Source organism: Sulfuricella sp., from assembly GCF_035531155.1.
Taxonomy (GTDB): Bacteria; Pseudomonadota; Gammaproteobacteria; order Burkholderiales; family Sulfuricellaceae; genus Sulfuricella.
Genome location: NZ_DATKTK010000042.1, coordinates 55,480 through 162,632, shown reverse-complemented (window position 1 = coordinate 162,632; position 107,153 = coordinate 55,480). Strand labels below are relative to the sequence as shown.

At 59.0% G+C, this 107,153-nt stretch carries 96 protein-coding genes and 2 CRISPR repeat arrays (1 of these 98 running past the window's edge); of the genes, 48 read left to right on the top strand and 48 right to left on the bottom strand.

Features of this window, described 5'->3' with window-relative positions; all coding sequences use genetic code 11:
- Positions 1-189: 189 nt before the first annotated feature.
- Together VMV64_RS08955 and VMV64_RS08950 are read right to left on the bottom strand one after the other, a co-directional pair.
- Positions 190-909, bottom strand: coding sequence for a class I SAM-dependent methyltransferase (locus tag VMV64_RS08955; protein ID WP_325329616.1), 720 nt, complete (start codon positions 907-909; stop codon positions 190-192).
- Between the two features lie 2 nt (positions 910-911).
- On the bottom strand, positions 912-1,499 hold the full coding sequence (locus tag VMV64_RS08950) for a M15 family metallopeptidase (RefSeq protein WP_325329615.1): 588 nt from the start codon (positions 1,497-1,499) through the stop codon (positions 912-914).
- Positions 1,500-1,745: 246 nt separating this feature from the next.
- Between VMV64_RS08950 and VMV64_RS08945 the strand changes: the two genes are divergently transcribed.
- Together VMV64_RS08945 and VMV64_RS08940 are read left to right on the top strand one after the other, a co-directional pair.
- The gene (locus tag VMV64_RS08945) at positions 1,746-1,934 is read left to right on the top strand and encodes a Trm112 family protein (RefSeq protein ID WP_325329614.1); all 189 of its coding nucleotides are present in this window, start codon (positions 1,746-1,748) and stop codon (positions 1,932-1,934) included.
- 298 nt (positions 1,935-2,232) lie between these two features.
- Complete coding sequence (locus tag VMV64_RS08940; protein WP_325329613.1) at positions 2,233-3,207, top strand: integron integrase; 975 nt, start codon at positions 2,233-2,235, stop codon at positions 3,205-3,207.
- Between the two features lie 102 nt (positions 3,208-3,309).
- Here the strand turns inward: VMV64_RS08940 and acs are convergent, their stop codons facing one another.
- The gene (gene acs / locus VMV64_RS08935; RefSeq protein WP_325329612.1) at positions 3,310-5,277 is read right to left on the bottom strand and encodes an acetate--CoA ligase; all 1,968 of its coding nucleotides are present in this window, start codon (positions 5,275-5,277) and stop codon (positions 3,310-3,312) included.
- Between the two features lie 162 nt (positions 5,278-5,439).
- Between acs and glnE the strand changes: the two genes are divergently transcribed.
- The 4 genes from glnE to waaF all read left to right on the top strand — a co-directional run bounded on the left by glnE (position 5,440) and on the right by waaF (position 10,451).
- Positions 5,440-8,139 (top strand): bifunctional [glutamate--ammonia ligase]-adenylyl-L-tyrosine phosphorylase/[glutamate--ammonia-ligase] adenylyltransferase, encoded by a 2,700-nt coding sequence (glnE, locus tag VMV64_RS08930; RefSeq protein WP_325329611.1) that lies wholly within the window; start codon positions 5,440-5,442, stop codon positions 8,137-8,139.
- Between the two features lie 65 nt (positions 8,140-8,204).
- Positions 8,205-9,125 (top strand): branched-chain amino acid transaminase, encoded by a 921-nt coding sequence (locus VMV64_RS08925; RefSeq protein WP_325329610.1) that lies wholly within the window; start codon positions 8,205-8,207, stop codon positions 9,123-9,125.
- 10 nt (positions 9,126-9,135) lie between these two features.
- Positions 9,136-9,333 carry a zinc-finger domain-containing protein gene (locus tag VMV64_RS08920; protein ID WP_325329609.1) on the top strand — a complete coding sequence of 66 codons (198 nt, stop codon included), beginning with the start codon at positions 9,136-9,138 and terminating at the stop codon, positions 9,331-9,333.
- Positions 9,334-9,437: 104 nt separating this feature from the next.
- On the top strand, positions 9,438-10,451 hold the full coding sequence (gene waaF, locus VMV64_RS08915; RefSeq protein ID WP_325329608.1) for a lipopolysaccharide heptosyltransferase II: 1,014 nt from the start codon (positions 9,438-9,440) through the stop codon (positions 10,449-10,451).
- Between the two features lie 146 nt (positions 10,452-10,597).
- On the opposite strand, the gene hemN is transcribed toward waaF, so the two are convergent.
- Positions 10,598-11,968, bottom strand: a complete 1,371-nt coding sequence (gene hemN, locus VMV64_RS08910; RefSeq protein WP_325329607.1) for an oxygen-independent coproporphyrinogen III oxidase — start codon at positions 11,966-11,968, stop codon at positions 10,598-10,600.
- A 120-nt stretch (positions 11,969-12,088) separates the two neighbouring features.
- Between hemN and VMV64_RS08905 the strand changes: the two genes are divergently transcribed.
- The 10 genes from VMV64_RS08905 (at position 12,089) to VMV64_RS08860 (ending at position 20,731) form a co-directional block, all read left to right on the top strand.
- On the top strand, positions 12,089-13,465 hold the full coding sequence (locus VMV64_RS08905; RefSeq protein ID WP_325329606.1) for a phosphomannomutase/phosphoglucomutase: 1,377 nt from the start codon (positions 12,089-12,091) through the stop codon (positions 13,463-13,465).
- Positions 13,466-13,642: 177 nt separating this feature from the next.
- Positions 13,643-14,641 carry an FAD:protein FMN transferase gene (locus VMV64_RS08900; RefSeq protein ID WP_325329605.1) on the top strand — a complete coding sequence of 333 codons (999 nt, stop codon included), beginning with the start codon at positions 13,643-13,645 and terminating at the stop codon, positions 14,639-14,641.
- Positions 14,642-14,649: 8 nt separating this feature from the next.
- A complete protein-coding gene (locus VMV64_RS08895; protein ID WP_325329604.1) occupies positions 14,650-15,174 on the top strand; it encodes a SoxR reducing system RseC family protein in 525 nt (174 codons plus the stop codon).
- The gene (gene rsxA / locus VMV64_RS08890; RefSeq protein WP_325329603.1) at positions 15,171-15,752 is read left to right on the top strand and encodes an electron transport complex subunit RsxA; all 582 of its coding nucleotides are present in this window, start codon (positions 15,171-15,173) and stop codon (positions 15,750-15,752) included. The genes VMV64_RS08895 and rsxA (VMV64_RS08890) overlap by 4 nt, the downstream gene beginning before the upstream one ends.
- 10 nt (positions 15,753-15,762) lie before the next feature.
- Positions 15,763-16,302: an RnfABCDGE type electron transport complex subunit B gene (locus tag VMV64_RS08885; protein WP_325329602.1), complete on the top strand. Its 540-nt coding sequence runs from the start codon at positions 15,763-15,765 to the stop codon at positions 16,300-16,302.
- 181 nt (positions 16,303-16,483) lie between these two features.
- A complete protein-coding gene (gene rsxC / locus VMV64_RS08880) occupies positions 16,484-17,971 on the top strand; it encodes an electron transport complex subunit RsxC (RefSeq protein ID WP_325329601.1) in 1,488 nt (495 codons plus the stop codon).
- Positions 17,968-19,047, top strand: coding sequence for an RnfABCDGE type electron transport complex subunit D (locus VMV64_RS08875; RefSeq protein ID WP_325329600.1), 1,080 nt, complete (start codon positions 17,968-17,970; stop codon positions 19,045-19,047). Before rsxC (VMV64_RS08880) ends, VMV64_RS08875 begins: the two co-directional genes overlap by 4 nt.
- Positions 19,048-19,153: 106 nt before the next feature.
- Positions 19,154-19,753, top strand: coding sequence for an electron transport complex subunit RsxG (rsxG, locus tag VMV64_RS08870; protein ID WP_325329599.1), 600 nt, complete (start codon positions 19,154-19,156; stop codon positions 19,751-19,753).
- The gene (locus tag VMV64_RS08865) at positions 19,753-20,430 is read left to right on the top strand and encodes an electron transport complex subunit E (protein WP_325329598.1); all 678 of its coding nucleotides are present in this window, start codon (positions 19,753-19,755) and stop codon (positions 20,428-20,430) included. Before rsxG (VMV64_RS08870) ends, VMV64_RS08865 begins: the two co-directional genes overlap by 1 nt.
- Before the next feature lie 10 nt (positions 20,431-20,440).
- Entirely contained in the window at positions 20,441-20,731 is a 291-nt protein-coding gene (locus VMV64_RS08860; protein WP_325329597.1) for an RnfH family protein, read from the top strand.
- A 98-nt stretch (positions 20,732-20,829) separates the two neighbouring features.
- Here the strand turns inward: VMV64_RS08860 and VMV64_RS08855 are convergent, their stop codons facing one another.
- Positions 20,830-21,480, bottom strand: a complete 651-nt coding sequence (locus VMV64_RS08855; RefSeq protein ID WP_325329596.1) for a hypothetical protein — start codon at positions 21,478-21,480, stop codon at positions 20,830-20,832.
- Positions 21,481-21,693: 213 nt separating this feature from the next.
- Here VMV64_RS08855 and VMV64_RS08850 point away from each other — a divergent pair, with 213 nt between their 5' ends.
- The 8 genes from VMV64_RS08850 (at position 21,694) to VMV64_RS08815 (ending at position 29,196) form a co-directional block, all read left to right on the top strand.
- A complete protein-coding gene (locus VMV64_RS08850; RefSeq protein WP_325329595.1) occupies positions 21,694-22,734 on the top strand; it encodes a quinone-dependent dihydroorotate dehydrogenase in 1,041 nt (346 codons plus the stop codon).
- 7 nt (positions 22,735-22,741) lie between these two features.
- Positions 22,742-23,854: an alanine dehydrogenase gene (gene ald, locus VMV64_RS08845; protein ID WP_325329594.1), complete on the top strand. Its 1,113-nt coding sequence runs from the start codon at positions 22,742-22,744 to the stop codon at positions 23,852-23,854.
- 174 nt (positions 23,855-24,028) lie between these two features.
- The gene (rsxA, locus tag VMV64_RS08840) at positions 24,029-24,607 is read left to right on the top strand and encodes an electron transport complex subunit RsxA (RefSeq protein ID WP_325329593.1); all 579 of its coding nucleotides are present in this window, start codon (positions 24,029-24,031) and stop codon (positions 24,605-24,607) included.
- Positions 24,608-24,665: 58 nt separating this feature from the next.
- Positions 24,666-25,220 carry an electron transport complex subunit RsxB gene (rsxB, locus tag VMV64_RS08835; protein WP_325329592.1) on the top strand — a complete coding sequence of 185 codons (555 nt, stop codon included), beginning with the start codon at positions 24,666-24,668 and terminating at the stop codon, positions 25,218-25,220.
- Positions 25,217-26,821, top strand: coding sequence for an electron transport complex subunit RsxC (gene rsxC / locus VMV64_RS08830; protein WP_325329591.1), 1,605 nt, complete (start codon positions 25,217-25,219; stop codon positions 26,819-26,821). The genes rsxB and rsxC (VMV64_RS08830) overlap by 4 nt, the downstream gene beginning before the upstream one ends.
- Positions 26,818-27,843 (top strand): electron transport complex subunit RsxD, encoded by a 1,026-nt coding sequence (gene rsxD, locus VMV64_RS08825; protein WP_325329590.1) that lies wholly within the window; start codon positions 26,818-26,820, stop codon positions 27,841-27,843. The genes rsxC (VMV64_RS08830) and rsxD overlap by 4 nt, the downstream gene beginning before the upstream one ends.
- 4 nt (positions 27,844-27,847) lie before the next feature.
- The gene (gene rsxG / locus VMV64_RS08820) at positions 27,848-28,498 is read left to right on the top strand and encodes an electron transport complex subunit RsxG (protein ID WP_325329589.1); all 651 of its coding nucleotides are present in this window, start codon (positions 27,848-27,850) and stop codon (positions 28,496-28,498) included.
- The gene (locus tag VMV64_RS08815) at positions 28,495-29,196 is read left to right on the top strand and encodes an electron transport complex subunit E (RefSeq protein WP_325329588.1); all 702 of its coding nucleotides are present in this window, start codon (positions 28,495-28,497) and stop codon (positions 29,194-29,196) included. The genes rsxG (VMV64_RS08820) and VMV64_RS08815 overlap by 4 nt, the downstream gene beginning before the upstream one ends.
- Before the next feature lie 78 nt (positions 29,197-29,274).
- Positions 29,275-30,182: direct repeats of the CRISPR family, unit length 37 nt; unit sequence GTTGTAGCTCCCTCTCTCACCCCGGATGAACTACAAT.
- Positions 30,183-30,307: 125 nt separating this feature from the next.
- On the opposite strand, the gene istB is transcribed toward VMV64_RS08815, so the two are convergent.
- The 5 genes from istB to cas9 form a co-directional block, all read right to left on the bottom strand.
- Positions 30,308-31,096, bottom strand: coding sequence for an IS21-like element helper ATPase IstB (gene istB / locus VMV64_RS08810; protein WP_325329587.1), 789 nt, complete (start codon positions 31,094-31,096; stop codon positions 30,308-30,310).
- Positions 31,093-32,172, bottom strand: coding sequence for an IS21 family transposase (gene istA, locus VMV64_RS08805; RefSeq protein WP_325329586.1), 1,080 nt, complete (start codon positions 32,170-32,172; stop codon positions 31,093-31,095). Before istA ends, istB begins: the two co-directional genes overlap by 4 nt.
- Positions 32,173-32,253: 81 nt before the next feature.
- A CRISPR array of direct repeats spans positions 32,254-34,635; the repeat unit is 37 nt; unit sequence GTTGTAGCTCCCTCTCTCACCCCGGATGAACTACAAT.
- A 63-nt stretch (positions 34,636-34,698) separates the two neighbouring features.
- Positions 34,699-35,007: a CRISPR-associated endonuclease Cas2 gene (cas2, locus tag VMV64_RS08800; RefSeq protein ID WP_325329585.1), complete on the bottom strand. Its 309-nt coding sequence runs from the start codon at positions 35,005-35,007 to the stop codon at positions 34,699-34,701.
- A 27-nt stretch (positions 35,008-35,034) separates the two neighbouring features.
- Positions 35,035-35,976 (bottom strand): type II CRISPR-associated endonuclease Cas1, encoded by a 942-nt coding sequence (gene cas1, locus VMV64_RS08795; RefSeq protein WP_325329584.1) that lies wholly within the window; start codon positions 35,974-35,976, stop codon positions 35,035-35,037.
- A complete protein-coding gene (cas9, locus tag VMV64_RS08790; protein ID WP_325329583.1) occupies positions 35,927-39,352 on the bottom strand; it encodes a type II CRISPR RNA-guided endonuclease Cas9 in 3,426 nt (1,141 codons plus the stop codon). Before cas9 ends, cas1 begins: the two co-directional genes overlap by 50 nt.
- A 522-nt stretch (positions 39,353-39,874) precedes the next feature.
- Here cas9 and nth point away from each other — a divergent pair.
- The 5 genes from nth (at position 39,875) to ycaO (ending at position 44,582) form a co-directional block, all read left to right on the top strand.
- A complete protein-coding gene (gene nth / locus VMV64_RS08785) occupies positions 39,875-40,507 on the top strand; it encodes an endonuclease III (protein WP_325329582.1) in 633 nt (210 codons plus the stop codon).
- Positions 40,508-40,586: 79 nt separating this feature from the next.
- Positions 40,587-41,684 carry an FIST C-terminal domain-containing protein gene (locus VMV64_RS08780; RefSeq protein ID WP_325329581.1) on the top strand — a complete coding sequence of 366 codons (1,098 nt, stop codon included), beginning with the start codon at positions 40,587-40,589 and terminating at the stop codon, positions 41,682-41,684.
- Positions 41,677-42,099 (top strand): DUF1841 family protein, encoded by a 423-nt coding sequence (locus tag VMV64_RS08775; RefSeq protein ID WP_325329580.1) that lies wholly within the window; start codon positions 41,677-41,679, stop codon positions 42,097-42,099. The genes VMV64_RS08780 and VMV64_RS08775 overlap by 8 nt, the downstream gene beginning before the upstream one ends.
- A 42-nt stretch (positions 42,100-42,141) precedes the next feature.
- Positions 42,142-42,717, top strand: coding sequence for a DUF3365 domain-containing protein (locus tag VMV64_RS08770; RefSeq protein ID WP_325329579.1), 576 nt, complete (start codon positions 42,142-42,144; stop codon positions 42,715-42,717).
- Between the two features lie 149 nt (positions 42,718-42,866).
- The gene (gene ycaO, locus VMV64_RS08765) at positions 42,867-44,582 is read left to right on the top strand and encodes a 30S ribosomal protein S12 methylthiotransferase accessory factor YcaO (RefSeq protein WP_325329578.1); all 1,716 of its coding nucleotides are present in this window, start codon (positions 42,867-42,869) and stop codon (positions 44,580-44,582) included.
- 51 nt (positions 44,583-44,633) lie between these two features.
- On the opposite strand, the gene VMV64_RS08760 is transcribed toward ycaO, so the two are convergent.
- The 3 genes from VMV64_RS08760 to VMV64_RS08750 form a co-directional block, all read right to left on the bottom strand.
- Positions 44,634-45,398, bottom strand: coding sequence for a hypothetical protein (locus VMV64_RS08760; protein ID WP_325329577.1), 765 nt, complete (start codon positions 45,396-45,398; stop codon positions 44,634-44,636).
- A 47-nt stretch (positions 45,399-45,445) separates the two neighbouring features.
- A complete protein-coding gene (locus VMV64_RS08755) occupies positions 45,446-46,132 on the bottom strand; it encodes a DUF1345 domain-containing protein (RefSeq protein WP_325329576.1) in 687 nt (228 codons plus the stop codon).
- A 201-nt stretch (positions 46,133-46,333) separates the two neighbouring features.
- The gene (locus VMV64_RS08750; RefSeq protein WP_325329575.1) at positions 46,334-47,044 is read right to left on the bottom strand and encodes a nucleotide-binding protein; all 711 of its coding nucleotides are present in this window, start codon (positions 47,042-47,044) and stop codon (positions 46,334-46,336) included.
- Positions 47,045-47,483: 439 nt separating this feature from the next.
- Between VMV64_RS08750 and VMV64_RS08745 the strand changes: the two genes are divergently transcribed.
- From VMV64_RS08745 to VMV64_RS08730, 4 genes are read left to right on the top strand one after another with little or no spacing between them, the layout of a single operon-like run.
- Positions 47,484-48,713 carry an MdtA/MuxA family multidrug efflux RND transporter periplasmic adaptor subunit gene (locus VMV64_RS08745; RefSeq protein WP_325329574.1) on the top strand — a complete coding sequence of 410 codons (1,230 nt, stop codon included), beginning with the start codon at positions 47,484-47,486 and terminating at the stop codon, positions 48,711-48,713.
- Positions 48,710-51,796 carry an MdtB/MuxB family multidrug efflux RND transporter permease subunit gene (locus VMV64_RS08740; RefSeq protein WP_325329573.1) on the top strand — a complete coding sequence of 1,029 codons (3,087 nt, stop codon included), beginning with the start codon at positions 48,710-48,712 and terminating at the stop codon, positions 51,794-51,796. The genes VMV64_RS08745 and VMV64_RS08740 overlap by 4 nt, the downstream gene beginning before the upstream one ends.
- A gap of 14 nt (positions 51,797-51,810) precedes the next feature.
- Positions 51,811-54,918, top strand: coding sequence for a multidrug efflux RND transporter permease subunit (locus VMV64_RS08735; protein WP_325329572.1), 3,108 nt, complete (start codon positions 51,811-51,813; stop codon positions 54,916-54,918).
- Positions 54,919-54,962: 44 nt separating this feature from the next.
- Positions 54,963-56,381: an efflux transporter outer membrane subunit gene (locus VMV64_RS08730; RefSeq protein WP_325329571.1), complete on the top strand. Its 1,419-nt coding sequence runs from the start codon at positions 54,963-54,965 to the stop codon at positions 56,379-56,381.
- A 220-nt stretch (positions 56,382-56,601) separates the two neighbouring features.
- Here the strand turns inward: VMV64_RS08730 and VMV64_RS08725 are convergent, their stop codons facing one another.
- The 17 genes from VMV64_RS08725 to VMV64_RS08655 form a co-directional block, all read right to left on the bottom strand.
- The gene (locus tag VMV64_RS08725) at positions 56,602-57,162 is read right to left on the bottom strand and encodes a NifU family protein (protein ID WP_325329570.1); all 561 of its coding nucleotides are present in this window, start codon (positions 57,160-57,162) and stop codon (positions 56,602-56,604) included.
- A gap of 93 nt (positions 57,163-57,255) precedes the next feature.
- The gene (grxD, locus tag VMV64_RS08720; RefSeq protein ID WP_325329617.1) at positions 57,256-57,579 is read right to left on the bottom strand and encodes a Grx4 family monothiol glutaredoxin; all 324 of its coding nucleotides are present in this window, start codon (positions 57,577-57,579) and stop codon (positions 57,256-57,258) included.
- A gap of 36 nt (positions 57,580-57,615) precedes the next feature.
- Positions 57,616-57,858: a BolA family protein gene (locus tag VMV64_RS08715; RefSeq protein WP_325329569.1), complete on the bottom strand. Its 243-nt coding sequence runs from the start codon at positions 57,856-57,858 to the stop codon at positions 57,616-57,618.
- A 49-nt stretch (positions 57,859-57,907) separates the two neighbouring features.
- On the bottom strand, positions 57,908-58,393 hold the full coding sequence (sufU, locus tag VMV64_RS08710) for a Fe-S cluster assembly sulfur transfer protein SufU (protein WP_325329568.1): 486 nt from the start codon (positions 58,391-58,393) through the stop codon (positions 57,908-57,910).
- Positions 58,393-59,652 carry a cysteine desulfurase gene (locus tag VMV64_RS08705; RefSeq protein ID WP_325329567.1) on the bottom strand — a complete coding sequence of 420 codons (1,260 nt, stop codon included), beginning with the start codon at positions 59,650-59,652 and terminating at the stop codon, positions 58,393-58,395. The genes sufU and VMV64_RS08705 overlap by 1 nt, the downstream gene beginning before the upstream one ends.
- The gene (sufD, locus tag VMV64_RS08700) at positions 59,649-60,956 is read right to left on the bottom strand and encodes a Fe-S cluster assembly protein SufD (protein WP_325329566.1); all 1,308 of its coding nucleotides are present in this window, start codon (positions 60,954-60,956) and stop codon (positions 59,649-59,651) included. Before sufD ends, VMV64_RS08705 begins: the two co-directional genes overlap by 4 nt.
- Entirely contained in the window at positions 60,953-61,753 is an 801-nt protein-coding gene (sufC, locus tag VMV64_RS08695; protein ID WP_325329565.1) for a Fe-S cluster assembly ATPase SufC, read from the bottom strand. The genes sufD and sufC overlap by 4 nt, the downstream gene beginning before the upstream one ends.
- Positions 61,750-63,186: a Fe-S cluster assembly protein SufB gene (sufB, locus tag VMV64_RS08690; RefSeq protein ID WP_325329564.1), complete on the bottom strand. Its 1,437-nt coding sequence runs from the start codon at positions 63,184-63,186 to the stop codon at positions 61,750-61,752. Before sufB ends, sufC begins: the two co-directional genes overlap by 4 nt.
- Before the next feature lie 54 nt (positions 63,187-63,240).
- Complete coding sequence (locus VMV64_RS08685) at positions 63,241-63,591, bottom strand: iron-sulfur cluster assembly accessory protein (protein WP_325329563.1); 351 nt, start codon at positions 63,589-63,591, stop codon at positions 63,241-63,243.
- Between the two features lie 919 nt (positions 63,592-64,510).
- Complete coding sequence (locus VMV64_RS17405) at positions 64,511-65,044, bottom strand: metal-dependent hydrolase (RefSeq protein WP_414718873.1); 534 nt, start codon at positions 65,042-65,044, stop codon at positions 64,511-64,513.
- Between the two features lie 89 nt (positions 65,045-65,133).
- On the bottom strand, positions 65,134-65,337 hold the full coding sequence (locus tag VMV64_RS08680; protein ID WP_325329562.1) for a dodecin family protein: 204 nt from the start codon (positions 65,335-65,337) through the stop codon (positions 65,134-65,136).
- 438 nt (positions 65,338-65,775) lie between these two features.
- Positions 65,776-66,213 (bottom strand): putative iron-sulfur cluster-binding metallochaperone, encoded by a 438-nt coding sequence (locus VMV64_RS17400; protein ID WP_414718871.1) that lies wholly within the window; start codon positions 66,211-66,213, stop codon positions 65,776-65,778.
- Positions 66,214-66,345: 132 nt separating this feature from the next.
- Positions 66,346-67,545, bottom strand: a complete 1,200-nt coding sequence (locus VMV64_RS08675) for an MFS transporter (protein WP_325329561.1) — start codon at positions 67,543-67,545, stop codon at positions 66,346-66,348.
- A 7-nt stretch (positions 67,546-67,552) separates the two neighbouring features.
- Positions 67,553-68,014 carry a chromate resistance protein ChrB domain-containing protein gene (locus tag VMV64_RS08670; RefSeq protein WP_325329560.1) on the bottom strand — a complete coding sequence of 154 codons (462 nt, stop codon included), beginning with the start codon at positions 68,012-68,014 and terminating at the stop codon, positions 67,553-67,555.
- A 47-nt stretch (positions 68,015-68,061) separates the two neighbouring features.
- The gene (locus VMV64_RS08665) at positions 68,062-68,382 is read right to left on the bottom strand and encodes a rhodanese-like domain-containing protein (RefSeq protein WP_325329559.1); all 321 of its coding nucleotides are present in this window, start codon (positions 68,380-68,382) and stop codon (positions 68,062-68,064) included.
- Between the two features lie 13 nt (positions 68,383-68,395).
- On the bottom strand, positions 68,396-69,733 hold the full coding sequence (gene chrA, locus VMV64_RS08660; protein ID WP_325329558.1) for a chromate efflux transporter: 1,338 nt from the start codon (positions 69,731-69,733) through the stop codon (positions 68,396-68,398).
- Positions 69,734-69,743: 10 nt separating this feature from the next.
- Positions 69,744-70,694 carry a chromate resistance protein ChrB domain-containing protein gene (locus VMV64_RS08655; RefSeq protein WP_325329557.1) on the bottom strand — a complete coding sequence of 317 codons (951 nt, stop codon included), beginning with the start codon at positions 70,692-70,694 and terminating at the stop codon, positions 69,744-69,746.
- Between the two features lie 177 nt (positions 70,695-70,871).
- Here VMV64_RS08655 and VMV64_RS08650 point away from each other — a divergent pair, with 177 nt between their 5' ends.
- Both VMV64_RS08650 and VMV64_RS08645 read left to right on the top strand, forming a co-directional pair.
- Positions 70,872-72,659, top strand: coding sequence for a SulP family inorganic anion transporter (locus VMV64_RS08650; RefSeq protein ID WP_325329556.1), 1,788 nt, complete (start codon positions 70,872-70,874; stop codon positions 72,657-72,659).
- On the top strand, positions 72,656-73,216 hold the full coding sequence (locus tag VMV64_RS08645) for a carbonate dehydratase (RefSeq protein WP_325329555.1): 561 nt from the start codon (positions 72,656-72,658) through the stop codon (positions 73,214-73,216). Before VMV64_RS08650 ends, VMV64_RS08645 begins: the two co-directional genes overlap by 4 nt.
- Positions 73,217-73,246: 30 nt before the next feature.
- On the opposite strand, the gene pal is transcribed toward VMV64_RS08645, so the two are convergent.
- From pal to VMV64_RS08595, 10 genes are all read right to left on the bottom strand, one after another.
- The gene (pal, locus tag VMV64_RS08640) at positions 73,247-73,765 is read right to left on the bottom strand and encodes a peptidoglycan-associated lipoprotein Pal (RefSeq protein WP_325329554.1); all 519 of its coding nucleotides are present in this window, start codon (positions 73,763-73,765) and stop codon (positions 73,247-73,249) included.
- Between the two features lie 35 nt (positions 73,766-73,800).
- Positions 73,801-75,507 carry a SulP family inorganic anion transporter gene (locus VMV64_RS08635; protein WP_325329553.1) on the bottom strand — a complete coding sequence of 569 codons (1,707 nt, stop codon included), beginning with the start codon at positions 75,505-75,507 and terminating at the stop codon, positions 73,801-73,803.
- On the bottom strand, positions 75,504-75,686 hold the full coding sequence (locus tag VMV64_RS08630) for a hypothetical protein (protein ID WP_325329552.1): 183 nt from the start codon (positions 75,684-75,686) through the stop codon (positions 75,504-75,506). The genes VMV64_RS08635 and VMV64_RS08630 overlap by 4 nt, the downstream gene beginning before the upstream one ends.
- A gap of 225 nt (positions 75,687-75,911) precedes the next feature.
- The gene (locus VMV64_RS08625) at positions 75,912-77,111 is read right to left on the bottom strand and encodes a HAMP domain-containing sensor histidine kinase (protein ID WP_325329551.1); all 1,200 of its coding nucleotides are present in this window, start codon (positions 77,109-77,111) and stop codon (positions 75,912-75,914) included.
- Positions 77,112-77,178: 67 nt separating this feature from the next.
- The gene (locus VMV64_RS08620; protein ID WP_325329550.1) at positions 77,179-77,850 is read right to left on the bottom strand and encodes a response regulator transcription factor; all 672 of its coding nucleotides are present in this window, start codon (positions 77,848-77,850) and stop codon (positions 77,179-77,181) included.
- A gap of 161 nt (positions 77,851-78,011) precedes the next feature.
- The gene (locus VMV64_RS08615; RefSeq protein WP_325329549.1) at positions 78,012-80,459 is read right to left on the bottom strand and encodes a plasma-membrane proton-efflux P-type ATPase; all 2,448 of its coding nucleotides are present in this window, start codon (positions 80,457-80,459) and stop codon (positions 78,012-78,014) included.
- A 132-nt stretch (positions 80,460-80,591) separates the two neighbouring features.
- Positions 80,592-81,038: a universal stress protein gene (locus VMV64_RS08610; RefSeq protein WP_325329548.1), complete on the bottom strand. Its 447-nt coding sequence runs from the start codon at positions 81,036-81,038 to the stop codon at positions 80,592-80,594.
- A gap of 110 nt (positions 81,039-81,148) precedes the next feature.
- Positions 81,149-82,942, bottom strand: a complete 1,794-nt coding sequence (locus tag VMV64_RS08605) for a SulP family inorganic anion transporter (protein WP_325329547.1) — start codon at positions 82,940-82,942, stop codon at positions 81,149-81,151.
- A gap of 78 nt (positions 82,943-83,020) precedes the next feature.
- A complete protein-coding gene (locus VMV64_RS08600; RefSeq protein ID WP_325329546.1) occupies positions 83,021-84,394 on the bottom strand; it encodes a sigma-54 dependent transcriptional regulator in 1,374 nt (457 codons plus the stop codon).
- 21 nt (positions 84,395-84,415) lie between these two features.
- Complete coding sequence (locus VMV64_RS08595) at positions 84,416-85,921, bottom strand: sensor histidine kinase (protein ID WP_325329545.1); 1,506 nt, start codon at positions 85,919-85,921, stop codon at positions 84,416-84,418.
- 225 nt (positions 85,922-86,146) lie between these two features.
- Here VMV64_RS08595 and VMV64_RS08590 point away from each other — a divergent pair, with 225 nt between their 5' ends.
- The 8 genes from VMV64_RS08590 (at position 86,147) to VMV64_RS08555 (ending at position 96,230) form a co-directional block, all read left to right on the top strand.
- Positions 86,147-86,383 carry a hypothetical protein gene (locus VMV64_RS08590; protein WP_325329544.1) on the top strand — a complete coding sequence of 79 codons (237 nt, stop codon included), beginning with the start codon at positions 86,147-86,149 and terminating at the stop codon, positions 86,381-86,383.
- 268 nt (positions 86,384-86,651) lie between these two features.
- Positions 86,652-88,802, top strand: coding sequence for a SulP family inorganic anion transporter (locus VMV64_RS08585; RefSeq protein WP_325329543.1), 2,151 nt, complete (start codon positions 86,652-86,654; stop codon positions 88,800-88,802).
- 34 nt (positions 88,803-88,836) lie between these two features.
- Positions 88,837-90,852, top strand: coding sequence for a hydrogenase 4 subunit B (gene hyfB / locus VMV64_RS08580; protein ID WP_325329542.1), 2,016 nt, complete (start codon positions 88,837-88,839; stop codon positions 90,850-90,852).
- Complete coding sequence (locus tag VMV64_RS08575) at positions 90,849-91,790, top strand: respiratory chain complex I subunit 1 family protein (RefSeq protein WP_325329541.1); 942 nt, start codon at positions 90,849-90,851, stop codon at positions 91,788-91,790. The genes hyfB and VMV64_RS08575 overlap by 4 nt, the downstream gene beginning before the upstream one ends.
- A gap of 1 nt (position 91,791) precedes the next feature.
- The gene (locus tag VMV64_RS08570) at positions 91,792-92,451 is read left to right on the top strand and encodes a formate hydrogenlyase (protein ID WP_325329540.1); all 660 of its coding nucleotides are present in this window, start codon (positions 91,792-91,794) and stop codon (positions 92,449-92,451) included.
- A 1-nt stretch (position 92,452) separates the two neighbouring features.
- Positions 92,453-93,901 carry a hydrogenase 4 subunit F gene (locus VMV64_RS08565; protein WP_325329539.1) on the top strand — a complete coding sequence of 483 codons (1,449 nt, stop codon included), beginning with the start codon at positions 92,453-92,455 and terminating at the stop codon, positions 93,899-93,901.
- A 6-nt stretch (positions 93,902-93,907) separates the two neighbouring features.
- On the top strand, positions 93,908-95,455 hold the full coding sequence (locus tag VMV64_RS08560; RefSeq protein ID WP_325329538.1) for an NADH-quinone oxidoreductase subunit C: 1,548 nt from the start codon (positions 93,908-93,910) through the stop codon (positions 95,453-95,455).
- A 250-nt stretch (positions 95,456-95,705) separates the two neighbouring features.
- Positions 95,706-96,230 carry an NADH-quinone oxidoreductase subunit B family protein gene (locus VMV64_RS08555; protein WP_325329537.1) on the top strand — a complete coding sequence of 175 codons (525 nt, stop codon included), beginning with the start codon at positions 95,706-95,708 and terminating at the stop codon, positions 96,228-96,230.
- Positions 96,231-96,237: 7 nt separating this feature from the next.
- On the opposite strand, the gene VMV64_RS08550 is transcribed toward VMV64_RS08555, so the two are convergent.
- Positions 96,238-97,299 (bottom strand): hypothetical protein, encoded by a 1,062-nt coding sequence (locus tag VMV64_RS08550; protein WP_325329536.1) that lies wholly within the window; start codon positions 97,297-97,299, stop codon positions 96,238-96,240.
- A 188-nt stretch (positions 97,300-97,487) separates the two neighbouring features.
- Between VMV64_RS08550 and VMV64_RS08545 the strand changes: the two genes are divergently transcribed.
- Positions 97,488-97,625 carry a hypothetical protein gene (locus tag VMV64_RS08545; protein ID WP_325329535.1) on the top strand — a complete coding sequence of 46 codons (138 nt, stop codon included), beginning with the start codon at positions 97,488-97,490 and terminating at the stop codon, positions 97,623-97,625.
- Between the two features lie 185 nt (positions 97,626-97,810).
- Here the strand turns inward: VMV64_RS08545 and VMV64_RS08540 are convergent, their stop codons facing one another.
- From VMV64_RS08540 to VMV64_RS08520, 5 genes are all read right to left on the bottom strand, one after another.
- Positions 97,811-98,740, bottom strand: a complete 930-nt coding sequence (locus VMV64_RS08540) for a hypothetical protein (protein ID WP_325329534.1) — start codon at positions 98,738-98,740, stop codon at positions 97,811-97,813.
- A gap of 176 nt (positions 98,741-98,916) precedes the next feature.
- The gene (locus VMV64_RS08535) at positions 98,917-99,822 is read right to left on the bottom strand and encodes a cobalamin-binding protein (RefSeq protein WP_325329533.1); all 906 of its coding nucleotides are present in this window, start codon (positions 99,820-99,822) and stop codon (positions 98,917-98,919) included.
- The gene (locus VMV64_RS08530; RefSeq protein WP_325329532.1) at positions 99,800-100,405 is read right to left on the bottom strand and encodes a histidine phosphatase family protein; all 606 of its coding nucleotides are present in this window, start codon (positions 100,403-100,405) and stop codon (positions 99,800-99,802) included. The genes VMV64_RS08535 and VMV64_RS08530 overlap by 23 nt, the downstream gene beginning before the upstream one ends.
- A 149-nt stretch (positions 100,406-100,554) precedes the next feature.
- Positions 100,555-101,478 (bottom strand): CobD/CbiB family protein, encoded by a 924-nt coding sequence (locus VMV64_RS08525; RefSeq protein ID WP_325329531.1) that lies wholly within the window; start codon positions 101,476-101,478, stop codon positions 100,555-100,557.
- An 8-nt stretch (positions 101,479-101,486) separates the two neighbouring features.
- Positions 101,487-101,996, bottom strand: coding sequence for a GyrI-like domain-containing protein (locus VMV64_RS08520; protein ID WP_325329530.1), 510 nt, complete (start codon positions 101,994-101,996; stop codon positions 101,487-101,489).
- Between the two features lie 295 nt (positions 101,997-102,291).
- Between VMV64_RS08520 and VMV64_RS08515 the strand changes: the two genes are divergently transcribed.
- The 4 genes from VMV64_RS08515 (at position 102,292) to VMV64_RS08500 (ending at position 106,197) form a co-directional block, all read left to right on the top strand.
- Positions 102,292-102,696, top strand: a complete 405-nt coding sequence (locus tag VMV64_RS08515) for a hypothetical protein (protein WP_325329529.1) — start codon at positions 102,292-102,294, stop codon at positions 102,694-102,696.
- Positions 102,693-103,511, top strand: coding sequence for a DUF3025 domain-containing protein (locus VMV64_RS08510; protein WP_325329528.1), 819 nt, complete (start codon positions 102,693-102,695; stop codon positions 103,509-103,511). The genes VMV64_RS08515 and VMV64_RS08510 overlap by 4 nt, the downstream gene beginning before the upstream one ends.
- Positions 103,512-103,608: 97 nt before the next feature.
- Positions 103,609-104,790: a methyl-accepting chemotaxis protein gene (locus VMV64_RS08505; RefSeq protein WP_325329527.1), complete on the top strand. Its 1,182-nt coding sequence runs from the start codon at positions 103,609-103,611 to the stop codon at positions 104,788-104,790.
- Between the two features lie 90 nt (positions 104,791-104,880).
- Positions 104,881-106,197 (top strand): MFS transporter, encoded by a 1,317-nt coding sequence (locus VMV64_RS08500; RefSeq protein WP_325329526.1) that lies wholly within the window; start codon positions 104,881-104,883, stop codon positions 106,195-106,197.
- Here the strand turns inward: VMV64_RS08500 and VMV64_RS08495 are convergent.
- Together VMV64_RS08495 and VMV64_RS08490 are read right to left on the bottom strand one after the other, a co-directional pair.
- Positions 106,194-107,087, bottom strand: a complete 894-nt coding sequence (locus VMV64_RS08495) for a pseudouridine synthase (protein WP_325329525.1) — start codon at positions 107,085-107,087, stop codon at positions 106,194-106,196. The two genes, VMV64_RS08500 and VMV64_RS08495, sit on opposite strands and share 4 nt — an antisense overlap.
- Before the next feature lie 11 nt (positions 107,088-107,098).
- A protein-coding gene (locus VMV64_RS08490; RefSeq protein WP_325329524.1) for an FKBP-type peptidyl-prolyl cis-trans isomerase crosses the window boundary here: on the bottom strand, positions 107,099-107,153 show its end. 290 nt of this gene lie beyond the right edge of the window; the window shows 55 of its 345 coding nt (coding positions 291-345); its start codon lies beyond the right edge, outside the window; it ends in the stop codon at positions 107,099-107,101.

The following is a 107,153-nucleotide window of genomic DNA, read 5'->3' as shown; positions in this document are numbered from 1 at the left end:
ATTGCCTTTTCCTTCATAGGCTTTGTATTCAGTCGTGGCGCAGCCGGCAAGAAGTGACGCCGCGAGAACCATAACTACCGCAATGGCTTTTTTCATTCCTGCTCCTTTTGTGGTGCGGACGCCCACCAAGACGCCCAACGTGGAGCTAAGGGGCTGCGCGCTTTTGCGCAGTCCCGCTTGAGCGCAGGGTTAGACATTTTTCGTGGACACCCAACCGCCGAACAAGAAGGTTTGGTAGAACCGAACAGGGGTGGAGAATCCTGCCTCACGTAGCAGCGCAACCAACTCACTCTCGGGGATAAAGGCTACGTCTCTCTCGACGTGCGCGCGGTCTTGGGCCAGTTCTTCGGCGGTAACACCGTGGGCGGCATAAGACAAAATCCAAGCGTTCAAAAGCTGCTCAAACTCTGACGAGCCTCTGTCACCGAAAAGATCAGCGAGGATAAACAGGCCTCCGGGTTTCAAGTTGGCGGCAATGGAGCGGAAATAGGCAAGCTTCTCATCTCGACCCTTGATGAAGTGGGATACGAAGACAGAGGACGCAGCATCAAACGGGGCGGGCGATAGATACTCTTGCAGCCGACCGTTAAAGAAGGCGACCCGGTTTGCCATTCCAGCTTCGGTTGCTCGGCGCTGACAAGCGCTGAGCATGTCGGGTGAAACATCGACAGCGACGAAACGCCAAGATGGAAAGCTCTTGCCAAGGGTGATTATTTCGGCTCCCGTACCTGCCCCTGCGGAAAGAAACGCCGATTGTTCTGGCAGGCTTTGGAGCCAAGGCACAATCATCTGGTGCAAGGCATCGTAGCTCGGACAGAACAGACGAATCCTGCGGTCGTACTTTGCCGCAAGGCTATCGTCGAAGTGCGATGACACATCAAATTGTTCGGTAGCTTGGGGCATAGTCATGTCTAACGTGGAATTAAGGGGCGCGCTTTAGCGCGTCCCGCTTGAATGATGGGTTGGGCATCGTTAAAACACCAATGCCACGGTTCATATTGGTAACCACAGTAATTGCCAACGGGATAAGAAAGATAGTAGCCAAATTCGGCAGCGCGCGCATTAAGCCAAGCAAACGCAGTCGTTTGGTCGAACTCGACTTCAAGCGCACGGCTACCGGGAGTTGTTAGGTCGATAGCACGCCCGGTATGGTGTTCGCTGAAGCCAGGTGGAGCGCATACGGTGAGAACTTCTTCAACAGCCGTTCCGGCTTCGATCTTTCGGCGAACAATCTCGGTTTGGCGGTCGATGCTACGGAAGGCCGAGACAATGAACAGCGAGACCCCATCATCGTGGGCTGCTGTCTTGAGATTGCGCCAAGCTTCCGCAGCGGCGGCTATAAGCAGATGATCTCTTCCGTCCGCTCCAACTTCTGCAACTTCAAGGCTGTTTGCCTCTTCACAGACGCGCAGACCACGAGCCGCTATCAATTCACTTGAAATTCCAAGTGCAGCGTTCAGAGAAACAAGGCGTGGATTCATGGCGATCAAGATGCCCAACGTAGAGTTAACCGGGAGCGCGGCTTTATCGCGCGATCCGGTTGAACGCCGGGTTGGGGGTTTTACTCAATGATGCCGACCGGCGTGAATTGAATTGGAGCGCCTTGAGGTGTTGGAAGCTTGATTACTTTGTTCTTTGCCTTGCATGACGGACAAACGTAATACATGTCTCCGGTTACTTCGTGGTGTTTGTAGTCTTTCGCGGGAACTTCGGACCCGCACTTTTGACACTTAAAGGATTGCGACATGACCATGACCTTTCAGGAAGCGATGGAAAAAATAAACAGGGGGATCATTTTGGCCTGTCCGGTATGCAAAGACGGCCTCGAAATTGACGAGGAAGGACAGCGGATGTATTGCCCGGAGCATGGGGATTTCGTAACCCCTATCGGAAACATTTCATCTTCTACCAAATACGCCACAGAATCAGAGTGAGCAAAATGATGATGATCCACCCCAACAACTTAAGGCTTGGAATGCCGTACCGGAGATGGACCTCTATCTCTTCGATAGCGGCAATGGCTATTGCCGGGTCCTTCTGGCTGATAGCCTGTTCATACTTGAGTTCATCTGGATCGTCTGTCATCTCATCCCCCAACGTAAAGTAGCCCCCAATAAAACACTAAATATTTTATCGGGTTGGTTTATAAACATGGCAATAACTCTAAACTTAATTTAAAATCAAGGCAACCCGATTATTATCAGTACATTAACCGGTTTTTAACACCCCACTATGCCGATCCCTGCAAACCCGCCGAAATTACTCGATCAAGTGCAAGCCGTGTTGCGCATGAAGCACTATAGCATCCGCACCGAGAGGGTTTATCTGGATTGGATTAAACGCTACATTTTATTCCACCACAAGACCCATCCGGCGCAGATGGGTGCGCCGGAGGTGGAGGCGTTTTTGTCACATCTGGCGGTGGCGGGCAAGGTGGCAGCTTCGACTCAAAATCAGGCGAAGAGCGCTCTGCTGTTTCTTTATCGCGAGGTGTTGGCGCTAGAGTTGCCGTGGCTGGACAATGTGACGCAGGCAAAAACTCCGCAACGCTTGCCGGTGGTGTTGACGGTGAGTGAGGTCAAGTCGGTGCTGAACCGTTTGGATGGGACGTTGTGGTTGATGGCGAGTTTGCTGTACGGAGGTGGCTTGCGGCTGATGGAGTGTGTGCGGCTGCGGGTGAAAGATGTGGATTTCGAGATGCGCCAGGTGACGGTGCGCGAGGGCAAAGGTTTCAAGGATCGCGTAACCATGCTGCCGGAAAGTTCGATTGCGCCATTGCAAGCGCATCTGGCGCGGGTTCGGGCGCTGCATGACGAGGATGTGGCGGAGGGCTATGGTGCGGTTTATCTGCCTTATGCGCTGGAGAAAAAATACCCCAATGCGGCGAAAGAATGGGGGTGGCAATATGTGTTTCCATCACGCAGTCTGTCGGTCGACCCGCGTTCCGGCGTGACACGACGCCATCATGTGGATGAGAAATCCCTGCAGCGCGCGGTTAAACGCGCGGCGCAGCAGGCCAGCATCGCCAAACCGGTTACGCCGCACACTTTTCGCCATTCATTTGCGACCCATTTATTGCAAAGCGGCTACGATATCCGCACCGTGCAGGAGTTGCTGGGGCATAAAGACGTGCAGACGACGATGATCTACACCCATGTTTTGAATCGCGGCGGCAAGGGCGTGCAAAGTCCGCTGGATATGCTGTGATTAGCAAATTAAGGCCATAGCGCCACACCCCATCAAAATAATGACCACAGAAGCACCCTTTCGGCACCCCTGCGGTCATGGTCATGCCACGCAGCAGAAAAGCTACTGCACGACCTCTTTCAACTGCTCCAGGATCGCCGGGTTTTCCAGCGTGGACACGTCCTGGGTAATTTCCTCGCCCTTCGCCAAGGCGCGCAGCAACCGCCGCATGATCTTGCCGGAGCGGGTCTTGGGCAGGTTGTCGCCGAAACGGATTTCGTCGGGCTTGGCGATCGGGCCGATCTCTTTGGCCACCCATTCGCGCAGGTCGGCGACGATCTTCTTCGCGGCTTCGCCTTCGGGGCGGTGGCCTTTCAGCACGACGTAGGCCACCACCGCTTCGCCCTTGATATCGTGCGGCTTGCCGACTACAGCCGCTTCGGCGACGAGAGGGTTGGCCACCAGGGCGGATTCGATTTCCATCGTGCCGAGGCGGTGGCCGGACACGTTGAGCACGTCGTCGATCCGGCCCATGATCCAGAAATAACCGTCCAGGTCGCAGTTGGCGCCGTCGCCGGCGAGGTAATACTTGCCTCCCAGGTCTTCCGGGTAGTAGCTCTTCTTGTAACGGTCAGGGTCGCCGTAGATGGTGCGGATCATCGAGGGCCAGGGGCGCTTGATGACGAGGAAGCCGCCCTTGCCCTTCTCCACGTCGTGACCGGCTTCGTCGACGATCGCGGCCATGATACCGGGCAGGGCCATGGTGCAGGAACCGGGCTTGAGGCCGTGCACGCCGGGCAGCGGGGTAATCATGTGGCCGCCGGTTTCGGTCTGCCACCAGGTATCGACGACCGGGCAGCGGGTCTGGCCGACGGTGTTGTAATACCACATCCACGCCTCAGGATTGATCGGCTCGCCCACGGTGCCGAGCAGGCGCAGGGAGGAGAGGTCGTACTGCTTGGGCAGATCGGCGCCGAGTTTGATCAGGGAACGAATCGCGGTCGGCGCGGTGTAGAAGGTGGTGACCTTGTGATCTTGGATCATCTTCCAGAAGCGGCCGGCATCCGGGTAGGTCGGCACGCCCTCGAACATCAGCTCGGTGGCGCCGATCGCCAGCGGGCCGTAGGTGACGTAGGTGTGGCCGGTGATCCAGCCGACGTCGGCGGTGCACCAGAACACGTCGCTGTCCTTGTAATCGAAAGTCCAGCGCATGGTGTTGATGGCGTGGAGCAGGAAGCCGGCGGAAGAATGCTGCACACCCTTGGGCTTGCCGGTGGAACCGGAAGTGTAAAGAATGAACAGCGGATGCTCGGCATTCACCCACTCCGGCTCGCAGGTGTCGGCCTGGCCCTTGACGGCATCGTGCCACCATACGTCGCGCTGTGCATCCCACGCCGTTTCGGCGGCGGTGCGCTGGTACACCACCACCTTCTTCACGCAGTCGCAGCCGCCCATGGCGAGCGCCTCGTCCACTGCGGGCTTGAGCGCCATCGCCTTGCCGCCGCGGAACTGGCCGTCGGCGGTGATGACCAGGTTGGCGGTGGCGTCGGTGATGCGCTCGTGCAGGCTCTTGGCGGAGAAGCCGCCGAACACCACCGAGTGAATCGCGCCGATGCGGGCGCAGGCCTGCATCGCCACCACCGCCTCGATGCTCATCGGCAGGTAGATGATGACGCGGTCGCCCTTCTTCGCGCCCAGTGCCTTGAGGCCGTTGGCGAACTGGCAGACGCGGTGGTAGAGATCCTTATAGGAGATCTTGGTGACCTTGCCGTCGTCCGCCTCGAAGATGATCGCGGTCTTGCCGGGCTGGGTGGCGAGATGCTTGTCCAGGCAGTTGTAGGAAACGTTCATTTCGCCGTCGTCGAACCATTTGTAGAACGGTGCGTTGCTCTCGTCCAGCACTTTGGTGAAGGATTTCTTCCACACCAGCAGTTCTTTTGCCAGCCCGGCCCAGAAACCTTCATAATCATTGTCAGCCTGTTCGCACAGTGCCCGATAGCCTTCCATCCCCTTGACGTTGGCTTGGGCCTTGAATGCCTCGGTCGGCTCGAACACCCTGGTTTCGGTCATGACTGATTCGATTGACGACATGTTTTCTCCTCGAAGTTTTTTGATACGATGCGGTTAGGTTATAGAACTGATGATATCGCTTTTACTGATTGATGCAAGCCAAACAAGATTGATTTTTATCAACGCAAAGCCCACAAATCCAAACTTATAGATAAGTTAACTTTTACATTTCATAATACCAAGATGGATATTTCCATGCAAAACCCGCCTGAACAACTTATCGCGACGGCGCTCGGCCTGAGCCGCTATGCCCGGCGCCTGACGGAAAGCGACCCGGCCACGCTCAACCGGCTGCGCGAGACCCTGTTCATTCCCTGGGATGCGGCGGCGATGCAGGCCGTTCTCGACGGCTGCGCGATCGACGATGAAACCGCTCTGAAGAAAGCCCTGCGCGTTTTGCGCAAGCAGGTGATGCTGCGTCTGATCGTGCGCGACCTCGCCGGACTGGCCGACCTGCGCGAAGTCATGCGCACCGCCACCCTGCTGGCCGAAGTCACCACTCGCTTCGCCCTCTCCCGGATCGACAGCTGGCTGCGCAGCCAATACGGACCTCCTATCGGGGAAGAAAGCGGCACAGAACAGGACTTGGTGGTGGTCGGCATGGGCAAGCTCGGCGGCGGCGAGCTCAACGTCTCATCGGACATCGACCTGATCTTCGCCTATCCTGAAGAAGGCGAAACCACCGGGCCGCGCAAAACCAGCAACCATGAATACTTCGCCCTGCTCGGCAAAAAGCTGATCAGCGCCCTCAACGAAAACACGGCGGACGGCTTCGTCTTCCGCGTCGACATGCGGCTTCGGCCCTATGGCGACTCCGGACCGCTGGTCGGCAGCTTTTCCATGCTGGAAAACTACTACCTCACCCAGGGCCGGGAATGGGAGCGCTACGCCTGGATCAAGGGGCGGCCTCTCACTGGCAGCCTGTACCAGGAACTGGCCGACATCCTGCGGCCATTCGTGTTCCGCAAATACCTCGATTTCGGCGCCTTTGCATCGATGCGCGGCCTGCACACCCAGATCCGCCAGGAAGTGAACCGGCGCGACATGCAGGATAATATCAAACTGGGGCCGGGCGGCATCCGCGAAATCGAGTTCATTGCCCAGGTGTTCCAGCTCATCCGCGGCGGCAAGGAAACCGACCTGCAGACCCGCTCCACCCTGATGGCGCTCGACCTGATCGAACAGCGCAAGCTGCTGCCGGCACAGACCGTGACCGAGCTGCGCAACGCCTACTTCTTCCTGCGCAACCTGGAGCACCGCCTGCAATACCTGGAGGACGCCCAGACGCAGACCCTGCCGGCCAACGACGCCGACCGGCAGATCATCGCCGCCGCGATGGGCTACGCCGATTGGCCCGAATTCCTGCACGCACTCGACTGCCACCGCAGCAAGGTGGAGCGCCATTTCGAGCAAGTCTTCGCTGCGCCTCAAAGCGCGCAGGACAGCCACCCTCTGGCGGCGCTGTGGCAGGGAGCGCCGGCCGAAGAGGAAGCCGTGTCGCTTCTCGCCGAACAGGGCTACCGCCATCCCGCCGAAGCCTGGCAGCGGCTCAAGCGCATCCGCGAGGGCAGCCGCTACAACCAGCTGCCGACCGAGAGCCGCGCCCGCTTCGACGCTCTCCTGCCGCCGCTGATCCAGGTGGCCTGCAACTTTTCCAACCCGGACGAAACCCTGGAGCGCATTCTCCATCTGGTGGAAAACATCAGCCGGCGCGGCACCTACCTCGCCCTGCTGCTGGAATATCCGCAGACCCTCAACCAGGTGGCCAAGCTGTGTAGCGCCAGCCCCTGGGTATCGGATTACCTCACCCAGCACCCGGTTTTGCTGGATGAACTGCTCGACACCCGCGAGCTTTACGCCAAGTACAACCGGGAGGAACTCCGGAACGAACTAAAAGGGCTGCTGCACGCGGCTGAAGGCGACACCGAGCGACAGATGGACAGCATGCGCCACTTCAAGCAGGCACAAACATTCCGCCTGGTCGCGCAGGATCTGGCCGGGGCGCTGCCGCTGGAAATCCTGTCCGACCAGCTCTCCGACCTGGCCGACCTGATCCTGGACGAAACCTTGCGCCTCGCCTGGGCCGGGCTACGCGTCAAACACCGCGAAACACCGCGCTTCGCCGTCATCGCCTACGGCAAGCTGGGCGGCAAGGAACTGGGCTACGCCTCCGACCTCGACATCATCTTTCTCTACGACGACGATTCTCCGGACGCCGCCGAGATCTATGCCAAACTGGCGCAGCGCATCAACAGCTGGATTTCCAGCATGACGCCGGCCGGCATCCTTTACGAAACCGACCTGAGGCTACGCCCCAACGGCGCCAGCGGCCTGCTGGTCAGCTCGATCGAAGCGTTCGAGAGCTACCAGAAGAAGCAGGCCTGGGTGTGGGAGCACCAGGCACTGACCCGCGCCCGCTTCTGCGCCGGCGACACCGGTGTCGGCGCGGCCTTCGAGCGCATCCGCATTGAGGTGCTGCGGCAGGAGCGAGACGACGCGACCCTGCGCGAAGAAGTGCTCAAGATGCGGCAAAAGATGCTGGATGCGCACCCCAACACTAGCGGCCTGTTCGACATCAAACATAATCGCGGCGGCATCATCGACGTCGAGTTTATCGTGCAGTATCTGGTGCTGAACTTTGCCCACCGCCATCCCGAACTGACGCGAAACGCCGGCAACCTCGCGCTACTCCGGATCGCCGGCGAGTTCAAGCTGATTCCCCCGGAACTGGCGGAGCAGGTGCGCGACACTTACCGCGAATACCGCCTGCTCCAACATCAGCTGCGGCTACAGGGCGGCACCCATGCCCGCATCGACCCGGCGCAGGTGGAAGAAAACGCGGAAGCCGTCAAGCGGCTGTGGCAGGCGGTGTTTGCTCCTTAAACTCGGCAAAATGCGCTACAATTGGCCGATTCCCGACAATTCTTTAAGATTTGGAGTAAATGAGCATGTCTATGTCCGACCGCGACGGCCTGATCTGGTACGACGGCAAGATGGTGAACTGGCGCGACGCCACCACCCACGTCCTCACCCACACCCTGCACTATGGCATGGGCGTATTCGAAGGCGTGCGCGCCTACAAGACCGATAAGGGCACGGCCATTTTCCGGCTCAAGGAGCATACCGACCGACTATTCGCCTCGGCACACATCTTCGGCATGAAAATGCCTTGGGACAAAGCCACACTGATGCAGGCCCAGCTAGATGTGGTGCGCGGCAACAAGCTCGAATCCGGCTACATCCGCCCGATCGTGTTTTACGGTTCGGAAGCCATGGGCATCTCAGCGACCACGCTCTCCACCCATATCGCCGTGGCCGCTTGGTCGTGGGGCACCTATCTCGGCGCGGAAGCGCTGGAGAAGGGCATCCGCGTAAAAATCTCGTCGTTCACCCGCCACCACGTCAACGTCAACATGTGCCGCGCCAAGTCGGTATCCGCCTACACCAACTCCATCCTCGCCCACCAGGAAGCGGCGCACGACGGCTACGACGAAGCCCTGCTGCTGGATGTGGACGGCTATGTGGCGGAAGGCTCCGGCGAAAACATCTTCATCGTCAAGAACGGCAAGCTGTACACGCCCGACCTGACCTCCTGCCTGGAAGGCATCACCCGCGCCTCGATCATCGAATTCGCCGGCGAACTGGGCATCCCGGTGATCGAAAAACGCATCACCCGCGACGAAATGTATTGTGCCGATGAAGCCTTCTTCACCGGCACCGCGGCTGAAGTCACGCCAATCCGCGAGCTGGACAATCGCACCATCGGCGAAGCCAGGCGTGGCCCGGTCACGACCCAATTGCAGACCATGTTTTTCGACTGCGTCACCGGCAAGGCAGCCAACCATCAGGATTGGCTGACCCTGATTTAAGGAGCGATCGATGCCACACGAATTCAAGGCACGTTATTACGAAGTGACAGCAGCCGATCTGCCGCTACACTGCCCAACACCGGCGATGTCGTTGTGGAACAGCCACCCGCGGGTGTTCCTGCCGATAGAAAAAACCGGCGAAGCGCTGTGTCCCTACTGCGGCACCCTGTACAAGTTGAAGGGCGAGCTGCCCAAGGGGCATCATTAACACCCTCTTCACCGCAGAGGCGCAGAGACGCAGAGACGCTGAGAAAATCTTGAAGCTTTTTTCGCTCTGCGTCTCTGCGCCTCTGCGGTTCATTCGTTAAGAAGATGCCGAAAATTCTCATCATCGCCCCCTCCTGGGTCGGCGACGCCGTAATGGCACAGCCCCTGTTACGACATCTGCGGGAACGCTATCCCAGTGCCGTGATCGACGTCTTCGCACCGGCATGGGTAGCGCCGGTGCTGGAGCGCATGCCGGAAATCCGGCGCGTCGTCATCAATCCGCTGGCCCATGGCGAGCTCAGCCTCAAGCTGCGCTGGAAACTGGGGCGCGCGCTGCGGCAGGATCACTATGATCACGCCATCATCCTGCCCAATTCGCTTAAATCGGCACTGATTCCTTTCTTTGCGGGCATTTCGCTGCGCACCGGCTTCAAGGGCGAAATGCGCTTTGGCCTGGTCAACGACATGCGCCGCTTGGACAAACAGGCACTCCCCCTGATGGTGGAGCGCTTCGCCGCCCTGGCCGAATATCCCGGCACCCCGCTGCGCCGCCCGGTGGAGAACCCGCGCCTGACGGCGGACAAAGCACGCATCCAGGTCACCCTCAACAAACTCGGCCTCGCTCCGAAAAAACCAGTTATCGCATTCTGCGTCGGCGCCGAATACGGCCCGGCCAAGCGCTGGCCGGCGTCGCATTTCTCCGAGCTGGCGCGGATGCTGGCGGATGCGGGCCATGAAATCTGGCTGCTGGGCTCCCACAAGGACACGGAAATCGGCGCAGAAATCGAGAGATCGAGCAATGGGGCGGCCCGCAACCTGTGCGGCCAAACCGACCTGGCCCAGGCCATCGATCTGCTTGCCGCCGCGAACCTCGCCGTGGTCAACGATTCCGGCCTGATGCACATTGCCGCCGCGCTCGACAAGCCGGTGATCGCACTGTTCGGCTCGTCCAGCCCCGGCTTCACCCCGCCACTGTCGGACCAGGCCCGGATCGTCAGCCTAAACCTGCCCTGCAGCCCCTGCTTCAAGCGGGTCTGCCCGCTCGGTCACTTCGACTGCATGATGAAGCTCACACCGCAGCGGGTGTTCGAGGAAATCGTAGCAGCCTTGCCGGGATGAATTTATCCAAAAACGGCAATTCACCACGAATGACACGAATAAACACGAATTGTCACGAATAAAATCAACGCGACCACCCTAGTTCTATTCGTGTTTATTCGTGAACATTCGTGTAAATTCGTGGTTAAAAGCTTTTTTCAGATTTATTATAAGGTCTTGGAGAAACGCGGTTTTTCAGCCGATTGCTGCTTGAGATAGGCGTCGAACGGCATCGCGATGTTGCGCAGGAAGAAGCGGCCGGGTTGGGTCACCGTGACCTTTTCCGGCGACAGGGCAACCAGTCCGTCCGCTTCCATCTCCTTCAGCTCCGCCAGGGCATCGGCGAAATAGCTGTCGAAATCGATCCCCCAGGCACGCCCGAACAATGCCTTGTCGAGCTCCAGATCGCACATGATGCGGGTGATGGCATCGCGCCGCAGCTTGTCCTCATTCGTGACGCGCAGGCCGCGCTCCGTCGGCAGCCGGCCCTCACCGACCAGCCGGTAGTAGTCGGACAGCTTTTTCACGTTCTGCACGAACACATCCTCGGTCTGACTGATGGAGGAAGCGCCGAAGGCATAGATATCGCAGTTCTTGTGGGTGGTGTAGCCCTGGAAGTTGCGGTACAGGGTCTTGCTTTGCTGCGCCTGGACGATTTCGTCGTCGGGCTTGGCGAAATGATCCATGCCGATGTAGACGTAGCCTGCCGCGCCGAGCTTGTCCAATATCAGCTGCTGCAGCGCGAGGCGGACCTGCAGGCTGGGCAGATCGGATTCGACAATCAGCTTCTGATGCTTCTTCATCCATGGCACATGGGCGTAATTGAATACCGCCAGCCGGTCCGGCCCCATGTCGATAATCTTGTCCAGCGTTTCGCGATAGGTTTCCACCGTCTGGTGCGGCAGGCCCACCATCAGGTCCATGTTGACGCTGTCGAAACCTTCCTCGCGCATCCAGCCGTACACTTCACGGATCAGGCTTTCCGGCTGCACCCGGTTGACCGCCCGCTGCACGGTGTCGTCGAGGTCCTGCACGCCCAGGCTGATGCGGTTGAATCCCGATTCTTTCAGCGCCTTCACATGCTCGCGGCTAAGCTCGCGCGGATCCACCTCGCAGCCGGTCTCGGCATCGGCGGCGATGGTGAAGCGGCTGGCGATATGGGCAAACAGGCGGCGGATGTCGTCAGGATGCAGATAGGTCGGCGTGCCGCCGCCCCAGTGCAGTTGGCGCGCCACCCGGCCGGGATTGGTCAGCGCCGCGACCCGGTCGATTTCCTGGAACAGGTAGTCCAGGTATTCGGTAGCGCGGCCATATTTCTTCGTCGCCACCATGTTGCAGCCGCAGTAGTAGCACAGCGTGTCGCAGAACGGGATGTGCACGTACAGCGAAAGGTCGCGCCCCTTGTCCTGGGTCTGCTTGATTTCTTCCAGCCATTCCTTCTCGCCGAAAGCCTCGGTGAAATAGGGTGCGGTCGGATAAGAAGTGTAACGTGGTCCGGCCTTGCTGTATTTTTCCAGTAGAGATGCGGCGAGTTGCATGGTTACGTACTTTTCAGAATAGGTGAGGCGACGATTATACTCCGGCTTGAAAGCGGGTGGAAAAAACGACCGAAAACCGCGATAATCAAGGCAAAACCACACACACTAAAGGGCATCATCTTGACCGGTCTACCCAAGGAAATCTTCAAAGCCTATGACATCCGCGGCATCGTCGATAAAACGCTGACCTCCGAAATCGTCGAGGCCATCGGCCACGCCATCGGCTCCGAAGCCGTCGCGCGCAAGCAGACCGCCATCGCCATCGGCCGCGACGGACGCCTGTCCGGGCCGGATTTGGCCGCAGCGCTGGCGCGCGGCATCCAGAAAGCCGGCATCGACGTGATCGACCTCGGCATGGTCGCCACCCCGATGACCTACTTCGCCGCCTACCAGCTCAAGACCGACTCCGCGGTGATGGTCACCGGCAGCCACAACCCGCCCGACTACAACGGCCTGAAAATGGTGCTGGGCGGCGACACCCTGTCCGGCGACGCGATCCAGGCGCTGCGGATTCGGCTGGAACAGGGCGACCTGGTCAACGGCAGCGGCAGCTACAGCAGCCACGACATCGCCGACGAATATCTCAACCGCATTACCTCCGACGTCAAGCTGGCGCGTAAGATGAAGATCATCGTCGACTGCGGCAACGGCGTGCCCGGTGCATTCGCGCCCAAGCTCTACCGCGACATGGGCTGCGAAGTTGAAGAAATGTTCTGCGAAGTGGACGGCACCTTCCCCAACCACCACCCCGACCCCTCGGTCCCCGAGAACCTGCGCGACCTGATCGCCCGCCTCAAGACCAGCGATGCCGAAATCGGCTTCGCCTTCGACGGCGACGGCGACCGCCTGGGCGTGGTCACCAAGGACGGCCGGATCATCTTCCCCGACCGCCAGCTGATGCTGTTCGCGCAGGACGTGCTCGCGCGCAACCCCGGCGCGGAAATCATCTTCGACGTCAAATCCACCCGCAACCTGTTCTCCTGGATCCGCGAGCACGGCGGCAAACCGCTGCTGTGGAAGACCGGCCACTCCTTCATCAAAGCCAAGATGAAGGAAACCGGCGCCCTGCTGGCCGGAGAGATGAGCGGTCACATCTTCTTCAAGGAGCGCTGGTACGGCTTCGACGACGGTCTCTATGCCGGCGCGCGGATGCTCGAATTCCTCAGCAAACAGGCTGACATCAACGCCACCCTGCACGGCCTGCCGGACACCGTGAACACCCCGGAACTTCAGATCAAAATGGAAGAAGGCGCGCACTACGCCCTGATCGACAAGCTGCAAAAAGAAGCCAAATTCCCGGATGCAACGGAAGTCATCACCCTCGACGGCCTGCGCGTCGAATATGCCGACGGCTTCGGTTTGATGCGGCCGTCCAACACCACGCCGGTGATCGTGCTGCGTTTCGAGGCGGATAACCAGGCGGCACTGAAGCGGATTCAGGAGGAATTTCGGACTGTGCTGCTAGCGGCGGCACCGAATGCGCAGTTGCCTTTCTGAAGCCCATGGACCCGAATATTTCGCATCTACTAATAGCAAAATCTTGTCAGACAGAACGCGCACAGCGTAACATTACGCCCAACCCTTACCCCATTTTCTTGCTCTTATATAAGAGATATAACATAGAACTATTTGCATCGTAAAAACCACAAGGTTATTTTGTCGAGGTCGCACATTATGTCTGTCGTCTTGTCTCGCCGCCGCTTCATCACCATCGCCGCCGCTGCTGTCGGCCTGCCGCTGCTGCTGAAGGCAGGGATTTCCCAGGCCAGGCCGGTGCGCTGGGAGGGCACCGCGCTGGGAGCGCCGGCTTCCATCCAGCTTTACCACACCGACGAGGCACGGGCGCACGCAGCCATCGCTGCCGGGCTGGACGAATTGAAGCGGCTTGAGGCGGTTTTCAGCGTCTACCGCGCCGACAGTGCCATCTCTGCGCTCAACCGCGACGGCGTGCTGGAGAATGCGCCGGCCGACTTCATCGCCCTGCTGACGCACGCCCTGTCGCTAGCCAAGATCAGCGACGGCGCCTACGACCCCACCGTGCAGCCGCTGTGGCAAACCTATTTCCGCCATTTCACCGGCTCAAACCCCGACCCCGCCGGGCCGGCTCAGCGCGACCTTGCCGCTGCCCTCTCCCTGGTGGACTGGCGCGCCGTCGAGGTGGACGCGGATCGCCGGCGTATCGCCTTCGCGCACCCCGGCATGGGCCTGACGCTCAACAGCGGCGCCCAGGGCTATATCACCGACCGGGTCGCCGACGTGCTGCGCGCCCACGGCTTCGAGCGCATGCTGGTGGACATGGGCGAGCCGCGCGCCTTATCGACCAAGCCTGACGGCTCGGCCTGGCGCATCGGCATCGCCAATCCCGCCGACCCGAGCAGCACGGTGGCCACGCTGGAAGTGGTGGACCAGTGCGTATCCACCTCGGGAGGCTATGGCACCCTGTTCGACCCCGCCGGCGCCTTCACCCACCTGATCGACACCCGCACCGGCCGCACCGCACCCGCGCTGATAGGGGTCTCGGTAGTGGCAAAGACCGGCACCGTCGCCGACGGCCTTTCCACCGCCATGCTGATGGCACCGGCCGAGCGCCGACTAGCCATACTCCGGGCCGCAGGTGGCACCAAGGCCCTCTACGTCACGCCCGAGGGCGTGGTGTCCACAGTGGAAGCCTAACATTGGGCGTGATTGAAGAAAATTCGCCGGATTTTAGCGCTCCCGCCATGGTCGAGGGCATCGCCCACGTTGTCGCGGTGGAAGGCACCATGGCCTGGCTGGAACCCGAGCAGACCACCAGCTGCGGCAGTTGCGCCTCGTCGTCGGCCTGCGGTGCCAAGGGCATCGGCACCACGGCCAGCCGGCTCGAAGCGCGCCGCTTTTCTCTCGAAAACCAGGCCGGACTCGCCGTCGGCGAACGCGTGGTGGTAGGCATCCGCGAGAACGCGCTGGTCAAGGCCTCGCTCACCGCCTATGCCATTCCGCTGGCCACCGCGCTGATTGCCGGCACATTGGCACAGTGGGCCGAAGGCCGCGACGGCATCACCATGGCCGCCATGGCCGGCGGCCTGCTGCTTGGCCTGGGGCTGGCACGGCTGGGCGCCAGCCGCCTGTCCACACGGGGCGAGCTCGCACCCCGTTTTCTGCGCCGCGCCGATGCGGCCATCGTTTGCCACCCTGTCACATTGATTAAGCCCGAGGCCGGAAAATGAAGGAATACATTTTATTGATGGTCAGCGCGGCGCTGGTCAACAACGTCATATTGGCCCGCTTCCTCGGCCTGTGCTCGTTCATGGGCGTCACCACCCGCGTCGACACCGCCGTCGGCATGGGGCTGGCGACCACCTTCGTCATCACCGTTTCGTCGATGGCGGACTGGGCGGTCGAGGCCTATCTGCTACAACCCTTCGGCCTGGGTTATTTGCGCACGGTGACCTTCATCCTGGTGATCGCCGCCGCCGTGCAGTTCACCGAGCTGACGGTGAAGAAGGTGTCGCCGCCGCTGTTCCAGATGCTGGGCATCTACCTGCCGCTGATCACCACCAACTGCGCCGTGCTGGGCGTCGCGCTGCTGCTGGTGGAAGGCAGGATGAGCTTCATCGGCGCCACGCTGTTCGCTTTCGCTTCATCGATCGGCTACAGCCTGGTGATGGTGATTTTCGCCGGGCTGCGCGAACGGCTGGCGCTGGCCGAAGTACCGCGCCTGTTCGCCGGCCCGCCGATCGGCTTTATCGTCGCCGGCCTATTAGCGCTGGCGTTCATGGGTTTTTCCGGCATGAGTACGAATTGAGGATCTGACTATGTTGATCGCGGTTGGCAGTCTCACCATAATGGGCGTCGTCCTGGGCGGCGTACTCGGCGCGGCGGCTCGTTTCCTCGCGGTGGAGGAAAACCCGCTGGAGGAGGAATTGAAAGCCATGCTGCCGGGTTCGCAATGCGGCCAGTGCGGCTATGTCGGCTGCGGCCAAGCAGCCGCGGCCTTGGCGCGGGGCGAGGCGCCGGTAACCCTGTGCCCGCCCGGCGGCCGAGCGGTAGCCGAAGCGCTGGCGAAAAGGCTGGGCTTCACCGCCGACCTGTCCGAGCACGAGGAAAAAGGGCCGGAATACGCCGTCATCATCGAGGAACTCTGCATCGGCTGCACGCGCTGCATCAAGGAATGCTCGGTGGACGCCATCATGGGCGCCAACAAGCTGATGCATTCGGTGATCGCCGATGTCTGCCACGGCTGCGCCAAATGCGTCAAGGTATGCCCCACCGACGCGATCGAAATGCGCCCGATCCCGGTGACGCTAGGCAGCTGGCACTGGCCCAAGCCTGAAGCCCAGCATGCCGTGCATTAAACATTAAAAACTCAACTGAACCGCAGAGACGCAGAGGCGCCGAGGAAAAACAATGAGTTATAGCATTGCACGACCTCACCCATTTGGAGAGGCAGAAAATTGTTGTTACCCATTCCTTTCTCTGCGTCTCCGCGCCTCTGCGGTTAAGCAATTGCCGTTAGGTTAAAGGAGCAGATTGAAGATGAAGCTTTTCCCCATCCGCGGCGGCATCCATCCCGACTACCGCAAGGAACTGAGCAGTGAGAAGGCCATCGTCGCCCTGCCCCTGCCGGCCGAACTCTACATTCCCCTGCAGCAGCACATTGGCGCGCCGGCCGAAGTGCTGGTGAACGAGGGCGACTTGGTCAAAAAAGGGCAGATGATCGCACGTAGCAGCGGCGCGGTGTCGGCTCCCCAGCACGCGCCTACCTCGGGCCGCATCCAGGCCATCACCGCAATCTCCGCGCCCCACCCCTCCGGGCTGGCGCAGACCACCATCATCCTCGAACCCGACGGCAAGGACGAATGGGCCGAACTCCCCGAACCCATCGCCGACCCCTTTGCCGCGGACACCTACACCATCAACGAGCGCGTCGCCGCTTCGGGCATCGTCGGCATGGGCGGCGCAGCCTTCCCCTCGGCAATCAAACTGAGCCTCGGCACCCAGAAGAAGCTGGAAATCCTGCTGCTCAACGGCGCCGAATGCGAACCCTACCTGACCTGCGACGACCGGGTAATGCGCGAGCACGCCGACGAGATCATCGACGGCGCGCGCATCATGGCCCATGCGCTGGGCGTGCCCAGGGTGGTAATCGCCATCGAACAGAACAAGCCCCAGGCGATCGAGGCCATGACCCGGATCGCCGCAGCCTTTTCTGATATTCAGGTCGCGGGCGTGCCGGTACAGTATCCGATGGGCTCCGAGCGCCATCTGGTGCAGGCCATCACCGGGCGCGAAACGCCGGCGAAGAAGCTCACCGCCGACATCGGCGTGGTGGTGCACAACGTCGCCACCGCCCGCGCCGTGCACCATGCCGTGCGCTTCGGCCGCCCGCTCCTCTCCCGCGTGGTGACGGTGAGTGGCGGCGCGGTGCGCGAACCGAACAATATCGAGGCGCCGATCGGCACCCGGGTAGCTGACCTGATCGCCTTCTGCGGCGGCTTCGCTAGCGAACCTGCGACCCTGGTCAACGGCGGGCCGATGATGGGCCAGCCCCTGCCCGGCCTGGACGTGCCGGTGGTCAAGGGCATGTCGGGCATCCTGGCGCTCACCGCCGGAGAGATCAACCAGCAGCCGGCCAGCGCCTGCATCCGCTGCGGCAGCTGCGTGACGATCTGCCCGTGCGGCCTGGTGCCGGTGGAAATGGCCGCCTTCATCCGCAAGGACAATTTCGAGGTCGCCGCAAGGCTGGGCGTGATGGACTGCGTCTCGTGCGGCAGCTGCTCGTGGATCTGCCCGTCGCACATTCCGCTGGTGCACTATTTCAACTACGCCAAGGGCATGATCAACGCCCAGGAGCGCGAACGGCGCAAGAACGACCAGACCCGGATTCTGGCTGAGGCGCACACCCTGCGCGTGGAAAAAGCTGCCGCGGACAAAGCCGCCGCTCTGGCCGCCAAGAAAGCCCAGGCAGCCGCGGCAGCCGCCGCCAAAGAAGCTGCCAAAGAAAAGGACGAGACCCCCGCATGACCCTCCTAGCCATCAACCAGAGCGGGCCGTTTACCCACCAGGTCAGCAGCGTTCAAAAAACCATGTTCACGGTGCTGCTGGCGCTCATGCCGGCCACCGCCTACAACCTTTACCTGTTCGGCTGGCCGGCGATCCTGCTGTTCACCGTCACCGTCGGCTCCTGCGTGGCGGCCGAGGCCATCTGCCTGGCGCTGGCCGGCCAGCCGATGAAAGCGGCGCTTTCCGACTACTCGGCCGCGCTCACCGGCTGGCTGCTGGCGATGAGCCTGCCGCCCTGGGCGCCGTGGTGGACTGGCGTGCTCGGCGCGGTATTCGCCATCGGCCTCGCCAAGCACACCTTCGGCGGCATCGGCCAGAATATGTTCAACCCCGCCATGGTGGCGCGCGTCGCCCTGCTGGTGTCGTTCCCGCTGGTGATGACCGCCTGGGTGATGCCGCACCCGCTGTTCTCGGCCCATGCACCCGGCCTGGCCGACGCCATCGCCATCACCTTCGGCGGCCAGCTGCCTGATTCTGTGAGCGCGGCCTCCGCGCTGGGCTACGTCAAGACCGAGCTGTCGCGCGGCATCCCGGTCATGCAGTCGATGGCGCACGTGCCCGACCTGATGGACCTGGCGCTAGGCACGCGCGCCGGCAGCATGGGCGAGACCTCGGCGGTGCTGATCCTGGCCGGCGGCCTGTTCCTGATGGCGCGGCGCATCATCTCCTGGCACATTCCGCTCGGCGTGATGGGCGCGCTGTTCCTGATGGGCACGCTGTTCCACGCCATCGATCCGGCACGCTATACCGATGGCCTGTTCCACTTGATGTCGGGCGCCACTTTCCTCGGCGCCTTCTTCATCTGCACCGATTACGTCACTTCGCCGGTCTCCAGGAAGGGCCAGCTGGTGTTCGGCATCGGCTGCGGCCTGCTCACCTGGACCATCCGCACCTACGCCGGCTATCCCGAGGGCATGGCCTTCGCCGTGCTGCTGATGAATTCGCTCACCCCGATCATCGACCAATACACCCGTCCGCGCGCCTTCGGCCGCACCCTCAAGGGCGAACCGCTGCCGCTGGCGCAGGAGAAGACATGAGCAGGAAGCAGGTTCACGGCGCAGCCGGGATGCGACCGACCGCGATTGGCTTCGGCCCCCGACATACAGAAAGCGTCATTTACCATACCGCTGAAGAGGGGGCGAAATGACAACCCGCACTTACACTCACGGCCTCATCCTGGGCGCCTTCTGCTTGGGCTTCGGGCTGCTGCTCGCCGTCACCGACAAGCTCACCGCCGCGGACATCGCCGCGCGTGCCCTGGAAGACCGGCAGAACTCGCTCGCGCAGGTGATCCCCGACCGCATCCACGACAACAATCTGGTGGCTGATACTCTCGCCATGAAAGACGCCAGTGGCAAGGAGATCACCGTCTACCTCGCCCGCAAGGACGGCAAGGTGGCCGGCGTGGCCTACGAAATCCAAGGCTCGGGCTATGCCGGCGCGATCAAGTTGATGATGGGCGTGGATGCCGCCGGCAACATCCTCGGCGTGCGCGTGCTGGCGCATCACGAGACGCCGGGCCTGGGCGACAAGATCGAGGAAAAGAAAGGCGACTGGATTTTGCGCTTCACCGGCCTTTCGCTCAGCAACCCGCTGCCGGAGAAGTGGAAAGTGAAGAAGGACGGCGGCCAGTTCGACCAGTTCGCCGGCGCCACCATCACTCCGCGCGGCGTAGTCAAGGCCGTCCATGAGGGACTCGCATTCTTCGCCGCCCATAAGGCGCAAATGACGGAGGTAAACTAATGGCAACTCAATACAAAACCATCGCCCGCGACGGCCTGTGGGACAACAACGGCGTATTCAGCATGCTGCTCGGCATGTGCCCGACGATGGCCATGACCACTACCGCCACCAACGGCCTCGGCATGGGGCTGGCGACGGCGGTGGTGATGGCCGCTTCCAGCCTGCTGGTGGCCACCTTCCGCAACCAGATCACGCAGGAAGTGCGCATCCCGGTCTACATCCTGATCGTCGCCGCCATGGTGACGCTGGTGGACCTGTGCATGAACGCCTGGATGCACGAGCTGTACAAGGTGCTGGGCCTGTTCATCCCGCTCATCGTCTCCAACTGCCTGCCGCTCGCCCGCCTGGAGTCCTTCGCCGCCAAGGAGCCGGTGCTGCCGTCGTTCCTCGACGGCCTGTTCATGGGCATCGGCTTCACCTTTGCGCTCACCGCCATCGGCGCGGTGCGCGAGATTTTCGGAGCGGGCACCCTGTTTGCCGACGCCTCGCTGCTCATGGGTCCGGCCTTCAAGGTCATGGAAATGCGCCTGATGCCGGCGGACATGGGCGTACTGATGATGATCCTGCCGCCGGGCGGCTTCCTGGTCACCGGCTTCCTGGTGGTGGCCAAGCGCATGATCGACCTGCGCGCCGGCAAAGCCATCCAGATGGGCGGCGCTCACAGCGTCGCCGCGTAAGGAAGAAACCATGAAAATCGGCATCGCCTACGCCAGCACTAGCCGCCAAGCCTGGCTTACCGTCGAAGTGCCCGATGGCGCCACCATAGTGGACGCCATCGAGCGTTCGGGCATCCGCCAGCAGTTTCCCGAAATCGACCTGGAACAGCAGAAAGTCGGCATCTTCGGCAAGCTCGCCAAGCTCGACGCCACGCTCGCGGACGGCGACCGGGTCGAAATCTACCGCCCCATCACGTGCGACCCGAAAACGGTACGGCGCAAGGCCAAAACCGAGGGTGAGGAAGAAGCGTCGGAAGGCTGAACTTGAGAGCTGTTGCCTGGACAGCCAGTGCGATGAAACCACTCGTCTCACAAGATGCGGCAGGACAAGCTACCTGCTGCTCTCTTCCATTCTCAGCCTCACCACCCGCTGCTCCCCCGACTGGGCCGAAGCCGTCTCCAGAATAGCGCGGCTGACTTCATCGCGGCTGGCGTTTTCCTGCCCAGCTCCACCCATTCCCCCAGCCTGGCGCTCACAGTGGTGGAAAAATCCTGAAAGCGCACATCCTGAATGCCCTGGTTGCCGACGAACGACAAGCGCGACGCGATTTCCAGTTCCACCCGGTCGCCGTTGAGGTGCGGCAGAACATCGAAGCCGGTGGTGACGTTGAGAAACTGCGTGTCCTGCCCGTAGGTGACACGGATGAAGGCGGGCGCGCCTTCCAGCACGTTGATGAACTGGCTGGTGTTATCCTGAGTCGACCCGGCGCTGCGGGTAATTCGGTAGCGCAGGCTGTCTTCCTGCCCGCCGCCGATCACCAGGGCGCTGTTGTCGGAAGAGGCATTCCCCGGCAGGATAATGCGCACGTCCCCCGCCCTTCCTACACCTGACACACATTGGGATGAGCAGCCGCCACTGCGGGCGACGTCCTGCTGCAAAGTGATTCTCAGGTTTTTCCGCGCCCGGTCGAGTTCGGCCAATAGCCGTTCAATGTCGCGCAGACCCTTGTCAGAAGCGCGTACGAACAGCTGGTATTGCCCGCCGCCAACGCTTTCCCCCGGGCCCAGCATGGGACGGATCACTGGGATCAGCTACTCGGCGGAGCGGTGCTTGAGCGGGATGATACTGAGCGGATAATCCGCCAGCGCTGCCGTGGCCAGCATCGATAGCAACAGCATCACTATCAGCTTCTTCAACATCGCCTTCTCCTTGCAGTATCCTTACCCAACCCATTCTAGCGTCTTGCTTGCCCCTTGTTGCAGGTTAGGAGGTAAAATACCCGCATGTACTCATTCATCCGCTCCATATTTTTCAGCCTCGACGCCGAAACCGCCCACGGCCTCGGCATGCGCGCAATCAGGGATGCCCACCGGCTGGGCCTGCTGTGCCTGCTCGCGCCGCGCATCAAAACAACGCCCCGCACCGTAATGGGGTTGACCTTCCCCAACCCGGTCGGTCTGGCCGCCGGGCTGGACAAGAACGGCGACTACATCGACGCGCTCGGCGCGCTCGGCTTCGGCTTCATCGAGATCGGCACGGTCACGCCCCGCCCCCAGCCCGGCAACCCCAAGCCGCGCCTGTTCCGGCTGCCGAAGGCGGAAGCGATCATCAACCGCATGGGCTTCAACAACAAGGGGGTCGACTATCTGGTCAGCAGCGTCAAACGCAGCCGCTACCAGGGCATCCTTGGCATCAACATCGGCAAGAACTTCGACACCCCGATCGAAAAGGCCGTTGACGATTACCTGATCTGTTTGCGCAAGGTCTACCCCTACGCCAGCTACGTCGCTGTCAACATTTCGTCGCCCAACACCAAGAACCTGCGCCAGTTGCAGCAGTCGAACGAGCTGGAAAATCTGCTTGCCGCGCTGAAGGCCGAACAGAAGGTGCTCGCCGAGCAACACGGCAAGGTCGTGCCGCTGGCGCTCAAAATCGCGCCCGACCTCGACACCGAGCAGATCATCACGATTGCCGACCTGCTGCTCAAATATCAGATCGACGGCGTGATTGCCACCAATACCACCATCGGCCGCGAAGGCGTGGAAGGCCTGCCGCACGCCGAGGAAACCGGCGGTCTCTCCGGAGCACCGGTGCGCCGGAAATCCAACGCGGTGATCAAGCAGCTCTCCATCGCCCTGCAGGGAAAAATCCCGATTATCGGGGTTGGCGGCATCATGAGCGGGCTCGATGCCGCAGAAAAGATTCAGCTTGGCGCCAGCCTGGTGCAGTTCTACTCCGGCTTTATCTACCGCGGCCCGGAACTGATTGCGGAATGCGTCACGGAAATCGACAATGCTGCGCGCATGCCCGGCAAGTTGATGTGAGCGCGCCATGCTGATCGGCGTCCCCAAGGAAATCAAGAACCACGAATACCGTGTCGGCATCACTCCGGCCGGGGTGCGCGCCCTGACTAACGCCGGCCACGAGGTGTGGGTGGAAACCCGCGCCGGCGAGCGCATCGGTTTTAGCGACGAACTCTACCTGGCCGCAGGCGCCAGGATAGTCGGCACGCCATCCGAAACCTACGCCTGCCCGCTGATCGTCAAGGTCAAGGAACCCCAACCCGGCGAGATTCCGCTGCTCCGCGAAGAACAGGTGCTGTTTACCTATCTGCATCTGGCCGCCGACCCGGCGCTCACCAGCCGCCTGCTGGAAAGCAAAATCGTCGCCATCGCCTACGAAACCGTCACCGACGCGGCAGGGTCTTTGCCCCTGCTCACACCGATGTCGGAAGTGGCCGGCAGGATCGCCATCCAGGCCGGCGCCACCGCGCTGCAACTGTCCACCGGGGGCCGCGGCGTATTGCTCGGCGGAGTCCCCGGCGTAGCGCCCGGAAAAGTGTTGATCCTCGGCGCCGGCACAGTCGGCACCCATGCCGCCAGGATGGCGCTGGGACTAGGCGCCGATGTCACCCTCATGGACATCAGCCTGCCGCGGCTACGCCATCTCGACGACATATTCGGCGCCCGCCTCAAGACCCGCTATTCCGAGGCGCATGCGATCGAGGAACTGGTGTGCGAGGCCGACCTGATCGTCGGCTCGGTACTACTCCCCGGCAAGCGTGCGCCGAAACTTATCAGCCGCGCCCTCGTCCAACAGATGAAACCGGGCTCGGTGCTGGTTGACGTGGCGATCGATCAGGGCGGCTGTGCCGAAACCTCCCGCCCCACGACGCATTCCAGCCCCACTTACATCGAGGAAGGCATAGTGCATTACTGCGTTGCCAACATGCCGGCAGCCTGTGCGCGCACCGCCACCCAGGCGCTGACCAACGCCACCCTGCCCTACGTGCTGGTGCTTGCCGGCAAGGGATGGAAGGAGGCGCTGAAAGCGGATGCCGGGCTGCGCAAGGGGCTCAACCTCCACCTTGGACAGGTGACCCATGCCGGCCTGGCTGCCGATCTCGGCTATTCCTGCATAAGCCCTGATGCAGCCTTGGGGTAGCGCCCCACCAGACGGGCGACATTGCCGGCAGCAATTTTTATTGCATGAATTTATAAAAATGCCATCTTATACAAGAGTTATATATCTTGAAGTCCGATATTTGTGCGAGTTGCAAGTAGGGGATTTAATGGCTGATAATTCCGTCATAGCGAACATTGAGGCGGCCTGACGACGATGGAACATTACCTCTTGATAATGCTCGGCACGGTGCTCGTCAACAACATCGTGCTGGTCAAAATACTTGGCCTGTGCCCTTTCATGGGGGTATCCAAGAAGCTGAGCGCCGCCGTCGGCATGGGCGCGGCGACCGCCTTCGTCCTCACCTTGGCCTCCGGCATGAGCTACCTGGTGGATCACCACCTTCTGATCCCCAACGACCTCAGCTATCTGCGCACCCTGTCCTTCATCGTGGTGATTGCGGCCATCGTCCAGTTCACCGAGATGTTCATCCGCAAGTCCAGCCCGGTGCTGTACCAGACGCTGGGCATCTACCTGCCGCTGATCACCACCAACTGCGCAGTGCTCGGCATCCCCCTGCTGAATGTGCAGGAAAATCACAATTTCATCGAATCCCTGGTTTACGGCTTCGGTGGTGCGGTCGGTTTCGCACTGGTGCTGGCGTTGTTTGCCGCCATGCGCGAACGTCTGGAAGGTGCCGCCATCCCGGCACCTTTCCGTGGCTCTGCCATCGCGATGGTTACCGCCGGACTGTTGAGCCTGGCGTTCATGGGTTTTGCCGGACTGGTGAAATAATGGGAATCCCGGATTTCCCGCGCCACCCGTGCACTGATTTTTTGCTGATGAGCCGGTCATGTTAAGCGCCATTCTGGTCATGATTCTCCTCGGCGTCATTCTGGGCGCCGTACTCGGTTTCGCCTCGATCAAATTCAAGGTCGAGGGCAACCCCCTGGTCGAAAAAGTTGAAGCCACCCTGCCGCAGACCCAGTGCGGGCAATGCGGTTTTGCCGGTTGCCGCCCTTATGCCGAAGCGGTTGCCGCAGGCCAGGCCGAGCCCAACTTGTGCGTTCCCGGCGGCGACAACGTGGCAAAAAATCTGGCCGAGCTGCTCGGCGTGGAATTCAAGCCGGTTGGCGGTAACGAGGGCGTCGGCCCCAAACCCAAGATGGTCGCTTTCATCGATGAAAATACCTGCATCGGCTGTACCGCCTGCATCAAGGTCTGCCCGGTAGATGCCATCGTCGGCACGACAAAGCAGATGCACACCATCCTGGCCGACCCATGCACCGGTTGCGAACTGTGCGTGCCGGCCTGCCCGGTGGACTGCATCTCGATGATCCCGGTGCAGGAAAACGTCGCCACCTGGAAATGGCAGTACCCGGTCTTTGAATTGAAGAAAGCGGCATGAAAACGCTCCACAAATTCCACGGCGGCGTACATCCGCCCGAGCACAAGACAGAATCGAGCCGCCTGCCGATCGGCGCCACGCCGCTGCCGCAGCGCTTGATCGTGCCGCTGCGCCAGCACATCGGCAACCCGGCTACGCCGATCGTCAAAGTCGGCGACCCTGTGCTGAAAGGGCAGATGATCGGCGCTGCTGACGGTTTCATCTCTGCGGCCGTTCACGCGCCGACTTCAGGCACAGTCAGCGCCATAGAAAACCACGCCGTGCCCCACCCTTCCTTCCTGCCGGACCTGTGCATCACCATCGAGGCGGATGGCGAGGATCGCTGGATAGAGCGCCAGCCGCTGGATTACCGAACTGCCGACCCCGATGCGGTGCGCGCCCTGCTGCGCGATGCCGGCATCGTCGGCTTGGGCGGCGCAGTGTTCCCCACCTACGTCAAACTCAATCCCGGCCAGCAGAAGATCAAGACCCTGGTCCTGAACGGCGCCGAGTGCGAACCCTGGATCACCTCCGACGACCTGCTGATGCGCGAACGCGCAGCCGAAATCGTGGCGGGCATCGAAATCATGGCGCACCTGATGCAGCCGGAAGAAGTCCTGATCGGCATCGAGGACAACAAGCCCGAGGCCATCGCGGCGATGCAAGCTGCTTGCCAGGGCACCAGCTTTAAAGTGGTCACGGTACCCGTCCTTTATCCCAGCGGCGGCGAAAAGCAGCTGATCAAGCTGCTCACGGGCAAGGAAGTGCCGAGCGGCCAACGCCCGATCAATATCGGCGTCACCTGTTCCAATACCGGCACCGCCTATACCATCCACCGCGCCGTCAACCACGGCGAACCGGTGATCTCGCGCATAGTCACGATCACCGGCAATGTCGCCAGACCGCAGAATTTCGAGGCGCGGATCGGCACCCCGCTACGTGAACTCATTCAGCTGGCAGGCGGCGCCAGGGCCGACACCAGCCACTACATCATCGGCGGGCCGATGATGGGCTTCGATCTGACCAATCTCGGCGCCCCCCTGACCAAGGCGATCAACTGCGTGATCGCCGCTTCGCCCGCGCTGTTCCCGCCCAAACCAGCGGCCATGCCGTGCATCCGCTGCGTCCAGTGCGCCCAAGCCTGCCCATGCGACCTCCAGCCGCAAGAACTTTTCTGGTTCTCGCAAAGCAAGAATTTCGACAAGGCACGCGCCTACAACCTGTTTGACTGCATCGAATGCGGCTGCTGCGATTATGTCTGCCCCAGCCATATCCCGCTGGTCTCCTATTTCCGCTATGCCAAGAGCGAAATTGCCACGCAGGACCGGGAAAAGATGGCGGCGGAGCAGGCCCGGCAACGCTTCGAGTTCAAGCAGATGCGTGAAGAACGCGAGAAAGCAGAAAAAGCGGCCCGCATGGCCGAGAAGGCGGCTGCAGCCGCAGCGGCAAAAGCCGCGGCCGCTGCCAGCGGGATCGAAGATCCCGTCGCTGCGGCAAAGCAGGCAGCCATTCAGGCCGCCGTGGAACGCGCCAAGGCGAAGAAAGCCGAGGCCGCTGCCGCCGCCGCCAACCCGCCCTCAGAACAGTCGGCCGCGCCAGAAAACAACACGGAACCCTCATGAGCTCACCCCACGTCCTTACCCCCGGCAGCAGCGTCCGCACCATCATGCTGCTGGTGCTGTTGGCCCTGCTGCCGGCGATCGCCGCCTATTATTTCTTCTTCGGCCCCGGCATCCTGATCAGCCTCGCCCTGGCAAGCGTCACGGCCTTGGTGGCCGAAGCGGCGATGCTGCAACTGCGCAACTATCCGGTGAAGCATTTCCTGACCGACGGCAGCGCCATACTCACTGCCTGGCTGCTGGCGCTGTCCATCCCGCCACTGGCGCCATGGTGGCTGATCGTGGTCGGCACCGCCTTCGCAATCATCGTCGCCAAGCACCTTTACGGCGGCCTCGGCAACAACCTGTTCAATCCGGCGATGGTGGGCTTCGCCGTACTGATGATCTCCTTCCCCTCCTACATGACCCAATGGACGGCGCCGCTGCTGCTGACGCAGCACCCGGTCGGATTCTCCGAAGCGCTGCAGTACTATTTCAGCGGCACGCTGCAAGGCGTCAATCTCGACGCAGTGACCATGGCCACCCCGCTAGACACCCTGAAGACCCAGCTGAACCTGCAGCACACCGTTAGCGAAGTGAAGAACATGCCGATCTTCGGTAATTTCGGCGGCAAGGGCGGTGAAATCGTCGCCGCCATGTACCTGCTCGGTGGCCTGTTCCTGCTGCAGCAGCGCATCATTACCTGGCACACCCCGGTTTCCTTCCTTGTCACCCTGGCTCTGGTCGCCGCGCTGTTCAACGGCATCGACCCCAGCCGCTACGCCTCACCGATGTTTCACCTTTTCACCGGCGGCGCCATGCTGGGTGCATTCTTTATTGCCACCGACTACGTCACCAGCCCGACCACGCCACTCGGCAAGCTGATTTTCGGCGCCAGCGCCGGCTTCCTTGTGTACGTGATCCGTGTCTTCGGCGGCTACCCGGACGGTATCGCGTTCGCCGTCCTGATCATGAACGCGGCCGTGCCGCTGATCGACGCCTACACCCAGCCACGGGTTTACGGCCACGGCACCAAACCGGAATGACACCATGAGCACCAGCATCCTTCGCCACGCCTCCGCCTCCGCCGGTATCCTCACCGCCTTCGCGGTCGTCGGCACGGCGCTGCTTGCCGCCACCTATCTGGTCACTCGTCCGATCATTGCCGAAACCGAGAAACAAGCCAAACTCGCCCTGATCGGCCAGATCCTGCCGGCCACGCTATACGACAACGATTTATTGAAGGACGCCGCGCTGCTTCCACCCGCCGGGGAACTCGGCAACAGTGAGCCCACTCCGGTCTATCGCGCCGTCAAGGAAGGCAAGCCTTCCGCCGCGGTGCTGGAAGTGATTGCCCCTGACGGCTATAGCGGCAAGATCCGGATGATCGTCGCGATCAAGGCGGATGGAGAAGTTTCCGGCGTGCGCGTGGTGACTCACAACGAAACCCCCGGCCTGGGTGACTATATCGAAATCGCAAAAAACAGCTGGATCAGGATATTCGAGGGAAAATCGCTGTCGAAATATGCAGATCAGGACTGGAAAGTGAAGAAGGACGGTGGCAAATTCGAGCACATGGCGGGCGCCACGGTCACTCCGCGCGCTGTGGTGAGGGCCGTCCACAGGTCGCTGACCTACTTTGCTGCCAACCAGGACAGGATTTTCTCCCTGCCGGCAGAAACCGAGGAGCAGGCAAAATGAGTACCGACACCATCAGCTACAAGGAAATCATCTGGAACGGCATCTGGAAGAACAATGCCGGCATCGTCACCCTGCTTGGCCTGTGCCCCCTGCTGGCAGTTAGCGCCACAGTGGTCAACGGCATCAGCCTGGGGCTAGCCACGGCGCTGGTGATGGCCTGCAGCAACGGAGCGGTGTCGGTGGTGCGGAGCTGGGTGCCGAACGAAATCCGCATTCCCGTTTTCATCCTGATCATCGCCGTGCTGGTGACCATTATCCAGCTGGTGATGAATGCATACATGCAACCGCTGTACCTGGTGCTGGGCATTTTCGTGCCGCTGATCGTGGTCAACTGCAACGTGCTTGGACGCGCCGAAGCTTTCGCCTCGAAAAACCCGGTGATGCCTTCGATGGTAGACGGTTTCATGGTCGGCTTCGGCCTCACCCTCACCCTCGGCGCTCTAGGGGCAATGCGCGAAATATTCGGCAAGGGCACGCTATTTTCCGGCATCGATCTGGCGCTGGGCGAATCGGCCAAGGGGCTGGTCATCACCGTGTTCCCAGACTACCAGGGCTTTCTGCTCGCCATTCTGCCGCCCGGCGCCTTCCTCGGCTTGGGCCTGTTGATTGCCGGCAAGAACTGGATTGATCAGCGTGCCAGCAAGAAGGTGCTGCCGCAGAAGGCCGCCGAGCTCCAGCCTTCTGCGGCAACAGCGTAAAGGGTGCTAACCAGGAAAAGCTATTGAACCGCAGAGGATGCAGACAGAAGGCCCCTTTATGGGGATCGTCTGCGACAGCGGAGAGCTCCCTCTCTCACCCCGGATGAACTACAATCTCCACCTGCGCCGCCTGGTTCCAGAAGCCGTTGTAGCTCCCTCTCTCACCCCGGATGAACTACAATCCCCAGAAGCGCATTTGCCTCTTCCTGCTTGTTGTAGCTCCCTCTCTCACCCCGGATGAACTACAATGTACAGCAGTATCAGGTAACGCAAATATCAGTTGTAGCTCCCTCTCTCACCCCGGATGAACTACAATCCTCCAGCGCCTCGTGCGCGTCCTGATCCTGTTGTAGCTCCCTCTCTCACCCCGGATGAACTACAATCAAAGATGTGGGGTGGAGTCCAGAAGTCGCGTTGTAGCTCCCTCTCTCACCCCGGATGAACTACAATGTCATCCAGCTGGAATCCGCGGTCATGCCTGTTGTAGCTCCCTCTCTCACCCCGGATGAACTACAATCGCCACTCCAACGTCTGCGCCACGTTGACAGTTGTAGCTCCCTCTCTCACCCCGGATGAACTACAATTCCGGCCAGCAACGCGCCGCCGCCCAATGAGTTGTAGCTCCCTCTCTCACCCCGGATGAACTACAATTGAACCCGGTAACACCAAACTTGAGCATTTGTTGTAGCTCCCTCTCTCACCCCGGATGAACTACAATAAATACGCTTACAGGGGCGGGAGCAATAGGGTTGTAGCTCCCTCTCTCACCCCGGATGAACTACAATTGCGGTCGATGGGACAACAACCGATATTGCGTTGTAGCTCCCTCTCTCACCCCGGATGAACTACAATGTCAGGCTACTGCGGCTCCAATCACTGCGTGTTGTAGCTCCCTCTCTCACCCCGGATGAACTACAATTGCGGTCGATGGGACAACAACCGATATTGCGTTGTAGCTCCCTCTCTCACCCCGGATGAACTACAATTCGCGTCTATCACGTGATTGTTCTTATCAGGTTGTAGCTCCTGTCAACGCCGATTTAAAACTGACACACTTTTGCAGCGAACGCCGATTTAAATCTGATACACCCCCATTACATTTGCATACCGTTTATACGGCCGGAGCGGTCTCCCGCTTACTTTTTACCATTCCCGCCATGCGCTGATTTTTGAGGCGGTAGCTCTCGCCGGCAATCGGCACGATGCGTGCGTGGTGCAGCAAGCGGTCGAGAAGCGCAGCAGTCAGCGTGGCATCCTGAGCGAAGGTCGCATCCCATTGGCCGAAGGGCAGGTTGCTGGTGACGATCAAGCTGCCTTTTTCGTAGCGGGCCGCGATGACCTGGAAGAACAGGTTGGCCTGCTCGCGGTTCATCGGTAGGTACCCGATTTCGTCAATGATGAGCAGGCGATAGCTGTTGATGGCCCGATGCATGACGCTCTTCAGCTGATTCTGAGTGTGCGCGGTGATCAGTGTCAGTAAAAGATCGGCGGCAGTGGTAAAGCGCGTCCTGATGCCGGCCTGCGCCGCCCGGTAACCCAAGGCAATCGCCAAGTGCGTCTTGCCCACGCCCGAGGGACCGACGAGCACCACATTCTCATTGCGCTCCACAAAGCCCAGTCCGGCCAGCTCCTCGATCTGGCTCCGCTTCACGCCTTGGGCAAACTCATAGTCGAATTCGTCCAGCGTCTTGATCGCCGGAAAGCCGGCCAGGCGTGTGAGCATGGTTTGCTTTCTCACGTTGCGTCCCGCCGCCTCGGCCTTGAGCAACCCCTCCAGGAAGTCGCTATAGGCCGTTTCCTGCTGCGCGGCATCCTGTGCGGCCGCCGGGTACGCCTGCGCCACGAATGGGAGGTTGAGCGTCTCGCATAGCGTCAGCATTCTTTCGTGTTGGAGGTTCATGCGGCCACCCCCTGCTCATCGCGGATTTGATCAAGTAGCTGCTCGTACACCGCCAGCGGGTGTTGCGCAGGTGACACCTGTGCAATCCGCTCGATGACCACCACTGGCCGTTCCATAAGCTGGGCAGTCTCCTCACTCTGGGGACGTGCCGCACGAATGTCGCCACGCCAGGGGCTGGGTATCGGTTGCAGACCTTCTTCTTGCAAGCGTTGAGCGGGGCGAACTTGCGTCGTACCATGGACGCGTTCATTGGCGATGTCTTTGAGCCAGCGACGTACCTGGGCATTGGCAGTGACCGCATCCAGTGTCAGCCCGGCCTGTTTGAGCTGCGCCACCAGCGGCACGTAAAACGAGCGCCGCAAGTAGCCGTTGAAGCGCTCGACCTTGCCCTTGGTCTTGGCCCGATACGGACGACACAGCTTGATCACGAAGCCGCAGTGGCGGGCGTAATCGAGAAACCCGGCGTGGAAGCGATGCGCGCCTTCACCAGCGGCATCGCGCTCGATCACCACGGTCTTCATGTTGTCGTACAGGACGCGCTGGGTGATGCCGCCAAACGCATCGAAGGCGTGCTGGTGGCACGCGATCAACGTCTCCACTTTCATGTCGGTGACGAACTCGACAAAGCTCACCCGGCTGAAGCCCAGCGTCGCACAGAAGGCGTATAGCGGGTTTTTGCCTTTGCGAAACTCGACCCAGTCGACTTGCATCTGCTCGCCCGGCGCCGTCTCGAACCGCACGACCGGATCCACCGGCAAGGTTGGCTTGAGACCGTGCATATAGGCGCGTAGCTGGCTGTGGCTTCCGGGATAGCCCAGCGCCACGATCTCGCGCAACAACACCGTCGCCGGTATCCACGCGGGCCGCGCCGCCGCTTGTCGATCCCGTAAGTATTCTTCAAACGGTGACAGCTTGGTCACGCGCAATTTGGTGCGCTCGTACTTGGGCAGCGTATCTGCCTTTAAGTGGCTTCGCACGGTGTTCACCGCACATCCCACCTCTTCGGCAATCTTGCGCAAGCTCATGCCGTGCTTCCTCAATAATTCGATTTCCACATACACCTCGTCTGTGATCACGGCCGCTTTCAAAATCCGGCCATCTTCTCAAATCGGTGTATCAGTTTTCAATCGGCGCTCTGTATCAATTTACATCCGGCGGTGACAGCTCCCTCTCTCACCCCGGATGAACTACAATGATAGCGGAAAGGGTGATCGCGTGGTCAAGGTTGTAGCTCCCTCTCTCACCCCGGATGAACTACAATGACAACGATTCAATCACGCAGCGGTGAACTGTTGTAGCTCCCTCTCTCACCCCGGATGAACTACAATTTCCCAGACTTGCCATGTGCAACTGGAAGTGTTGTAGCTCCCTCTCTCACCCCGGATGAACTACAATCAAGCCATGCAGCGAAGAAGTACACCGTGGGTTGTAGCTCCCTCTCTCACCCCGGATGAACTACAATGATTGGACGAAAGAGGCGCAAGCAGCCGTGGTTGTAGCTCCCTCTCTCACCCCGGATGAACTACAATTCTAGCCACGAATACCCGCGCTTTTTCGTCGTTGTAGCTCCCTCTCTCACCCCGGATGAACTACAATCCGCTCTCCCAGGTAGCCAACAGTGGAGAAGTTGTAGCTCCCTCTCTCACCCCGGATGAACTACAATCGCAGGTCATCTCTGCCGGCATGTCCGTGGGTTGTAGCTCCCTCTCTCACCCCGGATGAACTACAATAATAGACGCGTGCCATGAATGCGGAAAGCAGTTGTAGCTCCCTCTCTCACCCCGGATGAACTACAATAGCGCAGACGGCGGACCGCTGACGCTGCATGTTGTAGCTCCCTCTCTCACCCCGGATGAACTACAATGGTGGCTTCCGCCACCACGACCTCCGTTACGTTGTAGCTCCCTCTCTCACCCCGGATGAACTACAATGCCAAGGTCAGCGGCACTTACCCGCGATGTGTTGTAGCTCCCTCTCTCACCCCGGATGAACTACAATTGGTATCGCTTCGGATATCAAGAGTGGTGAGTTGTAGCTCCCTCTCTCACCCCGGATGAACTACAATAAAATAATCTTTCTTTGTATGACTTTCCCTGTTGTAGCTCCCTCTCTCACCCCGGATGAACTACAATTAAGCAATTGGGGGTGGCGGCATGAAACTAGTTGTAGCTCCCTCTCTCACCCCGGATGAACTACAATATAAATTCATGTGTTACCGGCAAGCGTTTTGTTGTAGCTCCCTCTCTCACCCCGGATGAACTACAATCTCAATCAGAACGCCAAGCAAGAGGAATCTGTTGTAGCTCCCTCTCTCACCCCGGATGAACTACAATCGAGTCCGGCGAGCTTGCCACACTGCATTGGTTGTAGCTCCCTCTCTCACCCCGGATGAACTACAATATAATTCCCTTTTTCAATTCGGCAATCCATGTTGTAGCTCCCTCTCTCACCCCGGATGAACTACAATAGATATTCGCGGCGTGGAAACCTTACAGACGTTGTAGCTCCCTCTCTCACCCCGGATGAACTACAATTAGCCGGTTGGCTGGCCCGTGACCGTATAGGTTGTAGCTCCCTCTCTCACCCCGGATGAACTACAATTACCGATGTTGAGATACGGCGGGCACTTAAGTTGTAGCTCCCTCTCTCACCCCGGATGAACTACAATGACTGGCCTCACTTTACCGATCACTGGCGTGTTGTAGCTCCCTCTCTCACCCCGGATGAACTACAATCAAATACCTTTTGCCCAATGCTTTGCCTCCGTTGTAGCTCCCTCTCTCACCCCGGATGAACTACAATGATAATCAGCAACAGCCCGCCGTACAATCTGTTGTAGCTCCCTCTCTCACCCCGGATGAACTACAATCTCAGTCTGAGTGAACTGCCAAGGTGAAGTGTTGTAGCTCCCTCTCTCACCCCGGATGAACTACAATTTGACTTCCGCTCTACAACACTCGGCAGCGGTTGTAGCTCCCTCTCTCACCCCGGATGAACTACAATCTCGTTCGGGTTGGATTGACCCCTTAGAATGTTGTAGCTCCCTCTCTCACCCCGGATGAACTACAATCCAAAGCCCGGCATCGTGGGCTGCTTTTATGTTGTAGCTCCCTCTCTCACCCCGGATGAACTACAATTTATCTGCTGGGCAGGCAATGGGAATTGGTGTTGTAGCTCCCTCTCTCACCCCGGATGAACTACAATGCAGCGCAGGTAACATCAGCCAAAATATTGGTTGTAGCTCCCTCTCTCACCCCGGATGAACTACAATCTCCAATCTCTACACCTTCGCCGTAGGTGGGTTGTAGCTCCCTCTCTCACCCCGGATGAACTACAATACGATAAATATCTGTTAGCATTTGTCACATGTTGTAGCTCCCTCTCTCACCCCGGATGAACTACAATGCAGTCTGTGCGATTTCCACTATCAGAAGCGTTGTAGCTCCCTCTCTCACCCCGGATGAACTACAATTGGCAACAAGAAATCGTCTTTCACTGCGGAGTTGTAGCTCCCTCTCTCACCCCGGATGAACTACAATCGCTCTCACGCAAACGCCCGCCAGACCTCAATCTGGCGGGCGTTCTGTTTGAAAAATTGCTCTTCAAAATAGCAGCATTTGGTTGACCTTCAACGCTTTTTCTTGAAAAAGAGGCAGGCCGACCAAGAGTTTCATGCTGGCATATTGCTTTTCGGTGACGGTCAGGCAGCGCACGGAGCCTTCGGGTGGCAGACTGTTCATCAGTCGCTTCATGTGTTTTCCCAGCGCATCATTGCCATTCAAAATGCGGCCATACACCGAGAACTGGATCATGTCGTAGCCGTCGTTAATTAGGAAGCGGCGGAACAGAGTGTAGGCGCGGCGTTCGGCCTTGGTGACAACGGGTAAATCAAAGAGCACAATCAAGCGCATAAATCGTCGTGTCTCCGTGCTCATGGTTCAGCACTCTAAGCGATGCTGTTCCAGCCCAATGAGCGTGGGCAATTCCAGCAGCGTTTCGCTGCCGCCGTCATACACTCTCGCAAGGCTTTCTATCGTGTGTTCGATGGCAGAAAGCACGGACATCTTTCCGCGTGGCATGCCTACATCCACATTGAGCAACCCGACCAATGCCGCTTTATCTTGCGGATTTAATTCATCGCCAGCCAGCGACATGTGCTTCGCTACAAATAAATCAACTATCGGACGGAACGGTTCGATCACGTCATCGGCAAGATTGAAGGCATTCTGCTCGCTGGCGTGGAACAGCCCGATGGAAGGCTGCAATCCATGCGCTACCAAACCCCGTGCAATTGTGCCGCGCAACACTGCATAGCCATAATCCAGCGCTGCATTGACGAAGCGAGCTTGCTCGCGGTGAAATCCCTTGCCAAAAAGCTGGACGAAATAAAACGCTGCGGCTTGACCTTCCAGATTGCCAACATCGCCAGAGCGCACACGCCGTGCGTAAGAGTCCAGCCGATCCATGCCATCATGCCCAATCAATCGCAGGCAGACAGCTTGATTGCCGATTTTTTTGCGGATGATGGATGCCCACGCTTGCTTGGTGATAGGGCGCGGCAAATCCAGCTGCAGACGCAGCCAGCGCGTGGTGCGCGAGTGCGACAAGAAAGGCAGGAATACGCCGCTGGGATGGTGCGTGTCGCCTGTGGCGAAAAGGCTGATTCCATATTCTCCACAGGCCGATAGCACTGGATGGGTGAGGGTGATTTCGCGGTGATTGAGCACAATCACCGCGATGTCCTCGAATGGCACGAACGCTGTTTGATCTTGCTCAATGGCAAGGCGGAATTGTTCGCGTCGCAGTTTTGCAGGACGCGAGATAACGACGCTACGCCAAGTCACGACGTTTCTCAGGCGGGGCGGGATAGCGGTTGCCAAGGACATCTACGTTGTATTTCTTGATGCTCAAAGCGGTTTTAACACCGATCCCTTCAATCATCCCATCTTTACCAACTTGCAGGCTGCGGTCATGCGCCCAAAGATTGAGATTCCCTGTGCCACGGTGGCAGCTTGAGTAGTAGCCAAGAATTGCGGATTTACCTTTCTGTTGTATTTGCAATAAATCATTTGGGTGCAGCGAGAAACAGAACTCATAGCTCTCGTCAATCAGTGTCCATTCGGCTTCATCTTTGAACGCCACAACCGCCCGATTCGGTAGCACCTTCGCTACAGTGTGATGCACATACACAGGCACGATATGGAATTTGTTAGCCTTGGTGAAGACATCCACCCGCACCATGCTGTCGTTTTTGGCGATGCCGCCACGAATAGGAATGCCGGAAAGCTTGTCGATCACCATCGTTACGCCACGCACAATGGGGCCAGTGGGATTGCCTTCGCTGTCGGGTTTGCGCAGTGGGTTACTGGATGGGAAAGCCTTGTCGCCTTTGCCACCGTGTTGTTCCAGGCGGGTGCGAATGGCTGCATAGAGTTTTTCGTTGCGGTGTGGGTCGATCAGCTTATCGAGGTCTTTCAAGGCCAGGCTGGAGAGCATCACTTTTTGCGTGACTCCGCCTTGTGCGACAAGTCGCTCTGGTTGCGCGTAAATGGTGTCTTTGTGTGCTGCACCGCTGTTGCGACGTTGTGGTGCGCGTGAAACGAACAACGGACGCAATGACTGTAAAGCGTCTTCTGAGTAGGGGCCAAGGCGTTGCATTACATCACGCAACAGCGCGGGGTCATCTAGTTTCAGGCGTGCTTCGAGTTCATCGCGGAAATGTGGCCATGGATTAGGGAAGTGTTTTTCTATCTGATCGAACATGTTTGGATTGATGATCTCGCCCGTGTCCCTATCCACAAATCCTTCGCGCACCTGTTCCAACTCTTTGCGGCGTGAGTAATCAGACAAACGCTTAACCATGCTGTGGCTGCAAGCTGCGACTACGGCGGCATCCAGCGCATGGTGGCGGTCGCTGTCGCCGCGCACTTTGATCAGTCCCCATCGGGCACGCAGGAAGGCGGTCATCTGGCCGCTGAGGACAACGCATTTTTTTGCCACACTGTCTGTATGCAGTTGCAGATATTGCTCGACGTAGTTCTTGAAGAATTTGCAGATGTAGCGCGTGTCGTTGAGGTTGCGCTCGCGGAAATCTTCGGCTTCTTTATCGCCGAAATCCTTGCGCAATAAGCGGCTGCGTTTGGCGAGGCGATAGGCTTTGTTGCCTTCGACGAAGGCGACGAACTGCCGCCAACGTTCTCCGCTTTCGCCCCCAGGGAATAAGATTAGATATTCGTAGGCAGTACGGTTGCCCTTGTCGCGATTTTCTTTTGCGAGTACCAAAACTCGGTTGTTCTTGCTGTCGTCAAAGCTACGCGAGTAGGGCAAAGCATGGTCGATTTCAACGTAGCCCTGTTCAAACAAGCGGTGAATATCCATCGGCTCTATGGAGTAAGCACACTTGCCTTGTTGTTCACGATATAGCTGGTACTTCTCGAACTCTTTGCCTTTGACTGCGCCCACGATGTTGAAATCTTGCGCGAACTGCACTTTGTCTTTTTCATTTCGGTCGCGAAACTCTTCCTGTGCGGTTTTTACTTTTTTGCGCTCATCGAATGGGCGTGATAAATCCCGTGCCATTTCGATATGCACTTCATACGGTGAGCCATATTCCTTGATTAGCGCGTTCACGACCTTGCGCGCCTGATTGAGCGCGCGTAGCACCACGGGGTTGCGAGGGATGTCCATATCATCGCAAAACACCATACGTCCGGTTTTGTCGCGTTCTTTGTAGAACGGCGGCAGGTATTGATGTTCACCCGCGCCAACCTTGTGCAATTGACTGTGGTGGCCGTATTCAGGAATGTTGACGACGGCTTCGTCATAACGCTGGCCTTGTTCCATGAACGGCACGATTTGACGCAGTGCCTTGAGTGAGAGGTTGCTGAATTTATCGAAGCGTATATCCAGCAGCGCGTCCATCATTCGCTCTGCATTAGGCAAGGATAGTTTGCGTAGCTCGCTTTCTACCTCGGCATCATCTTTATAGACGCTCAACACCCAGGCAATCTGGTCGAGTTGTTGTGGTCTGCCTTCTAGCGCATCAGTTGAAATCTTTTGCCATTCGTCTTCCAAGCCCGCATCTTTGAGTGTCTTACGCAATTCTTGCCAAGCGGGAATCTTCACCAGTGCTGCGGTTTCGGGGTCTTTTGTTTTCTCATCGGCTTTTTGTCCGCAGGCATATGACAGTCCGGTATAACGGAATGACTCGGGCAAACAGCACGCTTTGGTTAGCTTGGCGCGTAGTTGTTTGTAGGTCAAATCCCCTGCTTGCTCGTATGGCAAAGGGAGAGCGACACGACGCTCCACTTCATTCAACGAACGGGTCGTGCCATCCACCACAATGCGTAGATTATTGAGTCGGGTGAGCCAGACGTGGCGTTCGGCAGTAAAGCTGGCTTTGGGGGCGCGATATTCTGTTTTCTCGAAGGTGCAATGTCCCAGCATTTTCAGCAAATCACTGCCAGCCAGTGCGGGATTTTGTGCCCAGAACAAGCCGCTCTTGCGGTCACCATTGCCGAGGATGGCAGCTTCCTGTTTTTCGGTGGCAAAGGTGTTGCCGAGTTTGCGCTGATGCTCAAATAGTGCCTTCAACTCGTCGCCAAGCAAGATGCGGGATAGTGCTTTGCTGTAGTCGCCTTGCTTGTTGCGCTGTGCCTCTGGAAATTCGGCCAGCACCATTTCGGCGGCAGTTCGGTAATTCTTTTCCTGCATTAGTTTTTTTGTACCTGCCAGTCCTTTCTTGACCTTGCCACCTTCGCCTTTACTGTCGCCTTCCGCAGCTTTCTCTTCAGCGCGGCTGATCCAATGGAAGCCGCGATGCTTGCATAGGTGATAAATGACGCGCGCCCATTCTTCGGCGTTCAGTTGGCGATCAAGCGCATCAGCTCGTAATTGCCAAGCTGATTTGGGGGCAGGAGTGTTCTTTTCGATTTTGAGTTTGAATAGGTTGGCAGCTGCAATCAACCCTTCACGCTTGAGCAAACGTGCCAACTTTGTGAGCCGCCATGCTCTACGCCTCAGGCGTCGGCGAAGCAGCCGTGCTGTGCGGCGTGTAAGGTTAAGGGATTCACCCTCTTTAGCTGTTTCAGCCTTGTCGAAACAACGCACGCCCAAGTCTATGATGCGGCTCTCGCCGAGCACCGCCCAGCCAACGGACGCAATGCCTATGTCCAATCCGAAAGTCAGTGCGCCAAGATTATCTTGCTTGCTTGTCATTACGTTCTCCGTGATAATGGAATCGTTGTAGTAGTTCATCCGGGGTGAGAGCCGTTGCTACAATAAAGAATCGAAAGATTCTGTATCCGAAAGCCCAGTGGGGAAACCTGCTGGGCTTTCTCTATTTCAGATGAACTCAACGTCGGCTTTCGGGAAAAGCGACCATTATGATAATGGCACATAGTACGCGCTGGATTATGGTTTCGCAAAGCAGGCATCTGCTTTCCGTGAGGCCTTCAGTGCTACGAGCTTCTGCGAGGCCCCGTTAAGTCCCCGGTCGCTGAATACTGCTACCGACAGTGATGAACGTAGAGCGGCCATTGGTGTCGGCCACCTCTCGGCAGGGAAAGCGGTCAATCGCCTTCCACATGTCACGTGCCTGGCTTGGGTCGGCAACGGAAGTTCGAGTTTCCCGGTAGTTGACTTTGGAGTTGATCCATCAACCTTGCTACGGCTTTCGAGAATCGAGAATAGCGAGCTTTGAGCTTATTTCAATCATGGAATCCGGATATCCAAGTTTGCTTTTGGCATTCGTAGTTTTTGACGTGTTAAACTTTTCACATGAATGCCGCCAAACGTCGCGAAATCTTCACCCGCTTCTGCGCCGCCAACCCTCATCCCACCACTGAACTGGTCTACCGCACCCCCTTCGAACTGCTGGTGGCGGTGGTGCTGTCGGCCCAGGCCACGGACAAGAGCGTCAACCTCGCCACCACCAAACTGTTTCCGGTGGCCAATACGCCGCAGAAGATGCTCGCCCTCGGCCAGGAGGGGCTGGAATCCTACGTCAAATCCATCGGCCTGTACAAGAGCAAGGCCAAGCACCTGATAGCAACCTGCCGCCTGCTGCTGGAGAACCACGGCGGCGAAGTGCCGCAGAACCGAGAGGCGCTGGAAAAGCTGCCTGGCGTCGGGCGCAAGACCGCCAGCGTGATCCTCAACACCGCCTTCGGCGAGCCCACCATAGCCGTGGATACCCACATCTTCCGCGTCGCCAACCGCATCGGCATCGCGCCGGGCAAGACCGTGCTGGAAGTGGAAAAGAACCTGCTCAAGTTCGTCGCACCTGAGTTCCGCCACGATGCGCACCACTGGCTGATTTTGCATGGCCGCTACATCTGCAAGGCGCGCAAGCCGGACTGTCCGCACTGTTTGATTAACGACCTGTGCGAATACCCAGATAAAACTGTCTAGGCACGGATTAACACAGATACAATTCTTGGAATCTGTGTTAATCCGTGACTATATTGACGTTTATGGAACCTCACTTGAAATGACCATCGCTACAGGACTCGCCACCGCCCCCATCGCCGAACCACGGCTTGCCGGCCAAGCCGTTGCGGCCGCCATGGGGAAGGCCGGGCTGACTATCGCCAACAGCGTACTGCTGTTCCTCACCCCGGAATTCGCCCGCGACCCCAAGTCCGCTCTCCTGGCCGCGTCCCGAGCCAGCAACTGCACCCGCATTATCGGCTGCTCCGCAGCGGGAATTTTCACCGATCAGGACTGGGTGCTGGACGCTCCAGCCGCTGCCGCAATGGTATTTGGCGGCGATATCAGCCTGGCCCCCGCGCCACAACCGCAGCCGGACGACCTGATCCTGTCACTGGCCGCCCCAAATGCCCTCAACTCCGCCTGGATCAGCGAACCAGGGCGACGCTTCGGCGGGGTATCGGGAGATGCGACCGGGCAGGGGCCGTTCAAGGTTTGGTGCGGCGGCAGGACGGCGGAAAGCGGCCGCTGCGAAACCCGGTTAGCCGGTGCAAGCGGCGCCGTCCGCGTTTCCCAGGGCATCCGTGCCCTGAGCGAGCCGCTAGTAATCACCCAGGCCAGCGGCTACGATGTAATCTCACTCGGGCAGCAACCTGCCATGAACGTGCTGACGCGCGAACTGCCTCTCGACCTCCGCAGCGAGGATAACCTCCCCCTGCACCTGCTGATGGCCGGGATTATCCACGGCGATCCGGCCACGGCTATCGCCGAGGGCCGCTTCCGCCTCGCACCGATTATTTCCGCCAATGCCGAGGATCGCTCGGTCACCCTGTCGGCGCGGCTTACGCCCGGAGAGCAGATGTTCTGGGCGGTGCGCCAGCCGCTCGCCGCCGAACGCGACATGCGCCTGACGATAGACCGCTTGCAGCAGGAACTCGATGCCCCGCCCGATTTCGGCCTGCTGTTTCCCTGCATGGGACGCGGCCCCTATTTTTACGGCGGGGTGGATCGCGACCTCGACCTGGTCAAGCAGCGCTTCCCGGACCTGCCGCTGATCGGCTTCTACGGCAATGGCGAAATCGGGCCGCTGGACGGCGTCAACCAGTTGCTGCAGTACGCCGCCGTGCTGGGTTTATTCAGGGAAGCCCGCCATGTTTAACCCGACCCGTGACCAGGCGCGCCGCTTCTTCTTCGATGCCTGGCAAAAATACCGCGAACGGCAGCCCCTGTCCGACCTCGAAGCCATCGCGCTCGACCTGATGCAGCAGCACCCCGAATACCACACCATTTTCGATAATCCGGAACGCTATGCCGAGCGCGATTATTTGCCGGATGCCGGCGAAACCAACCCCTTCCTGCACTTGGGCCTGCATTTGGCGATCCGCGAGCAACTGCCGATCGACCAGCCGCGCGGCATCGCCGCCCATTACCGACGCCTGCTGGAAAAGACCGGCAGCGCGCACGACGCCGAGCATTTGATCATGGACTGCCTGGCGGAAATGATCTGGCAAGCGCAACGCCAGCGCACCCAGCCCGACCCGGCGATCTATTTGGATTGCCTGGAAAAATGCTAGAATGATCGAATGATCACGTTTAAACCCCGACAGGAGACTACGATGAAAAAACAATTGCTCATTTCCACCACCCTGCTACTGGCCACCAGCGCCCTTCCCGCCTTCGCTGACGACATGGCCCAGTACCAGGAAGAAAGCCGCAAGATCGTCAAGGAGTTCGCCTCGCAACTGGGCGGTGAAATGCAGAAGGAGATGAAGGCCAACGGCCCGGTCGCCGCCATCAAGGTGTGCCGAGACGTGGCGCCCGCCATCGCCTCCGAAGTCTCGCGCAAGAACGGCTGGAACGTCGGCCGCAAGTCCCTGAAGACGCGCAACGCTGCGCTGGGCATGCCGGATGTCTGGGAGCAGAAAGTGCTGGCCGACTTCGAAAAACGCATGGAGAAGGAAAACCCGGCCAACATGGAATTTGCCGAGGTCGTCACCGAACCACAGGGCAAATTCTTCCGCTACATGAAAGCCATCCCGGTGCAGGATGTGTGTCTGAAATGCCACGGCACGGATGAAACCATCCCGCAGAATGTGAAGGATGCGCTGAAGGCCGAATACCCCCACGATAAGGCCACCGGCTACACCTTGGGTCAGATCCGCGGCGGCTTCAGCATCAAGCGCCCGCTGTAATCCGGCTTGCTGAAAACGCCCCGCCCCGGCGGGGCGTTTTCATTTCCCGTCTTCTTCTGGTAGCCTGAACCGCGCGAAAAAATCAGTGTCAGATAAACTCTGCGCCAATCATTTAGTTAATCCCACCCCCTTCCCGGCAGGATGCCCACATGCACACAGAAAGTTTTATCGCGGGCAAAGATGCCTCGCTGGAATCCTCCATCAGTTCCATGCAAGCCAAGCTGGCCGCCCTGGGTTTCCATATCGAAGAGCGCTCATGGCTGAATCCAATAGACAATGTCTGGTCGGTGCATATCCGTGATCGCGACTGCCCGCTGCTGTTCACCAACGGCAAGGGCGCATCGAAACTGGCGGCCCTGGCGAGCGCGCTGGGCGAGTTTTTCGAGCGCCTGAGCTGCAACTACTTCTGGTCGCATTATTATCTGGGCGAAGCGACTGCCCGGCGCGCGTTCACCCATTATCCGCAAGAGCAATGGTTCAAGCCGGGCGACGATGGCGGCTGGCCGGACGAGCTGCTCACGCCGGAACTGCGCCAGTTCTACAACCCGGAGGGCACCATCGATGCCGCCACACTGGTCGACCTGAACTCCGGCAACGCCGAAGCCGGCATTTGCGCCCTGCCCTACATCCGGAGCCGCGACGGCATCCGTGTCTGGTTTCCGGTCAACATCATCGGCAACCTGTACGTCAGCAACGGCATGTCGGCGGGCAACTCCCCCGCCGAGGCGCGCACCCAGGCGCTGTCGGAAATTTTCGAACGCCACGTAAAATTCCGCATCATCAGCGAAGGGTTGTGCCTGCCGGAAGTACCGGACGAGGTGATCGCCCGCTACCCGCGCATAGAGGCGGGCATCCGCGCATTGCGCGAGGCGGGCTTCGGCATCCTGGTCAAGGACGCCTCGCTGGGCGGGCAATATCCGGTCATGAACGTGACCCTGCTCAACCCGCACGACCAGGGCTGCTTCTCCAGCTTCGGCGCCCACCCGCGCTTCGAAATCGCCCTCGAGCGCTCCCTCACCGAACTGTTGCAAGGGCGTGCGCTGGACGCACTGGGCGGCTTCCCCGAACCGGGTTTCGACCTGGACGAAATCGCCAGCTCGCCGAATATCGAAATCCACTTCGTCGATTCCAGCGGCATCATCAGCTGGAACTTCCTCGGCGACACCCCGGATTTCGAATTCAGTGACTGGAATTTCAGCAATACCACCGAGGAAGACTATGCCTGGCTGGTTGAGCGCATCCACGCCGAACAGCGCGACATCTATATCGCCGACTTCGCCCATCTGGGCGTCTATGCCTGCCGCATCATTGTGCCCGGCATGTCGGAGATTTATCCGGTCGACGATCTGGAATGGGAAAACAACAGCGTCGGCAACGATATCCGCCCCGCTGTCCTGCGCCTGTCTGAGCTGGACGATGACGAATGCGCCGAACTGCTGGACACCCTGATCGAGCTAGGTCTTGCCGACCAGCGACCGGTCGCGGCACTGATCGGCTTGGCTGCCGATGCCGACTCATTCTGGAAAGACTTGCGCGTGGGCGAGCTGAAAACCCTGCTGGCGCTGGCGATCGGCGATGAAGAAGCGATCCGCGAAGGCTGCGACTGGGTACGCCATTTCGAGCAATTGAACGAACAGCGCCGCAAGGTTTACCGCTGCATCGAAAGCCTGCTCAACCTGGGCGATGCCGCCCCCTACAGCGACTCACTAAAACACCTTTATGGCGCGGATACGCTGCAACAGGCGCAAGCCCTGCTCAACGGGGAACAGCGCTTTTTTGGGCTGCACGCGCCGGGTATGGCACTGGAAGGGTGTGATATGCACCTGCGCCTGCTTGAAGCTTATGGGAAGTTGCACGCGATATAAGCTGGTTTAAGTTTTCTTTTTAAAAGGCACTGAACACCGAAGAAGAAATCCCTAAAATCGCAGCCCAACGGACAAACGGGACTGATCCTCGGCGGTGAAATTGACTTTCCGGTCCCGTGCCAGTCGGAAAAAGATATCCCGGTAGTCGTAGGTCAATGAAAGCGCCTTGCCGGACACTGATTCGTCATCGGCCGTTGCGCGGCCATGCTTGCTCGATAAATCCACCGTCCACCGCTGATGGTCGTCTGGCAACATGCGCCAGACTGCGTGAGTAACCATCTGGCCGGTGTGGAGACGGTTGTCCTTGACGGTAAATAACGAGAGGGTTGATTTAGGTAGCAGGCGGGTCCCGAGCCCATAGACGACGGAATCGTTCGGGTCAAAATTGAGGTTGTAGTAGTCCCTCGTGTTGGTGCGCCCGAAACCGAGCAGAGCATAGATCGAGTCACCGATCTGAGCGTTGATGGAACCTCCGGCGAAGCCGTGAGAGGCCAATTGCAATGAGGGTACCAACTGGCCGAAGGGAATTTGCAGCGTATATTCGTAGCCGGTGCGGGTCTGCTCAAACTCACTGCCGCGCTGGTAGTGGCCTAGCCAAATGGCATGTGGGCCATGATTCGCACGCAGATTGAGATCGGTCGCATCCTTTTCGTGGGTGGTGACATAGTAGGAGGGTGTGAGCTTGAAAGCCCCGGCGTCGACTGCTGCAACCTCAGCCTCGCCCAGAGTTGCGGTATCTGCATACACCCCAGACATTCCCAACAGCGTTCCATACACTCCAGCCCCGACGACGTTCTTCAATTTACCAATGAGCACTGCTTTCTCCGATTTATTTGCCGCGAGTAAATCGCACTACTACATGCTCATATCAAGCCAGACGCAATATTAATGGTCAAAGCCACCAAAGTGGTATTGAAAAAGAATGCCAAGACGCAGTGTACTAGCCCTGTTCGACGCATCGATCTGCTAGTGAAGCTTACGTCAGCCGTCTGACCAGAGGTTCCTATCACGCAGGAAAAATACAGGAAATCGCTATAGTCTGGCGCAGTCGCATTGGGGAATTCCAGCCCACCTGGACTGCCGCACTCTTGAGCGACATAGAAGTCATGTGCGTAGTGCAGCGCAAACATCACTTGAGTAAATGCCCATGAAGACAAGATGGTCAGCACAGCGAGTGCGATGTGTGCATACCGAAGCATGCCGTGCATGTCCTTGACCACTGCAAGTTCTGCAAATATTGCACCGAGAGACGCAATAGCCGCGACGATCACCATCCCCAGAATGACAAATTTCCCATCATCTTGCTCTATGGAGCGGACACGCATTCTTTCACGGGTAGTCCAGAACATCATGCGAGCCGCCAACATCAAATAAAGCCACGCCCCGACATTCCAGCCAACAATCGCCCGCGTAATTTCGTGCAATGCTAAAGATCTTGGTATAAATAATACAATCAGCACTCCGACCAGAATCGAGCTGAATAGTCTTGGTCGTGAAAGAATAATACGTACGAAAACTGGACGATAGGCTGAATTAGGAATATCGGTCATGTGATAGTGATTTATGGGGTTATTTGTTCAGCCCGCGTAGGGCGAATTAGCGTAGCGTAACCCGCTGAAAGAGTGCCTCCAAGCGCAATGACTGCTGGTTATTGCGCCTACGCAGGCGACCCCTCGCGACACAGACCCCATACCGCGCCCATCGGCAAGCCGAGCGTGGCACAATCGATTGGCGACGCCTGTCGCAGCCGATCACTGCTGCAGCGTCGCTTCTTCGATGAGCACCTTATAGGAATAGCCTGACCCGAAATCCTTGTCGGTGTGGACGACGCCCTTCACCGTCACGACATCCCCGGTCTTCGCCTGATTCGTGGTCGTCACGAGAACGTCGTTCGTATTGTTCGCGACGGAACCCGAGCCATCGCGCAGATGGATCCAGTTTTTTCCCATGATCTCCGGGTTGTACTTCACGACCTTGCCGCGAACCAGAACAGGCTTGTCCTTCAGCTCGGCACCCTTCGTCATGATTTCCGCAACGGTCCGCGCGTTCGCGCCGCTGGCCTTGGGGACATGGATATCACCGGTGTCCGCCGTCTTGGCAAGGCCGGAGCGAGCCGTAGCCATGTCATTGCCGGCACCCGGCGCACTTCCTCCCGCACCGCCCAAGGTACCGAAAAGAATCGTCGGGAAAGTCTTCTTCAGCGACTTGCTCTCGAAGTTTTTCATGACCATCACGTTTTCAATCGTGACTTCGGCGCCTTTCCTGACCGGTGCCTTGCCGACCGCAGCCCAGGTCTCGCCGTCCTTGGTCTTGAGGCGGAGGTAGGTATAACTCTCGACGTCCTTGGCCTCTAGCACCTCGCCCTTGACGACGGCGGCTGCAGGAGGGAGGGGGGCAGGGTTTTCACCTGCCCAAACGAATGTGGCAGTAACAATCATGCTGATCGCCAACAGGGCTTTCATGGTCTGGATACTCCTTCGGGACGGGTTTTTGAGCATAACAGGAACGCCCGTCAGCGACAACGTCAGGCACTTGGTCTATGGCGACTCGCGGGCCGCCTTTCGAATCAGAATCAGGCCGTGGCGCTGACGCCGGCCATCAGCCATTATTACAAAGAGTTACGGAGATATTCAATTGAAATGTACTGATACAATTCGCTACATAACTTTATGCAAGATTGTCGTAAGGTAGCCCAATCCGCCGGTCCCAACTCTTGAGCTTGAAGCAACTCGCTTCTAAGCACGGGGCTTACGATTTTTTAAACTAGGGCGGTAGTACGGTCGAAGACGTCCAGACGCGGCCGCAAGGAAAGGATGATGGCTATGAAAACGATCACATTGATAATCGCATATGCAGGAAACAAATAACTAAAAAATGCGTTAAACCGCACAGGAGTTCGGTATGAAGAACAGGACCATCTGGATTGCAGTCGCAGTGTTGGCGATGGTCGGCGCGGCTGCGGCCGTTTTCTACGGCAAGCAGGAAACACAAACGTCTAATGCGGGGCGAAGCGACAGGAACGGTGCCGGCCGGCCGGTGCCAGTGGTAGCTGCGGCTGCCCGGGCTGGCGACATCGACGTCGTTATCAACGCGCTGGGCACGGTCACCGCGCGCAACACGGTCACGATAAAACCCCGTGTCGATGGGCAGTTGGTACGCATTGCCTTCCGCGAGGGGCAACTGGTCAAGGCGGGAGAGGTGCTTGCAGAAATCGATCCTCGGACCTTCCTGGCGCAACTGGACCAGGCAAACGGACAGCTGGTGCGGGATCAGGCGCTGCTTGCCAATGCGCGGCTCGATCTGGAGCGCTACCGCGGCCTGCTCGCTAAAGACTCGATCGCCGCACAGCAGGTCGATGCGCAGGGAGCACTGGTGCGCCAATACGAAGGACAGGTACTAACGGATCGGGCATTGGTGGATAACGCCAGGCTCCAACACGGATTCACGCGCGTGACGGCGCCGGTCCCCGGCCGCCTCGGGCTGCGCCTGGTTGACGCCGGCAACATGGTACACGCCAGCGACACTGGCGGACTGGTCGTCATCACCCAGACCCAGCCGATCGCCGTTGTCTTCGCCATTCCTGCGGACAATCTCTCCGCCGTGATCGGGAAGCTGCAAGCAAACGAAACACTGGCGGTCGAAGCATGGGATCGGGAGGGCAAGGCCAAGCTGGCGACCGGCAAGCTGCTGACAGTGGACAACCAGATCGACACGACAACCGGCACGGTGAAGCTCAAGGCCGAATTCCCGAATGCCGATAACGCCCTTTTCCCCAACCAGTTCGTCAATGCCCGCCTGCGCGTCGAGACCCGGCATGGTCTTACCCTGGTTCCCGTCGCGGCAATCCAGCGCGGCACGCAGGGCACTTTTCTTTATGTGGTGAAGGAAGACAAATCGGTGAACCTGCAACCCGTCGTGCTCGGGCCGGTTTCGGGCGACATTGTAGCGGTCGAAAAGGGTGTGGCGCCTGGCGAACAGGTGGTGATCGACGGCGTGGACAAGCTACGTCAGGATGCCAAAGTGGAGGTGAGCTTGCCCGTCGCACGGGAGGCCGAACAGAAAACCACGCCACGAAAGGGTGGGCGCCCTAATCACCGCAAAGCGCCGACCGAGAGCAAGGACGGGGCATGAACCCGTCGCGCCTGTTCATCCTGCGGCCAGTCGCAACCTCGCTGCTGATGGCTGCCATTCTGCTGGCGGGAATGCTGGCCTACCGCTTACTGCCGATTTCTGCCTTGCCGGAGATCGATTACCCGACCATCCAGGTGACTACCCTCTACCCCGGCGCCAGCCCGGACGTGACGACATCCTCGATTACCGCGCCGCTGGAGCGCCAGTTCGGCCAGATGCCCGGTCTGAACCAGATGTCGTCCAGCAGTTCGGGCGGCGCCTCGGTCATCACACTGCAATTCGGACTCGACCTCTCCCTGGATGTGGCCGAACAGGAAGTGCAGGCGGCGATCAACGCTGCCAGCTCTTTCCTGCCTCTGGATCTGCCGATGCCGCCGATCTACAGCAAGGTCAATCCGGCCGATGCGCCCATCGTCACGCTGGCGGTCACGTCAGAATCGCTGCCGCTGCCGAAGGTGGAAGACCTGGTGGACACGCGACTGGCACAAAAACTCTCGCAGTTGCCCGGTGTCGGCCTGGTCAGCATCGGCGGCGGGCAGCGGCCCGCGGTACGCATTCAGGCCAACCCGAAAGCCCTGGCCGCGAAAGGGCTCAATCTCGACGACATTCGCACCGCGATCGGCAACGCCAACGTCAACATGGCGAAAGGCAGTTTCGACGGTCCGGCGCGGGCCTCGACCCTGGACGCCAACGACCAGCTCAAATCTGCCGAGGAGTACCGGCAACTCATCATCGCCTGGCGCAACGGAGCCCCGATTCGTTTGAACGATGTGGCTGACGCCATCGACGGCGCCGAGAACACTCATCTTGCTGCCTGGGCCAACAAGACCCCGGCGGTGATCCTGAATATCCGGCGTCAGCCCGGCGCCAACGTCATCGAAACAGTGGACCGTATCAAGAAAACGCTGCCGCAACTACAGACGACACTGCCCGGCTCGGTCGAGGTCAAGATGCTGACCGATCGTACCACCACCATCCGCGCCTCGGTGGAAGATGTCCGCTTCGAGTTGCTGCTGTCGGTCGCGCTGGTGGTGATGGTGATTTTTCTGTTCCTGCGCAGTGTGTCCGCCACAGTCATCCCCAGCATCGCTGTTCCGCTATCGCTGATCGGCACCTTCGGCGTGATGCATCTGGCCGGCTTCAGCATCAACAACCTGACGCTGATGGCACTGACTATCGCCACCGGATTCGTGGTGGATGACGCGATCGTGATGATCGAGAATATCTCACGCTATATCGAGGCTGGCGAACCGCCCTTGCAGGCGGCGTTGAAGGGCGCCGAGCAGATCGGCTTCACCATCATCTCGCTGACCTTTTCGCTGATCGCGGTGCTGATTCCGCTGCTGTTCATGGGCGACGTTGTCGGTCGGCTGTTTCGCGAATTCGCCATTACGCTGGCAGTGGCAATCCTGATCTCCGCGGTGGTTTCGCTCACGCTCACCCCGATGATGTGCGCAAAACTGTTGCGTCATACGTCCGTCGCCGATCATGGCTGGCTTTTCCGGAAAAGCGGCGCTTTCCTCGATGCGGTTATCGCGCGTTACGGCGTCATGCTCAACTGGGTGCTCGACCGCCAGCGCGCTACGCTGCTGGTGGCCGTCGCCACTTTGGCGCTCACCGTGTTGCTCTACATATTCATTCCTAAGGGATTTTTTCCGGTGCAGGACACCGGCGTGATCCAGGGTATTACCGAAGCGCCCCAGACGGCCTCCTTTGCGGCAATGGCGGAACGGCAACAGGCGCTCGCCGAGGTGGTGCTGAAAGACCCGGCGGTGGAGAGCTTGTCATCGTTTATCGGGATCGATGGCACCAATGCCACCCTTAACAGCGGTCGCATGCTGATCAACCTCAAGCCCAAGAACAAACGGGATGCCGATGCTTCCGGCATCATCCGCCGCCTGCAACCGAAGCTGGCGCAAGTGCGGGGAATCACCATGTACATGCAGCCGGTGCAAGACCTGACGATCGAAAACCGGGTCAGCCGCACCCAGTACCAGTTCAGCCTTGAAGACGCCAACCCGGCCGAACTTGCCGCATGGGCGCCCAAACTGATTGAGCGCCTGCGCCAGTTGCCGGCGCTGGCGGACGTCGCCAGCGACATACAGGATCAGGGTTTGCAGGCCTATGTCGAAATCGACCGTGACAGTGCCGGCCGGCTCGGCATCACTCCCGCAGCAATCGACAACGCGCTTTACAACGCTTTCGGCCAGCGGCTGATCTCGACCATCTTCACCCAGTCGAATCTGTATCGCGTGGTGCTTGAAGTCAAACCCGATTTCCAGAAGGGACTGGAGGCGCTGAATGGCATTTATATCGTCTCCCCTACCGGCGCCCAGGTGCCGCTCTCAAGCATTGCCCGATTTTCAGAGCGCGCGACACAACTGGCCGTCAATCATATCAGCCAGTTTCCGGCCGCCACGATTTCCTTCAACCTTGCGCCCGGCGTTTCGCTTGGCGACGCGGTCAAGGTCATTCGTAGCGCGGAACTGGAACTCGGCCTGCCTGCCAGCCTGCAGACCGGTTTCCAGGGCGCCGCCCTGGCCTTCCAGGCTTCGCTGGATAACACGCTGCTGCTGATCCTCGCGGCCATCGTCACCATGTACATCGTTCTCGGCGTGCTCTATGAAAGCTATATTCACCCGGTCACGATCCTGTCCACTCTGCCCTCGGCGGGGGTCGGCGCTTTGCTGGCGCTGCAAATGTCGCGCACCAGTCTGGGTGTCATCGGCATCATCCTGCTGATCGGCATCGTCAAGAAGAATGCCATCATGATGATCGACTTCGCTCTGGATGCCGAGCGCAAGCACGGCAAGACAGCGCGCGAAGCGATCTTCGAAGCCTGCCTGTTGCGTTTCCGGCCGATCCTGATGACCACCCTGTCCGCCCTGCTCGCCGCGTTGCCGCTGATGCTCGGCACCGGTGTCGGCTCCGAATTGCGCCATCCCCTGGGTATCACCATGGTCGGGGGCCTGCTGGTGAGCCAGGTGCTGACCCTGTTTACGACGCCGGTGATTTACCTTGCCTTCGACCGGTTGGCGCAGCGCTTCGCCTCGGGCCAGCCTCGAATCGACGCTGTCGAATAACCCAGGCCATTGCCATGAGCTTTTCCGCCACCTTTATCTCGCGTCCGGTCGCCACCACCTTGCTGGCACTGGGCATCACCCTGGCGGGAGCGATTGCATTCGGGCTGCTTCCCGTGTCGCCGCTGCCCCAGGTCGATTTTCCGACCATTTCGGTGCAGGCCTCGCTGCCGGGCGCAAGCCCGGAAACCATGGCCGCCACGGTGGCCACGCCGCTCGAGCGCTCGCTCGGTCTGATCGCGGGCGTCACCGAGATCACTTCGTCCAGTTCGCTCGGTTCAACCCGCATCACGCTGCAATTCGACCTTGATCGTAACATCAATGGCGCGGCGCGCGACGTCCAGGCCGCCCTTAACGCGGCGCAAGGCCTGCTGCCCACCGGCATGCCGAACAAACCGACCTATCGCAAGGTCAATCCGGCCGATGCGCCGATCATGATTCTTTCCCTCACCTCGGAATCCTTGTCGCGCGGACAAATGTACGATGCCGCCTCGACCATCCTGGCGCAGAAAATCTCCCGGGTACAAGGCATCGGCGATGTGACTGTGGGCGGTAGTTCCTTGCCCGCCGTGCGTGTGGAGCTTAATCCGAGCGCATTGAACAAGTATGGCATCGGCGTGGAGGACGCCCGCGCGGCGATCGTCGCCACCAATGCCAACCGGCCCAAGGGCGCGCTCGAAGACGGGGAAAATCACTGGCAGATTCTGGCCAACGACCAGGCCAAGAAGGCTGCCGAGTATCAGCCGCTCATCGTGGCTTACCGCAACGGCGCCGCTGTCCGGCTCGGCGATGTCGCCCGGGTGGAGGACTCGGTGCAGGATATCCGCAATGCCGGGCTGGTCAACGGCAAACCGGCCGTGATGATGATCCTGTTCCGTCAGCCGGGCGCCAATATCATTGAAACGGTGGATCGGGTGAAGGCGCTGCTGCCGCAATTGCGCGCGTCGATTCCGGCATCGATCGAGCTGGCGGTAGTGATGGATCGCACGCCGACCATCCGGGCATCGCTGCGCGCAGTAGAACAAGCGCTGCTGATTTCGATCGCGCTGGTGGTGATGGTGGTGTTCCTGTTCCTGCGCAATGGACGGGCGGCAATCATTCCCAGCGTTGCGGTACCGGTTTCTCTGATCGGCACCTTTGGCGTGATGTACCTGGCCGGTTTCAGCCTGAACAACATTTCGCTGATGGCGCTGACCATCGCCACCGGGTTCGTGGTGGACGATGCCGTGGTGGTGCTGGAGAACATTTCCCGCCACATCGAGAGCGGCATGGAGCCGTTCAAGGCCGCCCTGCAAGGGGCGCGCGAAGTGAGTTTCACGGTGCTCTCGATGAGCCTGTCGCTGATCGCCGTGTTTATTCCCATCCTGATGATGGGCGGCATCGTCGGGCGGCTGTTCCGCGAGTTCGCCGTCACGCTCTCGGCGGCCATTCTGGTGTCGCTGGTGGTATCGCTGACTGTCACGCCGATGATGTGCGCCCGGCTGTTGCGCCCGCAGGCAAGCACACCGCAAGGGCGCTTCAATCGGGCCAGCGAGAGAGCCTTTGCGGCGATGCTGCACGGCTACCGGGTGTCGCTCGACTGGGCTCTCGCCCACGGTCGCATCATGCTGTTGCTGCTGCTGGCGATTGTCGGCCTCAATATTTATCTTTACACCATCATTCCCAAGGGATTTTTCCCGCAACAGGACACTGGCCGGCTGGTGGGCTCCATTCAGGCGGATCAAAGCATTTCCTTCCAGTCCATGCGCGACAAGCTTGCCGCCTTCGTCGAAATCGTCCGCCAGGACCCCGCTGTGGACAGCGTCGTCGGCTTCACTGGTGGCGGGCAAACCAACAGCGGACGGATGTTCGTCGGACTCAAGCCGCTGGCGGAACGCAAGCTGTCGGTCGACAAAGTGATTGCCCGGCTGCGCGGCAAGCTGGCGCACGAACCCGGCGCCAACCTGTTCTTGCAGGCGGTGCAGGACATTCGCGTCGGCGGGCGCGCCAGCAACGCCCAGTACCAGTTCACCTTGCAGGCCGACAGGATCGATGAGCTGCGGCAGTGGGAACCGCGCATTCGTCAGGCATTGAGCGAATTGCCGCAACTCACCGACGTCAACACCGACCAGCAGGACAAAGGAATGCAGACCTCGCTCATCATCGACCGCGATGCCGCCGCGCGGCTTGGACTCACCTCAAAACTGATCGACACGACGTTGAACGACCTGTTCGGCCAGCGCCAGGTGTCGACGATCTACAATCCCCTCAACCAGTACCATGTGGTGATGGAAGCCGCGCCGCAATACTGGCAGAGTCCGGAAATGCTCAAGGACGTGTTCGTCATCGCCCCAGGCGGCGTGCAGGTGCCGCTGGCTGCCTTCGCCCGCTGGGAGCCGACGGCGACGCCACTGGCGGTCAACCACCAGGGACAATTCGTCGCCTCGACGATCTCCTTCAACCTGCCGGTCGGCGTGTCGCTCTCCCAGGCCACGCGCCTGATCCAGGACGCGATGGCGAAGATCGGCGTGCCCACTGCCGTGCATGGCACCTTCCAGGGCACGGCCAAGGCGTTTCAGGCTTCGCTCGACAACCAGCCCATGCTCATCCTCGCCGCCCTGCTCACGCTCTACATCGTGCTTGGCGTGCTTTACGAAAGCTATGTCCATCCGGTCACCATCCTGTCGACATTGCCTTCGGCAGGGGTGGGCGCGATTCTGGCGCTGCTCGCGTTCAAAATGGAATTCAGCATCATCGCGCTGATCGGCGTCATCCTGCTCATCGGCATCGTCAAGAAGAACGCGATCATGATGATCGACTTCGCGCTGGCTGCTGAACGGCAGCGCGGCCTGAGCCCGCGCGATGCGATCCATGAGGCCTGTTTGCTGCGTTTCCGCCCGATCATGATGACCACCATGGCGGCCTTGTTCGGCGCGCTGCCGCTTGCCCTGGGCTCGGGCGACGGCGCCGAACTGCGCCAGCCGCTGGGGGTGTCCATCGTCGGCGGGCTGATCCTGAGCCAGTTGCTGACGCTTTACACGACACCGGTGGTCTATCTGTACTTCGACCGATTCCGGCTGTGGTGTCTGGATATCTGGCAAAGGCGGGCGCGTACCGAATCGCTGCAGACTGCGGCGCGACCATGAATATGAAAAGACAAGGAGCCGGGCTCGACTCCGGGAGTATTGAAATGACGATCAAAACCGGCAACATCCTCTTTCTACTGCCCATCCTGGCTCTGGCCGGATGTGCGGTCGGGCCGGACTATCGCCAGCCCGTGGTCGAAACACCGGTCGCTTACAAGGAGGCGCAGGGCTGGAAGATGGCTGAACCGCAGGATCACGCCCCGCGCGGCAGGTGGTGGGAAATCTATGGCGACCCGCAATTGAATGCGTTGGTGCAGCAAGTCGAGTTGTCCAACCAGAATATCCGCGCCGCCGAGGCCAAATACCGGCAGGCGCTGGCGCTCCTTGGTGCGGCGCGCTCCGGCTATTTCCCAACGGTGTCCGCCGGCATTGCGGCGAACCGCGGGCAGTCCATGTCGGCCTCCGGGACGATTCTTCCTGCTGCTCCGATCGGCAACACCGACCGGATTTCGCTCTCTGCCAGCTGGGAAGCGGATGTGTGGGGCCGGATAGGGAGAACCGTTGAATCGAACCAAGCATCGGCCGAAGCCAGTGCTGCAGACCTGCAAGCGGCATTGCTTAGCGCCCAGTCCACGCTGGCACAGACTTACCTGCAATTGCGCATCAACGATGTAGAGCGGCAATTGCTGGAGCAGACTGTAGCCGCCTATGAAAGGTCGCTGCAAATTACCAGAAACCGTTATGAAGCCGGCGTTGCAGGACGAATCGACGTAGCTCAGGCTGAAACACAGTTGAAATCCACCCAGGCTCAGGCAATTGATCTCGGTGTGCAACGGTCACAACTGGAACATGCGATTGCCCTGCTGGTTGGCAAGGCGCCGGCCGACTTCAAGCTGGAACCGAACAACAGTCTCCCGAGCATACCGGACATCCCCGTTGGCGTGCCGTCCGAACTACTCGAACGCCGCCCCGACATCGCGGCGGCGGAGCGCCGTGCCGCGGCGGCGAACGCACAGATCGGCATTGCCCAAGCCGCGTTATTTCCATCGCTTATGCTCAGTGCTTCGACAGGATATCAAAGTTCCAGTTTTGCCAACCTGATATCACTGCCGAACCGGTTCTGGTCCCTCGGTCCGGCACTCGCGGCCACCCTGTTCGACGGCGGGGCGCGGTTAGCGCAGAAGGAGCAGGCAATCGCGGTATTCGACAATAACGTCGCTGCTTATCGCCAGACTGTCCTGACCGGATTCCAGGAGGTGGAGGACAATTTATCCGCACTGCGCATTCTGGGAGAAGAAGCCAAGGTGCAGCAAGAAGCAGCAAAATCTGCAGCTGAATCCGTCACTCTCGCCAACAACCAATATGTGGCGGGCACCGTTAGCTATTTAAATGTGGTCTCGGCGCAAGCGACATCGCTTGGCGCGGACAAAAGCGGCCTCGACATCACCGGACGCAGATTGATTGCCAGTGTGTCCTTGCTCAAGGCACTTGGAGGAGACTGGCGATCGGCAGGCGTGAAATAGTGCCGGCATTTTCACTATCAGCTTATCGAGCATAACAAATGAAGTTTATGGCTCACGCACTTCGGAACCATGGCTTCCGCTGTATTTCTCTGTCCAAATGGTGTCCGAAATATTGATACTTGGATGCAACCGGGTATCTACGGCAAACCGTAAAACTGAAGCTTCGAACTATTTGCTAATGCGCGCAACACCACGTTCCCAGATCGGGTTGCTATAGTAGTTAAACTGCCACGATTTCGATGTCCGGTTCAATCGATCGCACCAGATTCTCGATGGCACTGAGAGTGCCGGATAACGAGCTCGGACAGGTGCCGCACGCGCCCTGGTAGTGCACGCTGAGCTGGTTTCCGTCGAGGCCAAGCACGTGGAGGTCGCCGCCGTCGTTTTGCAGATAGGGACGAATCTGCTCGTCAAGCAGCGTGCTGATCTTGTCAAAGCGCTGCTGGTCTGCGGAACTCAGATCGGCGTATGCACTACTCGCCGCTGCAACTGTGACAGCGGCTTGCGCATCCGCCGCCGGCGCGGCGCGGATTGGCTCGGCGACTTTGCGCGCCAGTTCCTTCCAGTCGGCGCCGCCGTCCTGTGTAACCGTGAGCCAGCGATCAACGTAAAACACATTGGTCACATGTTCAATATTAAACAGCGCGGCGGCTAGCGCATCATCCTTCGCTTGCTCGGCGTTGTCATACGAGCGCGTGATTCCCCAAGTCAGTTGTTCCCTGAGGGTGAACTTCAGCGCGTTCGGATTGGGTGTGTCTTCGATTTCGGCTATTTTCGGCATCTCAACCTCTTGAAAGCGGGGCCACAATCTTGGCGCCGGAAATACAACAACTCCATGGAGTGCGCACCCCGCCAACAACCTGTTTCAATTACGTCAAGCCACGGCTGACTTGATCAACGTCTGCAATTCACCTGCCTGGTACATCTCGCGCATGATGTCGGCGCCGCCCACCAGTTCGCCCTTGACGTAGAGCTGAGGGAAAGTTGGCCAGTTGGCGTAGTACATAAGGTTTTCGTAAACGCCCTTGTCGGACAAGACGTCGACCGCGACGAAGTCGTTCACGCCGCAAGCCTGGAGAACCTGCACCGCAGTGCCAGAGAAGCCACAACGCGGGGATGCGGCATTACCCTTCATGTAAAGCACGATCGGGTTTTCCGTAACGGTTTGTTTAATTCTTGCCAGTTCGCTCTGATCCATCATCCACTCCTAGATATCAAACAATAAACAATAAAATCAAACTTGCTTCGACCATTCTTCAGGGGTAAAGGTCTTCATCGACAACGCATGAATTTCCGCATGCATGCGAGAGCCCAGTACCCCGTACACGAGCTGGTGATGCTGCAGTGTGCGCTTTCCCTGAAAAGCCGGGCTGACGATCACCGCCTCGAAGTGCTGGCCGTCATCGCCCAGCACTTCCACGTGATCGCAGGGCAAGCCATTCATAATGAAGCTTCTTAGTTCATTTGCCGTCAACATCTTATCGTCCTATCAAGTTGGTACTCTGTGGAAAAATCAAGGGACATCATCACGCGTTACCGATCGCCGCGTGCATTGGGTCATCCTCTGCCTCGGTCGACGTGCTGGCTACCGAATTTAACGCGGCATGCAGCGTGTGCCACGGCAGGATCGCGCACTTGACGCGCGTCGGCAGGTCGCGCACACCGGCGAATACTGCGAGCCGTCCGATTTGATTCGGGCTGTCAAGGTCGAGCTTGCCGGTGGCCATGGCGAGAAATTCCTGGGTCAGCGTTTCAGCGTCTGCGCGCGTTTTGCCCTTGACGGCGACCGTCATCATCGAGGCTGATGCCTTGCAAATCGCGCACGACTCACCCTGAAACGCGATGGCGTCGACGCTATCGCCAGCGAGGTTGAGCGTCACGCTGATGTGGTCGCCGCACAGGGGGTTGTGGCCATCCGCATGGTGGCTCGCGGGCGAGATGATGCCGAAATTGCGCGGCTTTTTGTTGTGGTCGAGGATGACCTCTTGATACAGGGCTTTATAGTCAGCCATTATGCGAATACCTTCTGCACAGTGTGGATGCCGACGATCAGTGCATCAACTTCGGCCATGCTGTTGTAGAACGCAAACGAGGCGCGCGACGTGGCCGGCACGCAAAAGCGCTGCATCACCGGCTGCGCGCAATGATGCCCGGTACGTACCGCGATACCCTCCTGGTTGAGCAGGGTACCGATGTCGTGCGGGTGTACGCCGTCGACGGCGAACGATATGACCGAAGCCTTGTTGCGGGCGGTGCCGATAATGCGCACGCCCGGCATGTGGTTCATCTGCTCGGTCGCGTAATTGAGCAGTTCGAGTTCGTGCGCGGCGATAGTATCCATGCCGATTGCCGAGAGGTAATCAATCGCGGCGCCAAGCCCGATGGCCGCTGCGATGGGCGGCGTACCGGCCTCGAATTTGTACGGGATGGTGTTGTAGGTGGTTTTTTCGAACGTCACCGACAAAATCATGTCGCCGCCGCCCTTGAAGGGCTGCATTTTTTCGAGCAGCGCTGCACGGCCGTAAAGAATGCCGATGCCGGTCGGGCCGCACAACTTGTGGCCCGAAAATGCGTAGAAGTCGCAGTCGAGATCCTGCACGTCAACCGGCATGTGCGGTGCCGCCTGCGCACCGTCAACCAGCACCGGCACGCCGTGCGCATGCGCGAATGCGATCATGTGCTTGACCGGGTTGATGCTGCCCAGCGCGTTCGAGACATGCGCCACACCGACGAATCGGGTGCGTGCATTGAACAGCTTTTCGTATTCGTCGATCAGCAGTTCACCGGCATCGTTGATCGGCACCACTCGGATTTTCGCGCCGGTTTCTTCAGCCAGCATCTGCCACGGCACGATGTTCGAATGGTGTTCGAGCGTGGTCAGGATGATCTCGTCGCCGGCTTTGATGAACTTGCGGCCATAGCCGTGCATCACCAGGTTGATCGCATCGGTGGTGCCGCTGGCGAAGATCACTTCGCGCTCTTCACGCGCATTGATGAAATGCTGCAACTTGCGGCGCGCTGCTTCGTATTCGCAGGTCGCGGTCTCAGACAGAGTGTGCACCGCACGATGAATATTGGCGTGCTGCGTGGTTTGATAGCGCACCAGGCGGTCGATCACCGGCTGCGGCATCTGGCTCGATGCGGCATTGTCAAGATACACCAGCGGCTTGCCGTCGATCTTGAGCTGGAGGATCGGAAAGTCGGCGCGTATGCGCTCGACATCGAATGCAGAAGCCGAGCGAGATTTGAGCGCCGTTTGGTTTGCGTTCATGGCTGGCTGGCGGTTTGTTCGAGCACCGTCTGTTCGAGCCGGCGCTTGAGTGAGGCGATGGGGATGCGGTCGATGATCTCGGCGCCGAACGCATAAGTCAGCAGATTACGCGCGACGGTATCGGACAGTCCGCGGCTCTTCAGATAAAACACCTCCTCGCTGTCGAGCTGGCCGACGGTCGCGCCATGCGCGCATTTCACGTCGTCGGCGAAAATCTCCAGTTGCGGCTTGGTATCGACGTGCGCCTTGCCGGTCAGCAGCAGGTTGCGGCTCGACTGCACAGAGTCGGTGCGCTGCGCACCCTGACGCACCTTGACCTTGCCGTTGAACACCGCGTGCGCGCTGCCGCCGACGATGCATTTGTGCAGCTGGCGGCTCACGCCGTGCGGCTGTGCGTGGTCGATACAAGTATGGGTATCGGCAAGCTGGCTGTCCCCGATTAGCGCCAACCCGTCGACCGCGCACTCGGCACCATCGGCCAGCAGCACGTTGAAGTTGTAGCGCGAAATCTGTGCGCCAAGCGCGACACTCACCGCCTGATAATTGCTCGAACGTCCAAGCGATACCGCGCAGTTGGCGATATGGAACGCCTTGCCGCTATCACGCTGCACCCGGATGTGGTTGACGCGCGCCTGATCGGCCAGCGCGATTTCGGTCACTGGGTTGATGAAATAGGCCTCATCTTGCAACGCGACGTAATCCTCGATCAGCGTTACGCTGCTGCCGGATTCGGCAACCAGCAAGCAACGCGGGTAGCTGGCCACCTCCGCTTGCGTCGCAATGAACAGCAGATGCACCGGTGCTGCCACCGCAATGTCACGCGGCACGACTATCACTGCCGCATCGTGCAGGAAGGCTGTGTTGAGCGCTGCGAATACGTTGTTGTGGAATGCTACGTGACGGCCGAGATGCGGTTCGATCAGCGCGGCGTATGCGGCAACTGCTGCCGGCAGATTGGCAACCACCACGCCGCCGTTTGTGGCCATGCTGGACAGCTGCGGCGCATAGACACCGTCGACAAACACCAGCCGGGTGATGGCTTCTTCGAGATAAAAGCGCTCGATGTCCGCAGCCTGCAGACTGGTGCCACTGCGCACTGGCTGGAATGACAGCCTGGTGAGCGGCGAAATATCGGTAAATCGCCACTCCTCGTCGCGCATGGTGGGCACCGTTAGCACACCGAGGCGATCGACCGCCTCGGCGCGCAGCGCGTTGATCCACGCCAACGGGCTTGCCGGCAGCTGCGGCTGCCCTGCCAGCAGGGTTTGGAGGTAACCCGCAGTAATAGGGGTGAGTGTGCTCATGCCGTCACCGCCGTCACCCTCGCCGCCTTGTGCTCGGCGCCGACCCAGTCGTAGCCACGGGATTCGAGTTCAAGTGCGAGCTCCTTGCTGCCGGTCTTGATGATGCGGCCCGCCTCCATCACGTGCACAAAGTCGGGCACGATATAGTTCAACAGACGCTGGTAGTGCGTCACCAGCACGATCGCGTTGTCCTTGTTGGCGAGCTGGTTAACACCCTGGGAGACGATCCTGAGCGCATCGATGTCGAGGCCGGAATCTGTCTCGTCGAGAATCGCCAGCCGTGGATCGAGCAGTGCCATCTGCAATATTTCGTTGCGCTTCTTCTCTCCGCCGGAGAAGCCTTCGTTGACGCTGCGGTCGAGAAAATCGGGACTCATTTCGAGCAGCTTCATCTTCTCGCGCACGAAGTCGTCAAACTCGATCGGGTCGAGTTCTTCCTTGCCGCGCTGCGCCTGCACGGTATTGTAAGTCAGGCGCAGAAACTGGCTGTTGGCGACACCGGGTATCTCGATCGGATACTGAAAGGCGAGAAACACACCGGCACGCGCACGCTCTTCGGGGGCGAGCTCAAACAGATTCTTGCCATCGAACAGCACGGTGCCGCCGGTGACTTCATAAGCCGTGTGACCCGCAAGCACCTTGGAGAAGGTGCTCTTGCCCGAGCCGTTCGGCCCCATGATGGCGTGCACTTCGCCGCTCTTCACCGTAAAGTCCAGGCCTTTCAGAATTTCGATGCCGTTCACGCTCGCGCATAGTCCGCGTACTTCCAGTATGGTTTTGCTGTCCTGGTATATCATCCGACACTCCCTTCTAACTTGAAACCGAGCAGCTTGGTCGCCTCGACCGCAAATTCCATCGGCAATTGTTGAAATACGTCTTTGCAGAATCCGTTGATGATCATCGACACGGCTTCCTCGGCGCCAATCCCGCGCTGCGCGAAGTAGAACAACTGATCCTCGCCGATCTTCGAAGTCGATGCCTCGTGCTCGACCTTGGCAGTGTTGTTACGCACCTGAATATAGGGGAAGGTGTTGGCGCCGGACTGGTCGCCAATCAGCATCGAGTCACATTGCGAATAATTGCGCGCGCCCGCGGCGGTAGGCCCAATCCTGACCAGCCCGCGGTAGCTGTTGTTGGAGTGACCGGCCGAGATGCCCTTGCTGACAATGGTGCTGCGCGTATTTTTTCCGATGTGGATCATTTTGGTTCCGGTGTCGGCCTGCTGGTGGTGGTTGGTCACCGCGACCGAATAGAATTCACCGACAGAGTTGTCGCCAATCAGCACGCAGGACGGATACTTCCAGGTGATCGCCGAGCCAGTCTCGACCTGGGTCCAGGAAATACGCGAGTTGACGCCCCGGCACATGCCGCGCTTGGTTACGAAGTTGTAAATCCCGCCGACGCCGTTTTCGTCACCCGCATACCAGTTCTGCACCGTCGAGTACTTGATGTCGGCGTTGTCGAGCGCGACCAGTTCGACCACCGCCGCGTGCAGCTGGTTGGTGCTGAACGCAGGTGCCGTACAGCCTTCCAGGTAGGAGACTGACGCGCCATCCTCGGCAATGATTAGCGTGCGCTCAAACTGCCCCGACTCCTCGGTGTTGATGCGGAAGTAGGTCGATAAATCCATCGGGCACTTGACGCCCTTGGGGATGAAACAGAACGAACCATCGGTGAACACTGCGGAGTTGAGCGCAGCGTAATAGTTATCGCCGACCGGTACCACCGTACCGAGATACTTCTGCACCAGCTCTGGATAAGCATGCACCGCTTCCGACATCGAACAGAAAATGACACCGACCTCGGCCAGCTTGTGCTTGTAGGTTGTCGCCACCGACACGCTGTCGAAAATGACGTCGACTGCGACGCCGGCCAACGCCGCGCGTTCGTGCATCGGCACGCCGAGCTTCTCGAAGGTGCGCAGCAATTCGGGATCGACCTCGTCCATGCTTTTTAGTTGCTTCTTCTTTTTGGGCGCGGCGTAGTAGCTGATCGCCTGGAAATCAATTTTCGGATAGTTGACGTTGGGCCACTTCGGCTCTTCCATCTTGAGCCATGCCTGGTAAGCCTTTAGGCGGAATTCAAGCAGCCACTCAGGCTCGTTTTTCTTGGCCGAAATCATCCGGATGGTGTCTTCACTCAGCCCTTTCGCCGCGACATCAGATTCGATGTCAGTGACGAAACCGTGCCTGTAGGGCTGGTTGACGAGATTTTGCAGTACTGCACTCATGGTGATGCCTCCGACATTATCTGGACCGAATAAAACAGTTCGGTGGTGACGCGGTTACGCTTTTGCTGCTTCCGCTTTTGCCTTCACGTTGAAGCTCTCGCCGCAGCCGCATTCGCTTTCCACGTTGGGATTGTCAAATTTGAACATCTGCTTGAGGCCTTCGGTGACGAAATCGATACGCGAGCCGTCGAGGAACGACAGGCTGTCGGCATCGACCACCACACGGGCGTCATGCGACTCGAACATGTGATCATTCGCGCGAATTTCGTCAGCGTAGTCGAAGGTGTGAGCCAGCCCGGAACAGCCAACTTTCTTGACGCCGATGCGCAGGGCAATCCCCTTGCCACGCTTTGCAAGCTGGCACTGAATCTGTTTTGCCGCACTTTCAGTCAATGTAATTGCCATCAGTCAAACTCCTAGTAGCTACAGAGGTAACCCGGAAAATCCAGGGAAAAATGCCGGGACCCATCTCTAAATCCGCTGTGTCTATACTGTCAAACCGCCATCGCCGGCCATCGTTCTAATTTCGATACACTGCATTCAAAGCCGGTCTGGTTGACCTTGTCCAGGAGCATACTCATCGCCCCAGAGTGGATGTCCGACTATTTTAGTCAACTATATCAATCCAGACTATTTCAGTCAACTATTTTATTAAAAGGCGGACTGGGTTGAATGTGAAAAAGGGGGATTTTCTACGAGCTCAGGAATGAGCCAAGCGCAGGCGTCTGATCAGCATGGCCTTCCTGACCGTCAGCTTAGGTCGAACTGAAGTTACCGGACCAACCCTCCTGAAGGTCGCCTAAGTAGCGAAGACCAGACGCTGAGCAGCGTAATTTTTGCGCCCAGCCAGTGACGGCTTTCGGCAAATTCTGTTGAAAAACTCTTTTTTCATGGCGTTTGAAAAAATTTAAGCCTCTTTGGCAACTTTTCCTTCGAAGGACGTGCCGGGGATCGTGTATTGCCTGATGGTTCGTTGTGGGGCGTCTGATTCGCCCATACAAAGGCAGTTAATGGCCTTTGTATGGGTAACGGACTTTTGGCAAAACTTCAGCGTTTCGAAAAATTAGAGTTTTTCAGGGCTACTTAGTGTCTCTGATCCTAGGCTGAACGGCCATTTGACGACAGGTGATGACCGTCCCAAGCCGCGGCACTACTCAGACACGTGCTCGTCGGCTGAAACGGCGACGAAACCCTCCGATGTCGCTCGGTGTAGATAAGCCTGTCGTCCTGCACTGGCCGGCCGCTGAATAGCGGAGTCCTCTGGAAAGTCAGCCTGCCCAAGGCAAGCTCGAATTCCTGTGCACCTGCAAAATACTGGGTCACATCAGGTCCCGCCGTATAGTCTGCGTACAGCAATCCCCACAAACCCCACCAACAGGCAGGGAAACCAAACGTAGCGCACTTCGGACATTAGAACAGATAAGCCTCGAGGCGAAAGAAACGCCGACAGGCCAAGCGGTGACACCTCCAAGATCCGCCACGGAAGAAAGTATCGCCGGTTCGAGAATGGAGTGAAGAACGCGATGCCAAGACCGCCGTTGGTCAGCGCATCAAGCAATCCATGGGACGCAGTGCTGACGAGGAGCACGAAGAAGGTAACCCAAGGCTGACAACCCAGCTGGGAAGCAAAGGCGAAGCCGAAGCCAGCCACTGCCGCGCTAAACGGAAGTGAGTGCGTGATGCCTCTGTGTCCAAGGGGGTGCGCATATGGAACACCGACCCAAAGCCCGAGCGCGTCAAGGTCGGGGAGCACTGAGCAGATGACGGCTAGCGTCGTGAGCTGATGCGGTACCAAGCCGGAGCCTATAGCCATGGTCAGCGCTAGAGGGACGGCTAGATGAGAAACTACGGTTGCCAATAAAAATAACCTGGAATAGTCGCCCGATTTCTCCCGCCAAGACTGCTACATGGATGTCCTGAATGGCGATATTCCCGGCAGGAAAAGCGCTAATCGAGCAGGAAGGAAATGTTGGCGTCGATACGGTATTTAACGATCTTGTTGCCTTCCACCTTTGCCTCGAAATTCTTGATATAGATGGATTTGATGTTGTGGAGGGTTTTGCCGGCGTGCTCAACGGCCTGCGCAGCAGCGTCTTCCCAACTTTTATCTGATTCGGCAAGCAATTCAATGACTTTTACCACATTTGACATGATCTTCTCCTTTGCGGCTAATACGGTATTACTTCAAGGGAACTTCGTGTTTAAAGCGTTCCGCAGATTTGCCGTGACATGCACGCGGACAAAGAACGCCGGCGTTAACGGTAGATCGACAAAGTCGGGTTGATTTCAATATAGTACAAATAGGGATTGGGGAAGTGCGGCAGCCCGATTCTTTTGAAGGTATGTAATATCTATTAGAGTTTCGATGGTCGCTGTGCGACTCAGACCGTGTAAAAACGTTCACCAATATACGTCTTCGGGTCGTTGACGTGTTCGTCGATCAACTCGACCTGCGCAAGTTGGGATTCGAAGGCTTAATTTCTACAGTAGTTCCGAAAATAGTTTCGGCAGATCACAACGGCAACAGCCTGCCAACGCTCGTAACCACCAAACATTTATGCGTTTTTACACAGCCTAGACCCTTCTCGGTCATTCAGTGTCGCGGTTACGCGGAAAACTCTTTAAGCAGCAACGTCCAGATGGATTGCTGGTGTCGCACGAGCAAAGCCCAAGCTTTGTCTGCGTTACCACGAAATCTCTAATACCTGGATCGTTCAGCGCATCGGCTTTGGTGACCCCGAAGCAATAGCAAAGCATTGCTTCGTCGGATGTCTCCTTCGCCCCTACCTTGGTTCGAAGCTGCGACTTCAGGATAACGGAGTCGTCGTCCCCAAAATAGACGACGTCGCAATCTGGGTCATCACAGAAAAAGTAACACCGGCCTTTGCCGTCCCACTGCCACGAATGCTTTATGTGATGAGCAATGGTTCTTTCCGAGACTTCCATATATTCAATCCCATTAGCCGGACACCGATACCTATTCGGGCGCGTGGTCTTGCATTCTGAAGAAGAGCAGCAATCGGCCATATCGTTCTACCCTGAAATTTCTAGTGTCACACGCCGGGAGATTATCCTCCTTTTCTTGAAAACTCGAATGGCCGCAAGTGGCACAAGCAGGTCTAACATCCGCTTCCCATACACAGGCCAGCCCACGCTGAGTTACCTCTCCCGCTCCTCCGGCGGCTTGAGGCCGCGAAACGCCCGATACAACATCACGTCGTAGGCGATCTTCATCCCCGCTCCGATGAACAGCGGGGTGGAAAGCGCCAGGAACTGCATCAGGAATCCTGCAAAAGAAGGCGCTACCGCCCAGCCGCCCAGCCGAACCAGGTGGGTGACTCCGGAAGCGAAAGTGCGCTCCTCCGGCCGCACCATCGCCATCACGTAGGACTGGCGCGTCGGTACATCCATCTCCACCAACCCCTCGCGCAACAGGAACAGCACTGCCGCCACCCAGAAATTCGGGGCGAAGGCGACGGTCACCAACAACAGGCTTGAAGGAATGTGCGTGAACACCATGGTGTTCACCAGCCCGATGCGTTTGGCCAGCCAGGCGGCGCCGAGGTGCGAGATGGCGTTCATGCCGCGCGCGCCGAGGAACAGTACGGCGATCAGCGATTCGGACACGCCGAAGCGCTGGTAGAAAAAGTACGACAGCAGCGCCGTACCGACAAAGCCGCCGGCCACGCTGTCGAGTCCAAACAGCAGGGAAATGCGCCACAGCACCTTGCGACTGTGCGGCGAGACGACCAAACGGGGCTGTTTAAGCGGCGCTTCCGCCTGAGCCGAAAGACGCAGGTAAAGCACGGCAGTAGCGAACAACAGCAAGGCATACAACATCACCGCCGCCTGGAACGACGCCAGCTCGCCAATTCCGGCCATGCGCAAAACGCTGGGAAGCGCCGCCAGCAATCCGCCGACGCCATGACCGATATCCTGCAGCACGTTGTACCAGGCAAAGGCGCGGGTACGCTCCTGATCGGTGGCGGTAGCGGGGATGATCGCCTGCTCCAGCACCAGCGCGGCACCGCGGTCGCGCCCCATGCCGTTGAGCATGCCGATAAAGGCGGCGATACCCACCGCGATTGGACTGGAATACCACGCCGCCGCCGCGCCGCCCAGCGCGCTCAGGAACGCCAGCCAGAACAACAGGCGGCGCCTGCCCAGACGGTCGCCGGCGAAGGTCACCAGCAAGGCGGCCAGCGTCGCTCCCGCCAGGCCGGCGCTGATTACCAGGCCGATTTGCGAGGGGGTGAACGCCATGCGGGCAAGATAAATTCCCAGCAGCACCCCCATCATGCCGGTAGCCAGCGCCCGCAGAAAGGCGGTGGTATAGAGGATGCGCCGGTCGCGAAGCATGTTTCGCCTAGCTCGCTGCGCGGCGCAGCAGCCCCATCACTTTCTGCAGCGGCGTTTCCGCGCACCAGGCATAAAGCGCATCGTAGATGACCATGCCGTGTTTGAGCATTTCGTGGTCATCCTCGAAATTGAGAGACAACCCTTTCGAGATCGCCAGCAACCCGGCCGCCTCCTTCGCCAACTCGGGAGTGCCGGTGTCGGCGGCGCGCACGATGCGCGCAAGCTTGGCCAGCGCCGGGTCGGTCAGGTTATATTTGGCGATGAAGGCATCAAAGCTGCACTGCTCGCCATGGTGGCCCAGTTCAACGCCGGACACATCGTAGGGAACAGCACCCGTTTCGGCGGCAAGTTTCATCACGTCGCTACCTGGCACATAAAGGAACTCCGGCGCTTCGTCGATGAAACGAGCGATCAGCCAGGGACAGGCGATACGGTCGATCTTCGGGCGCTCTCGGGTGATCCACTTCATGGTTTTCTCCTGAAAATATGCACCTGCCACAAGTATGCAAAAAGAGGCTACTTGCCCACCGTGTCGCCGCCTGCCGCTTTCCAGCCTTCGATGCCGCCCTCGATGAAGCGGGCCTGGACGCCTTTGGCCTGCAAGGCGTCCACCACGGCATTGCTGACCGAACCGCCGCGCACGCAGTAGAGCACCACTTCGCGATTCTTGGGTATCTTGTCTAGCCATTCATCCATCGCGTCCGGGTCGCACCAGGTAGCGCCCAGGATTTTTTCCCGGGAGGCATCGAGATCGCTTTTTCGGCGCACATCGAGCAATGCAAAGGGTGATGAATTTCTCAGTTTTTTGAGATCGTTGGGGGAAATCGTGCGGTCCATTTCTTAATGCTCCTCAGAAAATCAGTTTAAACGCCAGCCCCGCTGCCGCGCAGGCGCCGATCACCTGCATGATGCCGATCTTGTAGCGGAACAGGGCGATGAAGGCAGCGATGCCGATCAACGCCGAGAACCATTCGAACACACCGGCAAAGCCATGCGGCCACAGCACATGGTAGGCGAAGAACATCGCCAGATTCAGGATCACGCCCACCACGGCGGCGGTGATGCCCGTCAGCGGCGCGGTGAACTTGAGGTCGCCGTGGGTGGCTTCCACCAGCGGGCCGCCAATGAGGATGAACAGGAACGACGGCAGGAAGGTGAAGAAAGTAGCCACCGTCGCTCCAGCCGCGCCAGCCAGCAGCAGGCTGTCGGTGCCGAAAATTTCCTTGGTCCAGCCGCCGATGAAGCCGACGAAGGCTACCACCATGATCAGCGGTCCCGGCGTGGTTTCACCCAGCGCCAAGCCGTCTATCATCTGCGGCCCGGTGAGCCACTGATAGTGCTCGACGCCGCCCTGGTAGACATAGGGCAGGACCGCATAGGCGCCGCCGAAGGTGAACAACGCCGCCTTGGTGAAGAACCAGCCGATCTGGGTCAGCACGCCGTGCCAGCCGCCGGAAGCTGCCAGTGCCGCCATGACGCCGCCCCAGATCGCCAATCCGACCGCGCTGTAGCCGATCAGCCGCCCCCAGGAGAAGCGCGTATGTTCAGGCGACGGGGTATGGTCGTCGATCAGGGCCGGGCCGTAATCCTTGTCCGATGAGCCGTGTCCGCCGCCCGCCTTGAATTTGTCGGGCGCAACCTGCCCGCCGACGTAGCCGAGAACGCCCGCCGCCAGGACAATCGCCGGGAACGGTATGTCGAAGGCAAAGATCGCCACGAACGCCGCTGCTGCCATGGCCCACAGCACGTTATTCTTGAGGGCGCGGGAGCCGATACGCCAAGCCGCGAAAACCACAATGGCCGTTACCGCAGGCTTGATGCCGTACAGTATCCCCGCCACCGCCGGCACGCTACCGAAGGCCATGTAGACCCAGGAAAGCCCGATCAATATGAACAGCGACGGCAGGACGAACAGCGTGCCGGCGATAATGCCGCCGCCAACGCCGTGCATCATCCAGCCGATATAAACGGCAAGCTGCGTCGCTTCTGGTCCCGGCAACAGCATGCAATAGTTGAGGGCATGCAGAAAGCGGCGCTCCGAAATCCAGCGACGTTTTTCCACCAGTTCCTGATGCATCATGGAAATCTGCCCCGCCGGACCGCCAAAGCTGATGAAGCCGAGTTTCAGCCAGTACTTGAATGCCTCGGAAAGGCTGACGGGAGCAGGGGCTGCTTCATGGTCCGACATGTGGATCTCCTTATTCGCTGGCTGCATACATGGAATCAAAAACCCCTATGGCCTGTGCCAGCAGCGCATCATCATCGACGCACTGGCGGCGCAAACCGGACAGTACCATTTCCACGCCGGGAGCTTCGGCAACCGAGGCTCCGCCGGCGTCCAGAAAATGCACAACAGCAGCAATCCGACCAAGAAGCGGATCCTTGTCCAGCCCGAATGCGACGAGCAGCACCTCAAACGTGACATGCTTGCCCACATGGGTGAATTCGGCACCGTCGAAGTCGAAACCAACGACCCCGGCAGGACAGGTCTCGGGATTTTCCAACCACACAAAACGGGCATCTGCATCGATAAAACGACGGACCAGCCAAGCGCTCGCCAGACGGTCAACCCACACATGCTGGCGCGTCGCCCACACGCGACCCAGATAGGCTGCGCGCTCACGCGGAGCGATTTCACCTGATGCCATTCGTGGTTCGCCAGGAGACAGACTGGCAAAGAACAGAGTTTCCACTTCAGCCAGCCGGTCTTCCGCCTCCTCCTTGGTCGGACCGGGGAAATAGTCCACCGCCATGATTGCCTCCAGATCGCGGCGCAGCGCCTTGAGCTGGCGGCGTCCCATCACCGTATCCAGTGCGGCAAAGTCGGCCTTGAATGCATCGACTTTCTCCACGACACCCCGATATTCCGCACGCCGGTCAAACAGACCCTGAAATTCGGCCCGTTCCTCTCCCCCGGCGCTGCTGACGTTCAACAGAAAAGCACTGCCCCCCCCCTGCCTGACCTCTTCAACATACATCTTGAGTGCCTGGCGCAAACCGCGTCCGGCTGGCAGAAGATACACGCCATCGCGCAATACCGCGCACCCCAGCCCCTTGAGCGCACGCCATATGCGCGTGCGTAAAGTCGCGTTCGAAGTCGGCAGACTCAACACGATCACCAACCATTTATCCGTCCCGAATGCCCTCATGTTACCCAATTCCACATTAATTTGTTTTGATCGTTACATTATATTGTATCGCTTGTTACAAATCAATAAAATCATAAGCCTCCAAAATCAAGGCCCTGCATTACTTGCAAGAAGATTGAAAAAAAACGATAATTCGCCAATCAAAAAACTTCACATCAAATTTTTGTAGGAAATATCGTGCTCAACCCGTCCTGCTGCCCCCTCCTGCTCTATAAAGTATTCCCCTTCCTGCGCTGGTTTCCCATGGTCAGCAAGGATTCCAACAAGGCCGACCTGATCGCCGGCATCACCGGCGCCCTGATCGTGCTGCCGCAGGGGGTAGCCTTCGCCACCATCGCGGGCATGCCGCCCGAATACGGCCTGTATGCCGCCATGGTGCCGGCCATCATCGCTGCCCTGTTCGGGTCGAGTTGGCATCTGGTTTCCGGGCCGACCACCGCTATCTCGATTGCGGTGTTTGCAGCGGTGAGTCACCTTGCCGAACCAGGATCACCCCAGTTTGTCAGCATGGTACTCACCCTGACCTTCCTGACTGGCCTTTTCCAGTTGATTCTCGGGCTGGCGCGCATGGGGGTGCTGGTCAACTTCATTTCCCACACGGTGGTGATCGGCTTTACCGCAGGCGCGGCTTTGCTGATCGCCGCCAGTCAGGTGAAGAGCTTCTTCGGCATTGCCATTGAGCGCGGCGCTCACTTCCATGTCGTGATCGAACAACTGATTCTGCATCTTGGCAACCTCAACCCCTATGTCACGACAGTCGGCGCGGTAACGCTGGCGACCGGCATTCTGGCCAGGAAATTCCTCCCCAAATTCCCCTATATGATCGTAGCCATGGTGGCAGGTAGTGTCGTGGCTTATTTCATCAATATGGAATTCGGCGTAGACATCACCAAGATCAAGACGGTGGGCGCCCTGCCGGCTCATCTTCCGCCACTGTCCCTGCCCGATTTTTCCTATGCCACCATCCACAAAGTGCTGTTCCCGGCGCTGGTTGTCACCATGCTGGCGCTGACCGAAGCGGTTTCCATTTCCCGCGCCATTGCCACCAAATCCGAACAGCGCATCGACGGCAACCAGGAATTTATCGGCCAGGGGCTGGCTAACGTGATCGGCAGTTTTTTCTCCGGTTATGCTTCCTGCGGCTCCTTCAACCGCAGCGGCGTCAACTACGCTTCCGGTGCACAGACCCCACTGGCAACGGTTTACGCCTCGATTTTCCTGGTGCTGATCCTGCTGCTGGTCGCGCCGCTCGCCTCCTACCTGCCGAATGCCGCCATGGCCGGGATCTTGTTTCTGGTGGCATGGGGCCTGATCGACTTCCACCACATCGCTACCATCGGCAAGACCAGCAGAGCGGAAACCGTGGTGCTGTGGGTGACCCTGATCGGCACGCTAGTCGATCTGGAAAAGGGCATTTTCTTTGGCATCCTTCTCTCGCTTTCGCTCTACCTTTACCGCGTTTCGCGCCCTGCGATTGATCCAGTGGTACCCGCCAAGGAAGAAGGCGCCTACCACTTCGTGGATGCCCACGGCCATCACGAATGTCCTCAGTTCCGTATTGTGCGCATCAATGGTGCAATCTTTTTCGGTGCCGTGGATTTTGTGCAGAACGGACTGACCCAGATCGACGAAGCCAACCCGGATCAAAAATCGGTGATGATCGTCGCCAGTGGCATCAACTTCGTCGACGTGGCGGGCGCGGAAATGCTGGCCCAGGAAGCGCGCCGCCGGCGCAAGATGGGCGGCGGCCTTTATTTCTACCGATGCAAGGATTCCATCTACAGATTCCTGCGCAAATCCGACAAGCTGGACGACATCGGCGAGGGCGGCTTCTTCCCCGCCATGTCAAACTGGATCAAGCCGATCTACAGCACTCTCGACCCGGAAATCTGCCGTAACTGCAAATACCGCATTTTCCCCGAGTGCCAAACCCATTTACCAGACGGCGAAGCGAGAAAAGAATGATACGCAAGAACCCCAGTGGCGATTTACCGGTCATCCATGAATCCGCCTATGTGGACAACACCGCGATTCTCTGCGGCAAGATCATCGTCGAGGAAAATGTCTTCATCGGCCCCTACGCGGTGATCCGCGCCGATGAAGTCAACGAACAGGGCGAGATGGAGCCGATCGTCATCGGCGCCAATTCCAATATCCAGGACGGAGTGGTCATTCACTCCAAGGCGGGCGGACTGGTCAAAATCGGCGCAAACACCTCCATTGCCCATCGTTCCATAGTGCATGGTCCGTGCATCGTGGGAGAAAACGTATTTATCGGCTTCAACTCGGTGCTATTTGACTGCGTGATCGGCAATGGCTCGGTGGTGCGGCACAATTCAGTGGTGGAGCACTGCGAAGTGCCCGCGTATTTTCATATTCCTTCCACCACCAACGTCCATTCCAACCAAGAATTGGGCAAGATCGCGCAGGTTTCACCCCAAGCCAGCGACTTCTCCGAATCAGTACTGAAAGCCAACCACGAACTGGTGAAGGGGTACAAGAAACTTCAGAACGAATTCTGAAGCTTCATACAACCCAATTGCAGGGCTGACTTACTCGCCTTGGTAGACGATATCGGAGCGGCGGTTTTCCTTCCAGCAGGATTCGTCACGACAGGCGGCGCGAGGTTTCTCTTCGCCGAAGCTGACGACCTCAATCTGGCTGTCGGACGCGCCGAACACGTTCATCATTTTCCTTACGCTATCGGCGCGGCGGTTGCCCAGAGCAATGTTGTACTCACGACTGCCGCGTTCGTCGCAGTTGCCCTGCACCGCCACCTTGGCGCCCTTGTTGCCAGTCAGATACTTGGAATGCGCCTCGACCATCGGCTTGTATTCAGCCTTCACGTCAGACTTGTCGAAATCGTAATACACGCTGCGCTTGGAGAGGATGTTGTTGGGATCTTTCAGCGGATTGGCCGCCACCGACTGCCGACCCGCAGGCTTGGCATCCGCGCCAGCCTGAGTTGCGCCTCTGTCCTCAACCGCCGCCTTGGGCTGATCCTTCACACCCTGGTCCGCACATCCGGCCAGGAATAACAAGCCCAATAAGCAAGCAGACAAACCTTTCATGAATTACCCCTTAAATATTGAATGAATAACATCCGTCATAGTGACCGCCCTATTCGCGTATCGATCACTCCGCGCAAGTACAGCTGATCGAAGGCTTCCTGATCGTTCGAAAAGATATTGTCGGTACCGATCTTTTGGCTCAAGCCGGTATTATCCATGACTTCTCGAACCTGTTTTTTGGGGCCGCTGAAACCCAAAGTAATACCGTTATTTTTTAAACGGCTGATCAGGTTAGAAAGCATCTCGACTCCCGATGCATCCAGATAATTAACCCCATTGCATTTCACCAGGATGTGGCGAACCGATGGGTTTTCTCTTTCGAACGTCAAAAGAGCATCTTCGAAATATGAAACATTGATAAACCGGATCGCCCCATCGAACCGGATCGCGCCAAGTTTGGGATGCAAAAGAGGCAGATTGTGCCGGCGCGCATCCCGCAGCGTTCCGTCTTCGTACAATCCTAGATCCGCAACTCGAGGCTGCATCATTCGGTAGAGCAGCAAAGCCAGAGACAGGATGATGCCGGTGAGTATGCCGTTCTGGATGTTCGGCGCAAAGGCGAGCGTGGACAGGAAGGTCACGATGGCTGCGATGCCGTCGTCTCGACTGGCACGCCAGGCGTTGGCAATCGACCGGAAATTAACCAGGCCGATGACGGCCATCATGATGACGGCAGCCAGAACCGGCTTGGGCAGGTGGTATAGCAAGGGGGTAAAGAACAGCAGCATCAGCAATACGAATACCGCCGAAACAACTGAAGAAAAAGCCGTCTGCGCATTGGTGGCCAGGTTCAGGGCGGAACGGGAAAAAGACCCGCTGACCGGCATGGAATGACAGAAGGCCGCGGCGATCTTTGCCAAGCCCTGGCCGATAAGCTCCTTGTTTTCATCCCAGGGTTGGCGGGTCTTGAGAGCAATCACCTTGGAGCTGGACATGGCCTCCATGAAACTGATGAGCGCGATGACGAATCCGGCGGGAATGAGTGCTTTAGTGGCGTCCCAGTCAAGGAGCGGAATACTGAAGGAAGGCAAACCCTGCGGCACGACGCCAACGACCTTTCCACCCAAACCGGCGTACCCGATCTCGTAGCTGACCAAGGTCAGCAAAACCACCGTGATCAACACGCCCGGCAGCCTCGGCGCCAACTTCTTGAAGGCAACCAGCAACAGGATTGCCGACAGCCCGAAGGCCACCGATAGCATGTGCATAGCATCGATGTGGATGAGCACCTGCCAGATATCGAGAAGAAAGTGACTGGACTGGTTAGCGGAAATGCCCAGCAGGGTCGGAAGTTGCGAAAGTCCGATAATGATGGCTGCGGCATTGATGAAGCCCATCAATACCGGATTGGACAGGAAGTTGAGCAGCACGCCCATCCGCAATGCGCCAAACAGGACTTGAAACATGCCGGACAGCAAGGCCAACAGGACGACATAGGCGTAAAACATCTCGCTACCGTGCGCTGCCAACGGAGCCACGCTGGCAGCAGTCAAAAGCGAGGTCATGGCAACCGGGCCGGTCGAAAGTTGCCTGGAAGACCCGGACAAGGCGCCAACGATAGTGGGGATCAGTGCCGCGTAGAGGCCGTAGTAGGCCGGAACGCCGGCGAGCTGGGCATAGGCGAGCGATTGCGGAATGGCGACCAGCGATACGGTGACCCCGGCCACCAGGTCATTCTTGATTGTATCGGGGAATATAGTCAGTAATTTGGCGATAGGCAGCCGATGAACCCAGGCGTTCATTGTTTTTTCTGCGCCTTGTCTTGTTCGAGCATCTCTTGTACCGCATCCAGATTTCCCGCCTCGGCGTAGGCAATTGCCGTAAACATCCGATCCAGTTTTCGAAAAAACATCTTCAACGCTGCTCGCACGGTGGCCAGCGGCGAGTCGAAACCATGGTCGGGTTCGGAAGGGTGTTCCATGAAAGAGGCTGATGCCGAAGATATTCTCATTTGATCGCTCACACACAGGGTTGGCTCATACCGGAACCCCATCACAACAACCAGTGATTGAGAGTCGCACGGCCCGCATTGGCAGACTGCTTTAACTCATTCAGTCTGCTTGACAACACGTCGCCATCCTACAATGACGGCCGTCAAGCTCGCGTCAAGGAAGTGTCAAGGAAGTGTTAAACGATCGCAGAAGCTTCAAGAATATCCGGCGAAGAACAACTGAGCGGTGGTACCGCGGCCTTCAGTACTTTCGATGACCGTCTCCCAACCGTACCGGTCGCAGATGCGCTTGACCAGAGATAACCCGATGCCTGCACCGGTACTGGTCGATCCCTTGAAATGCCGCTGGAAGACTTTACCGATTTCTTCCTCGTGGATTCCCCGGCCGGTGTCGGTTACGGTCAAACAGTTGTCGTCCACCACGATGGCAACCGTGCCGGATTCAGTGTAGGCAAATGCATTCCGGATCAGGTTAGCTACCACGATGCCAAGGAGCGTGCGCTCGGCGGCAATTCGAGGGTGGCTACAGTAAGCAAGTTCGACCTTTGTTTTCGCGCTGACAAGATGGCGGTGTGTCGCAACGGCATCTCTGACTACGTCGCATACATCACAGTCCGGCTCGACCGGTTCATCCGGAGTATTTTCCCGTGCCATCATCAGCAGGGCGGAGGTGAGATCTATCATCTGCCTGGCTGCGCGTCCAACCCGCGCGATGCGCTTTTGTTGCTTTTCGTCGAGGCGATCATCATCCTCCATCAGTTCGACGGCGCCCTGGATAATAGATAGTGGAGTTCTGAGCTCGTGGCTGACGTCCGCGGTAAAAGCACGTTCCCGGTCGATAAACGCTCGCATGCGCTTGAGGTATGCGCCGAACACCCGGGCGAGTTTGCCGATTTCGTCGTTGTAAAATCCCTTTGCGACATCCAGCACTTCGTCCTCCGGACTCGCTTTGCTAACTCGCCGGGCAAGCTCGGTTACCGGCGCGACCACCCGCCCCGCCAGCCACCAGCCGATTGCCGCAGAAACCAGCGTCATGATGAGGGCGCCGGCTATGAGGACAAACAGGAACTGCTCCTCGCGCTGTCGCTGTCGCATCTCATTGAACAGCATGACATAACGCTTATCCCCCTGGTCCACGACGGCGACCCGGTAAGGAATATTGCCCAGCGTCAACTGATGCTTACCGGGATTGAGTCTGAGCAGTTCAGGCGGCATGTCTTCCGCACTCCGGCCCGGCACATGCACATAGCCGCGCACACTGATCGTCGCAGGCGGCAAGGAATCCGGATTGCGCAACCGGCGGGAAATGGTGTCCTCGATCTCCGCCCGCAACGTCTCATCCATTAGACGTTCGCCGAGGTTGTGCGTAGCAAAGGAAAGTCCTAGCGACAACAACAGGCTGACCAATGCGCCAAACCAGGCAAACGTTGATGCGAGCCGGAACCGAAGGCTGTGATGGACGCTAGTCATCGCTGATTTGGTAACCGATCCCCCGCAGGGTTCTGATGAGCGGTTTGTCCGCCGGTTTGTCGATGGCGTTGCGCAAGATATGAAGGTGCGCCCGCAGGGCGTCGCTGTCGGGAGGCGAATCGCCCCAGATGCCGCGTTCCATCTCTTCCCGTGGCAGCACCCGCGGGGAGTGTCTCATTAATATCTCAAGGATTTTTAGCGGAATCGGGGGCAGTTCTATGATTCTTTCGGCACGCATCACCTTGAGGGTGTCGGGGTTGAAAGACAGGTCGCCCACCTGAAGCACGGACGGACCTTTGCGCACTTGTGCACGCCGCAAGAGGGCAAGCAAGCGCGCCTCCACTTCCCGCAACGCAAACGGCTTCACCACATAATCGTCGGCCCCCGCCTCCAGCCCGGCGATCTTGTCGTCCAGAGAATCGCGCGCAGTGAGCATCAAAACCGGTGTATGTCTCCCTGCTTCCCGGAGCCGCCGGCATAACGTCAGTCCGTCGATGCCGGGCAGCATCAGGTCCAGGATAAGAACGTCGTACTGATTCGATGCGGCAAGATGAAGCCCGGATAACCCGTCTCCAGCCAAGTCCATGGTATGGCCTTTAGCTTCGAAATAATCAAATATATTCAGCGCAAGGTCGCGGTTGTCTTCTATCAGGAGAATTTTCATCGTCTCTTTGGCATGACAGCAATTCAGCCGAACTCGGCAAAAAAGAATTTTTATTGCAAAAAAAAACACCGGTTTTTCGTCTTATAGGGAGCGGTAAATGGGCAGCAGCAGGTTCAATGCGGCGGCGCCTAATTATCTTATCCGCATCGATGGAAAGCCCCCTAGGCTACCGCCGCAGGAACACGCCATTTGATCATCGCAACCTTCACGGCGTCGTTCACGATAAGGCACGATACCATCGCATACACAAAAATTCCCAGCATCTGCCACCAAGGCAATGGCATGAGTCCCGGGAGACCCGCGAACGTCAGGACGGTACCCGTGAGTACATCCGCCATGAGGGCAGCCACGAGTATTTTGCTGGGCATCGTCGTCCAGAACCAGCGGCGCTCCCGCGCGGACACGATGGAGAACACGGCAAAATAAAGCAGCGTCAGGAAGCTGAAGGTGTAGAGGGTATTGTTGTTGGTCGCCAAACCAAAACGCGACCAGCCTATCCATAACAGGAAGAGCGCCTCCGCGACCATCGCGACGCCCAGCACCACGGACACCATGATGAAGCCCCCGATATTCCACGTCTCCGGTTTATTGGACGGTCGAACATGGTCGGTGGCAAGGGCGATCTTCGCAAAGTCCGTCAAAAATACCAGCAGCAGCATCGCAAAGGCGGAGACGACGAACTTGCCGGTCGCCACGAAGGCAATGGCCACGAAGGTAGCCTTCAGGATCGTCCGGCTGATCTTGTTGATGATCCAGGTCAGAATGCGCTGGTAGATAGTTCGTCCCTGCTCGACCAATGCCACGATGTTGGTCAGTCCCGGTTCGGTCAGGACCACACTCGCGGCACCCTTGGCAACGTCGGTCGCGGTGCTGACGGCGATTCCCACTTCGGCCTGGCGCAGCGCAGGCGCATCGTTGACGCCGTCTCCCGTCATGCCGGTTACATGCCCCGCGGCCTGCAGGTGCTGCACCACGATATATTTGTCCTCCGGATAGACTTCGGCGAAACCATCGACACCCGCCAACAAGTCAACCGCCTCGTTGCAGGACTGTGCGCTCGCGGCCTTCAGATCCGACACGCGCTGGATGTTGGACAGCCCCACTCCTTGCGCGATTTCACTCGCGACCGCCAGCGCGTCACCGGTGAGCATCTTCACCGAAACGCCGAGGCCGTGAAGTGCAGCGATGAGTTGCCTGGCGTCCGGTCGAGGCGGGTCAAACAAGGTCACCAATCCGACCAATGCGGGTGTGTCCGCCTCATAGCCTCGCGCCACCGCCAGTGTCCGATATCCCTTCAGTGCCGATTCGCTGACCCGCGCCTCCAACGCCTCGATCGCCGGGGGCTGGAGCCCGCAGGCTTCAGCGACGGTCCGCACGGCGCCTTTCATCACGCGTAGCCGCTGGCCGTTCTGTTCAACCACTGCTTCAGTCCGTCGATTTTCTGCATCAAACGGCGCAAAGGAGATGGGCGTGACCACAGGTGAGTTAGCAAAGACGTGCCGCTCTTTCGCGGCGGCAAGGAATGCCAGGTCAATCGGGTCCTGGTTGGACTCTTGAGATGCGAGTGCGGCGGCAAACAATACGTCGGATTCTGTTGCGTGCTCCAGTGGAATCACGCCGGTGACGGCCAGCTGGTTCATCGTAATCGTGCCCGTCTTATCCACGCAGAGCACGTCCATCGTCGCAGCATCCTCCGCGGCGCTGAGTCGCGTGATCAGCACGCCGCGTTTCGCCAGTTCCTTGGCCCCGACGGCCATGCTGACCGTGAACATGACGGGCAGAGCGACCGGCACCGCGCTCATCAACAGGACAAGCATAAGCGGGACCATCTCGATAAGCGGCACGCCGCGGATTAGCGACAAAACGATCACCACGCCGAGTAACGCGCCGACTATGACGAACAGCCAGTGAACCACCTTGGCTACCACCGCTTCGATGTGAAGTTTCGGACGCGCCTCCTGCACCAGTTCCGTGGTGCGGCCAAAGTAGGTCTTCGCCCCGGTCAGGATGACCACACCATTGCCTTCACCTCGGCGGACGACTGATCCCGACGAGAGCACTCCGGAGGGCACCTTGTCCGCGTCCTTCGACTCGCCGGTGAGGGCGGATTGGTCAATGCTCAGTGCTCCGGTGAGGAGCTTCACATCCGCCGGGATGATGTCGCCGGGGCGCACGCGGATGATGTCGCCGGGGACCAGGTCCCGGGCGGGAATGACCTGCCAGGTCGCCTCGCGCAACACGCGTGCACTGACCTGCAACCGTCGCCGCAACGTTTCGACGACGCCGGCGGCCCGGCGCTCCTGCATGAAGCTCAACACGGCATTGACAACCAGCAGCGCGCTCACCACTGCGAGGTCCGAGTATTTACCGAGGATGACCGACAAAACCATAATCAGTTCGAGCATCCACGCCGATACGCCCCAGAACTTGCCGATAAACATGAGTGCCGGGTGGGGTTTTTGTTCGGCCACTTCGTTGTAGCCGTGCGCCTTCCGACGGGTGTCCACCTCAGAGTGCGCGAGACCTGCTTCGGGGATCACATTAAGCGCAGCGAGCGTGGCGGGAACAGACGCGGACGCGATGTCAGATGTCTTGGTAGTTGCTGGCATCGCTCGCGGGGACTCGGCTCCAGATTTCTTTGTGGTCGTTTATTCGGTGAACGACAACAGTGCAAAGGCACCGTAAGCGGCGATCGGCGCAACCAGGGGCGCCAATGCCGGCCCCTGGCCGACACGCAGCGGTCATTTCCCCCGGATCAGCAGCACCGGTTTCGTGGCGACGCGCACCATACCCTCGGCGACGCTACCCAGGAACAGGTGGCTCAGCCCCCGACGGCCATGCGTACAGATCACAATAAGGTCCGCCGGCCAGGCTTCGGCGTCTGCCGCGATCACTTCCGGGATGCGGTGGCCCATGGTGCTGATTTCGATCAGCTGGGTTTCGACCGAAATCCCGGCTTCGCTCGCCACAGCTCCAGCCTTGCGGAGGATTTCCTGTCCACTCTTGGTCATGGCATCCGAAATTTCGGATGGATTGGGGAACTCCGCACCGAGGTTGATGTTAACGACATCGACCACATGCACGATCCGCAGTCGTGCCTGGAGTTCCTTGGCCAGCTTGATTGCTTCCTGCAAGGCCAGCTCGGCAGTGTGGCTGCCATCCACTGCCACTAAGATACGTTTGAACATTGCGCCTCCTCAAAATATTTCGCCGAAGCCGACAACTAAAGAATCTTACTTCTCATCCTCATAAAATGAAGGGGCAGACTCGATTGATTTTTTACTTGAACAAAACATCACTATAGACCGGATCGTGGCTCGCCGCCGGGTAGTGCGGTTTTGCACTCATCGAAAATTCTGGCCTGGCAATTGCGGCAAATCTCCGGGTCGAGGGTGTTAAAAATCGCCATGGTCACGTTCGATTTGGCCGGAAAAAAGGCGCCTTCTCCGATATCCTTAAGGTATTGACCCTGCTTGAGGAATTTGTAGACAGAGTCCTTGAGCCGGTAAAAATACAGGCCGCCGCCCATTTTCCTGCGCCGCTTGGCCTCCTGCGCCAGCATTTCGGCACCGGCGACATCCACGAAATTGATGCCGCTACCGACGATCAGCACGCTCTTCTGCTGCGGATTGATCTCGTCGATCTGCTGCAATCGACTCTGGACGTGGTCAACCGCACCGAAGAAGATCGAGCCGTTGATGCGCACCATGCGGAACTGCGGACATTCCACACGACCCTTGGCGTCCTCGAAATGATAGGACCCTTCTTCGCCGGCGGGCACCACCGGGACGACGGCGGGCTGGGAGGTGCGGGCAAGATAAAGCATCAGCGACAGCATCACCCCGACGTAGATGGCGAACTCGAGCTCGACGAACAGTGTCGACAGCAGCGTGGTGAACAGCACAATCGTTTCCGACCGGCTGGCATGGGAAATGGAGTGGATGTGGTGAAAATCGATCAAACCCCATGCTACCAGGAACAATATCGCCGCCATCGCCGGAATCGGCAGGTAGGCGGCAAGTGGTGCCACCAGCAGCAGGGTGGCGGCGAGGAACAGCGCGGAAAAGACCGCAGCCAGAGGTGTTTGCGCACCGGCTGCGTAATTCAGGCCGCTGCGGTTGAACGAGCCGCTCGATGCGTAACCGGAAAAGAAGCTGCCGAAAATATTCGACAAGCCCTGGCCGATGAATTCCTGGTTGCCGTCGATGCGCTGCTCCGAGCGTACCGCCACGGAACGGGCGATCGAGACCGCCTCGGTCAGCGCCAGCATGGTGATCGCCAGGGCGCTGGAGGACATTTTCTTGATTGTCGCCAGGGAAAGGTCGGGCACGGAGAACGGCGGCAAATGGGCAGGCAGCGCGCCGACGGTGCGGATGTGGGTAACATCGTTGCCGAACAGCCGGTTCAGCACTAGCGCGAACAGGCTGCCGACCAGCATCGCCGCGATCATGTAAGGGATTTTCGGGAAAAACTTTTTCACCAGGATGCCGGATACCAATGTCGCCGCGGCAATCGAAGTGACATAAGGGTTGATGTCGCCGATTTGCAGCACGAACTGGCGGATGATCTCGTAAAAGTGCGAGCCGCGCGGGATATCGATGCCGAAGAAATTCTTGATTTGGCTGGCGGCAATCAGCACCGCCGCCCCGGCGGTGAAGCCGATCACCACGGTATGGGAAATGAAGTTGACCAGCACGCCCATGCGCGCCAGCCCCATGATGAGCTGGAACACGCCAGTAAGGAAAGTCAGGGTCAGCACCAGGCTGATGAACTGCGCACTGCCCGGCTCGGCGAGCGGGCTGACCGAAGCAAATATCACGATGGAAATCGCGGTAGTCGGCCCTGACACCAAGTGCCAGCTGGAGCCGAACAGCGCGCCGATAATAGCCGGCACCATCGCAGCGTAGAGACCGTATTCCGGCGGTAACCCGGCGATAGTGGCGAATGCCACGCCTTGGGGCAGCACGATGATCGCGCCGGACAGCCCGGCGACCAGATCGGCGCGGGTAGTCTGCGCGTTCACCATCGGCCACCAGCGCAAGAAGGGGAAAACCTTATAGAGCCAGAGATTACAGGCGAGAATATCCTTCAATGCACATCCTAATACGATGCAAATTTAAACACAATTGTTCTAATTTGCATCATATTCTACCTAATTCACGCCCTGGCATCAAGAACCGTTTCCCTCTTCCATTTCATAAACTTTCAGCTTGCGCCACAGCGACACGCGGTTGATGCCGAGCATCTGAGCGGCAGAGGTCTGATTTCCGCCCGCCTCGTTCAGCACCCAACGGATATAAGCCTTCTCCTGCTCCTCAAGGGAGGGAATGCGCCCCTCCTTTTTCTTGAATGAGCGCGCGCTCAATTCCCGCAAATTGTCGGGTAGGTGAGCCACCTGGATGACATGACCGGTGTTGATCGCAACCCCACGCTCGATAATGTTTTCGAGTTCACGCACATTGCCGGGGAAGTCGTGGCTTTCCAGTATGGCGATCGCATCCGGCGAAATTTCGGTGACTTCCTTTCTCATCAGGGTGGCGAATTTTTTCAGGAAGAAGACGCTGAGCAGCGCCACGTCGCCGCTACGTTCGCATAGGGGGGGAATATGCAGGTTCACCACATTGAGGCGGAAAAACAGGTCCTGACGGAATGACCCGTCCTTGGTCACCTCACGCATGTCCCGGTTGGTGGCGGCGATGTAGCGGGCGTCCGTTTTTACCGGAGAGGTACCACCCAGACGCAACACCTCGCGCTCCTGGATCACGCGCAACAGCTTGACTTGCATCGCCGACGACATCTCAGTGATCTCATCAAGGAACAGCGTACCCCCCTCCGCCGACTCGATCAGCCCTTTCTTCAGCGTCAGCGCTCCGGTGAATGCGCCTTTTTCATGGCCGAACAGCTCATTCGACAGCAACTGCTCGCTGAACGCACCGCAGTTCACCGCCAGGAACGGCCCGTCCGCCCGAGCGCTGTTGTAGTGAAGATAGCGCGCGAACAGTTCCTTGCCGGTGCCGGACTCGCCGGTGATCAGCACGTTGCAGTCGGTCGGCGCCACCTGCCTGGCCATCTCCAGCAGCCTCCGCATGTGCGAATCCTGGGTGATGATCTTGACCCTGCCCTCATAGCTTTCGATCTGCTCGCGCAGCTGACAATTTTCCCGTTTCAGGCGAACCTTCTCGATCGCCTCGCCGACCACCTGACGCACCTCCTCAAGACGGAACGGCTTGGCGATGTAATAGAACGCGCCCTGCTTCATGGCTTCCACCGCCGATTCCGGCGTCGCGTAACCGGTAATCACGATCACCTCGATATCCGGACTGCGCTCGTGGCACTTCTTCAGTACCTGCATGCCGTCTACTTTTTCCATCTTGAGGTCGGTCAGCACCACGTCGAAAAACTGGCTCTCGACCAATGCCAGAGCCGCTGTGCCGCTCTGGGCGCTGGTCACGTCATAACCATCCTTTTTCAGGACATGGACAAGGTTTTTCAGTGCAATCTTCTCGTCATCGACGATCAACAACTTTCCCTTACTTTGCATCATGTTCCATTCTCTTCAATAATCTTATTGCTGCGGCCCGTCAGCAGGTTCCAGCGGCAGCCGGATATGGAACACCGTACCGCGCCCGGGTTCACTATCCACCGAAATGCAACCGTTGTATTCCTCAACAATTTCATAGACGATGAACAGGCCGAGCCCCATTCCCCGCCCCACGTCCTTGGTGGTAAAAAAGGGGTCAAAGATACGCGGCAGGACGTCGGCCGGAATACCCGGGCCGCTATCGCGAATCTCAATGTCGATGGCTTCCAATCCCGGATCACACTTGCCGAGAAAGCGGGTGTCGCGCTCTTGCCCGGCCACGAAGTTCTTTTTGGTCAGACTATGCATGGCTGCCCCGATGTGAATCTCACCCGATTCGCCGGTCGCCTCCAGTGCATTCTTGATCAAATTCAGAAACGCCTGCTCCAGCCTTCGCCGATCCGCCTGAAGCACAATTTCATCGGGGATTTCGGTGATGATGTTAACGCCAGACGGCGTTTCGCCCTTGAGAAACAGCAAGACCTCTTCGAACAAGGCCGCCAGCGCTACCTTTTCCCGCTTGACCGGCTTGTCCCGCGCGAAATCCAGCAACGCTCGCACAATCTTCCGCGCCCGCTCCGTCTGCTCGTCGATCTGCTCCAGCAGTTCCTTGCCCAGTGCCGGGTCGCAATCGCCGACCTCCTCCAGCAGTATCTGGCAGGACAGGGAAATATTCGACAGCGGGTTGTTCAACTCATGCGCCACGCCAGCCAGCATGGTGCCGAGCGAGGCGAGCTTCTCCGAGCGCAGCAGCCTTTTCTGGCGCAGCTCAAGCTCGCCGATCATGTGATTGAACGCCTGGGTGATCGAAATAATTTCCCTATCCCCGGAAGGCACGACCAGCCTGTCCAGCCGGCCACTCGAAACCGCCTCGACGCAGCGATCCATATGCCTCAGGGGACGCACCACCAGGCGCGACAGCATCCAGCCGATGGCAACCATCAACAGGGAAATCAGCACAATGGAAACCACCAGCGTAGCGCGAAACCGATCCAGCGATTCGCGGATCATGCGCCGCTCGGCATCTGCCATCCCCTCGGCAATGGTCACGACATCCTTGCCCACCCTCCTGACCTGCGCTTCCAGCAAAACCTTCTGGCGGTCATCAGCCAAACCTCTTCGCCCATACTCAGCCATCAGGGCACGGTATGCCCGCACATCGTTGAGCAACCCGGCAATGTGCGGTGCCGAGGTCAACACGGAAAAATCCGCGGCATTGGTTTCAAGCAGCTCCACCACCTTGGTCGCGTAGCGGTTCCCCTCCTGCCAATCGGCGTCCTGCCGGTAGAGAAAATAGTTTTTCTCGAAGCGCCGAATTTCGAGCGTCGCGTCGAACAATTCGGTGACGCGCCCCCCCAGTTTGATTTTCTGCTCGATCAAGCGTAGCTCGATATAAGTGAACAGGGACAGCGCAATGATCAGCAGGGCCATGGCGTAATAACCCAAGTAGCCCATCGTGATTTTTTGCCGCAGCGAGGATTGTAGCTTCATGGGTTTCTATGGTAGCTCCGATTGTTGCATTTAGCAACAATCGGAGCCACCAATGTAACAGCCGATAAAAAACGCAAAGCCATTTATCTACAAAGGAAAATCCACCGGAAAGTCATCTGTAGCAAACCGTGTATTACTAATTGTAACAAAGGAATGCATTCCCAAGAATCTGCAAACAACCTAACAAATATTTAATAATCATTAGGTTAATTAAACAATGCGGGCATGGAACAGATAATGCTTTGTTTAAAGCATGAAAAACGACAAACATTGCAGAACAGAAGGAGCCCAATCATGCACAGTATAATTAACCAACTAAAAAACCTGTTCGCCGCCATAGCCTATGCCGAGGCTGGCGATCTGGATGCAGTCAAACAAATACTTCAGGAGAACCCCAGCATACCCGCAAAAGAAAAAGGCGCTGAAACAACGGCGCAGCCCCCTGCAATCCCGGTGTTTTAAGACCCACTCTGTAGATTTCAGTTTCGATAATCCACTGAAATTCGGATCCAGGGGTTTAGGCGCCGGCTCCGAAAAGACTGACAAATGTAACGAACTCACCGGCTTCAGTCAGCCGGCGGGGTTGTTGCAGATCGCGATACGCCCCATCGAACCAATTGGATGTGAAGTTTTACTGCGGACGGGCCATCTCCTTGGCGGGTAGCCCCGGTGCCGCAGGGTGTTTTTTTTGTTTTTTGATGGCGGCAAACTGTTTTTTGGGTAACAATAAATGCAAATGCAAATAAAACGCTTCCTACCCTTTTTAAACTGGTTCCCGTTGCGCGGGAACAACATCAAGGCCGACCTGATCGCCGGCATCACCGTTGCCCTGGTGCTGATTCCCCAGTCCATGGCCTACGCCCAACTCGCCGGCCTGCCTGCCTACTACGGACTTTACGCAGCTTTCCTGCCCGGCATCATCGCCGCTCTGTGGGGCTCGTCAGCGCAACTGGCCACTGGCCCGGTTGCGGTGGTCTCACTACTGACAGCATCCGCTCTTGCTCCGCTGGCCGCCTCCGGCTCCAGCCAGTTCATCGCGCTGGCGATCCTGATGGCACTGATGGTCGGCATCATCCAGCTCACCCTGGGAGTGTTCAAACTCGGGGTGGTGGTGAATTTTCTTTCCCACCCTGTCATCGTCGGCTTCACCAACGCCGCCGCCATCATCATCGGCCTGTCCCAGCTCAACAAGCTGTTCGGGGTATCAATGGGTCGCAGCGAACATTTTATTCAGGATATCTGGGGCGTACTGCAACAGGTCGGCGATACCCACATTCCAACATTGGTCATGGGTATTTCTGCCTTCGCCATCATGTGGGGGCTGAAAAAATTCGCGCCCAAAATGCCCGGCGTATTGATCGCCGTCGCGCTTACCACCATCGTCAGCTGGTCGATCGGCTTCGAGCACAACAGCGAGGGCAAGATCGAGGAGATCATGGACACCGAGGTCAAGACCCTCGCCAATGATTTTTCCCGGGCCGAAATCAAGATCGACGAACTGAACAGCAAGCTCAGCGCCAAATCTGTTGAACTCAAACAGCATCAAAAAAGTCACGAAGGGAGCAGCCAGCGCACGGCCGCCCTCAACTATGAAATCGAGCTGATCAAACTGGAACTCAAGGATACGGAAGGTGAAAACCGCAAGCTCGCCCGCTCCCTGCGCAAGTTCATATTCGAGCAAGCACCCGCGACTGATGGCCAATCTACAAAACTCTACCTGGCCGGCCAGGTGCCTCAGGGTGAGAAATCCGACGGCTACCGCTGGCGCATCAAGAAAGTAAGTAAAGGCGAGCTCAAGCTGGTCGGCGGCGGAGAGGTGGTGGGTTCCATTCCCGCTGGCCTGCCCAGATTTGACTTGCCCAAGTTCAGCTGGGACATGATGTCCACGCTGTTTTCCGGTGCGCTGGTGATTTCCCTGGTAGGCTTCATGGAGGCGATCTCCATCGCCAAGGCAATGGCCGCCAAAACCAAGGATCGTATCGACCCGAACCAGGAACTGATCGGCCAGGGCATCGGTAATATTGTCGGCAGCTTCAGCCAGGCTTTTCCAGCCAGTGGCTCATTCTCGCGTTCGGCAGTCAACCTGAATGCCGGCGCCAGAACCGGCATGTCCTCGGTGTTTGCCGGGGTAATCGTGCTGATCACCCTGCTGTTCCTGACCCCGCTGCTGTATCACCTGCCCCAGGCGGTTTTAGCCGCAGTGATCATGATGGCGGTGATCGGCCTGATCAATTTCAGGGCAATCAAGCATGCCTGGCACACCCACAAGCACGACGGCATCGCCTCGGCCGTGACTTTTGTCGCCACCCTGGCTTTCGCGCCTCACCTCGACAACGGCATCATGGTCGGCGCTGGCTTGGCCATCATCCTCTACCTCTACCGTACCATGTCGCCGCGCGTCGCCATCCTCGGCCGCTATCACGACGGCACTCTGCGCGACGCCAAAGTGCACAACCTGCCGGTCAGCGAATACATCATCGCCATCCGCTATGATGGTTCTCTCTATTTCGCCAACGTACCCTATTTCGAAGACACCATACTGGAAGCAGTATCCAATAGCCCCTGTGCCAAGCACCTCCTGATCGTGTCGGATGGCATCAATCAACTCGACGCTTCGGGTGATGAAGTCATCCACCACGTAGTGGAACGGTTGCGCTCCAATGGTATCCGGGTGGTTTTCAGCGGCCTGAAGAAACAGGTGATAGACGTCATGCGCCATTCCGGCCTCTTTGATTACATCGGCCAGGAAAATGTTTTTCCCGATGAAGAGAAGGCGCTGGATTCAATTTACGCCGAAGTGCTCGAGGCCGATCCCAATGCGCAATGCCGTCTGATGAAACAGCACATCGGCGGTACCGATGGGGTAAAAACCTGGCTATAATACGCGGCAATAATAAGATGCTGGAGAACCCCTCGTGACATTAGTTTCAACCCTGCTGCCCATTGACGTCGCGCTAGGGGTCATCGTCTATTGGCTGCTGCTGGGCTTGGCGGGCCTGCTGCTGCAAAACACCCGCACCATCACGCAATGGATCTTCCCTGCCGGCGCCTTGGGCGCATTGGTTCTGGCGGCTGCCGCATTGGGCAGCCTGGGCGGCTCCACCAATGTTGCGGTACTGCCGCTCGGCCTGCCCGACCTGCCCTTCCACCTGCGCCTGGACTCTCTGTCCGCATTTTTCCTGTTGCTGCTCGGTGCCACCAGTATCGGCATTTCGCTTTATTCGGCAGGCTATTTCCGCCGCATGCCGGGAAACACCCTCGGACTGCTGTGCTTCGAATACCATGTATTTCTCGTCGGCATGGCGCTGGTATTCCTCGCCGACGACGCTTACCTGTTCATGGTGGCCTGGGAAACCATGGCGCTATCCTCCTATTTCCTGGTCACCACCGACCACAACATCCCCGAAATCCGCCGCGCCGGCTTCCTCTACCTGCTGATCGCCCATGTCGGCGCAATCGCCATCCTGATGTGCTTCGGCGTGATGCAGGGCGGGCATGGCGACTACACCTTCGCTACCATGCGCGGGGCGCACCTGAACGCCTTCTGGGCCAGCGTCACTTTCCTGCTGGCGCTGTTCGGCTTCGGCGCCAAGGCCGGCATTCTGCCGCTCCATGCCTGGCTACCTGAGGCCCACCCCGCCGCGCCCTCGCCGGTTTCGGCGATGATGAGCGGCATCATGCTGAAAACCGCGATTTACGGCATCCTGCGCGTCAGCTTCGACCTGCTCGGCATGCAGTTATGGTGGTGGGGTGCGCTGGCATTGACCCTGGGGCTCGTCACCGCACTGTTCGGCGTGCTGTTCGCCGCAGTCCAGACCGACATGAAACGCCTGCTCGCCTATTCCTCGATCGAGAACATCGGCATCATTCTGGCCGGCATCGGCCTTGCCATCATCTTCCACTCTTTCGAAAAAGAAGCACTGGCGGCGCTGGCACTGACTGCCGCCCTGTACCATTCGCTCAACCATGCATTCATGAAGGGGCTGCTGTTTCTCGGCACCGGCTCGGTGTTGCACGCTACCGGCGAACGCAATCTGGGCAAACTGGGGGGACTCATCCACCGCATGCCGAAACTGGCGCTGCTGGTGCTGGTCGGCACCCTCGCGCTCGCCGGCTTGCCGCCCCTCAACGGCTTCGTTTCCGAATGGCTGCTGCTGCAGGCATTCCTGCTGTCCCCGGGACTCCCTCACCCCTACCTCAACATGCTGATTCCGATTGCTGCGGCCGCGCTCGCGCTGGCAGCAGCGCTCGCCGGCTACGTCATGGTCAAGTTCTATGGGGTGATTTTTCTCGGCCAGCCACGAGAGGAAAAAGTGGTCGAACAGGCGCATGATGTCGGCATCTGGGAGCGGGCCGGGCTGACCTGGCTCGCCCTGGGCTGCATCCTGCTGGGGGTATTTCCGGTGTTCTTCATCCTGCACATCGATTTTGTCACCCAGTTGCTGGTCGGTCACACTCTGGGCGTGAGCGCCGCCCAGACCGGCTGGATGTGGCTCACCCCGATCCTGCCGGAACGCGCCAGTTACAGCCCGCTGGTCTTGTTTGTGATCATCATCGTCGGCGTGCTTTCCACCATGCTCGTGGTGAAAAAGTTCTATCATGGCCGCCTGCGCCGCGGCCCGGCCTGGGATTGCGGCTACCCCGAACAGACCGCGCGTATGCAGGATACTGCCGAGGGTTTCGGCCAGCCGATCCGGCAGATTTTCGAACTGTTCTTCGGCATCACCCGCGAACTACCCAGCCCGTTCGACAAGAAGCCCCACTACCGCGGCGAAACCAGGGACCTGCTGTGGGAGTGGTGCTATCTGCCGATCGCCCGGCTCACCGAGAATCTTTCCGCGCTGATCGGCAAGCTGCAACATGGCCGCATCCATATCTATCTGCTGTACAGCTTTGTCACCCTGCTTGCGCTACTGGCGTTTATCCGATGAACGGCATACTTTTACAACTCTTTCAAGACACCCTGGTGGTGCTGATCGCCCCTTTACTGCTGGGCTGGGTCAACCAGTGCCGCGCCTGGCTGCAAAACCGCAGCGGCGCCGGCGTACTGCAGCCCTACCGCAACCTGATCAAGCTGTTCCACAAAGACGCGGTGCTGGCGAATAACGCCTCGCCGCTGTTCCGTTTCACGCCCTACATCCTGTTCGCCAGCATGTGGCTGGCGGCCTCCCTGGTGCCTGTCATCGCGACGGATCTGCCGCTTTCCCCGGCGGTGGACGTAATCGCCCTGGTCGGCATCTTCGCGCTGGCGCGGGTGTTCATCTCGCTCGCGGCAATGGATATCGGCACTTCCTTCGGCACCCTTGGCGCACGCCGCGAAATGCTGGTCGGCTTCCTTGCCGAACCGGCCCTGCTGATGGTGTTCTTCACCGCCGCCGCAATCAGCCACTCTACCTCGCTGGTCACCATCGTCGAGATTCTCGCGCACAAACAGTTTGTGATCCATCCTAGCCTGGCCTTCGCCGCCGTCGCTTTTGTCATGGTGTTGCTGGCCGAAAACGCCCGCATCCCGGTGGACAACCCCTCCACCCACCTCGAACTGACCATGATCCACGAAGCCATGATCCTGGAATATTCGGCCCGTCACCTTGCCATGGTCGAATGGGCCAGCGCACTCAAGCTGCTTGCCTACACCACCATTGGCTTTGCCCTGTTCCTGCCCTGGGGCATCGCCGAGGCCGGCGACTTGGGCGCGCTACCCATTGCGCTGGCGGCTCTGTTCCTGAAGCTAATCGCAGCGGGAGCCGGCCTCGCGCTGCTCGAAACCGTCTCCGCGAAGATGCGCATTTTCCGCGTCCCGGAATTCATGGGCACCGCCTTTCTGCTGGCCGTTTTGGGTCTGCTTGTCCATTTCCTGCACGGGAACTGAAATGCAAAATTTCTCCGGGCAACTCATCAACCTGTTCGCGGCACTGCTACTGCTAGTCTCGTTCGCCATGCTGTCGCAACGCCGGGTGCTGTCACTGATTAACCTGTTTGCGCTACAGGGGTTGATGCTCGCCGTCAGCACCGCGATCGTGGCCTATTCCTCGCACCAGCATCACCTTTACTACTCGGCGGCGCTGACACTGGTGCTGAAAGTGATTATCCTGCCGTGGATCCTGCACCGCCTGATTCGCAAACTGAACGTCAAATGGGACGTTGAGACGCTGTTCAACATCCCCACCACCATGCTGGTCGGCATCGCCCTAGTGGTGTTCGCCTTCAACCTGGCGGCGCCGATCTCCATGATGGCCGGCACCATCACCAAGAGCACCCTGGGGATCGCCATGGCCAGCGTGCTGCTCTCGTTCCTGATGATGATCACGCGCAGCAAGGCAGTGCCGCAGGTAATCGGTTTCCTCGCCATGGAAAACGGCCTGTTCTTCGCCGCCACCAGCGCCACCTACGGCATGCCGATGGTGGTGGAGCTGGGCATTGCGCTCGACGTGCTGATCGGCATGGTCATCCTGGGCATCTTCTTCTTCCAGATCCGGGAAACCTTCGACAGCCTGGATCTGAAACACATGGAAAAACTCAAGGAAGATTGACGTGGAAATTCTCTGGATACTGGCGACTCCCCTGATCGGCGGCCTGCTGCTGGCGCTGTTCGGCAGCCAGCGCTTCGCGCCTGAACTGAACTCCATCATGAGCTTCGGCACCTTCGTGGCAGCGGCATTCCTCACCGTCCGGGTCATCACCGACGGCCCGATGACCGCGATGAACGAGCAGTTCTTCGTCGATTCATTCAACGTTTTCCTGGTCGCCCTGACTGCCTTCGTCGCCTTCACCACCTCGCTGTTCTCTCGCCCCTACATGCGCATCGAGCAGGCACATGGCAAGCTCACCATCAACATGCTGCGTCTCTACCACAGCATGTACCAGCTGTTCACCTTCACCATGCTGCTGGCGCTCTTGACCAACAACCTCGGCATCATGTGGGTGGCGATGGAAGCGGCAACCCTGACCACCGTGCTGCTGGTCTCACTCTACCGGACCCCGGCCAGCCTGGAAGCGGCGTGGAAATATTTCATCCTGTGCGGCGTCGGCATCGCCCAGGCGCTGTTCGGTACCATCCTGCTCTATTTCGCGGCGGAAAAAGTCCTCGGCGCGGGCGGCAACGCGCTTCTGTGGACCCATCTCGATGCGGTCAAAACCCAGCTCGAACCGACCGTACTGTCGCTCGCCTTCGTCTTCCTGCTGGTGGGCTACGGCACCAAAGTCGGCCTGGCACCGCTGCACAACTGGCTGCCCGATGCCCATGCCGAAGGCCCGACACCGGTTTCCGCCGTGCTTTCCGGCCTGCTCCTCAACGTCGCACTGTACGCCGTGGTACGCTCCAAAGTATTGGTAGACGGCGCACTGGGCAACCATCTCGCCGGCAACCTGATGATGGGCTTCGGATTGCTCAGCGTAGTCATGGCCGCGTTCTTCCTGTCGCGCCAGAAGGACGTCAAGCGCATGTTCGCCTACTCCTCGATCGAGCACATGGGGCTGATGACCTTCGCCTTCGGCATGGGCGGTGCGGTGGCCACCTTCGCTGGCTTGCTGCACATGACGGTACACTCCCTCACCAAATCGGCGATTTTCTTCGCGGTCGGTCATGCCACGCAGAAGTCCGGCACCCAGCTGATGGAAAACATCCGTGGCCTGATCACGACCAACCCCACCATCGGCTGGGGCCTGGCAATCGGCTCCCTGGCCATCCTCGGCATGCCGCCATTCGGCGTGTTCGCCAGTGAGTTTTTGATCATCACCACCGCCATGCACGCATACCCGTGGACCACGCCGTTCTTGCTCGCCGCGCTGGGCGTGGCATTCGCCGCAATATTCAGCCGCGTGCAGAGCATGGTCTTCGGCGAAACCACCGGCGAACGCCTGCCCCATCCGCCCGCGCTGGTACCGGTGTTCGTGCATCTGGGACTGGTGCTGCTACTCGGGTTGTACATCCCGCCCTACCTGGCAGACTGGTATCGCCAGGCGGCGGCGTTGATCGGATAAAGAATCATGAGACTAGACGAATTCCCGACAAGATTTCCCAGGCTGCCCGGTGCGATGCCGATCTGGCACGGCACCGTGGATGCCATTCAATTCCGCAACCTGTGCGAGCAGGTGGGGCGTGGCGGCGGGAAGCTGGTCGCTCTTTGGGGCAGCGACGAACTGGCGCGCGATGCCGGGTATGCACTGCATGTCTCACTGGTCACCTCCATCGGCATGCTGTGCCTGACTCTGCCGCTGGGTTCGGAACGCCCGGCCTATCCTGATATCAGCGATCTTTTCCCCGGGGCTGACAGGATGCAGCGCGCCGCAGCTGACCTGCTCGGCCTGCACGCCACTGGCGCAGACGACCATCGTAAGTGGATACGCCACGGTTCCTGGCCAAGCAGCGTGCACCCTCTGCGCAAGAATTTCGACGGCAATACCGTATTCCCCACTGAAACCGATGGCTATCCCTTCGTTACCGTCACTGGTGAGGGCGTCCATGAGATTCCCGTCGGCCCCGTCCATGCCGGCACCATCGAGCCAGGGCATTTCCGCTTTTCGATTATCGGCGACCGCGTGTTACGCCTGGAAGAGCGGCTTGGCTACACGCACAAAGGCATCGAAAAACGCTTCGAGAGCATGAATCTTGAACAGGGAGCGAAGCTCGCCGGACGAGTCAGCGGCGACAGCACCGTAGCCTATGCCTGGGCCTACGCCCAAGCGGTGGAAAGCGTCACCGCCACCACGCCACCGCCCCGTGCCTTGGCGCTGCGCGCTGTGCTGCTCGAGCTGGAGCGCATCCACAACCACCTTGCCGACCTCGGCTACCTGGGTAACGATGTGGCGCTGGCATTCGGCTTCGCCCAGTTCTGGATACTCAAGGAGGATGTGCTGCGCTTGAACAGCGAACTGTTCGGTCACCGCTACCTGATGGACAAAGTGGTGCCCGGCGGCGTCGCCTGCGACCTCGACGTCCAGGGTCGCGAGCGCATCCTGCAGGTGTTCAGGCATCTCGAACATGAGATCGATATCCTGAAAGACATCTACGATGAGCACGCCGGCGCCCAGGATCGCTTCCTCACCACCGGCAGGATCACGCCCGACTTGGCGGCTCAACTGGGATTGACCGGATTACCAGGACGGGCCAGCGGCCAGTCCTGGGACCTGCGCGCTCAGTTCCCCTGCGCACCCTATGATAGTCTCGACGTGCGCATGGCGACCCATCGCAACGGCGACGTCGCGGCCCGGGTCACGGTACGTTTCGAAGAAGTCCTGGAATCGATGCGCCTGATCCGCCTGATCCTGGATCAGCTACCAGTAGGAGAACTCCGCGCAACCGTCGGCGATGCACCGGAAAACGCGCTCGGGCTGGGCTGGGTGGAAGGCTGGCGCGGTGAGATTCTGATTGCGCTGCATACCGGCAAGAACAACACAATCCATCGCCTCCACCCGCACGACCCGTCATGGCAGAACTGGCCGGTGCTGGAGCACGCGATCATCGGCAATATCGTGCCGGATTTCCCGCTCATCAACAAATCGTTCAACCTGAGCTACACCGGGGTTGATTTGTAATTTTTTTCACCGCGGAGGACGCGAAGGTCGCTGTCATGTAGGGTGGGTTAGCGGCAGATCGAAACAAACGCCCTTCACCATTGCCCCCTCTCCCGCTTGCGGGAGAGGGTTGGGGTGAGGGCTCGCGTAACCCATCAAACCCTAAGTTCCTTCAAAATGTGGGTTTGGGTTTGATGGGTTACGGAGCAAAATACTGCGCCTAACCCACCCTACATGATTTTATGCTTAACGCTTTTGGGTTATAAAAATTATGTACCAGATCATCAAACAGATTTTGCGCACCGGCATCAAGACCGAAACGCCGCCCCAGCCCGACGATGCGCTGCGCGTGGAAGTCCAGAACCTGCAGGAACAAATCCTGCGGCACGTCGGCAGTGCACTGGCCATCCGCCACGTCGACGCCGGCTCATGCAACGGCTGCGAGCTGGAAATCCACGCCCTCAACAACGCCTATTACAACATCGAAGGCCTGGGCATCCATTTCGTCGCCAGCCCGCGCCACGCCGACATGCTGCTGGTGACCGGGCCGGTTTCCCGCCACATGGAAATCGCGCTCAAGCGCACCTACGATGCCACACCCGAGCCCAAGCTGGTGGTCGCCGTCGGCGACTGCGGCTGCGACGGCGGCCTCTTCGGCGAGAGCTACGCCAGCTGCGGAAAAATTTCCAACGTGATCCCGGTGGACGTCGCCATTCCCGGCTGCCCCCCTACGCCGACGGCTCTCTTGCAAGGCATCCTCACCGCCGTGACAAGCAGCAAAAAAACGAGGCCTTAGAAGCAGCTCAATCAGTAACCACCATCTCCAGATCTCTGGAGTGCCAGTTAAGCACCGCGGTTTGCATGAACATCTTGCTCGCCAGCTCCGGGTGCTCGGTGCGGATCACTTCGGCCGCAAACTGGGAAAGGAAGCGCGACTTGAGTTCGGCACGCGCTCGATCCACACCGATCTCGACATAAGGGGCCGAAGCCAGAAGCAGGAAGCCATCGTCAGGAATGCGCCCGGCACGCATGTTGTTCTCGATGATGCCCGCCGCCTGACGGATCGGATCGGCCAGATCGGGGCTGTAGGGGCCGATGATCAGGGCGAGGTTGGGCATGTGCAGGAAATCGAAGCCTCGGCCCACGCAAATCATCCACTCCCGATGCTCGATATCGAGCGCCCGCGCCGCACGCTTCACCTCGGCAATGTGGTCGATATTACCCAGGACGAGGGGGAGCAAATCCTGGCGGATCTGGTTCGGCATGTCGGGATACAAAGCCTCCAGGCGCAGCCCCAGGGTATTCCCGTCCTCGGGGCCAAGCCTGGAAATATCGAGGATCTCGCCATTGGTGCCGTGGAGGATGAGTGCATCCTCGTCGGTCTCGAAACCGCAGACGATGGGATAGACCGTGCCATGGCCCGAACCGAAAGTGTGCTCGACCTGCTTCTTGATGGCGTAGGTATGGGCTTTCGCCGCTTCGGTGTCGAAGCAGAAACCGGCGCAGCCGCGATGCTCGTCTCCCTTGGAAAAATGGTAAGTAATCAGCATCAGCACCCGTCGTCCGGTGGAGACCCTTTCGTGCACGTAGTTGGCGAGCACCTCCCCGAGGTGCGGCCACCCCAGGTTGAACATGCCCCCCAGGTTGCGGATCGGCTGGATAATGCCGGGCGGCGTATTGGTGGCGACGGGGATATTGATGCGGCCATCCATGCATTTGAGCACCACGATGGCGGAGGGATGCTTCGCGAGATAACGCTCGCGGGCCAGGAACGACTCCGGGCTGCAATAGGAAGACGAGTACCTGCGGGCGAGGTCCAGCAGCCAATCGATGCGCGCCTGGATGGTCTTGCTGTGGATGCCCATGGACAGCCTCCATATCAATGGATTCTAATATTCCATAACATGCTCCAGCACAAGCTCGCCGTCAAGCCTGACACGTCAATAAACTGCACATCGCTTTCCGTGACATCTTGCCATTTTTTGCAACCAGCAGATCGACCCATGCGGCTGAGCAAAAATCACCACCGGCACCGTCTGCCGCCGCTGCCTGCATGCAGCTGAACCACGCGGAAACGCTAGCGCCCTTCCTGCTGCAATATCTCAAACGCCTGTCCGACCTGCTGTTCATACTTACCCGCGTCATCAACCGCGCCGATGGATTTGACGAAACGCTGTGGCAGAAACGCTGATGCCCTCCGCAATTTAAGACACAACTGGGCGCCAATTACCCATTCGACATACACGGCTTGCTCTTGAGCGATATTGGCCGGGCAACTTCACCACTGCGGCATCTGACTGCAAAGGGCCATTGCAGAAATAATCAGGGTGTGAAAACTTCAGAAAGTTAATTGAAAGATAATCAAGTCTGAACTTCTTACACTAAGGCTGCCACCGGACTAAAATCGGGCTGCGACGGGGCCGGCGCCATGTCCGGCGGGAAGCTGACCCGGCCGATTTCGTTGCCGTCCCCGTTGCGGTAGATCAGTTCGCTGGTTTCGAAATTGAACTCGGGGTGGCGCGGATCATTCCACTGGTCGAGAAAGTGCTTGTAAAAGGGTGCGAAAAGCCCTCGCTGGGGGTTGCCATGCTGCAGCCCGAATACATACTCCGGCTGGGTCTTGACCTCGTGGCCTTCATGGCAGTACTGGACCCAGACATATTCTCCGGTCACCACCAGCTTCCAGAACGGCGGCTCTTCATAGAACTTGAGCATGACCTTTTTTCCTGCGGAGGCAAGCTTGCGCAGATAGGCGATGCTCACCTCCGTTTCCTGGCGATAGGCCTGGAGCATAGCCTCCGGGTCATCCAGCGACTGGGCCCGGCTAGCGACACCCTTGCCATAGGGGTTTGCCAGCATCACGCGAATTTCATACGCCATCTCCAGCGTCTTCTGCAAATCGCTGTTTTCCGAACTGAAGGTGTCGCCGGTGATCGACATGATGCACACATCACGCACGCTGGCAATCTTCTTGCGCATATCCCGCTCCTTCCAGCGCGACATCCAGCCACGCCCCTCCCGTGCATACACAAGCGATGCGATCTTGTTCATTTGCATGCTGCGCCGTCCGTCCCAGGCGATCTTCGAGATATTGAACAGCAGCACCAGCACGGTGGCGAAGCTGATTTCCGTGATCATCAGCAGTTGCGAGTTGTCTTCAACCTTAGGCCACCAATAAAACAGGATGTATTTCGCCACCACCGGCAGGGAAAAAGCGATACCCACCGCCAGCAGGGTAATTACCACATGGGCGAAGGCATGATGGATGCCCTGGGTGAAACTGTGAAAATGTTTGTCATGGTTCATGATGCAATCTCCATTTTGAAACAAGCGTGCCAGCCGAAAAACGGCGGCAACTTCGATCGGGAATAAGCGGGGGATAATGGGTTGAAACGATCTCCCGCGCACACCGCCAATAGGTGTGGGGAAAGTTGAGTGAATTTGATTATAGCGAAACTCGACGCCGCATTTATTACGAAAAATTAATCAAGTCGCCTTTGATCACAGCCCTGCCGCACCTGCTCGATCTGCTCGCACATCTGCTGCGCACCCTGAAGGATGCGCGGGGTCTGACGCTGGATCAGGTCGGGATGAATGAAGAACACATAGCCCCGGCGCACCGCTGCGAGACGCGAATAGCGTCGCCAGCCTTCGAGCCGGCCACGTTCGGCGTAGAGCGCGCCGCTAGCGATGATCGCTTCGGGATCTTCCGCCAGCACGCTCTCCACCGCCACCACCGGCGTCAGGCTGGAGACTCCGGCGAAAATATTCCTGCCGCCGCACAGCCCGAGTACATCGCTGATCAGATGCTCGCCATTGACCGTAATCAGCGGATCATGCCAGATTTCGTAGAACACCCGCACTGGCTGACGGCCGGCGTAACGCCGCTTCAATTCGGCCACGCCGGCGCGGAAATCTGCCGCCGCTTGTGTGGCGGCCTGTTCCGTTCCTGCCAGCTTGCCGATGGTTACGAGCAGGCGCGGAATGTCGTCGAGACGGCGAGGTTCGGTGAGGAAGACCGGGATCCCCAGTCGTTCCAGCGTGGCGATGTCAGCGGCGCTGTTACCGCTGTGCCAGCCGATGATCAGGTCCGGCTTCAGGGCGAAAATACGCTCGGCATCGGCCTTGCCGCCATCGCCAACATGCGGAATGCGTTTGGCGGCAGCAGGGTAATCGCTGAAGGAGGAAGCGCCGACCAGCTTGTTCCCTGCACCGGCAGCGAAGACCAGCTCGGTGACATGGGGTGACAAGGCGACGATGCGGGCGGCGGGAAGATTCAGCACCACCGCCCTGCCGGCATCGTCGACCAGCTTGAGCGGGGCGGCAACGGCGGCAGTGGCTGCGACGAGAAGCAGCAGGATCGCGCTACCGCGCCAGCCTGCCATCATGGAAAATCAGGCTGGCCAAGGCATCCGCCCCTTCGCCCTCGACCATGAAGCGGCTGATCGCGGCATTGCCCACCTGAATACGGAACAGATGACTGAGCGGCATGGCCAGCACCTGTGCCATGATCATGCGGATCACCCCGGCATGGGCCACTACCAGCGCATGGCGGCCGAGCTGCTGCTCGCTGATCTGCCCCCACGCGGCGGACACGCGCGAGGCGAAACCTTCAAGCTCTTCCGCTCCGGAAGGGCGGTTATTGAGTGGATCGCGGCGGTAGCGCAGCAACAGGTCGGGGTCGTGCGCAGTGAGTTCCTCCGGCGTCTTGCCCTCCCACTCGCCGTAGCCCAATTCGGCCAGGCGCTCGTCTATGCTGACGGGAATATCCAGTATCCTGCCCAGTTCATGAGCGAACCCGGCGCAGCGCAGCAGCGGCGAAGAAACGATCTGCTGCCAGCCGCGATAATCCCCCACCGCTGTCCACATCTGGTTCCAGCCTTTTTCGCTCAGGGGATCGTCGGTGCGGCCGCGGTAGCGCTGGCCGCCTACCGGTTCGCCATGGCGTATCAGGTCAATGATCGTTGTCATAGCAAAAACCTAAGAACAGGATTTATCCACGGATTAACACAGAAAAAAAACAGATAGGGAAATATCTTGCCAGCGCAAAATAAAAACGGGGATAAAACCAATGCAATCAGTGAAAATCCGTGTAATCCGTGGCTAAATTGCTTTAAAAATTAGCCACCCACCCAGCCGGCAAGGGTGAGCAACAAGAGCAATGCCAGCCACAGCACCACCGTGCGCCATACCAGGCTGACGGCGCTATCCAGGTAGTCGGCATCGGCGTCATCACCCAGACCGAGCTCGGGTCTGAACTCGATGTTGCCGCCATAGCTCAGAGGTTCGCCCAGCTTGACACCCAAGGCGCCCGCGCCGCTCGCCAGCACGATGCCGATGCCCTGCTGTACCCAGGCCGACGCCTGGGAACGCCAGCAATACACGGCGTCCTCGAAATCGCCGACCACCGCAAAGCTGATGGCGCTCAAGCGCAACGGCACCCAGTCCATCAGATCGAAAGCCTGCGCGGAGAACTTGCCGAACTCACCAAAATCACGCTGGTCCAGGCCGCCCCATTTCTGACTAAGCAGTTGTGACAGGCGATAGAGCACCGCGCCGGCAGGGCCGAGCACAACAAACCAGGCAATGATACCGAGCAGATTTTTATGCGCGCAGGTCAGCGTTTGCTCGATACCCACGCGGGCGATTTCCACCGCGCCAAGCTCGTCGGCCGGGCGCCCGTGCCACTGGGAAAGCAGGCGGCGCGCTTCGCCCAGATCAGCCACACGCAATGCGGCCGCAACCCTCTCGGCTTGCCCGCCCAACTGCTTCAGGCTTAATAGCGGATACAGCACAACCGCGCTAAACGCCCAAGCCAGCAGAGGGTTGAGGGTGTACAGTCCGCCATAAATACCGCCGACCACTACCACCGGCAGCAATACCGCCAATAGCCACGCCACCACGCCATGCACATTCTGGCCGGCGTTGAAATGACGCTCGAGATAATTCGCGTAGCGGGTAAACAGCAAGCTAACCGGGTTGCTGCCGCCCAGCGGGCGGAAATGTTCGAGCAGCAAGGCGGCGATCAGGGAAAACAGGCTCATGGGCGTTCTCAGATATCCATTTCAACCGTCAAAGTACTATTCTGGTAAATTTCCAGCGTCGGCAGCTTGAGCTTCATGCCGTGTTCATCCAGGTATTTCAGCAGCGCCGCATAGACCTTGCCGGCGGCCAGCCTGGGGTGTGCCCGCAGCTGCACAACGACCACTGGCCGGGCGGGAACATCCGCCAGCTTGAGCGGTTCGCGCACGCTGACGCCGGCCTCCACCAGATAGCCGGTCTGCGCCGTCAGCATGGACTTGGCGGTAGTGCGCGGATCGTTCTGCATCAATGTTATCGCTGCACCGTGGGCGACCCCCTGGGCCTGCAACGCCCGTAGCGCTTCCAGTTGCTTGTCGGGCAGTTTGACGTAATCGCCGCTGTGCTCCAGGTAGGCGTAATGATAAGGGCCGCGCACCAGATTTGTTTCAACTCTGGCGCTGGCAAAGCCTCCCACCCACCAGAAAATCCCCACCAGCGGCGCAGCAAAAGCCAGCACGAAATACAGCCAATTTTTCTTCAAGCGAGATACCCCGTTCAAGCACGTGCAAAGCGCGAAAATACCATAATCCGGCGCGCTTGTCCCGACCTTGCCGGCGGCGTGAAAAGCTTGCGAGCGGAGCGGCTTTGCAAAACCCTGCCGGCATCACCCGCCTCTTGTCGCATTCGCCAAGTACGCCACTTGGCACGTGACATCAATTCGCCAGATATCCCAACCGCTTGCCGGCATTGGAAATGCCTCGCGAAATCATTAAGGGAATATGATAGCATCCCGAGCTGCAAGCCGATAAAATCGCGGCAGCTCCACCGGAAGAACTATGCTGAAACAACCCCTTATTTGTATTGCCCTCGTGCCCATCCTTGCGGGATGTTCGCCGGAACTGCCAGGGGCCATTTCAAGCCCGAGCCCGAGGATCCCGTTCGTTGCGGCACTCGGCGCCGGCGCCTACTTCCTTTACAAGGACAACTGGACGCTGGAAGAAATCCAGGCCGGTGACGACAAATTCCGCATCACCCTGAAAAAGAACATGCTGCGGCACGATGGCGACTCCGAGGCCGGCATGCTTTTCAAGCGCCGTGCGGGAGAAATTGCTGCCGAACTGGGTTACGACGGCTACCGCATCATGGAATACAACGAAGGCATCGAATCGGCCGCACTGGGTCCGCAACGGGTAGCGCATGGTGTGATCCAGTGCTACAAAGGTGCCGCCACCGCAAAATGATGTCCGGCTGGGACGCAGCGTGGCACACGCGTTCACCGATCTACCAGCCGCTGCTGGAAGCAGCGCACAGCCTGGGAGTTACACGCGAAGACTGGCCCGATCTCGACGACTACAACCGCCTGCTGCAATCGGCGCCCGCCCCCGTTCTCACACACGATGACAAGCCGGTACGCTGCGTACCCCAGGCCGACGACCACTACGAGCAAAGGGCCTACCTGACCGGCGAAGTGCAGACCCGCAGCAATAACTGGCATGACCTGTTCAACACCCTGATGTGGCGGGTTTTTCCCCGCACCAAAGCGGCCGTCAACCTGATGCATTACCGCACCAGCCAGGAAACGCCGCAGCCCACAGTCGGCCGCGGTACTGCCCGCGACGTGCTGACCCTTTTCGATGAAAGCGGCGTAGTGATCGCCTGTGCCCAGGAAGAACTGGGCGGAATGCTGAGACAGCATCAATGGAAATCGCTGTTCTGGCAGCGGCGCAGCGAGGTGGACAGGAACATGAGATTTTTTGTCTTTGGCCATTCCCTCTACGAAAAGGCGCTGCGACCATACATCGGCCTGACTGGCAAGGCCCTGATTCTGCCGGTAGCACCCGGCTTCCTCGTGCTGCCCCTTGCCCGCCAGTTGGCCGAGACCGATGCCATGATGGCCGAACATTTCCTCGGCCCAGATTCGCTCCGCGCCACCTTGAGCCTGAGCCCGCTGCCGCTGCTCGGCGTTCCTGGCTGGTGGCCGGACAACAATCACGAAATTTTCTATGAAAACACCGGCTATTTCCGCCCGGCGCCTACCGGGAAAAATAGCGGATAATGCCTTCCGCCCCGCTTTTTCGCTTCCCAACCCCGGGATTTGCGACTAAGCTTTTCAAATAATTCGAAATATCAAAACATTCGAAGGGGAGCTCTTCATGAAAAAAAGTATTTTGCGCACGCTGCTCCTGTCTTTCCTCGGTTTCGGCATCCTGGTCGCGGCAGTTTTTCCTTTTTACGCCAACTTCTTCGTCGCCTGGAAGCCGGGCATGCTGCCATGGTTCGTCGTCGGCTGCCTGATCGCGGGCCTGGGCATCGGCGTGGTAAACTACGTGCTGCTCAACACCATCCTGCTGAACCGGTTGCGGCGCATTTCCGAAGTGGCCAATGCCATCTCGAACAAGGATCTCACGCACAAATGCGAGATACAGAGCGCCGACACCATCGGCGAGATCATTGTCAGCTTCAACAACATGGCGACGAACCTGCGCGAGTTGATTGGCCAGACCGTGACCCTGAGCGGCAGCGTGCGGCACGACAGCGCCCGCATTAATGATTTCATGGCGGGCATTAACGGCAACCTCAACGAGCAAACCGGCCAGGCCGGAGAAATCAGCAACGCCATCGATCGTTTGGCCAAGACCGTCGAGCAGATATCCAACAACTCCGCCGAAGCGGCGGGCAAGGCGCGTGAAGCCACCGACCATGCACGCCAGGGTGGCAACGTGGTGCAGAAAACCATGCAGGGCATCGACAAGATCAGCAAGGCCGTCAACGAAGCGGCCAACGCGGTCGAAGAGCTGGGGCGGAATTCAGACCAGATCGGCGCAATCGTGGCGGTGATCAATGAAATCGCCGGTCAGACCAACCTGCTCGCGCTCAACGCGGCTATCGAGGCTGCGCGTGCCGGCGAACAGGGGCGCGGCTTCGCGGTAGTGGCGGACGAGGTCAGGAAGCTGGCGGAGAAAACCAGCAGCGCCACGGCCGAGATCGGCGGGATGATACAAGAAATCCAGCAAAAAACCGGCGAAGCGGTCAGAACCATGAATGCCGGCACGGCGGATGTGAAGGAAGGTGTCGAGAATGCCCGCGAAGCCGGCAACTCGTTGCGCAAGATCGTCGAAAGCGCCGAACAGCTTACCGCCATGGTACAGGAGATCGCCAGCGCCACCCAGATGCAGAACCAGGACGCCCACATGATCCGGCGGAACATCGCCGGGATCGGCGGCCTGATCGAAAGCACTCTGGAAAACACCCGCGAAGGCACCGCCAAAGCCAAAAATTTGACCGCCCTGGCGGAAAGCCTGGACAACACCGTCACCGCCTTCAAGCTCAATTAGGCGCCCAAGAACCTGTCAACATGAAATGTCACAATCGTAGGTCGGGTTTTAACCCGACATGTCGGACATTCAACATGACAGGCTCCTAGCATGGCGCGCAGCCTGGCGGCCGGTGTCAGCGGACGCGAAGTATGGGCGTGGGCGATGTACGATTTCGCCAACTCCGGCTACACCACCGTCGTCATCACCGCCATCTTCAACGCCTATTTCGTTGCCGTCGTGGCCGGCAATCAGCCATGGGGCACTTTTGCCTGGACCGCCGCACTCGCCCTGTCCTATGCCCTGATCATGCTGATGGCGCCGCTGGTGGGCGCCTATGCCGACCTGCACGCCGCCAAAAAGAAACTGCTGCTGATCAGCACGGTCGGCTGCGTGGTTTTCACCGCCGCACTCGCCCTGGTCGGGCCGGGCCAGATCTGGCTCGCCATCCCGCTGATCGCGCTGTCCAATTTCTTTTACGGCAGCGGCGAAAACCTGATCGCCGCCTTCCTTCCCGAACTGGCACGCGGCCGAGCGCTTGGCAAGGTTTCCGGCTGGGGCTGGAGCCTCGGTTACCTCGGCGGACTGGTCAGCCTCGGCGCCTGCCTGGTCTATGTCGACTGGGCGGAAGCGCATGGCCGGCAGGCGGCGGATTTCGTCCCGGTCATCATGCTGATCACGGCTGCGCTATTCGCTCTGGCGAGCCTGCCTACCTTCCTGTTTCTCAAGGAAAGGGCCATACCGCAAACGCATGCCCGACACCACCTGGTTCGGGAAGCCTACACCCGGCTCGGACAGACACTGCACCATGCCGCCCGCTACCGCGACCTGCGCCGCTTTCTGGTCTGCACCCTGTTCTACCAGGCGGGCATCCAGGCGGTCATCAGCCTCGCCGCGATCTATGCCCAGCAGGCCATGCACTTTTCCACCCGCGACACTATCCTGCTGATTTTCGTGGTCAACATCACAGCGGCGATAGGCGCCTTTGCCTTCGGTTACCTGCAAGACCGGATCGGCCACATCCAGACCATCGCACTGACACTGGTGCTGTGGATCGTCATGGTGCTGCTCGCCTGGGGCGCGCAAGGGCCGCCGATGTTCTGGCTTGCCGCCAACCTCGCCGGCATCGCCATGGGCGCAAGCCAGTCGGCAGGGCGGGCCTTGGTCGGGCTGCTGAGCCCGGCAAAACGGCGCGCCGAATTCTTCGGGCTGTGGGGGCTGGCGGTGAAGTTTTCCTCCATACTCGGCCCGATCACCTACGGCCTGGCAAGCTGGTTGTCCAGGGGCGATCACCGCTTGGCGATCCTGGTCACCGGCAGCTATTTCGTCGTGGGGCTGATGCTGCTGGGTGGGGTGGATGTGTTGCGGGGAAGACGCGCGGCGCTGCGCAGCCAAAGAGATAGTACATTAACACTACGCGAGGCTTAGAACTTCTCGCTATCCAGCAGATAGCGCCACTGCCCCACCGGCAGATCGCCCAGTTTGACCCGCCCGATGCGGACGCGCTTGAGGCCGACCACCTTGAGCCCGACCAGCTCGCACATGCGGCGGATCTGGCGCTTCTTGCCTTCCTTCAGGATGAAGCGCAACTGGTCCTGGTTCTGCCAGGATACCTCGGCCGGCTTGAGCGCCTCGCCGTCGAGGCTGAGGCCGTGGTTGAGCCGTTTCAGGTTGGCCTCGTTCAGCCGGCCCTCCACCCGCACCAGGTATTCCTTTTCGATTTCGGAATCGGCACCGATCAGCTGCTTGGCGATGCGGCCATCCTGCGTCAGCACCAGCAGCCCGGTGGAATCGATGTCGAGCCGTCCCGCCGGGGCCAGCCCGTGCAGGTGCTCGGGGGAGTAGGGCTGCGGCGCGCGGTCTTCCTTGTAGCGGGTATCCTTGCCGATCAGCGTTACCGCCGCCTTGTAGCCCTTCTCCGGCTGCGAGGAAACGTAACCCACCGGCTTGTTGAGCAGGATGGTGACGCGTTGCGATTGCTGCCTTTCTGCTCGCTTATCCAGGGTGACGGTCTGGCTGGGGTCGACTTTGGTGCCCAGCAGAGTGACCCGTTCGCCGTCGACCAGTACCAGGCCTCGTTCGATCAGGGCATCCGCTTCACGGCGCGAGCACAGCCCGCGTTCGGACATCAGCTTGGAAAGACGGATTTTTCCGGAATCCGCTTCCGTGTCCGCTGCACCCGTTTTCGGTTTTGGCGCATCAGGTCGTGCAAGCTTGACCCGCGTTGCCGCAGGCGTCGCGCCGGCACCCGCCGCGCTATCCGGCCTGCGCCGTCCGGCTGGACCCACCCTGCCTTTCGGCGGCCTGCGTATGGTCATCAAATTCGTATTTAAAGAATTTTCAGCAATTCGACTTCGAACACCAGCGTGGCGTTCGGGGGGATG

What these genes read in the sequence shown, in the direction of transcription:
- VMV64_RS08955 (WP_325329616.1), bottom strand. Translation starts at nt 909, where the DNA reads ATGACTATGCCCCAAGCTACCGAACAATTTGATGTGTCATCGCACTTC.
- VMV64_RS08945 (WP_325329614.1), top strand. Translation starts at nt 1,746, where the DNA reads ATGACCATGACCTTTCAGGAAGCGATGGAAAAAATAAACAGGGGGATC.
- VMV64_RS08940 (WP_325329613.1), top strand. Translation starts at nt 2,233, where the DNA reads ATGCCGATCCCTGCAAACCCGCCGAAATTACTCGATCAAGTGCAAGCC.
- acs (WP_325329612.1), bottom strand. Translation starts at nt 5,277, where the DNA reads ATGTCGTCAATCGAATCAGTCATGACCGAAACCAGGGTGTTCGAGCCG.
- glnE (WP_325329611.1), top strand. Translation starts at nt 5,440, where the DNA reads ATGGATATTTCCATGCAAAACCCGCCTGAACAACTTATCGCGACGGCG.
- VMV64_RS08925 (WP_325329610.1), top strand. Translation starts at nt 8,205, where the DNA reads ATGTCTATGTCCGACCGCGACGGCCTGATCTGGTACGACGGCAAGATG.
- VMV64_RS08920 (WP_325329609.1), top strand. Translation starts at nt 9,136, where the DNA reads ATGCCACACGAATTCAAGGCACGTTATTACGAAGTGACAGCAGCCGAT.
- waaF (WP_325329608.1), top strand. Translation starts at nt 9,438, where the DNA reads ATGCCGAAAATTCTCATCATCGCCCCCTCCTGGGTCGGCGACGCCGTA.
- hemN (WP_325329607.1), bottom strand. Translation starts at nt 11,968, where the DNA reads ATGCAACTCGCCGCATCTCTACTGGAAAAATACAGCAAGGCCGGACCA.
- VMV64_RS08900 (WP_325329605.1), top strand. Translation starts at nt 13,643, where the DNA reads ATGTCTGTCGTCTTGTCTCGCCGCCGCTTCATCACCATCGCCGCCGCT.
- rsxA (WP_325329603.1), top strand. Translation starts at nt 15,171, where the DNA reads ATGAAGGAATACATTTTATTGATGGTCAGCGCGGCGCTGGTCAACAAC.
- VMV64_RS08885 (WP_325329602.1), top strand. Translation starts at nt 15,763, where the DNA reads ATGTTGATCGCGGTTGGCAGTCTCACCATAATGGGCGTCGTCCTGGGC.
- rsxC (WP_325329601.1), top strand. Translation starts at nt 16,484, where the DNA reads ATGAAGCTTTTCCCCATCCGCGGCGGCATCCATCCCGACTACCGCAAG.
- VMV64_RS08875 (WP_325329600.1), top strand. Translation starts at nt 17,968, where the DNA reads ATGACCCTCCTAGCCATCAACCAGAGCGGGCCGTTTACCCACCAGGTC.
- rsxG (WP_325329599.1), top strand. Translation starts at nt 19,154, where the DNA reads ATGACAACCCGCACTTACACTCACGGCCTCATCCTGGGCGCCTTCTGC.
- VMV64_RS08865 (WP_325329598.1), top strand. Translation starts at nt 19,753, where the DNA reads ATGGCAACTCAATACAAAACCATCGCCCGCGACGGCCTGTGGGACAAC.
- VMV64_RS08860 (WP_325329597.1), top strand. Translation starts at nt 20,441, where the DNA reads ATGAAAATCGGCATCGCCTACGCCAGCACTAGCCGCCAAGCCTGGCTT.
- VMV64_RS08855 (WP_325329596.1), bottom strand. Translation starts at nt 21,480, where the DNA reads ATGCTGGGCCCGGGGGAAAGCGTTGGCGGCGGGCAATACCAGCTGTTC.
- VMV64_RS08850 (WP_325329595.1), top strand. Translation starts at nt 21,694, where the DNA reads ATGTACTCATTCATCCGCTCCATATTTTTCAGCCTCGACGCCGAAACC.
- ald (WP_325329594.1), top strand. Translation starts at nt 22,742, where the DNA reads ATGCTGATCGGCGTCCCCAAGGAAATCAAGAACCACGAATACCGTGTC.
- rsxA (WP_325329593.1), top strand. Translation starts at nt 24,029, where the DNA reads ATGGAACATTACCTCTTGATAATGCTCGGCACGGTGCTCGTCAACAAC.
- rsxB (WP_325329592.1), top strand. Translation starts at nt 24,666, where the DNA reads ATGTTAAGCGCCATTCTGGTCATGATTCTCCTCGGCGTCATTCTGGGC.
- rsxC (WP_325329591.1), top strand. Translation starts at nt 25,217, where the DNA reads ATGAAAACGCTCCACAAATTCCACGGCGGCGTACATCCGCCCGAGCAC.
- rsxD (WP_325329590.1), top strand. Translation starts at nt 26,818, where the DNA reads ATGAGCTCACCCCACGTCCTTACCCCCGGCAGCAGCGTCCGCACCATC.
- rsxG (WP_325329589.1), top strand. Translation starts at nt 27,848, where the DNA reads ATGAGCACCAGCATCCTTCGCCACGCCTCCGCCTCCGCCGGTATCCTC.
- VMV64_RS08815 (WP_325329588.1), top strand. Translation starts at nt 28,495, where the DNA reads ATGAGTACCGACACCATCAGCTACAAGGAAATCATCTGGAACGGCATC.
- istB (WP_325329587.1), bottom strand. Translation starts at nt 31,096, where the DNA reads ATGAACCTCCAACACGAAAGAATGCTGACGCTATGCGAGACGCTCAAC.
- cas2 (WP_325329585.1), bottom strand. Translation starts at nt 35,007, where the DNA reads ATGCGCTTGATTGTGCTCTTTGATTTACCCGTTGTCACCAAGGCCGAA.
- cas9 (WP_325329583.1), bottom strand. Translation starts at nt 39,352, where the DNA reads ATGAACTACTACAACGATTCCATTATCACGGAGAACGTAATGACAAGC.
- nth (WP_325329582.1), top strand. Translation starts at nt 39,875, where the DNA reads ATGAATGCCGCCAAACGTCGCGAAATCTTCACCCGCTTCTGCGCCGCC.
- VMV64_RS08780 (WP_325329581.1), top strand. Translation starts at nt 40,587, where the DNA reads ATGACCATCGCTACAGGACTCGCCACCGCCCCCATCGCCGAACCACGG.
- VMV64_RS08775 (WP_325329580.1), top strand. Translation starts at nt 41,677, where the DNA reads ATGTTTAACCCGACCCGTGACCAGGCGCGCCGCTTCTTCTTCGATGCC.
- VMV64_RS08770 (WP_325329579.1), top strand. Translation starts at nt 42,142, where the DNA reads ATGAAAAAACAATTGCTCATTTCCACCACCCTGCTACTGGCCACCAGC.
- ycaO (WP_325329578.1), top strand. Translation starts at nt 42,867, where the DNA reads ATGCACACAGAAAGTTTTATCGCGGGCAAAGATGCCTCGCTGGAATCC.
- VMV64_RS08755 (WP_325329576.1), bottom strand. Translation starts at nt 46,132, where the DNA reads ATGACCGATATTCCTAATTCAGCCTATCGTCCAGTTTTCGTACGTATT.
- VMV64_RS08750 (WP_325329575.1), bottom strand. Translation starts at nt 47,044, where the DNA reads ATGAAAGCCCTGTTGGCGATCAGCATGATTGTTACTGCCACATTCGTT.
- VMV64_RS08745 (WP_325329574.1), top strand. Translation starts at nt 47,484, where the DNA reads ATGAAGAACAGGACCATCTGGATTGCAGTCGCAGTGTTGGCGATGGTC.
- VMV64_RS08740 (WP_325329573.1), top strand. Translation starts at nt 48,710, where the DNA reads ATGAACCCGTCGCGCCTGTTCATCCTGCGGCCAGTCGCAACCTCGCTG.
- VMV64_RS08735 (WP_325329572.1), top strand. Translation starts at nt 51,811, where the DNA reads ATGAGCTTTTCCGCCACCTTTATCTCGCGTCCGGTCGCCACCACCTTG.
- VMV64_RS08730 (WP_325329571.1), top strand. Translation starts at nt 54,963, where the DNA reads ATGACGATCAAAACCGGCAACATCCTCTTTCTACTGCCCATCCTGGCT.
- VMV64_RS08725 (WP_325329570.1), bottom strand. Translation starts at nt 57,162, where the DNA reads ATGCCGAAAATAGCCGAAATCGAAGACACACCCAATCCGAACGCGCTG.
- grxD (WP_325329617.1), bottom strand. Translation starts at nt 57,579, where the DNA reads ATGGATCAGAGCGAACTGGCAAGAATTAAACAAACCGTTACGGAAAAC.
- VMV64_RS08715 (WP_325329569.1), bottom strand. Translation starts at nt 57,858, where the DNA reads ATGTTGACGGCAAATGAACTAAGAAGCTTCATTATGAATGGCTTGCCC.
- sufU (WP_325329568.1), bottom strand. Translation starts at nt 58,393, where the DNA reads ATGGCTGACTATAAAGCCCTGTATCAAGAGGTCATCCTCGACCACAAC.
- VMV64_RS08705 (WP_325329567.1), bottom strand. Translation starts at nt 59,652, where the DNA reads ATGAACGCAAACCAAACGGCGCTCAAATCTCGCTCGGCTTCTGCATTC.
- sufD (WP_325329566.1), bottom strand. Translation starts at nt 60,956, where the DNA reads ATGAGCACACTCACCCCTATTACTGCGGGTTACCTCCAAACCCTGCTG.
- sufC (WP_325329565.1), bottom strand. Translation starts at nt 61,753, where the DNA reads ATGATATACCAGGACAGCAAAACCATACTGGAAGTACGCGGACTATGC.
- sufB (WP_325329564.1), bottom strand. Translation starts at nt 63,186, where the DNA reads ATGAGTGCAGTACTGCAAAATCTCGTCAACCAGCCCTACAGGCACGGT.
- VMV64_RS08685 (WP_325329563.1), bottom strand. Translation starts at nt 63,591, where the DNA reads ATGGCAATTACATTGACTGAAAGTGCGGCAAAACAGATTCAGTGCCAG.
- VMV64_RS08680 (WP_325329562.1), bottom strand. Translation starts at nt 65,337, where the DNA reads ATGTCAAATGTGGTAAAAGTCATTGAATTGCTTGCCGAATCAGATAAA.
- VMV64_RS17400 (WP_414718871.1), bottom strand. Translation starts at nt 66,213, where the DNA reads ATGGCCGATTGCTGCTCTTCTTCAGAATGCAAGACCACGCGCCCGAAT.
- VMV64_RS08675 (WP_325329561.1), bottom strand. Translation starts at nt 67,545, where the DNA reads ATGCTTCGCGACCGGCGCATCCTCTATACCACCGCCTTTCTGCGGGCG.
- VMV64_RS08670 (WP_325329560.1), bottom strand. Translation starts at nt 68,014, where the DNA reads ATGAAGTGGATCACCCGAGAGCGCCCGAAGATCGACCGTATCGCCTGT.
- VMV64_RS08665 (WP_325329559.1), bottom strand. Translation starts at nt 68,382, where the DNA reads ATGGACCGCACGATTTCCCCCAACGATCTCAAAAAACTGAGAAATTCA.
- chrA (WP_325329558.1), bottom strand. Translation starts at nt 69,733, where the DNA reads ATGTCGGACCATGAAGCAGCCCCTGCTCCCGTCAGCCTTTCCGAGGCA.
- VMV64_RS08655 (WP_325329557.1), bottom strand. Translation starts at nt 70,694, where the DNA reads ATGAGGGCATTCGGGACGGATAAATGGTTGGTGATCGTGTTGAGTCTG.
- VMV64_RS08645 (WP_325329555.1), top strand. Translation starts at nt 72,656, where the DNA reads ATGATACGCAAGAACCCCAGTGGCGATTTACCGGTCATCCATGAATCC.
- pal (WP_325329554.1), bottom strand. Translation starts at nt 73,765, where the DNA reads ATGAAAGGTTTGTCTGCTTGCTTATTGGGCTTGTTATTCCTGGCCGGA.
- VMV64_RS08635 (WP_325329553.1), bottom strand. Translation starts at nt 75,507, where the DNA reads ATGAACGCCTGGGTTCATCGGCTGCCTATCGCCAAATTACTGACTATA.
- VMV64_RS08630 (WP_325329552.1), bottom strand. Translation starts at nt 75,686, where the DNA reads ATGGAACACCCTTCCGAACCCGACCATGGTTTCGACTCGCCGCTGGCC.
- VMV64_RS08620 (WP_325329550.1), bottom strand. Translation starts at nt 77,850, where the DNA reads ATGAAAATTCTCCTGATAGAAGACAACCGCGACCTTGCGCTGAATATA.
- VMV64_RS08615 (WP_325329549.1), bottom strand. Translation starts at nt 80,459, where the DNA reads ATGCCAGCAACTACCAAGACATCTGACATCGCGTCCGCGTCTGTTCCC.
- VMV64_RS08610 (WP_325329548.1), bottom strand. Translation starts at nt 81,038, where the DNA reads ATGTTCAAACGTATCTTAGTGGCAGTGGATGGCAGCCACACTGCCGAG.
- VMV64_RS08600 (WP_325329546.1), bottom strand. Translation starts at nt 84,394, where the DNA reads ATGATGCAAAGTAAGGGAAAGTTGTTGATCGTCGATGACGAGAAGATT.
- VMV64_RS08595 (WP_325329545.1), bottom strand. Translation starts at nt 85,921, where the DNA reads ATGAAGCTACAATCCTCGCTGCGGCAAAAAATCACGATGGGCTACTTG.
- VMV64_RS08590 (WP_325329544.1), top strand. Translation starts at nt 86,147, where the DNA reads ATGGAACAGATAATGCTTTGTTTAAAGCATGAAAAACGACAAACATTG.
- VMV64_RS08585 (WP_325329543.1), top strand. Translation starts at nt 86,652, where the DNA reads ATGCAAATGCAAATAAAACGCTTCCTACCCTTTTTAAACTGGTTCCCG.
- VMV64_RS08575 (WP_325329541.1), top strand. Translation starts at nt 90,849, where the DNA reads ATGAACGGCATACTTTTACAACTCTTTCAAGACACCCTGGTGGTGCTG.
- VMV64_RS08570 (WP_325329540.1), top strand. Translation starts at nt 91,792, where the DNA reads ATGCAAAATTTCTCCGGGCAACTCATCAACCTGTTCGCGGCACTGCTA.
- VMV64_RS08560 (WP_325329538.1), top strand. Translation starts at nt 93,908, where the DNA reads ATGAGACTAGACGAATTCCCGACAAGATTTCCCAGGCTGCCCGGTGCG.
- VMV64_RS08555 (WP_325329537.1), top strand. Translation starts at nt 95,706, where the DNA reads ATGTACCAGATCATCAAACAGATTTTGCGCACCGGCATCAAGACCGAA.
- VMV64_RS08550 (WP_325329536.1), bottom strand. Translation starts at nt 97,299, where the DNA reads ATGGGCATCCACAGCAAGACCATCCAGGCGCGCATCGATTGGCTGCTG.
- VMV64_RS08545 (WP_325329535.1), top strand. Translation starts at nt 97,488, where the DNA reads ATGCAGCTGAACCACGCGGAAACGCTAGCGCCCTTCCTGCTGCAATAT.
- VMV64_RS08540 (WP_325329534.1), bottom strand. Translation starts at nt 98,740, where the DNA reads ATGAACCATGACAAACATTTTCACAGTTTCACCCAGGGCATCCATCAT.
- VMV64_RS08535 (WP_325329533.1), bottom strand. Translation starts at nt 99,822, where the DNA reads ATGATGGCAGGCTGGCGCGGTAGCGCGATCCTGCTGCTTCTCGTCGCA.
- VMV64_RS08530 (WP_325329532.1), bottom strand. Translation starts at nt 100,405, where the DNA reads ATGACAACGATCATTGACCTGATACGCCATGGCGAACCGGTAGGCGGC.
- VMV64_RS08525 (WP_325329531.1), bottom strand. Translation starts at nt 101,478, where the DNA reads ATGAGCCTGTTTTCCCTGATCGCCGCCTTGCTGCTCGAACATTTCCGC.
- VMV64_RS08515 (WP_325329529.1), top strand. Translation starts at nt 102,292, where the DNA reads ATGCTGAAACAACCCCTTATTTGTATTGCCCTCGTGCCCATCCTTGCG.
- VMV64_RS08510 (WP_325329528.1), top strand. Translation starts at nt 102,693, where the DNA reads ATGATGTCCGGCTGGGACGCAGCGTGGCACACGCGTTCACCGATCTAC.
- VMV64_RS08505 (WP_325329527.1), top strand. Translation starts at nt 103,609, where the DNA reads ATGAAAAAAAGTATTTTGCGCACGCTGCTCCTGTCTTTCCTCGGTTTC.
- VMV64_RS08500 (WP_325329526.1), top strand. Translation starts at nt 104,881, where the DNA reads ATGGCGCGCAGCCTGGCGGCCGGTGTCAGCGGACGCGAAGTATGGGCG.
- VMV64_RS08495 (WP_325329525.1), bottom strand. Translation starts at nt 107,087, where the DNA reads ATGACCATACGCAGGCCGCCGAAAGGCAGGGTGGGTCCAGCCGGACGG.